132 protein-coding genes, 5 tRNA genes and 1 riboswitch (2 of these 138 cut by a window edge) are annotated in these 111,487 nt (G+C 28.4%); of the genes, 74 read left to right on the top strand and 63 right to left on the bottom strand.

The window, feature by feature from the left end:
• The 12 genes in view from rpsH to ACTTBI_RS02200 are tightly spaced (at most 55 nt apart) and all read left to right on the top strand, a layout consistent with a single transcriptional unit that may run on beyond the window.
• A protein-coding gene (gene rpsH / locus ACTTBI_RS02145; RefSeq protein WP_428080012.1) for a 30S ribosomal protein S8 crosses the window boundary here: on the top strand, positions 1 to 85 show its end. It extends 311 nt beyond the left edge of the window; 85 of the gene's 396 nt are visible here — the last part of the coding sequence; the start codon falls outside the window, past its left edge; it ends in the stop codon at positions 83 to 85.
• Positions 85 to 624: a 50S ribosomal protein L6 gene (gene rplF / locus ACTTBI_RS02150; protein ID WP_262589108.1), complete on the top strand. Its 540-nt coding sequence runs from the start codon at positions 85 to 87 to the stop codon at positions 622 to 624. The genes rpsH and rplF overlap by 1 nt, the downstream gene beginning before the upstream one ends.
• Positions 624 to 980: a 50S ribosomal protein L18 gene (gene rplR / locus ACTTBI_RS02155; protein ID WP_440652369.1), complete on the top strand. Its 357-nt coding sequence runs from the start codon at positions 624 to 626 to the stop codon at positions 978 to 980. The genes rplF and rplR overlap by 1 nt, the downstream gene beginning before the upstream one ends.
• 2 nt (positions 981 to 982) lie before the next feature.
• Positions 983 to 1,498 (top strand): 30S ribosomal protein S5, encoded by a 516-nt coding sequence (rpsE, locus tag ACTTBI_RS02160; protein WP_262589110.1) that lies wholly within the window; start codon positions 983 to 985, stop codon positions 1,496 to 1,498.
• Entirely contained in the window at positions 1,498 to 1,950 is a 453-nt protein-coding gene (gene rplO, locus ACTTBI_RS02165; RefSeq protein ID WP_075506792.1) for a 50S ribosomal protein L15, read from the top strand. The genes rpsE and rplO overlap by 1 nt, the downstream gene beginning before the upstream one ends.
• Before the next feature lie 9 nt (positions 1,951 to 1,959).
• Positions 1,960 to 3,240, top strand: coding sequence for a preprotein translocase subunit SecY (gene secY / locus ACTTBI_RS02170; RefSeq protein WP_075506791.1), 1,281 nt, complete (start codon positions 1,960 to 1,962; stop codon positions 3,238 to 3,240).
• Positions 3,241 to 3,804, top strand: a complete 564-nt coding sequence (locus ACTTBI_RS02175; protein WP_262589112.1) for an adenylate kinase — start codon at positions 3,241 to 3,243, stop codon at positions 3,802 to 3,804.
• A 55-nt stretch (positions 3,805 to 3,859) separates the two neighbouring features.
• Positions 3,860 to 4,243: a 30S ribosomal protein S13 gene (gene rpsM / locus ACTTBI_RS02180; RefSeq protein WP_075506789.1), complete on the top strand. Its 384-nt coding sequence runs from the start codon at positions 3,860 to 3,862 to the stop codon at positions 4,241 to 4,243.
• A 2-nt stretch (positions 4,244 to 4,245) separates the two neighbouring features.
• Positions 4,246 to 4,695, top strand: coding sequence for a 30S ribosomal protein S11 (rpsK, locus tag ACTTBI_RS02185; protein ID WP_075506788.1), 450 nt, complete (start codon positions 4,246 to 4,248; stop codon positions 4,693 to 4,695).
• A complete protein-coding gene (locus ACTTBI_RS02190; protein ID WP_075506787.1) occupies positions 4,695 to 5,723 on the top strand; it encodes a DNA-directed RNA polymerase subunit alpha in 1,029 nt (342 codons plus the stop codon). Before rpsK ends, ACTTBI_RS02190 begins: the two co-directional genes overlap by 1 nt.
• Positions 5,723 to 6,166 (top strand): 50S ribosomal protein L17, encoded by a 444-nt coding sequence (rplQ, locus tag ACTTBI_RS02195; protein ID WP_262589113.1) that lies wholly within the window; start codon positions 5,723 to 5,725, stop codon positions 6,164 to 6,166. Before ACTTBI_RS02190 ends, rplQ begins: the two co-directional genes overlap by 1 nt.
• 10 nt (positions 6,167 to 6,176) lie before the next feature.
• A complete protein-coding gene (locus ACTTBI_RS02200) occupies positions 6,177 to 7,094 on the top strand; it encodes an RluA family pseudouridine synthase (RefSeq protein WP_440652370.1) in 918 nt (305 codons plus the stop codon).
• Here the strand turns inward: ACTTBI_RS02200 and lipB are convergent.
• Positions 7,072 to 7,695: a lipoyl(octanoyl) transferase LipB gene (gene lipB, locus ACTTBI_RS02205; RefSeq protein ID WP_440652371.1), complete on the bottom strand. Its 624-nt coding sequence runs from the start codon at positions 7,693 to 7,695 to the stop codon at positions 7,072 to 7,074. The genes ACTTBI_RS02200 and lipB overlap by 23 nt on opposite strands.
• Positions 7,696 to 7,756: 61 nt before the next feature.
• Here lipB and mgtE point away from each other — a divergent pair, with 61 nt between their 5' ends.
• Positions 7,757 to 9,130 (top strand): magnesium transporter, encoded by a 1,374-nt coding sequence (gene mgtE / locus ACTTBI_RS02210; RefSeq protein WP_440633440.1) that lies wholly within the window; start codon positions 7,757 to 7,759, stop codon positions 9,128 to 9,130.
• Here mgtE and ACTTBI_RS02215 read toward each other — a convergent pair.
• Positions 9,127 to 9,972 (bottom strand): pantoate--beta-alanine ligase, encoded by an 846-nt coding sequence (locus tag ACTTBI_RS02215; protein WP_440652372.1) that lies wholly within the window; start codon positions 9,970 to 9,972, stop codon positions 9,127 to 9,129. The two genes, mgtE and ACTTBI_RS02215, sit on opposite strands and share 4 nt — an antisense overlap.
• A gap of 4 nt (positions 9,973 to 9,976) precedes the next feature.
• Here ACTTBI_RS02215 and ACTTBI_RS02220 point away from each other — a divergent pair, with 4 nt between their 5' ends.
• A complete protein-coding gene (locus tag ACTTBI_RS02220) occupies positions 9,977 to 10,792 on the top strand; it encodes a sugar phosphate nucleotidyltransferase (RefSeq protein ID WP_440652373.1) in 816 nt (271 codons plus the stop codon).
• Positions 10,789 to 12,087: a UDP-glucose dehydrogenase family protein gene (locus ACTTBI_RS02225; protein WP_440652374.1), complete on the top strand. Its 1,299-nt coding sequence runs from the start codon at positions 10,789 to 10,791 to the stop codon at positions 12,085 to 12,087. The genes ACTTBI_RS02220 and ACTTBI_RS02225 overlap by 4 nt, the downstream gene beginning before the upstream one ends.
• A 1-nt stretch (position 12,088) precedes the next feature.
• Here the strand turns inward: ACTTBI_RS02225 and ACTTBI_RS02230 are convergent, their stop codons facing one another.
• The 7 genes from ACTTBI_RS02230 to ruvX are packed head-to-tail and all read right to left on the bottom strand — an operon-like array spanning position 12,089 to position 18,764.
• Entirely contained in the window at positions 12,089 to 12,550 is a 462-nt protein-coding gene (locus ACTTBI_RS02230) for a RidA family protein (RefSeq protein WP_440652375.1), read from the bottom strand.
• Positions 12,547 to 12,840, bottom strand: coding sequence for a hypothetical protein (locus ACTTBI_RS02235; RefSeq protein ID WP_440652376.1), 294 nt, complete (start codon positions 12,838 to 12,840; stop codon positions 12,547 to 12,549). The genes ACTTBI_RS02230 and ACTTBI_RS02235 overlap by 4 nt, the downstream gene beginning before the upstream one ends.
• Entirely contained in the window at positions 12,837 to 15,422 is a 2,586-nt protein-coding gene (topA, locus tag ACTTBI_RS02240; RefSeq protein ID WP_440652377.1) for a type I DNA topoisomerase, read from the bottom strand. Before topA ends, ACTTBI_RS02235 begins: the two co-directional genes overlap by 4 nt.
• A gap of 37 nt (positions 15,423 to 15,459) precedes the next feature.
• On the bottom strand, positions 15,460 to 16,038 hold the full coding sequence (gene plsY, locus ACTTBI_RS02245; RefSeq protein WP_440652378.1) for a glycerol-3-phosphate 1-O-acyltransferase PlsY: 579 nt from the start codon (positions 16,036 to 16,038) through the stop codon (positions 15,460 to 15,462).
• A 2-nt stretch (positions 16,039 to 16,040) separates the two neighbouring features.
• Positions 16,041 to 17,327 carry a dihydroorotase gene (gene pyrC / locus ACTTBI_RS02250; protein ID WP_440652379.1) on the bottom strand — a complete coding sequence of 429 codons (1,287 nt, stop codon included), beginning with the start codon at positions 17,325 to 17,327 and terminating at the stop codon, positions 16,041 to 16,043.
• Positions 17,328 to 18,266: an aspartate carbamoyltransferase catalytic subunit gene (locus ACTTBI_RS02255; RefSeq protein ID WP_440652380.1), complete on the bottom strand. Its 939-nt coding sequence runs from the start codon at positions 18,264 to 18,266 to the stop codon at positions 17,328 to 17,330.
• 42 nt (positions 18,267 to 18,308) lie between these two features.
• A complete protein-coding gene (gene ruvX / locus ACTTBI_RS02260) occupies positions 18,309 to 18,764 on the bottom strand; it encodes a Holliday junction resolvase RuvX (RefSeq protein ID WP_440652381.1) in 456 nt (151 codons plus the stop codon).
• Positions 18,765 to 18,814: 50 nt separating this feature from the next.
• Here ruvX and gatC point away from each other — a divergent pair, with 50 nt between their 5' ends.
• Genes gatC through ACTTBI_RS02295 form a run of 7 tightly spaced genes read left to right on the top strand, consistent with a single transcriptional unit; the run spans position 18,815 to position 25,464 of the window.
• Positions 18,815 to 19,102 carry an Asp-tRNA(Asn)/Glu-tRNA(Gln) amidotransferase subunit GatC gene (gatC, locus tag ACTTBI_RS02265; RefSeq protein ID WP_440652382.1) on the top strand — a complete coding sequence of 96 codons (288 nt, stop codon included), beginning with the start codon at positions 18,815 to 18,817 and terminating at the stop codon, positions 19,100 to 19,102.
• A complete protein-coding gene (gatA, locus tag ACTTBI_RS02270) occupies positions 19,102 to 20,559 on the top strand; it encodes an Asp-tRNA(Asn)/Glu-tRNA(Gln) amidotransferase subunit GatA (protein ID WP_440652383.1) in 1,458 nt (485 codons plus the stop codon). The genes gatC and gatA overlap by 1 nt, the downstream gene beginning before the upstream one ends.
• Positions 20,556 to 22,019: an Asp-tRNA(Asn)/Glu-tRNA(Gln) amidotransferase subunit GatB gene (gatB, locus tag ACTTBI_RS02275; protein WP_440652384.1), complete on the top strand. Its 1,464-nt coding sequence runs from the start codon at positions 20,556 to 20,558 to the stop codon at positions 22,017 to 22,019. The genes gatA and gatB overlap by 4 nt, the downstream gene beginning before the upstream one ends.
• Positions 22,020 to 22,023: 4 nt before the next feature.
• A complete protein-coding gene (locus tag ACTTBI_RS02280) occupies positions 22,024 to 22,674 on the top strand; it encodes an O-methyltransferase (RefSeq protein ID WP_440652385.1) in 651 nt (216 codons plus the stop codon).
• Positions 22,674 to 23,579, top strand: coding sequence for an oxygen-dependent tRNA uridine(34) hydroxylase TrhO (trhO, locus tag ACTTBI_RS02285; RefSeq protein ID WP_440652386.1), 906 nt, complete (start codon positions 22,674 to 22,676; stop codon positions 23,577 to 23,579). The genes ACTTBI_RS02280 and trhO overlap by 1 nt, the downstream gene beginning before the upstream one ends.
• A gap of 20 nt (positions 23,580 to 23,599) precedes the next feature.
• A complete protein-coding gene (locus ACTTBI_RS02290; protein ID WP_440652387.1) occupies positions 23,600 to 24,937 on the top strand; it encodes an MATE family efflux transporter in 1,338 nt (445 codons plus the stop codon).
• Complete coding sequence (locus ACTTBI_RS02295; RefSeq protein WP_440652388.1) at positions 24,937 to 25,464, top strand: thermonuclease family protein; 528 nt, start codon at positions 24,937 to 24,939, stop codon at positions 25,462 to 25,464. The genes ACTTBI_RS02290 and ACTTBI_RS02295 overlap by 1 nt, the downstream gene beginning before the upstream one ends.
• A gap of 3 nt (positions 25,465 to 25,467) precedes the next feature.
• On the opposite strand, the gene ACTTBI_RS02300 is transcribed toward ACTTBI_RS02295, so the two are convergent.
• Genes ACTTBI_RS02300 through ACTTBI_RS02315 form a run of 4 tightly spaced genes read right to left on the bottom strand, consistent with a single transcriptional unit; the run spans position 25,468 to position 30,563 of the window.
• Positions 25,468 to 26,031, bottom strand: coding sequence for a sarcosine oxidase subunit gamma (locus ACTTBI_RS02300; RefSeq protein WP_440652389.1), 564 nt, complete (start codon positions 26,029 to 26,031; stop codon positions 25,468 to 25,470).
• A complete protein-coding gene (locus tag ACTTBI_RS02305; protein WP_440652390.1) occupies positions 26,024 to 29,029 on the bottom strand; it encodes a sarcosine oxidase subunit alpha family protein in 3,006 nt (1,001 codons plus the stop codon). The genes ACTTBI_RS02300 and ACTTBI_RS02305 overlap by 8 nt, the downstream gene beginning before the upstream one ends.
• A gap of 5 nt (positions 29,030 to 29,034) precedes the next feature.
• Entirely contained in the window at positions 29,035 to 29,310 is a 276-nt protein-coding gene (locus ACTTBI_RS02310) for a sarcosine oxidase subunit delta (protein ID WP_075506763.1), read from the bottom strand.
• A complete protein-coding gene (locus tag ACTTBI_RS02315; protein WP_440652391.1) occupies positions 29,310 to 30,563 on the bottom strand; it encodes a sarcosine oxidase subunit beta family protein in 1,254 nt (417 codons plus the stop codon). Before ACTTBI_RS02315 ends, ACTTBI_RS02310 begins: the two co-directional genes overlap by 1 nt.
• Positions 30,564 to 30,630: 67 nt before the next feature.
• Between ACTTBI_RS02315 and ACTTBI_RS02320 the strand changes: the two genes are divergently transcribed.
• Positions 30,631 to 30,722 (top strand) — tRNA-Ser (locus tag ACTTBI_RS02320).
• Here the strand turns inward: ACTTBI_RS02320 and ACTTBI_RS02325 are convergent.
• Complete coding sequence (locus ACTTBI_RS02325; protein WP_440652392.1) at positions 30,723 to 32,909, bottom strand: lytic transglycosylase domain-containing protein; 2,187 nt, start codon at positions 32,907 to 32,909, stop codon at positions 30,723 to 30,725.
• A 43-nt stretch (positions 32,910 to 32,952) separates the two neighbouring features.
• On the opposite strand from ACTTBI_RS02325, the gene dapA reads away from it, so the two are divergent.
• The 10 genes from dapA to recO are packed head-to-tail and all read left to right on the top strand — an operon-like array spanning position 32,953 to position 40,275.
• Positions 32,953 to 33,828 (top strand): 4-hydroxy-tetrahydrodipicolinate synthase, encoded by an 876-nt coding sequence (gene dapA / locus ACTTBI_RS02330; protein WP_440652393.1) that lies wholly within the window; start codon positions 32,953 to 32,955, stop codon positions 33,826 to 33,828.
• Positions 33,828 to 34,298: an SsrA-binding protein SmpB gene (gene smpB, locus ACTTBI_RS02335; RefSeq protein ID WP_075506759.1), complete on the top strand. Its 471-nt coding sequence runs from the start codon at positions 33,828 to 33,830 to the stop codon at positions 34,296 to 34,298. Before dapA ends, smpB begins: the two co-directional genes overlap by 1 nt.
• Positions 34,264 to 34,782 (top strand): 2-amino-4-hydroxy-6-hydroxymethyldihydropteridine diphosphokinase, encoded by a 519-nt coding sequence (folK, locus tag ACTTBI_RS02340; protein ID WP_440652394.1) that lies wholly within the window; start codon positions 34,264 to 34,266, stop codon positions 34,780 to 34,782. Before smpB ends, folK begins: the two co-directional genes overlap by 35 nt.
• Before the next feature lie 20 nt (positions 34,783 to 34,802).
• Positions 34,803 to 36,548 carry a RelA/SpoT family protein gene (locus tag ACTTBI_RS02345; protein ID WP_440652395.1) on the top strand — a complete coding sequence of 582 codons (1,746 nt, stop codon included), beginning with the start codon at positions 34,803 to 34,805 and terminating at the stop codon, positions 36,546 to 36,548.
• A complete protein-coding gene (pyrE, locus tag ACTTBI_RS02350) occupies positions 36,505 to 37,092 on the top strand; it encodes an orotate phosphoribosyltransferase (protein ID WP_440652396.1) in 588 nt (195 codons plus the stop codon). Before ACTTBI_RS02345 ends, pyrE begins: the two co-directional genes overlap by 44 nt.
• The gene (locus ACTTBI_RS02355; RefSeq protein WP_440652397.1) at positions 37,089 to 37,808 is read left to right on the top strand and encodes a pyridoxine 5'-phosphate synthase; all 720 of its coding nucleotides are present in this window, start codon (positions 37,089 to 37,091) and stop codon (positions 37,806 to 37,808) included. The genes pyrE and ACTTBI_RS02355 overlap by 4 nt, the downstream gene beginning before the upstream one ends.
• A complete protein-coding gene (gene acpS / locus ACTTBI_RS02360) occupies positions 37,808 to 38,191 on the top strand; it encodes a holo-ACP synthase (RefSeq protein WP_440652398.1) in 384 nt (127 codons plus the stop codon). The genes ACTTBI_RS02355 and acpS overlap by 1 nt, the downstream gene beginning before the upstream one ends.
• A complete protein-coding gene (lepB, locus tag ACTTBI_RS02365; RefSeq protein WP_440652399.1) occupies positions 38,191 to 38,928 on the top strand; it encodes a signal peptidase I in 738 nt (245 codons plus the stop codon). Before acpS ends, lepB begins: the two co-directional genes overlap by 1 nt.
• Positions 38,928 to 39,593 (top strand): ribonuclease III, encoded by a 666-nt coding sequence (gene rnc / locus ACTTBI_RS02370; RefSeq protein WP_440652400.1) that lies wholly within the window; start codon positions 38,928 to 38,930, stop codon positions 39,591 to 39,593. The genes lepB and rnc overlap by 1 nt, the downstream gene beginning before the upstream one ends.
• A gap of 1 nt (position 39,594) precedes the next feature.
• Positions 39,595 to 40,275 (top strand): DNA repair protein RecO, encoded by a 681-nt coding sequence (gene recO, locus ACTTBI_RS02375; protein ID WP_440652401.1) that lies wholly within the window; start codon positions 39,595 to 39,597, stop codon positions 40,273 to 40,275.
• Here the strand turns inward: recO and hemB are convergent, their stop codons facing one another.
• Positions 40,276 to 41,265 carry a porphobilinogen synthase gene (gene hemB / locus ACTTBI_RS02380; protein ID WP_440652402.1) on the bottom strand — a complete coding sequence of 330 codons (990 nt, stop codon included), beginning with the start codon at positions 41,263 to 41,265 and terminating at the stop codon, positions 40,276 to 40,278.
• Between the two features lie 73 nt (positions 41,266 to 41,338).
• On the opposite strand from hemB, the gene ACTTBI_RS02385 reads away from it, so the two are divergent.
• The 11 genes from ACTTBI_RS02385 (at position 41,339) to ACTTBI_RS02435 (ending at position 50,867) form a co-directional block, all read left to right on the top strand.
• Positions 41,339 to 41,977 (top strand): aspartyl/asparaginyl beta-hydroxylase domain-containing protein, encoded by a 639-nt coding sequence (locus ACTTBI_RS02385; RefSeq protein WP_440652403.1) that lies wholly within the window; start codon positions 41,339 to 41,341, stop codon positions 41,975 to 41,977.
• A gap of 1 nt (position 41,978) precedes the next feature.
• Entirely contained in the window at positions 41,979 to 42,404 is a 426-nt protein-coding gene (gene rpiB / locus ACTTBI_RS02390; RefSeq protein WP_440652404.1) for a ribose 5-phosphate isomerase B, read from the top strand.
• A gap of 6 nt (positions 42,405 to 42,410) precedes the next feature.
• Positions 42,411 to 43,718: a serine hydroxymethyltransferase gene (glyA, locus tag ACTTBI_RS02395; RefSeq protein ID WP_440652405.1), complete on the top strand. Its 1,308-nt coding sequence runs from the start codon at positions 42,411 to 42,413 to the stop codon at positions 43,716 to 43,718.
• Between the two features lie 3 nt (positions 43,719 to 43,721).
• Complete coding sequence (gene nrdR / locus ACTTBI_RS02400; RefSeq protein ID WP_075506746.1) at positions 43,722 to 44,180, top strand: transcriptional regulator NrdR; 459 nt, start codon at positions 43,722 to 43,724, stop codon at positions 44,178 to 44,180.
• Entirely contained in the window at positions 44,161 to 45,273 is a 1,113-nt protein-coding gene (gene ribD / locus ACTTBI_RS02405; RefSeq protein ID WP_440652406.1) for a bifunctional diaminohydroxyphosphoribosylaminopyrimidine deaminase/5-amino-6-(5-phosphoribosylamino)uracil reductase RibD, read from the top strand. The genes nrdR and ribD overlap by 20 nt, the downstream gene beginning before the upstream one ends.
• On the top strand, positions 45,266 to 45,859 hold the full coding sequence (locus ACTTBI_RS02410) for a riboflavin synthase (protein WP_440652407.1): 594 nt from the start codon (positions 45,266 to 45,268) through the stop codon (positions 45,857 to 45,859). The genes ribD and ACTTBI_RS02410 overlap by 8 nt, the downstream gene beginning before the upstream one ends.
• Positions 45,846 to 46,946: a 3,4-dihydroxy-2-butanone-4-phosphate synthase gene (ribB, locus tag ACTTBI_RS02415; RefSeq protein ID WP_262589161.1), complete on the top strand. Its 1,101-nt coding sequence runs from the start codon at positions 45,846 to 45,848 to the stop codon at positions 46,944 to 46,946. Before ACTTBI_RS02410 ends, ribB begins: the two co-directional genes overlap by 14 nt.
• The gene (gene ribH, locus ACTTBI_RS02420; protein WP_440652408.1) at positions 46,946 to 47,335 is read left to right on the top strand and encodes a 6,7-dimethyl-8-ribityllumazine synthase; all 390 of its coding nucleotides are present in this window, start codon (positions 46,946 to 46,948) and stop codon (positions 47,333 to 47,335) included. Before ribB ends, ribH begins: the two co-directional genes overlap by 1 nt.
• Positions 47,332 to 47,733, top strand: a complete 402-nt coding sequence (locus tag ACTTBI_RS02425) for a transcription antitermination factor NusB (protein ID WP_262589163.1) — start codon at positions 47,332 to 47,334, stop codon at positions 47,731 to 47,733. Before ribH ends, ACTTBI_RS02425 begins: the two co-directional genes overlap by 4 nt.
• The gene (gene thiL / locus ACTTBI_RS02430) at positions 47,726 to 48,685 is read left to right on the top strand and encodes a thiamine-phosphate kinase (protein ID WP_440652409.1); all 960 of its coding nucleotides are present in this window, start codon (positions 47,726 to 47,728) and stop codon (positions 48,683 to 48,685) included. The genes ACTTBI_RS02425 and thiL overlap by 8 nt, the downstream gene beginning before the upstream one ends.
• 76 nt (positions 48,686 to 48,761) lie before the next feature.
• Positions 48,762 to 50,867 carry a sodium-translocating pyrophosphatase gene (locus ACTTBI_RS02435; RefSeq protein ID WP_440652410.1) on the top strand — a complete coding sequence of 702 codons (2,106 nt, stop codon included), beginning with the start codon at positions 48,762 to 48,764 and terminating at the stop codon, positions 50,865 to 50,867.
• Here ACTTBI_RS02435 and bamE read toward each other — a convergent pair.
• Positions 50,854 to 51,336 (bottom strand): outer membrane protein assembly factor BamE domain-containing protein, encoded by a 483-nt coding sequence (gene bamE / locus ACTTBI_RS02440; RefSeq protein ID WP_440652411.1) that lies wholly within the window; start codon positions 51,334 to 51,336, stop codon positions 50,854 to 50,856. The genes ACTTBI_RS02435 and bamE overlap by 14 nt on opposite strands.
• Between bamE and ACTTBI_RS02445 the strand changes: the two genes are divergently transcribed.
• From ACTTBI_RS02445 to ACTTBI_RS02470, 6 genes are read left to right on the top strand one after another with little or no spacing between them, the layout of a single operon-like run.
• The gene (locus ACTTBI_RS02445) at positions 51,335 to 51,802 is read left to right on the top strand and encodes a ubiquinol-cytochrome C chaperone family protein (RefSeq protein WP_440652412.1); all 468 of its coding nucleotides are present in this window, start codon (positions 51,335 to 51,337) and stop codon (positions 51,800 to 51,802) included. The genes bamE and ACTTBI_RS02445 overlap by 2 nt on opposite strands.
• Positions 51,803 to 51,804: 2 nt before the next feature.
• Complete coding sequence (gene rpmF, locus ACTTBI_RS02450; protein WP_023853776.1) at positions 51,805 to 51,987, top strand: 50S ribosomal protein L32; 183 nt, start codon at positions 51,805 to 51,807, stop codon at positions 51,985 to 51,987.
• A gap of 13 nt (positions 51,988 to 52,000) precedes the next feature.
• Positions 52,001 to 53,002 (top strand): phosphate acyltransferase PlsX, encoded by a 1,002-nt coding sequence (plsX, locus tag ACTTBI_RS02455; RefSeq protein ID WP_440652413.1) that lies wholly within the window; start codon positions 52,001 to 52,003, stop codon positions 53,000 to 53,002.
• Positions 53,003 to 53,302 carry an HU family DNA-binding protein gene (locus ACTTBI_RS02460; RefSeq protein ID WP_440652414.1) on the top strand — a complete coding sequence of 100 codons (300 nt, stop codon included), beginning with the start codon at positions 53,003 to 53,005 and terminating at the stop codon, positions 53,300 to 53,302.
• A complete protein-coding gene (locus tag ACTTBI_RS02465) occupies positions 53,295 to 53,657 on the top strand; it encodes a MerR family transcriptional regulator (RefSeq protein ID WP_440652415.1) in 363 nt (120 codons plus the stop codon). The genes ACTTBI_RS02460 and ACTTBI_RS02465 overlap by 8 nt, the downstream gene beginning before the upstream one ends.
• Complete coding sequence (locus tag ACTTBI_RS02470) at positions 53,658 to 53,849, top strand: 50S ribosomal protein L33 (protein ID WP_023853780.1); 192 nt, start codon at positions 53,658 to 53,660, stop codon at positions 53,847 to 53,849.
• 1 nt (position 53,850) lies between these two features.
• Here the strand turns inward: ACTTBI_RS02470 and ACTTBI_RS02475 are convergent, their stop codons facing one another.
• The gene (locus ACTTBI_RS02475; protein ID WP_075506733.1) at positions 53,851 to 54,141 is read right to left on the bottom strand and encodes a chorismate mutase; all 291 of its coding nucleotides are present in this window, start codon (positions 54,139 to 54,141) and stop codon (positions 53,851 to 53,853) included.
• A gap of 43 nt (positions 54,142 to 54,184) precedes the next feature.
• Here ACTTBI_RS02475 and ACTTBI_RS02480 point away from each other — a divergent pair, with 43 nt between their 5' ends.
• Positions 54,185 to 55,210 carry a COX15/CtaA family protein gene (locus tag ACTTBI_RS02480; RefSeq protein WP_440652416.1) on the top strand — a complete coding sequence of 342 codons (1,026 nt, stop codon included), beginning with the start codon at positions 54,185 to 54,187 and terminating at the stop codon, positions 55,208 to 55,210.
• A gap of 27 nt (positions 55,211 to 55,237) precedes the next feature.
• Here the strand turns inward: ACTTBI_RS02480 and ACTTBI_RS02485 are convergent, their stop codons facing one another.
• A complete protein-coding gene (locus ACTTBI_RS02485) occupies positions 55,238 to 56,566 on the bottom strand; it encodes an O-acetylhomoserine aminocarboxypropyltransferase/cysteine synthase family protein (protein ID WP_440649103.1) in 1,329 nt (442 codons plus the stop codon).
• A gap of 2 nt (positions 56,567 to 56,568) precedes the next feature.
• Positions 56,569 to 56,635, bottom strand: a riboswitch (SAM riboswitch).
• 142 nt (positions 56,636 to 56,777) lie between these two features.
• Between ACTTBI_RS02485 and rplM the strand changes: the two genes are divergently transcribed.
• Genes rplM through ACTTBI_RS02520 form a run of 7 tightly spaced genes read left to right on the top strand, consistent with a single transcriptional unit; the run spans position 56,778 to position 62,011 of the window.
• On the top strand, positions 56,778 to 57,236 hold the full coding sequence (gene rplM, locus ACTTBI_RS02490) for a 50S ribosomal protein L13 (protein WP_440652417.1): 459 nt from the start codon (positions 56,778 to 56,780) through the stop codon (positions 57,234 to 57,236).
• A 1-nt stretch (position 57,237) separates the two neighbouring features.
• On the top strand, positions 57,238 to 57,675 hold the full coding sequence (rpsI, locus tag ACTTBI_RS02495; protein ID WP_440614345.1) for a 30S ribosomal protein S9: 438 nt from the start codon (positions 57,238 to 57,240) through the stop codon (positions 57,673 to 57,675).
• Positions 57,676 to 57,708: 33 nt separating this feature from the next.
• Positions 57,709 to 58,731: an N-acetyl-gamma-glutamyl-phosphate reductase gene (argC, locus tag ACTTBI_RS02500; protein ID WP_440652418.1), complete on the top strand. Its 1,023-nt coding sequence runs from the start codon at positions 57,709 to 57,711 to the stop codon at positions 58,729 to 58,731.
• Positions 58,728 to 58,952, top strand: coding sequence for a hypothetical protein (locus tag ACTTBI_RS02505; RefSeq protein ID WP_440618395.1), 225 nt, complete (start codon positions 58,728 to 58,730; stop codon positions 58,950 to 58,952). The genes argC and ACTTBI_RS02505 overlap by 4 nt, the downstream gene beginning before the upstream one ends.
• Entirely contained in the window at positions 58,949 to 60,241 is a 1,293-nt protein-coding gene (locus ACTTBI_RS02510) for a homoserine dehydrogenase (protein WP_440633392.1), read from the top strand. The genes ACTTBI_RS02505 and ACTTBI_RS02510 overlap by 4 nt, the downstream gene beginning before the upstream one ends.
• Entirely contained in the window at positions 60,241 to 61,143 is a 903-nt protein-coding gene (locus tag ACTTBI_RS02515) for an AEC family transporter (protein WP_440633391.1), read from the top strand. The genes ACTTBI_RS02510 and ACTTBI_RS02515 overlap by 1 nt, the downstream gene beginning before the upstream one ends.
• 16 nt (positions 61,144 to 61,159) lie before the next feature.
• Positions 61,160 to 62,011, top strand: a complete 852-nt coding sequence (locus ACTTBI_RS02520) for a DMT family transporter (protein WP_440652419.1) — start codon at positions 61,160 to 61,162, stop codon at positions 62,009 to 62,011.
• Positions 62,012 to 62,557: 546 nt separating this feature from the next.
• On the opposite strand, the gene ACTTBI_RS02525 is transcribed toward ACTTBI_RS02520, so the two are convergent.
• The 3 genes from ACTTBI_RS02525 to ACTTBI_RS02535 are packed head-to-tail and all read right to left on the bottom strand — an operon-like array spanning position 62,558 to position 63,771.
• Complete coding sequence (locus ACTTBI_RS02525) at positions 62,558 to 62,833, bottom strand: methylated-DNA--[protein]-cysteine S-methyltransferase (RefSeq protein ID WP_440652420.1); 276 nt, start codon at positions 62,831 to 62,833, stop codon at positions 62,558 to 62,560.
• Positions 62,814 to 63,251: an N-acetyltransferase family protein gene (locus ACTTBI_RS02530; RefSeq protein WP_440652421.1), complete on the bottom strand. Its 438-nt coding sequence runs from the start codon at positions 63,249 to 63,251 to the stop codon at positions 62,814 to 62,816. The genes ACTTBI_RS02525 and ACTTBI_RS02530 overlap by 20 nt, the downstream gene beginning before the upstream one ends.
• A gap of 43 nt (positions 63,252 to 63,294) precedes the next feature.
• A complete protein-coding gene (locus ACTTBI_RS02535) occupies positions 63,295 to 63,771 on the bottom strand; it encodes a DUF2938 family protein (RefSeq protein WP_440652422.1) in 477 nt (158 codons plus the stop codon).
• Positions 63,772 to 64,083: 312 nt separating this feature from the next.
• Between ACTTBI_RS02535 and ACTTBI_RS02540 the strand changes: the two genes are divergently transcribed.
• Entirely contained in the window at positions 64,084 to 65,037 is a 954-nt protein-coding gene (locus ACTTBI_RS02540; RefSeq protein WP_440652423.1) for a site-specific integrase, read from the top strand.
• Here ACTTBI_RS02540 and ACTTBI_RS02545 read toward each other — a convergent pair.
• From ACTTBI_RS02545 to ACTTBI_RS02575, 7 genes are all read right to left on the bottom strand, one after another.
• Entirely contained in the window at positions 65,032 to 66,081 is a 1,050-nt protein-coding gene (locus tag ACTTBI_RS02545; RefSeq protein ID WP_440652424.1) for a glycosyltransferase family 4 protein, read from the bottom strand. The two genes, ACTTBI_RS02540 and ACTTBI_RS02545, sit on opposite strands and share 6 nt — an antisense overlap.
• Positions 66,053 to 66,331 (bottom strand): GIY-YIG nuclease family protein, encoded by a 279-nt coding sequence (locus ACTTBI_RS02550; protein WP_440652425.1) that lies wholly within the window; start codon positions 66,329 to 66,331, stop codon positions 66,053 to 66,055. The genes ACTTBI_RS02545 and ACTTBI_RS02550 overlap by 29 nt, the downstream gene beginning before the upstream one ends.
• A 2-nt stretch (positions 66,332 to 66,333) precedes the next feature.
• A tRNA-Glu gene (locus tag ACTTBI_RS02555) sits at positions 66,334 to 66,408 on the bottom strand.
• Between the two features lie 41 nt (positions 66,409 to 66,449).
• A complete protein-coding gene (glpX, locus tag ACTTBI_RS02560) occupies positions 66,450 to 67,397 on the bottom strand; it encodes a class II fructose-bisphosphatase (protein ID WP_440652426.1) in 948 nt (315 codons plus the stop codon).
• Positions 67,397 to 68,389 (bottom strand): putative transporter, encoded by a 993-nt coding sequence (locus ACTTBI_RS02565; protein WP_440652427.1) that lies wholly within the window; start codon positions 68,387 to 68,389, stop codon positions 67,397 to 67,399. The genes glpX and ACTTBI_RS02565 overlap by 1 nt, the downstream gene beginning before the upstream one ends.
• Positions 68,390 to 68,392: 3 nt before the next feature.
• Positions 68,393 to 68,674 (bottom strand): ETC complex I subunit, encoded by a 282-nt coding sequence (locus ACTTBI_RS02570; RefSeq protein WP_440614362.1) that lies wholly within the window; start codon positions 68,672 to 68,674, stop codon positions 68,393 to 68,395.
• 5 nt (positions 68,675 to 68,679) lie between these two features.
• A tRNA-Pro gene (locus ACTTBI_RS02575) sits at positions 68,680 to 68,756 on the bottom strand.
• 94 nt (positions 68,757 to 68,850) lie between these two features.
• Here ACTTBI_RS02575 and ACTTBI_RS02580 point away from each other — a divergent pair.
• Genes ACTTBI_RS02580 through ACTTBI_RS02590 form a run of 3 tightly spaced genes read left to right on the top strand, consistent with a single transcriptional unit; the run spans position 68,851 to position 71,051 of the window.
• Complete coding sequence (locus ACTTBI_RS02580) at positions 68,851 to 69,324, top strand: zinc-ribbon domain-containing protein (RefSeq protein WP_440652428.1); 474 nt, start codon at positions 68,851 to 68,853, stop codon at positions 69,322 to 69,324.
• A gap of 6 nt (positions 69,325 to 69,330) precedes the next feature.
• Positions 69,331 to 70,512 carry a Na+/H+ antiporter NhaA gene (nhaA, locus tag ACTTBI_RS02585; RefSeq protein ID WP_440652429.1) on the top strand — a complete coding sequence of 394 codons (1,182 nt, stop codon included), beginning with the start codon at positions 69,331 to 69,333 and terminating at the stop codon, positions 70,510 to 70,512.
• Positions 70,509 to 71,051: a glutathione peroxidase gene (locus tag ACTTBI_RS02590; protein ID WP_440614365.1), complete on the top strand. Its 543-nt coding sequence runs from the start codon at positions 70,509 to 70,511 to the stop codon at positions 71,049 to 71,051. Before nhaA ends, ACTTBI_RS02590 begins: the two co-directional genes overlap by 4 nt.
• Here ACTTBI_RS02590 and ACTTBI_RS02595 read toward each other — a convergent pair.
• From ACTTBI_RS02595 to rarD, 9 genes are read right to left on the bottom strand one after another with little or no spacing between them, the layout of a single operon-like run.
• Positions 71,046 to 71,816, bottom strand: coding sequence for an MBL fold metallo-hydrolase (locus tag ACTTBI_RS02595; RefSeq protein WP_440652430.1), 771 nt, complete (start codon positions 71,814 to 71,816; stop codon positions 71,046 to 71,048). The two genes, ACTTBI_RS02590 and ACTTBI_RS02595, sit on opposite strands and share 6 nt — an antisense overlap.
• A gap of 5 nt (positions 71,817 to 71,821) precedes the next feature.
• Positions 71,822 to 72,583: a TatD family hydrolase gene (locus ACTTBI_RS02600; protein ID WP_440652431.1), complete on the bottom strand. Its 762-nt coding sequence runs from the start codon at positions 72,581 to 72,583 to the stop codon at positions 71,822 to 71,824.
• Entirely contained in the window at positions 72,576 to 74,117 is a 1,542-nt protein-coding gene (gene metG, locus ACTTBI_RS02605) for a methionine--tRNA ligase (protein WP_440652432.1), read from the bottom strand. The genes ACTTBI_RS02600 and metG overlap by 8 nt, the downstream gene beginning before the upstream one ends.
• On the bottom strand, positions 74,110 to 75,039 hold the full coding sequence (locus tag ACTTBI_RS02610) for an AAA family ATPase (RefSeq protein WP_440652433.1): 930 nt from the start codon (positions 75,037 to 75,039) through the stop codon (positions 74,110 to 74,112). The genes metG and ACTTBI_RS02610 overlap by 8 nt, the downstream gene beginning before the upstream one ends.
• Positions 75,036 to 75,650 carry a dTMP kinase gene (gene tmk, locus ACTTBI_RS02615; RefSeq protein ID WP_440652434.1) on the bottom strand — a complete coding sequence of 205 codons (615 nt, stop codon included), beginning with the start codon at positions 75,648 to 75,650 and terminating at the stop codon, positions 75,036 to 75,038. The genes ACTTBI_RS02610 and tmk overlap by 4 nt, the downstream gene beginning before the upstream one ends.
• A complete protein-coding gene (locus ACTTBI_RS02620; protein ID WP_440614371.1) occupies positions 75,643 to 76,794 on the bottom strand; it encodes a D-alanyl-D-alanine carboxypeptidase family protein in 1,152 nt (383 codons plus the stop codon). Before ACTTBI_RS02620 ends, tmk begins: the two co-directional genes overlap by 8 nt.
• Entirely contained in the window at positions 76,787 to 77,626 is an 840-nt protein-coding gene (locus ACTTBI_RS02625; RefSeq protein WP_440652435.1) for an SPOR domain-containing protein, read from the bottom strand. Before ACTTBI_RS02625 ends, ACTTBI_RS02620 begins: the two co-directional genes overlap by 8 nt.
• On the bottom strand, positions 77,616 to 78,617 hold the full coding sequence (locus ACTTBI_RS02630) for a lytic murein transglycosylase (RefSeq protein ID WP_440652436.1): 1,002 nt from the start codon (positions 78,615 to 78,617) through the stop codon (positions 77,616 to 77,618). The genes ACTTBI_RS02625 and ACTTBI_RS02630 overlap by 11 nt, the downstream gene beginning before the upstream one ends.
• Complete coding sequence (gene rarD / locus ACTTBI_RS02635; protein WP_440652437.1) at positions 78,604 to 79,482, bottom strand: EamA family transporter RarD; 879 nt, start codon at positions 79,480 to 79,482, stop codon at positions 78,604 to 78,606. The genes ACTTBI_RS02630 and rarD overlap by 14 nt, the downstream gene beginning before the upstream one ends.
• An 85-nt stretch (positions 79,483 to 79,567) precedes the next feature.
• Here rarD and ACTTBI_RS02640 point away from each other — a divergent pair.
• Positions 79,568 to 79,657: transfer RNA gene (locus tag ACTTBI_RS02640), tRNA-Ser, on the top strand.
• Positions 79,658 to 79,662: 5 nt separating this feature from the next.
• Here ACTTBI_RS02640 and ACTTBI_RS02645 read toward each other — a convergent pair.
• Entirely contained in the window at positions 79,663 to 79,920 is a 258-nt protein-coding gene (locus tag ACTTBI_RS02645) for a succinate dehydrogenase assembly factor 2 (protein WP_440614375.1), read from the bottom strand.
• A gap of 23 nt (positions 79,921 to 79,943) precedes the next feature.
• On the opposite strand from ACTTBI_RS02645, the gene recG reads away from it, so the two are divergent.
• On the top strand, positions 79,944 to 81,995 hold the full coding sequence (gene recG / locus ACTTBI_RS02650) for an ATP-dependent DNA helicase RecG (RefSeq protein WP_440652438.1): 2,052 nt from the start codon (positions 79,944 to 79,946) through the stop codon (positions 81,993 to 81,995).
• On the opposite strand, the gene ACTTBI_RS02655 is transcribed toward recG, so the two are convergent.
• Positions 81,992 to 82,648, bottom strand: coding sequence for a DUF502 domain-containing protein (locus ACTTBI_RS02655; protein WP_440652439.1), 657 nt, complete (start codon positions 82,646 to 82,648; stop codon positions 81,992 to 81,994). The genes recG and ACTTBI_RS02655 overlap by 4 nt on opposite strands.
• A gap of 112 nt (positions 82,649 to 82,760) precedes the next feature.
• On the opposite strand from ACTTBI_RS02655, the gene ACTTBI_RS02660 reads away from it, so the two are divergent.
• On the top strand, positions 82,761 to 83,588 hold the full coding sequence (locus ACTTBI_RS02660) for a M48 family metallopeptidase (RefSeq protein WP_440618428.1): 828 nt from the start codon (positions 82,761 to 82,763) through the stop codon (positions 83,586 to 83,588).
• A 10-nt stretch (positions 83,589 to 83,598) separates the two neighbouring features.
• Here ACTTBI_RS02660 and ACTTBI_RS02665 read toward each other — a convergent pair.
• From ACTTBI_RS02665 to ssb, 6 genes are all read right to left on the bottom strand, one after another.
• A tRNA-Lys gene (locus ACTTBI_RS02665) sits at positions 83,599 to 83,674 on the bottom strand.
• 152 nt (positions 83,675 to 83,826) lie between these two features.
• Complete coding sequence (gene tgt, locus ACTTBI_RS02670) at positions 83,827 to 84,939, bottom strand: tRNA guanosine(34) transglycosylase Tgt (RefSeq protein WP_440652440.1); 1,113 nt, start codon at positions 84,937 to 84,939, stop codon at positions 83,827 to 83,829.
• Positions 84,940 to 84,947: 8 nt separating this feature from the next.
• The gene (locus ACTTBI_RS02675) at positions 84,948 to 85,508 is read right to left on the bottom strand and encodes a peptidylprolyl isomerase (RefSeq protein ID WP_440652441.1); all 561 of its coding nucleotides are present in this window, start codon (positions 85,506 to 85,508) and stop codon (positions 84,948 to 84,950) included.
• Positions 85,501 to 85,995, bottom strand: a complete 495-nt coding sequence (gene coaD / locus ACTTBI_RS02680; protein ID WP_440652442.1) for a pantetheine-phosphate adenylyltransferase — start codon at positions 85,993 to 85,995, stop codon at positions 85,501 to 85,503. Before coaD ends, ACTTBI_RS02675 begins: the two co-directional genes overlap by 8 nt.
• Positions 85,995 to 88,574, bottom strand: coding sequence for a DNA gyrase subunit A (gene gyrA, locus ACTTBI_RS02685; RefSeq protein ID WP_440652443.1), 2,580 nt, complete (start codon positions 88,572 to 88,574; stop codon positions 85,995 to 85,997). The genes coaD and gyrA overlap by 1 nt, the downstream gene beginning before the upstream one ends.
• Before the next feature lie 5 nt (positions 88,575 to 88,579).
• Positions 88,580 to 89,032: a single-stranded DNA-binding protein gene (gene ssb, locus ACTTBI_RS02690; protein WP_262589214.1), complete on the bottom strand. Its 453-nt coding sequence runs from the start codon at positions 89,030 to 89,032 to the stop codon at positions 88,580 to 88,582.
• Between the two features lie 89 nt (positions 89,033 to 89,121).
• Here ssb and uvrA point away from each other — a divergent pair, with 89 nt between their 5' ends.
• Together uvrA and ACTTBI_RS02700 are read left to right on the top strand one after the other, a co-directional pair.
• Positions 89,122 to 91,974, top strand: a complete 2,853-nt coding sequence (uvrA, locus tag ACTTBI_RS02695; RefSeq protein WP_262589215.1) for an excinuclease ABC subunit UvrA — start codon at positions 89,122 to 89,124, stop codon at positions 91,972 to 91,974.
• 50 nt (positions 91,975 to 92,024) lie between these two features.
• The gene (locus ACTTBI_RS02700) at positions 92,025 to 92,627 is read left to right on the top strand and encodes a urate hydroxylase PuuD (RefSeq protein ID WP_440652444.1); all 603 of its coding nucleotides are present in this window, start codon (positions 92,025 to 92,027) and stop codon (positions 92,625 to 92,627) included.
• Here the strand turns inward: ACTTBI_RS02700 and secF are convergent.
• Genes secF through ACTTBI_RS02765 form a run of 13 tightly spaced genes read right to left on the bottom strand, consistent with a single transcriptional unit; the run spans position 92,624 to position 103,416 of the window.
• Positions 92,624 to 93,520: a protein translocase subunit SecF gene (gene secF / locus ACTTBI_RS02705; RefSeq protein ID WP_440652445.1), complete on the bottom strand. Its 897-nt coding sequence runs from the start codon at positions 93,518 to 93,520 to the stop codon at positions 92,624 to 92,626. The two genes, ACTTBI_RS02700 and secF, sit on opposite strands and share 4 nt — an antisense overlap.
• Positions 93,520 to 95,073: a protein translocase subunit SecD gene (gene secD / locus ACTTBI_RS02710; RefSeq protein WP_440652446.1), complete on the bottom strand. Its 1,554-nt coding sequence runs from the start codon at positions 95,071 to 95,073 to the stop codon at positions 93,520 to 93,522. Before secD ends, secF begins: the two co-directional genes overlap by 1 nt.
• A 13-nt stretch (positions 95,074 to 95,086) precedes the next feature.
• Positions 95,087 to 95,377: a preprotein translocase subunit YajC gene (gene yajC, locus ACTTBI_RS02715; RefSeq protein WP_262589219.1), complete on the bottom strand. Its 291-nt coding sequence runs from the start codon at positions 95,375 to 95,377 to the stop codon at positions 95,087 to 95,089.
• Positions 95,378 to 95,430: 53 nt separating this feature from the next.
• A complete protein-coding gene (gene serS / locus ACTTBI_RS02720; protein WP_440652447.1) occupies positions 95,431 to 96,690 on the bottom strand; it encodes a serine--tRNA ligase in 1,260 nt (419 codons plus the stop codon).
• Positions 96,683 to 97,453, bottom strand: a complete 771-nt coding sequence (gene tatC, locus ACTTBI_RS02725) for a twin-arginine translocase subunit TatC (protein WP_262589221.1) — start codon at positions 97,451 to 97,453, stop codon at positions 96,683 to 96,685. Before tatC ends, serS begins: the two co-directional genes overlap by 8 nt.
• On the bottom strand, positions 97,446 to 97,664 hold the full coding sequence (gene tatB / locus ACTTBI_RS02730) for a Sec-independent protein translocase protein TatB (RefSeq protein WP_440652448.1): 219 nt from the start codon (positions 97,662 to 97,664) through the stop codon (positions 97,446 to 97,448). The genes tatC and tatB overlap by 8 nt, the downstream gene beginning before the upstream one ends.
• A gap of 5 nt (positions 97,665 to 97,669) precedes the next feature.
• The gene (gene tatA / locus ACTTBI_RS02735; protein WP_440652449.1) at positions 97,670 to 97,870 is read right to left on the bottom strand and encodes a twin-arginine translocase TatA/TatE family subunit; all 201 of its coding nucleotides are present in this window, start codon (positions 97,868 to 97,870) and stop codon (positions 97,670 to 97,672) included.
• Between the two features lie 47 nt (positions 97,871 to 97,917).
• Positions 97,918 to 98,619 (bottom strand): SMC-Scp complex subunit ScpB, encoded by a 702-nt coding sequence (gene scpB, locus ACTTBI_RS02740; protein ID WP_440652450.1) that lies wholly within the window; start codon positions 98,617 to 98,619, stop codon positions 97,918 to 97,920.
• Positions 98,612 to 99,355: a segregation and condensation protein A gene (locus ACTTBI_RS02745; protein WP_440652451.1), complete on the bottom strand. Its 744-nt coding sequence runs from the start codon at positions 99,353 to 99,355 to the stop codon at positions 98,612 to 98,614. The genes scpB and ACTTBI_RS02745 overlap by 8 nt, the downstream gene beginning before the upstream one ends.
• Positions 99,356 to 99,364: 9 nt before the next feature.
• A complete protein-coding gene (locus tag ACTTBI_RS02750) occupies positions 99,365 to 100,315 on the bottom strand; it encodes a glycoside hydrolase family 3 N-terminal domain-containing protein (RefSeq protein WP_440652452.1) in 951 nt (316 codons plus the stop codon).
• Positions 100,305 to 100,568: a hypothetical protein gene (locus ACTTBI_RS02755; protein ID WP_440652453.1), complete on the bottom strand. Its 264-nt coding sequence runs from the start codon at positions 100,566 to 100,568 to the stop codon at positions 100,305 to 100,307. Before ACTTBI_RS02755 ends, ACTTBI_RS02750 begins: the two co-directional genes overlap by 11 nt.
• Positions 100,568 to 102,301, bottom strand: a complete 1,734-nt coding sequence (gene argS / locus ACTTBI_RS02760) for an arginine--tRNA ligase (protein WP_440652454.1) — start codon at positions 102,299 to 102,301, stop codon at positions 100,568 to 100,570. The genes ACTTBI_RS02755 and argS overlap by 1 nt, the downstream gene beginning before the upstream one ends.
• On the bottom strand, positions 102,298 to 103,416 hold the full coding sequence (locus ACTTBI_RS02765; protein WP_440652455.1) for a deoxyguanosinetriphosphate triphosphohydrolase: 1,119 nt from the start codon (positions 103,414 to 103,416) through the stop codon (positions 102,298 to 102,300). Before ACTTBI_RS02765 ends, argS begins: the two co-directional genes overlap by 4 nt.
• Positions 103,417 to 103,466: 50 nt before the next feature.
• Between ACTTBI_RS02765 and ACTTBI_RS02770 the strand changes: the two genes are divergently transcribed.
• Positions 103,467 to 103,784 carry a HesB/IscA family protein gene (locus ACTTBI_RS02770; protein ID WP_440634131.1) on the top strand — a complete coding sequence of 106 codons (318 nt, stop codon included), beginning with the start codon at positions 103,467 to 103,469 and terminating at the stop codon, positions 103,782 to 103,784.
• The gene (gene xth, locus ACTTBI_RS02775) at positions 103,784 to 104,560 is read left to right on the top strand and encodes an exodeoxyribonuclease III (protein WP_440652456.1); all 777 of its coding nucleotides are present in this window, start codon (positions 103,784 to 103,786) and stop codon (positions 104,558 to 104,560) included. The genes ACTTBI_RS02770 and xth overlap by 1 nt, the downstream gene beginning before the upstream one ends.
• Here xth and ACTTBI_RS02780 read toward each other — a convergent pair.
• The 4 genes from ACTTBI_RS02780 to ACTTBI_RS02795 are packed head-to-tail and all read right to left on the bottom strand — an operon-like array spanning position 104,552 to position 107,524.
• On the bottom strand, positions 104,552 to 105,550 hold the full coding sequence (locus tag ACTTBI_RS02780; RefSeq protein ID WP_440652457.1) for an Ldh family oxidoreductase: 999 nt from the start codon (positions 105,548 to 105,550) through the stop codon (positions 104,552 to 104,554). The genes xth and ACTTBI_RS02780 overlap by 9 nt on opposite strands.
• A complete protein-coding gene (locus ACTTBI_RS02785; RefSeq protein WP_440652458.1) occupies positions 105,550 to 105,948 on the bottom strand; it encodes a Fur family transcriptional regulator in 399 nt (132 codons plus the stop codon). The genes ACTTBI_RS02780 and ACTTBI_RS02785 overlap by 1 nt, the downstream gene beginning before the upstream one ends.
• Positions 105,949 to 105,972: 24 nt before the next feature.
• Entirely contained in the window at positions 105,973 to 106,776 is an 804-nt protein-coding gene (locus ACTTBI_RS02790) for a metal ABC transporter permease (protein ID WP_440634127.1), read from the bottom strand.
• A 1-nt stretch (position 106,777) separates the two neighbouring features.
• A complete protein-coding gene (locus ACTTBI_RS02795) occupies positions 106,778 to 107,524 on the bottom strand; it encodes an ATP-binding cassette domain-containing protein (RefSeq protein ID WP_440652459.1) in 747 nt (248 codons plus the stop codon).
• Between the two features lie 66 nt (positions 107,525 to 107,590).
• On the opposite strand from ACTTBI_RS02795, the gene znuA reads away from it, so the two are divergent.
• The 5 genes from znuA (at position 107,591) to ACTTBI_RS02820 (ending at position 110,976) form a co-directional block, all read left to right on the top strand.
• Positions 107,591 to 108,604 (top strand): zinc ABC transporter substrate-binding protein ZnuA, encoded by a 1,014-nt coding sequence (gene znuA / locus ACTTBI_RS02800; protein WP_440652460.1) that lies wholly within the window; start codon positions 107,591 to 107,593, stop codon positions 108,602 to 108,604.
• Between the two features lie 132 nt (positions 108,605 to 108,736).
• Complete coding sequence (locus tag ACTTBI_RS02805; protein WP_440652461.1) at positions 108,737 to 109,618, top strand: phytanoyl-CoA dioxygenase family protein; 882 nt, start codon at positions 108,737 to 108,739, stop codon at positions 109,616 to 109,618.
• A gap of 56 nt (positions 109,619 to 109,674) precedes the next feature.
• Entirely contained in the window at positions 109,675 to 109,899 is a 225-nt protein-coding gene (locus ACTTBI_RS02810) for a DUF6552 family protein (RefSeq protein ID WP_440652462.1), read from the top strand.
• Positions 109,899 to 110,330 (top strand): arsenate reductase ArsC, encoded by a 432-nt coding sequence (locus tag ACTTBI_RS02815; protein ID WP_440652463.1) that lies wholly within the window; start codon positions 109,899 to 109,901, stop codon positions 110,328 to 110,330. Before ACTTBI_RS02810 ends, ACTTBI_RS02815 begins: the two co-directional genes overlap by 1 nt.
• Positions 110,320 to 110,976, top strand: a complete 657-nt coding sequence (locus ACTTBI_RS02820) for an MIP/aquaporin family protein (RefSeq protein ID WP_440652464.1) — start codon at positions 110,320 to 110,322, stop codon at positions 110,974 to 110,976. Before ACTTBI_RS02815 ends, ACTTBI_RS02820 begins: the two co-directional genes overlap by 11 nt.
• Here ACTTBI_RS02820 and phoB read toward each other — a convergent pair.
• Positions 110,965 to 111,487, bottom strand: partial view of a phosphate regulon transcriptional regulator PhoB gene (gene phoB / locus ACTTBI_RS02825; RefSeq protein ID WP_440652465.1) — the 3' portion only. The gene runs 158 nt beyond the window's last position; the window shows 523 of its 681 coding nt (coding positions 159-681); its start codon lies off the right edge, out of view; the stop codon is at positions 110,965 to 110,967. The two genes, ACTTBI_RS02820 and phoB, sit on opposite strands and share 12 nt — an antisense overlap.

Consider the following 111,487-nt stretch of genomic DNA (forward strand, 5'->3'; position numbering starts at 1 on the left):
AGTTTCTACACCAAAAGGTGTAATGACTGATATTGACGCCAGAAAACAACGTGTTGGTGGCGAAATTATTTGTAAGGTATTTTAATGTCTAAAATTGGAAAAATAAATATATCAATCCCTGAAAAAGTTAAAGTGGCTTTAGCTGGCAATATTATAAATATAGAAGGGCCATTAGGAAAGAAATCAATAAATATTGATTTGGATATGTTTAATTTGGATATTAAAGAAGGAAAAGAGATTTCAATAAAACCAAAAAAAATTGATCAAAATTCTAAACGACTTTGGGGCATGAACAGAAGTTTAATTAATAATGCCGTGATTGGCTCAAGTACTGGCTATGAAAAAGTGTTAGAGCTTGTAGGTGTTGGATATAGAGCGGCATTAAAAGGAAATCAGCTAAATTTACAATTAGGCTACAGTCATGATATTGATTTTGACATTCCAGAAGGAATTAAAATTGCTGTAGAAAAACAAACTACACTTAAGATCACTGGATCTGACAAACAATTAGTTGGTGAAGTTGCATCAAAAATTAAAACATTTAGAAAAATTGAGCCATATAAGGGTAAAGGTGTTAGAGAAAAAGGCCAATATGTTCTTAAAAAAGAAGGTAAGAAAAAATAATGAAACTAAACACTAGTATTAGAAAAAGATTTAGAGTTAGCAACAAAGTAAAAAAAGTTGCTTCAAAAGATAGATTTAGATTAAGTATTTCAAGATCTGCCAAAAATATTTCAGCTCAAATCATTGATGATACAAAAAAAGTAACTTTGTTATCAGCTTCATCCATTGAGAAAGATTTAAAATCATCTGATAAAATTAACAAAACAGAGCTTTCAAAATTAGTTGCCCAAAAACTTGCAAAAAAAGCTCAGGAAAAAAATATTACAAAAATTTATTTTGATAGAGGATCTTATAAATATCATGGTAGAATCAAAGCATTTGCAGACACGTTAAGAGAAAATGGGATGGAATTTTAATTATGGAAAATAATAAAGACAAAAAAACAGACGATATTTTAGAAAAGTTAGTTCATATTAACAGAATTACAAAAGTTGTAAAAGGTGGAAGAAGATTTGGTTTTTCAGCTCTTGTAGTGGTAGGAAATCAGGCTGGAAAAATTGGAATAGCACACGCTAAAGCAAAACAAGTTCCAGATGCAATTAAAAAAGCTAATGAAATGGCGAGAAGAAAATTAACACATATACCTTTGAGAGAAGGTAGAACAATTCATCATGATGTGAAAGCTAAAGATGGCTCTGGTAGAATAGTTTTAAGAGCAGCATCAAAAGGTACAGGTATTATTGCAGGTGGTCCAGTTAGAGCAGTATGCGAGGTATTGGGTGTAAAAGATATTGTTGCTAAATCAATGGGTACATCAAATGCACACAATGTGATTAGAGCAACTATTAAAGCTTTAATGAAACAAAATTCACCAAAACAAATTTCAGCAATAAGAAATAAGAAAATATCAGAAATTATTGAAAAAAGAGGATAATGATTACATTAAATACAAGACAGAAAATTAATAAACCTAAAATTAGAGTAGGAAGAGGTATTGGTTCTGGAAAAGGTAAGACATCGGGGAGAGGTGTTAAAGGTCAAAAATCTAGATCTGGTGTTGCAATAAAAAGTTTTGAAGGTGGTCAAATGCCTTTATACAGAAGATTACCTAAAAGAGGTTTTAATCCAATTTCAAGAGAAAACATTGCAATTTTAAACTTGGAAAAAATTCAGTCTTATATTGATAAAAAAAATATTAATCCAAATGAAGTGCTTAATTCTTCATCTCTAAAAAAATTAAAATTAATAAACAAAAACTCTACAAAATTAAAAATATTAGGTACTGGAGAGTTAAAAGATAAAATTAATATTGAGGCTGACTTGGCATCAAAATCAGCAATAGAAAAACTTGAAAAAATTGGTGGATCTATTCAATTAAAAAAATAATTTGTTTAAATGAGCGCATCATCTTCAACAAATGATCTAAGAAATAGAATAATTTTTACCATAGCAATCCTTGCGGTATATAGATTTGGTACGTTTGTTCCTTTACCAGGAATTGACCCAGAACAATTAAAAATCATGATGGACGGTAATCAAAAAGGGTTACTTGGTATGTTTAATGTTTTTGCTGGAGGAGCAGTTAGTAGAATGGCAATTTTCGCTCTTGGTATAATGCCATACATATCATCCGCTATTATAGTTCAGTTGTTAACAGGGGTTTCAGATTATTTTAAGAATTTAAAAGCACAGGGAGAAACAGGTAGAGCAAAGATTACTCAAATTACAAGATATGGAACCGTTTTACTCGCTACAGTTCAAGGTTATGGTTTATCAGTAGGTTTAGAATCTTCTGCAGATTTGGTAATTAATCCAGGAGCATTTTTTAAAATTACAACAGTTACAACTATTGTTGCTGGTACAATTTTTCTTATGTGGCTTGGTGAACAAATCACTCAAAGAGGAATTGGAAATGGAATTTCTTTAATTATTTTTGCTGGTATTGTTGCCGAAATACCTAGAGCTTTAGTTACAACTTTTGAATTAGGTAGAACAGGTGCTGTGTCAACTTTCATGATCTTAGCAATTTTTGTTCTATTAATATTAACTATTTTATTTGTTGTTTTTATGGAGAGAGCTTTAAGAAAAATTCTTATCAATTACCCTAAAAGACAAATGGGAAACAAAATGTATGGTGGAGAGTCTTCTCATTTACCACTAAAAATTAATCAAGCAGGAGTAATACCAGCAATTTTTGCCTCTGCTTTATTATTGTTACCAGTTACTTTTTCTAATTTTTCTTTTTCAAACAATGAAACTTTTTTAAACTTAAGTTCTTATTTCACTCAAGGTCAGCCTTTGTACATGTTGCTATATGCATCTGGTATAATATTTTTCACATTTTTCTATACTTCAATTACATTTAACCCAACTGAGACTGCAGAAAACTTAAGAAAATATGGTGGCTTTGTACCAGGAATTAGACCTGGTGAAAGTACAGCATTATATATTGAAAATATTTTAACTAAACTTACTACAATAGGTGCTCTATATTTGACACTTGTATGTTTAATGCCAGAATTTTTAATAGCTAATTACCCAATTCCTTTTTATTTGGGTGGTGCATCTATTCTTATTGTTGTTGTTGTAGCCATTGATACTGTAACTCAAATTCAAACAAGATTAATGAGCTCGCAATACGAACAATTAATTAAAAAAACTAAATTTGGAAAGTAAGTGAATATAGTTTTGTTTGGACCGCCTGGTGCTGGTAAAGGTACTCAAGCTAAATATTTAGTAAAGAAATTAAATTCCTTTCAAATCTCAACTGGTGAACTTTTAAGAGAAGAAATATATAAAAATTCAGACATTGGTAAGACAATAACCAATGACATGAAAAATGGTAAATTTGTAAGTGATGAAATTGTAAATAAACTTATTGAAAATTTAGTTTCTGACCCTCAAAAAAAAAATAGATTAATATTTGATGGATACCCTAGATCATTGAGCCAAGCCAAAAATTTAGATATTTTACTGGAGGCATCAAGTCAAAAGATAGATTTAATTTTGTATCTCAAAGTTGATAAAGATACAGTGGTAAAAAGACTAGAGAAAAGAAAAATTATTGAAAATAGATCAGACGATGAAACAAGTACTATTCTAAAACGTTTTGATACATACATGAACACAACAGAGCCAGTACTGAATTACTACTCAGAGAATCCTAAATTTAAGGAAATTGACGGAAGCTTAGAAATAGACGAAATAACAAGGAAAATAGACACTTTTATAAATGTTTAAGACGTTGACTTTGATTAATCTTCTTATATAAAAGGCACAATTTATCACAAAAATTATGGCTCGTATCGCAGGTATAAACATTCCACAAAATAAACTTGTCCACATTGGACTTACTTATATTTATGGAATTGGAGATAAATTCTCACAACAAATTTGTTCTTCTCTAGAAATTCCAAGAGCCAAAAGAGTGAATGAGTTAACTGATGATGAAATTTTAAAAATAAGAGAATACATTGATCAAAATTTTAAAGTCGAAGGTGATCTTAGAAGAGATTATTCTTTAAGTATTAAAAGATTAATAGATCTTGCATGTTATCGAGGAACAAGACATAGAAAAAAATTACCTGTAAGAGGTCAAAGAACAAGATGTAATGCAAGAACAAGAAAAGGGAAAGCAATCGCTATTGCAGGGAAGAAATTAACACCAACTAAAAAATAATAATGGCAAAAACAGAAAAAACTGACAATAAAGATCAGAAGGTAGAAAAATCTTCTAAAAAAAGTGCTAAGAGTTCTTATTCAAAAAAGAAAAAGATTAAAAAAAATATTTTAAATGGAATTGCTTATGTGCAATCAACATTTAATAACACAATAATTTCAATTGCTGATACAAATGGAAATGTAATATCCTGGGCATCTGCTGGACAGAAAGGATTTAAAGGATCAAGAAAATCTACACCTTATGCAGCTCAAATAGCAGCGGACTCCGCAGCATCAAAAGCATTAGAGTATGGAATGAAAACTTTATCGGTTGAGGTAAAAGGACCTGGTTCAGGAAGAGAAACAGCATTAAGAGCTTTACAAGCAAGAGGTTTTAAAATTTTGTCAATTAAAGACACAACACCGATGCCTCATAACGGAACTAGACCACCAAAAAAAAGGAGAGTTTAATGGAAGTAGAAAACGTTAATGTTAAAAATTGGAAATCTTTGATTAAACCATCTAAATTAGATGTTCAAATTAGTGATGACTTAACACATGCTAAGATTATAGCTGAGCCTTTAGAAAAAGGTTACGGATTAACTTTAGGAAACTCCTTAAGAAGAATTTTGCTTTCTTCAATCAGAGGAGCTGCAGTTACTTCGATACAAATAGATGGTGTTCTACATGAATTTACATCAATTAAAGGTGTAAGAGAAGATGTAACAGACATAGTATTAAATGTTAAATCACTAGCATTAAAATGTAATTCTGAAGGTACAAAAAAATTAGTTTTAGACGCAAAAGGTCCAGGGGAAATAAAAGCTTCTGACATTGCTCCTGTGACTGATGTAGAAATATTAAATCCTGAATTAGTAATTTGTAACTTAGATGAAAATACTACTTTTCATATGGAAATGAATGTAAACACTGGAAAAGGTTATGTTCCAGCTGAGCTAAATAAACCAGAGGAGCCACCATTAGGTTTAATTGCCATTGACTCTTTGTATAGCCCTGTAAAAAAAGTTTCTTATTCTGTTAGCACAGCAAGAGAAGGTAAAGCTCTTGATTATGATAAATTAACAATGGAAGTGGAGACTAATGGTTCAATTTCTGCAGAAGATGCTGTTGCGTATTCTGCTAGGATTTTTCAAGACCAGTTGAAAATGTTTGTTAATTTTGATGAACCAGTTGAGGCTCCAGTAAAAGAAGTTTCATCTGAACCTGAGTTTAATAAGAATTTATTAAGAAAAGTTGATGAACTAGAGCTATCTGTTAGATCAATGAATTGCTTAAAAAATGACAACATAATTTATATTGGTGATTTAGTTCAAAAATCTGAGGGTGAAATGTTAAGAACACCAAATTTTGGTAGAAAATCTTTAAATGAGATTAAAGAAGTTCTAACTGGAATGTCTCTATATTTAGGTATGGAAATACCTAACTGGCCACCAGATAATATTGCAGAAATGTCTAAAAAATTAGAGGAAGCAATTTAATGAGACACGGCTTAGCCAATAAAAAGTTAAATAGAACTTCTGAGCATAGAAAGGCCCTGTTAAAGAATATGTTAAATTCTTTAATAAAATATGAACAGATTAAAACTACATTGCCGAAAGCAAAGTTTTTAAGACCTCAAGCTGACAAAATTATTACTCTAGGTAAAAAAGATACATTGCAAACAACTAAGATGCTTGTGTCTCAATTGCAGGATATTAAATCAGCTAATAAAGTAAAAAAAACTCTTTCTAAAAGATATTCAAATAGAAAAGGTGGCTATACTAGAATTATTAAAGCGGGTTTTAGATATGGTGATAATGCTCCAATGGCAATCATAGAATTTGTAGATAGAGATGTTGAGGCCAAAAGAGTAGATAAGAAGAAAAAAGATACGTCAAAAGAAGCTCCAAAAACAGAAGAAAATAAACAAGCTACAGCTTAAATCCTAAGTCATGAACAAGTCATACATCGTTGATTCAACGTGTAATGATATGCGTATTGATAGATGGATGAGATTAAATATTGGAAAAATACCTCAAGGTTTAATTGAAAAATATCTTAGGACAGGAAAAATTAAAATTAACAAAAAAAAAGTTAAAAGTTCTCACAAAATAAAAAAAGGAGATCAAATAAATATCTTTAATATTGAATTTAAAGAAAGAGTAGAACAAAAAAAAATAAAATTTTTACCAACTAAAGAAATAATAAAATCAAACGAAGATCAAATAATTGATGATAATGATAATTTTGTTGTATTAAATAAAGCATCAGGAATATCAGTACAAGGTGGTACAAAATCTAAAAAAAACTTAGTTGATATTTTCGCAAAGAGTGAAATTTTTAAAGGAACAAAACCTTATTCTGTTCATAGATTAGACAAAGATACATCTGGTGTATTTATAATGGCGAAAAATAGAGAGAGCGCACAGTTACTAACATCATTATTTAGATTAAGAAAAGTTCACAAAACTTATCTTGCCATATGCCAAGGAGAAATAAATAAAAATACAGGTGTTTGGGATGATGACTTAATAAGATATGATGGAAATAAAAAGTTAGTTGAAAAAGCAAAAACTATATTCAAGGTAATAGATAAAAATTCTGAAGCATCTTTATTGGAGTTAAAACCAATAACTGGAAGAAAACATCAGTTACGTAAACAACTTTTTGCAATTGGAAATCCTATATTTGGCGATACCAAATATAAACTATCTAAGTCTGATAAAGGTATAAATAAAAATCTTATGCTGCACTCGTATCAAATTAAATTTAAAATTAATGATATGAAGCATACTTATTCAGCCTTATTACCAGAATATTTTAAAAAGTTGTTAAAATCAAAAAGACTTAGTTTTTCAAATTTGAAATAAAATTTTTGATAATTTCATTATTTAAGTTAGAATAATCTTGATTTGAAATTTTTTTTAAATTTGTAATACCTTTATCTGAAATTCCACAAGGTACTATTTTTTTATAATTTTCTAGGTTGTTATCAACGTTTATTGCAAATCCATGATATGCAATCCACTTACTCACTCGAATACCTATTGCAGCAATTTTTTGAATTTCATTTTTGTCCTTATACCATATTCCAATATTTTCTTTATCAGGAAAGGTTTCAATATTATATTTTTTTAAACTTTGAATAATTGTGTTTTCAATGGTTGTAATAAATTTTCTAATGTCTTTTTTTTCTCTTAGATCAATAACAAAATAACAAATTAATTGACCTGGACCATGATACGTAATTTTTCCACCTCTGTTTGTTTTTAATAGATCAATTGATTTATCAATTATTTCATTTTCTTTATACGATGTACCTGCAGTAAAAATTTCAGGATGCTCTAAAATCCAAATTAACTCTTTTTCTTTTTCTTTATTAGCTGTAATATTTTTTAATCTAGACTCTAATAGATCAATTGCCTCAAAATAATTTACCGGTTTTATTGACTTTTTGATCTCTATATTCATTTAAAATTTGTAATATTTTAATTATGTATTAATAGTGCACAACTAAATTATAGGTACATTTATGTCTTTAATTAAAAAAACTAAAGATAAAAAAGTAAATTTTGAATTCAATAAAGAATATTTGAGAGTTGTTACCTCTAAAATAGCTAACAATGATGCAAAATTTATTAATGACTCATTCAATGAAATGCACCCTGCTGATGCAGCAGACATAATTGAACACTTAAGCATTAGTGATAGAGAAAGTTTAATTAAATTAAATAATTTTAATATTGATGCAGAGGTTTTTGTAGAATTAAATGAGTCTATACAAACTGAAATAATTAAATATTTATCTTCAGACTCAATTGTAACTATTCTTACTAACCTTGAGTCAGATGATGCTATTTCGATTTTAGAAAATGTACCCGAAGAAGACAAGAACACTATATTAAGCTCATTACCACCTAAAGACAGATTTGCTCTGTTAGAAAGCTTAAGCTATCCTGAAGATACTGCTGCTAGACTTATGCAGCGTGAGTTTACAGCTATACCAAGCAACTGGTCTGTAGGTCAAACAATTGACTACCTAAGAGAAAATAAAGATCTGCCTGAGGAATTTTTGGAAATTTTTATTGTTAATGAAGAATTTAAACCTATTGGAACAGTTCCATCATCAAGAGTGCTTACTTCACCGAGAGACACAAAGATGGCAAGCATTATGTCTGAATCTCAACTATTAGTGCCTGTAGATATGGATAAAGAAGAGGTGGCTAACCTTTTTGAAAATTATAATCTTAACTCAGCAGCTGTAGTTGACAAAAATAATAAATTGGTAGGAATGATAATGAACGATGATGTTCTTACAGTTTTAAAAGAAGAGGCTGAGGAAGATGCATTAAGACTTGCTGGTGTAGGTGATGAGGAAATTACAGATGGTGTTGTTACAAAAACTAAAAGAAGATTTAATTGGCTTTTACTGAATTTATTTACCGCTTTTTTAGCTACTTGGTGTATTAGTCTGTTTGGAGCAACTATTGAGCAAATGGTTGTTCTTGCTTTCCTAATGCCAATTGTTGCTTCAATGGGCGGTAATGCAGGAATGCAAACATTAGCTGTTACAGTCAGAACAATTGCAACAAATGACTTAACCCAAAATAATTTTTCATCAAATGTTTTTAAAGAATTTTCAATTGGTATATTAAATGGAATTATATTTGCCGCTATAAGTGCTTTAATTGTTCAAATTTGGTTTCAAGATAGTATTCTTTCAATAATTATTTCAATATCAATGGTACTAACGATGATTATAGCTGGACTGTTTGGTATACTCGTTCCTTTTACATTAAAAAAAATGAATATTGATCCCGCAATTGCATCTAGTGTTTTTGTTACGACCATTACTGATGTAATAGGTTTTGTGTCATTTTTAGGTGTTGGGGCTTACTTTCTTTAAAAGTTATCAATTAATCTTATGTTATCAATATAGTAAGCAACAAATAAACGTGAGCCTTTAACAGTATTAGATATTTTAAGATTTTTAATTGATCTTAATTCCAAGTATTCAATTTTAATTTTTAAAAACTTCTCAAAATATTTCATTTGAATTTTTAAATTTTGTTTTATTTTTTTTCTATTTGCTATATTTCTTTTAAATTTAATTAAATTTTTGCTCAAAAAACTTGCTTTTTTAATTCCATATAAGTCTAAATGATTATTTCTTGAAGACAAAGCTATTTTACTTTTATTTCTGATTGTTTTGCATGGAATAATAGAGGCTTTACATTTATTTTTTAGATAATTTTTTATTAAGAAATATTGTTGATAATCTTTTTTGCCCATAAATATTTTTTTCGGATTTACTAGATTGGTTAATCTTCCCATTACATCTAGAACTCCTTCAAAATGCCCTTTTCTATATTTAGCACATAAAATTTTGTCTTTATTTGCGATTTTTATGTTTGATTTTTTATTATTATTATAAATGTCTTTAAATTTTGGGATGTATAAGAAATCTACTTTTTTAGTTTTTTTTAAAATTTTAATATCCTTTTTAATATTGGTGGGATAGTTCTTAAAATCTTTTTTATTGTTAAATTGTTTGGGGTTAACGAAAATACTTACTATTGTCTTTTTGCAAGTTCTGTTTGATCTTTCTATAAGTGATATATGACCCTCATGTATACTCCCCATTGTGGGAACAAACCCAACATCATTAAATGGCCTTAAAGCTTTATATAATGAATTATTATTTAATATAATTTTCATTTGTATTAGAAATTTAGATAAGTAAAACATTTATATGATTAAACAAGCAATTATTCCTCTAGCAGGTCAAGGAACTAGACTATTGCCTTTAACAAGTGTTTTTGCAAAAGAACTACTCCCAATAAATGGTAAGCCAGGAATTGAATATATTTTAGATGAGTGTATTGAGGCTGGAATTAAAGAAGTTGTTTTCATCATATCAAATAAAAAAAAAATGATTAAAAATTATTTTTATAGTGATTCTTTTTATACAAAAATTATTAGAAAGAAAAAAGATCCCCGAATAATTGCTGAATATAAAAAAATATTAAAATATAAAAAATTAATAAAATTTGTATATCAAAATATACCCAAAGGGACAGGCGATGCTGTTTTTAAAACAAAAAAATATATAAAAGATAAATATTTTTTAATGTTATTACCTGATGATTTAATAATAAAAAAAAACTGCTCCAAAGACATGATTAAAGTACATCATAAACATAAATCTTCTGTAATGGCCAGTATGAAAGTTAATTCCAAAACAGTTTCAAGATGGGGCATCTATAGTTTAAACAAAAAAATATCAAAAAATGATTATTACATTGATGGAGTGGTTGAAAAACCTTCAATTAAAAATGCTCCCTCCAATAAAGCAGTAATTGGACGATATATTCTTCCTAAAACAATATTTAATAAACTATCCAAGCAAAAACCTGGTAATGGTGGTGAAATACACATAACAGATGCTATTCAGACTTTAATTAAAGAAGGTGAAAAATTTATTGCACATAATTTTTCAGGTAAATATTTAGATTGTGGTACAATGCAAGGATTTATTAATTCAAACAAAGAAATAGGAAAAATATGAAACTTTGCATGATAGGCACAGGTTATGTTGGTTTGGTTAGTGGTGTCTGTTTTTCTGATGTTGGTAATATTGTTTACTGTGTAGATAAAGATAAAAAAAAAATAGAAGAATTGAATAAAGGCAATGTTCCTATTTATGAGCCTGGTTTAGAAGAAATATTAAAAAAAAATTATAAACAAAATCGTTTGAAATTTACTACAGATTTAAAAAAAGCAGTTTCAAGTTCAGATATAATTTTTATATGTGTTGGAACTCCAACTAAAAAAAATAGCAATTCAGCTGATTTAAAATATGTTTTTAGTGTTGCAAAAGAATTAAAAAAGATAATTAAAAGTTACAAAATAATAATAACTAAATCTACAGTCCCAGTAACTACTGGTGATAAAATTGAAAATATTTTAAAAAATTTAAAAAAAAGAAAATTAGTCGATATCGTTTCTAATCCTGAGTTTTTAAGAGAAGGTGAGGCCATAAGAGATTTTGTCTATCCAGATAGAGTAGTTATTGGAACTGATAGTAAAAAAGCCAACAAGATTTTAAAGTCACTTTACATGCCCATAATAAAGAAAAATAGTAGATATTTTAATACCTCTAGAAGAGGTGCTGAGTTAATAAAATATGCTTCAAATGCTTTTTTAGCTACAAAAATTTCATTTATTAATGAGATTGCAAATCTTTGTGAAAAAGCGGGTATAGATGTAAAAGATATTTCATTTGGTATGGGATCTGATGAGCGTATTGGTGATAGATTTTTGAGAGCAGGACCAGCCTATGGAGGATCATGCTTTCCAAAAGATACCAGAGCTTTAATTGATACAGGTAAAAAATTTAATACAGATTTGTCTATCGTTAAAACTGTAGTTTCATCGAATGATAAACGTAGATTTTTATCAATAAAAAGAGTTGAGAAAATTTTAAATAGTAAACTTTTAAATAAAACAATTACATTTCTTGGAGTAACATTTAAACCAAATACAGATGATATGAGAGAAGCCTCTAGCATACCTATGATTAAGTATTTTAGTAAAAAAAGTTGCAAAATTAGATACTTTGATCCGACTGGTGAGAAGGAGGAATTTAAAAATTTAAAAAATGTTAATCATTTTAATAATATAAAAACTGCATGCTTGAATAGTGATTTAATAATTTTACATACTGAATGGAATGATTTTAAATTATTAAACTTTAAAAAATTAGTAAAAAAGAGAAATTTTAAAATTTATGACATGAGAAACATGTATTCTCCTTCAAAAATGAAAAAATTAAATATCAATTATTTTGGTATTGGAAGATAGTCTAGTTTAGCTCAAAAATAGCATCAACTTCTACGGATACTCCTAGTGGTAAACTATTGGTACTTACTGCAGCTCGTGTATGCATGCCAGCATCACCAAATATTGATGAAATTAAATCTGAAGCTCCATTAATTACTTTTGGCTGTTCAGTAAAGTCATTTGTTGAATTAACAAATCCTGTTAATTTGATACATGATTTTATTTTAGACAAATCTCCAGCACAAGCAGCTTTTGCTTGAGCAACTAAACTTAATCCACATCTTTTTGCAGCTTCATAACCTTGTTCTGTACTTAAATCTTTCCCAACTTTTCCCTTAATTAATTCTCCATTTTCATTAATCGAAATTTGACCAGAAATAAAAAGTAAATTTCCTGTTTTTTTTGTTGCCACATAAGATCCAACAGGAGCCTTCGCCTCTGGAAGTTCTATTTTTAATTCTTCTATTTTTTTATCAAAATTCATTTACTATCCTTTTTTTTAATCTTATTTTTAACTTTATCTCCAATTTCTACAAGATTTTCTTTTAGTTCTTTGGCTTTTTTAGATGTTCCTTCTTTTAGTTTTTGAGTTTTTTTCGATGTCCCATCCTTTAATTCTTTAGCTTTTTTTGAACTCACTTCTTTTAATTTTTTTGCATTACATTCGACGTACTCTTTCGATAATTTTTTAAATTCATTACATTTATTTTCCTCTGCAAATGAAAAGGTACTTTTGAAAAAAAAAACAATGAAAAATATAAATAATTTTTTCATTTTTTCTTTTTATTTTTGCCTTTTTTATTTTTGTCGTATTCTCTTCTTTTTTCAATTAAGATTAAAGCTTCATCCATTGTAAGCTCTGTTGGATCTTTTTCTTCAGGAATTGTTGCGTTTAAAGATTTATATTTAATATAAGGACCATATTGTCCCTTCATAACTCTAACTGGTTTTTTGTCTTCCGGATGTTCTCCTAAATCCTTAATAATTGAAGAAGACATTCTTCCTGGTTTTGCTTCAGCAATAAGAGTAATTGCTCGATTTAATCCTATAGAGAAAATTTCATCAATATTCTCTATTCTAGCAGATTTATTTTCACACTTAAGATAAGGACCAAATCTTCCAGTATTTAAAATTATTTCTTTTTGATTATCAGGATTAACACCAATTGATTTTGGTAGAGAACATAAAAACTGAGCTTTTTCTAAGTCTATACTTTCTAACTCTAAACCTTTTGGTATAGAAACATTTTTAATTAATTCATTAACATCTGGTTTAGATTTTTTGGTTTTTTTCTTTTTTTTAGTTTTTGTCTCTACTAATTCCTCTTTCTTAAGTTTTTCATATTGCAGATAGGGGCCAAATCTTCCATTTTTCAGATATATATCATTACCATTTTCATGTTTTCCTAGAAATTTAGGTTCTGCTAACTGTGATTGAGCTGCTGCCTTTGCTTTAGACAAGGGTCTAGTGAATTTACACTCTGGATAATTTGAACATCCAATAAAAGCTCCACCTCTAAAACTATTTTTAAGACTTAGTGAACCCGTATCACACAGCTGGCACTTTCGAAAAATATTTCCATCTTTATCAGTATCAAAAATTAAAGCACCAAGGCTTTCATTTAAAAGATCTAACACTTCTCTAGTTCTTTTCTCCTTAACTTCAGAAACATTATTATTAAAATCTTTCCAAAACATCTCTAAAACTTTTATCCAGCTTTCTTTACCAGATGTAATATCGTCTAATTGATTTTCCAAACCTGCAGTAAAGTTATAATCAACATATTTAGAAAACAATTTTTCTAAAAATGCAGAGATAAGTTTGCCACGATCTGTGGGGAAAAACCTTTTATTTACTATTTCTGCATAACCTCGATTAGCTATTGTGGAAATTATACTTGCGTAAGTAGAAGGTCTACCAATTCCCAATTCTTCTAATTTTTTGACTAAACTTGCCTCAGAATATCTTGGAGGTGGTTGTGTAAAATGTTGTTCATCTATTAATGCTTCAATATTAATTGGTCCTTTAGACATTTCTGGTAAAATTTCTTCATCATCATCTTTGCTTGTATTTGAGTAAACTTTTAAAAAACCATCAAATTTTAATACAGAGCCACTTGCTTTACATATTGTCTGATTATCCTCTGACTCTATTGTTATGGTATTTCTGTCAAATTGGGCAACTTCCATTTGTGAGGATAAAGCTCTGGACCAAATTAAATTGTATAGTTTTTGTTGATCACTACTTAAATATTTTTTTAGAGTGTCGGGTGCTCTATTTATATCTGTCGGTCTAATAGCCTCATGAGCTTCTTGTGCATTTTTAGCTTTTTTACCAGAATAATTATTTGCGGAAGCAGGCAAATATTCATTACCATACTCATTTTTAATAAAATTTCTAAAATCATTTACTGCATCAGCTGATAAATTAGTTCCATCTGTTCTCATATAAGTAATCAATCCCACAGTATCCCCATCAATCTCAACACCTTGATATAGTTTTTGTGCAATTTGCATTGTTCTTGAAGCTCCAAAACCCAATCTACTAGATGCTACTTGTTGTAATGTCGAAGTTGTAAATGGACCTGAGGGGTTTCTTCTTATAACTTTTGATGAAATATCTGTTATTTGAAATTTTTTCTCTTTTATTTCTTTGATTGCTTTTTCAATGCTATTCTTGTCTCTAAAAGTAAATTTTTCTATTTTTTTACCATTTAATTGAGAGATGCTTGCAGTAATAGTGTTTTTATTATCATCTCCAAATTTAAGGGTAAGTGTCCAAAATTCCTCTGGATTAAATAATTCTATTTCATGTTCTCTTTCAGTAATCAATTTTAAAGCTACAGACTGAACTCTTCCAGCTGATTTTGATCCAGGTAGTTTAGTCCAAAGTATTGGAGAGATATTAAAACCAACCAAGTAATCAAGAGCTCTTCTTGCCATATAAGCATCAACCAACAAAGGTTCGATTTGTCGTGGATTTTCAATACCATGAATTACTGCTTTTTTGGTTATCTCATTAAAAACAACTCTTTCAATTTCTTTATCTTTTAAAAGTTTTTTTTCATCCAGATATTCTTTAACATGCCATGCTATAGCTTCACCTTCACGGTCAGGGTCAGTGGCAAGTATTATTTTAGAGGATTCTTTTGCAACATCAGTTATTTCTTTTAAATATTTTTTTGAAAAACTATCAACTTCCCATTCCATTTTAAAATCGTGATCAGGATCAACAGATCCATTTTTTGATGGTAAATCTCTTATATGTCCATAACTTGCTAAAACAGTATAATCATCTCCAAGATATTTGTTTATAGTTTTAGCTTTTGCAGGACTTTCAACTATGACTAGATTCATAATTTAACAAACTACTTAAAAGTGTTTGATAGTCAAATTAATAAATTTTAGTCTTGTTTTCTTCTTTATTTATCAGTCGTTTAATATTTTCTCTATGAGTATAAAATATTAAAATAAACATTATTCCAAAAAATAATTCATTTTCTGTTGATTCAAACAGAAATAAATAAACAGGAACTGAAAAAGATCCAATTAATGATGCTAATGATGAAAATTTAGAAATAAAAAAAGTTACAAGCCAACAAATACCAAAAACTATTCCAAACATTATATTCATACTGCATAATATACCTACATAAGTTGCTACTCCCTTACCACCTTTAAACTTTAACCAAACTGGAAAAACATGACCCAGAAAAGCACATAAAGCTGATACATAAATCAGATCAGGAAAATTTACCTTTATATATAAAACTGGAATAACTGCTTTAATTATATCAAGTATTAAAGTTGAATAACCAATAAATTTATTTCCTGTTCTTAGAGCATTTGTTGCACCAATGTTACCTGATCCAATATCTCGGATATCTTTTTTTAAAAAAATTTTAGTTAATATTAACCCAAAAGGGATAGAACCCATTAGGTATGAGATAATACCTATTGTTAATAATTCCATTTTTATATCTTAAATAATTCTTTACCTTTTACAAATGTATTGGTTACTTTTCCTTGAAGTTTTTTGTCTTCAATAGACGTATTTTTGGATTTAGAAATTAAATTTTCTTTTTTTACAATCCAAGGTTTATTTATATCAACAATACAAAAGTCAGCATCATTACCAATTGAAAGATTTCCTTTATTGATATTTAAAATTTTAGCTGGATTAGATGTTAGTGCTTGGATTATTGTTTCAAGTTTTACAGATCCATTATGAAATAGTTCCAAACTTAAAGACAATAAAGTTTCAATACCAGACGCACCTGTTGCTGCTTGCGAAAATGTCAATCTTTTTGATTCTTCATCTTCAGGTTTATGATCTGAAACAATGACATCAATTGTTTTATCTTTTAATCCTTGCACTAAAGCCAATCTATCTTCTTCTTTTCTCAATGGCGGAGATAATTTTAAAAATGTTTTAAAATCTCCAATATCATTTTCATTTAAGGAAAGGTTATTTATTGAAACTCCACAAGAAAATTTAATATCATTTTTTCTTTTTTTAATGATTTCTACTGATTTGCATGATGATAGTTGAGATATGTGATATCGACACTTTGCTTTTTCTAACAATGTTAAATCTCGTTCAATAATTATTCTCTCAGCCACATCTGGTATACTTGATAACCCAAGTTTTGTAGCGATTATACCTGAATTTATCATACCGTTTTTTGCCAACTCATAATCCTCAGCATGTTGCATTATTAGACATCCTAAATCCTTCGCTGAATTCATTATTCTTGACATTAATCTAGTATTTTGAATTGTCTTTACACCATCTGTAAAAGCTATAATGCCTTTACTAGCTAACAATCCAAATTCCGTCATATTTGTTCCCTCTACATTTTGCGTAAGAGATGCGCATGGAAATATATTAATCTTAGATTTATCTCGTCCTCTTCGTTTTAAAAAATCTACTATTGAAACATTATCAATTACAGGATCTGTATTAGGCATTGTTACCACAGATGTTACTCCTCCAGATAGAGCTGCATTACTTAAAGTTCTAAAATTTTCTTTATACTCATACCCAGGTTCTCCAACAAAAACTCTCATATCGACTAAACCAGGGAATATATATTTTCCTTTTAAATCAATTGGTTTTTCTCTGGACGGTAAATTATTTGTATTTACTTTTTTCCCTATTGCTTCAATTTTACCTTCTTCTCCAACAATAAGTCCTCCATTTTCATTAATTGAATTTTGAGGATCAATTATATTTGCGTTAATAAAGTATTGTTTTTTCATTTATTCACAAAATATTTTTAAACAGGCCATCCTTACAGCAACTCCAAGTTCAACTTGCTCTTTGATTACACTTTTATTTATATCGTCTGCCAATCTAGTATCTATTTCGATACCTCTATTCATTGGGCCAGGATGCATTATTAGTGCATCAGGTTTAGCATGATCTAATTTATCAGGTGTTAAACCGTAATATTCATAATACTCTCTATTTGATGACAAATAAGAACTTGTCATTCTCTCATTTTGCAATCTTAGCATCATTACAATGTCACAATCTTTCAATCCTTTTTTCATATCGGTAAAAGTATTAACACCAAACTTTTCAATTTCTTTTGGCATCAAATTTGTTGGGGCAACAATATTTACTTCAGCACCAAGCATTGTTAGTAAATAAATATTTGATCTTGCGACTCTGGAATGAAGAATATCTCCACATATAGCAATTTTTAATCCTTCAATTTTTTTCTTTCTATTTCTTATTGTTAAAGCATCCAGTAATGCTTGAGTAGGGTGCTCACGTCTGCCATCCCCTGCATTTAATACTACACAATTTACTTTCTGAGATAATAAATTACATGCTCCAGAATCTTGATGTCTTATTACAATAATGTCAGGATGCATCGCATTTAGAGTCATTGCTGTATCAATTAAAGTTTCACCTTTTTTAATTGCTGAATTATTCATATTCATTGACATGACATCAGCACCAAGTCTTTTTCCAGCTAACTCAAATGAACTTTGTGTTCTTGTTGATGGTTCAAAAAATAGATTAATTTGAGTTTTGCCTCTAAGAACATCAATTTTCTTGTTCTTACTCTGATTTAATTTAATGAAAGTTTCAGATTCATCTAAAATGTAGTTAATATCACTAACTGATAGATCTTGGATACCTAACAAATGTTTTTGAGAAATTTTAATAGCTTTGGTGTTTTTTGCCATTAAAATTAACTCTATAACTATAAAGCCAATGAATGGCAAGGATTAATTATTTAGATAATCTATGGCTCCCTGCAGAATAAAAGCTGCCGCGTTCTGATCTATATTCTTTTCTCTCTTAGATACATTTACATCTAATTGGCTTGATAAATTAAAAGCCCCAACAGTTGATAGTCTTTCATCCCAAAGACATACATCAACATCTATCTCTTTATCTATATTTTTAGACACATCATTGACTGACTGTGCTGAAGAGCCAGAAGATCCATCCATATTTAAAGGATAACCAATGATAATTGCCTTGACATCATTCTCTTGAATAATGTTTTTTAGCTCCATAATTAATTCATTATTTTTTGATTTATGTATAGTTTTATAAGGGGTAGCAATTAATTGCTTTTCGTCACAAATTGATACACCAATTCTTTTTGAGCCTAGATCTAAACCTATCAAACGACATTTTTCTGACTGTTTTTTTTTAAATTCTTCTATTGTGATCATGTTGTATATTTTAAACTATAGTGATAGTTTGCGTCATATTTAAATATCATATGAGCATCGATCTTAAAACCATAAAGCATATATCTAAATTATCAAGAATTTCAGTAGATGAGAAAAAAGCTGAAAAACTTGCTATTGATTTGAATTCAATTTTTGATTTCATTGAAAAACTCAATGAACTTAAAACTGAAAATGTTGAACCACTTACATCAGTGGCTGAAACGACTTTAAAATTAAGACCTGATGAAGTTAAAAGTAAAAATTTAAGGGAACAAATAATAAAAAATTCTCCAAAAGATAATGATGATTATTTTGTTGTACCAAAAGTTATAGAATAATGTCTGATATAACCAAACAAACACTTTCTGAATTAGTTAATAATATTAGAGAAAAAAAACTCTCTTCTTCAGAAGTTACTAGTGCTTTTGTTGATAGATCAGAAAAATCAAAAGAATTAAACACTTATATTACTGAAGATTTTAGTAATGCTTTAGACAAAGCTAAAAAATTTGATGACAAACCAAATTTGGATTTAAAATTACCAGGAATACCAATGGCTGTAAAAGATTTATTTTGTACAGCTAATGTAAGAACAACAGCTGGTAGCAAAATATTAAACAATTTTGTACCCACTTATGAGTCTACTGTTACTCAGAATATCTGGAATGAGGGAGCAATTCTTATTGGTAAATTAAATTGTGATGAATTTGCAATGGGATCATCAAATGAAACAAGTTTTTTTGGCAATGTTCAAAATCCGATTGATAAAAATTTAGTTCCAGGTGGTTCATCTGGTGGTTCATCTTCTGCTGTAGCAGCACAATTAACTCCAATTACAATTGGAACTGATACAGGTGGATCTATTAGACAACCGGCGTCATTTACAGGTACAGTGGGTTTAAAACCAACTTATGGTAGTTGTTCAAGATACGGAATAGTTGCTTTTGCATCTTCTCTTGATCAAGCTGGTCCAATGGCTCAAAATGTTCAAGATTGTGCTTTGTTGCAAGAGGTAATTAGCTCATACGATCAAAAAGACTCAACTTCTATTGATTTTAAAAGAAACCAGTACAGCAAAGAATTAACAAAAGACATTAAAGGAAAAAAAATAGGTATACCAAAAGAATATAGAATTGATGGAATGCCAAAAGAAATTGATGATCTTTGGCAGAAAGGTATTGAGTATGCTAAAGATTGTGGTGCGGAAATAATTGATATTTCTCTTCCACACACAAATTATGCTTTACCAACTTACTATATAGTGGCACCAGCTGAAGCATCTTCTAATCTTGCAAGATATGATGGTGTCAAATATGGCTTTAGAGCTGATGGAGAAAACCTTATTGATATGTATGAAAAAACTAGATCAGAGGGATTTGGAGCCGAAGTTCAAAGAAGAATAATGATAGGCACATATGTTTTATCTTCAGGTTATTACGATGCATATTATTTGAAAGCTCAAAAAGTTAGAAAACTAATTAAAAATGATTTTGATGAAGCGTACAAAAAAGTAGATGCAATAATAACTCCATCAACGCCAAGTTCTGCTTTTAAAATTGGTGAAAAAACAAATGACCCAGTTTCAATGTACTTAAACGATATTTTTACTGTTCCTGTAAATTTAGCAGGTTTACCAGGAATTTCTATTCCAGCTGGTCATGACAGCAAAGGCTACCCTTTAGGTTTACAAATTATTGGAAAAGCATTTGATGAACAAAATATCTTAAACATTGCTTATGCAATGGAAGAAAAAATTAATTATAAAAATAAAATTACTGATTGGTGGATTAAGTGAGTAAAGAAAAGTCAGAATATTTAATTAATAGAAATGACAATCAATACGAAGTTGTCATTGGTTTAGAGGTTCATGCTCAAGTACTTTCCCAATCAAAGTTATTTTCTACGTCAGCTACTAAATTTGGCGCTGAACCAAACACTCAGGTAAGTTTAGTAGACGCTGCTTTTCCTGGAATGCTTCCAGTGATTAATGAATTTTGTGTTAAGCAAGCAATTAAAACTGGAATAGGATTAAAAGCTAAAATTAACAAAAGATCAGTATTCGATAGAAAAAATTATTTTTATGCTGATTTACCACAAGGATACCAAATCTCTCAATTTAAGGACCCAATAGTTGGTGAAGGTAAAGTTATTTTAGATATGCCAGATGGTCAAAAAGAGGTTGGTATTGAAAGATTACACTTAGAACAAGATGCGGGTAAAAGTATCCATGATTTAGATCCAAAAAACACCTTTGTTGATTTAAATAGGTCAGGAGTAGCTTTAATGGAAATTGTCAGCAAGCCTGATTTAAGATCGCCAGATGAAGTTAATGCATATATCAAGAAATTAAGATCAATTATGCGTTATTTAGGAACTTGTGATGGTAATATGCAGGAAGGATCTTTGAGAGCAGATGTTAATGTTTCTGTAAGAAAAAAAGGAACAAAAGATTTTGGTACTAGATGTGAAATTAAAAACGTTAATTCTATTAAATTCATGCAAATGGCTATTGAATATGAAGCAAATAGACAAGTTGATTTAATTGAAGATGGACAATCTGTTGATCAAGAAACAAGACTTTTTGATACTAAAAAAAATGAAACAAGATCCATGAGATCAAAAGAGGATGCTCATGATTATAGATATTTTCCAGACCCTGATTTATTACCATTAGAAGTTTCTGATGAATTCATAAATCATTTGCAATCAGAAATTCCAGAGTTACCTGATGAAAAGAAAAAGAGATTTATAGATCAATTTAAATTAACTCCATATGAAGCAAATATCATGGTTTCAGATATAGAAACCTCAAATTATTTTGAAGATGTTGTTAAAAAATCTGACGTTAAATTAGCAACAAACTGGATCATAGGTGAATTATTTGCTGCACTTAATGAAAAAAATTTAGAAATAACCGACAGTCCAATTAGTGCCGGTAATTTATCAAAATTAATTAATTTAATTAAGGATGGGACAATTTCTGGAAAAATTGCAAAAACTGTTTTTGAACAAATGATGGAAGGGGACAAGGATCCTAAAAAAATTGTTGAAGAAAAAGGTTTAAAACAAGAAAGCGATCCAAAAGCTTTAGAGGCTTTAATTGATAAAGTTATTGATAGTAATAGAGATAAAGCTACTGAATATAAATCTGGTAAAGTTAAATTATTTGGCTTCTTTGTTGGACAAGTAATGAAAGTTTCAGGTGGAAAAGCTAACCCTCAACTAGTAAATGAGATTTTAAAGAAAAAACTTTAGGTTCATGGGCTCAGACCTAAAAATTAGCAACAAAATTCAAGAGTACATTTTAAATAATGGACTAGATCTTCATCCAGTTCAAAAAGAGATTATTTCTTATAATGAGTCTCTGGGAGATATTAAAAGGATGCAAATATCTATCTCACAATCTCAATTTTTACACATAATAGTAAAAACATCTAATGTTAAAAAAATACTAGAGATCGGAACTTTTACTGGCTTAAGTGCTTTGTCAATGTCTCTTGCTTTACCAGAAGATGGTAGAATTATTGCTTTGGACAAAAATCAAGAAACTAACAAAATTGCAATAAAATTTTTTGAAAAAGCAAAACAAGGTCATAAAATTCAAACAATAATTAAACCTGCTTTAGAAAGTTTGAGCGAAATAAAAGAAAATGATTTTGATTTAATTTTTATTGATGCTGATAAGAAAAATTATAAAGAATATTATGAAAAATCTTTAATTTTATTAAAGAAAAATGGCTTAATAATAATTGATAATGTTCTATGGTATGGACAAGTTGTCGATGAAAATAGTGATGATAAAATCACTTTAACAATCAAAGATTTTAATAATCATGTTTCTAAAGATAAAAGAGTTGAAAAAATTATAGTTCCATTAGGTGATGGTATGACAGTTTGTAGAAAATTATAATGTTTGATGTTTTTGGATTTTATAAGTTTATTAAAATTTCTTATTTAAAGAAAAATAAAAAAATACTTCAAAATCAATTATTAAATAAAAACATACGTGGAACAATTATCATTTCCAACGAAGGTTTAAATGGAACAATTTCTGGAAAAAATAAAGATATTAAACTGATCAAGGATTGTTTACACAAATTATTTAAATTTGAAAAATTTGATAGTATTAATAATTCAAAAAGCACTTTTCAGCCGTTTCATAAACCAAAAGTAAAAATTAAAGGAGAAGTGGTTCCAATGAATTTAAGTTTAAAAAAGAGAATTAAAAAAAAAGATAGTCATGTTAACCCTCAAAAATGGAACTCATTAATTAAAGATAAAAAAACAGTTTTAATTGATGCGAGAAAACCTTTTGAATATAAAGTTGGAACTTTTAAAGGTTCAATTAATCCAGATGTAGATAATTTTCGAGATTTTCCAAAATATCTTAAAAAATTAAAAAAAAATCAACCTATTGCTATGTTTTGTACTGGAGGTATTAGGTGCGAAAAAGCGTCAGTCTTTTTGGAAAATAAAGGCTACAATAATGTCTACCAATTAAAGGGTGGTATTTTAAACTATTTAAAAAAAACAGACCCAAAAAAAAGTTTATGGAAAGGTGAGTGCTTCGTCTTTGACAATAGAATTAGTTTAAAGCATGGTTTGAAAATAGGTTCTTACTCAATGTGTAGTGGTTGTAGAAAACCTATTTCCTTAAAAGATAAAAAATCTAAAAAATATGAAGAAGGGGTTTCTTGTCCAAATTGTCACGATAATTTAACAAATGATCAAAAATCGAGATTTAGAATGAGACAAAAACAAATTAACCTTGCCAAAAAAACTGGAAAAAGTCATATCTTTCAAAAAGAATATTAAAATATTTTTAGTTTAAAGAAATGAATTTATTAAAAGATGACGTCTCTCAACTTATAAAAAAACTTGCAATACCAGCAAGTGTTGGGACATTATTTCAAACATTATACACTTTAGTTGATACTTTTTATGCTGGGAAAATTTCACCTGAAGCTTTATCTGCATTAAGTAAATCCTTTCCAATCTACTTTCTAATTATTGCCACGTCTATTGGTGTCACTGTTGCTGGGACTTCATTAATTGGAAGTAGTATTGGGGAAAAAAACGAAAAAAATGTATTAGGTTATTTTACAAATATCATTCTTTATTCAGTAATAATTTCAATAATTGTGTCAATAATTGGTTTTAGTTTCTCTGAAAAATTATTTTTAACTATGAATTCATCAAGAGAGGTAATTACTCTTGGACTTGAGTATACTAATGTAATATTTTATGGAACTATTCTCTTTATTCTAGTTGTTGCTTTAAACTCATTTCTTCATGCTGAGGGAGATACAGTCACATATAGAAATGCTCTTATATTATCCTTTTTTTTAAACATTTTATTAAATCCAATATTTATATTTGGATTTTTATTTATCCCAGCTTTTGGTGTTGCGGGTATAGGTTATGCAACTTTGATTGCCCAATTTCTTTCTCTAATAATCGTTTTAATTAAATTGTTAAAAAATAAACGTATTAAAGAGATAACTTTTCAAAATTTTAAGATCAAATTCTTCTACATTAAAAACATTTTCTTCCAATCAATTCCAATTACAATAGCTATTCTTGGTTACTCAATTGCTGCAACAATTGTATTTACTTATGTTGCATTTACAGGAGAATATGCTGTAGCAGGTTATGGAGCAGCAACAAGGATAGAACAGGTTGTCTTGTTGCCTGTATTGGGGATCAATACAGCAATAATATCAATTATTGCACAGAATATAGGTGCGAAATATTATGATAGAGTAAAGCAATCTTATTTTACATCAGTAAAATACGGCTTGATTATAATGTTAGCGTCTGGAGTATTGGTGTTTGTAACTGCAGATTTAATGCCAAAATTTTTCTCATCTAACACGGAAGTTATTGAATATGGTTCAATGTATTTAAAAATTTCTGCATTTATCTTACCAGCATACCCAATTTTTTTTCTATCAAATGGTTTTTTTATGGCTTTAAAAAAATCTGAGAAAGCAATGATTAACAATATATTAAGGAATGTTTTGGTTCCATTTTTATCTTATTATATAGCACGTTCTATTGATGCTGATTTTAAAACTTTCTTTTATATCTGGGCAATATTGCAATGGTTAATATCAATCTTACTATTCTTTTATGTTAAATATTATATTAACAATAAATTAACTACTGGTTAATGTTTTATACAAAAAAGAAATTGATAATTTTGATAATTATTTCATCTATATTTTTTATACTTACATATAACGATGTAAGATCTGAAAATATAAATAAAATATCAGGTTTTGCTAAAGTTGTTGATGGAGATACGATTAAGATCAATTCAAAAAAAATTAGATTATACGGTATTGATGCACCTGAAAAAAAACAAAAATGTAAAAAAACTTATTTAACAATATCTTTTATGTCTTTTACTAAAGATTATATGTGTGGAGAAGTATCTACTCAAAAGTTAATTAAAAAGATTAATAAACAAAAATTAAATTGTAATATTTTGGATGTTGATAGGTATAAAAGGTTAGTAGGCGAGTGTTTTAAAAGAAATATAAATTTAAATTCTTGGATGGTTTCAAATGGTTATGCAGTAGCATATAGAAAGTATTCTAAAAAATATATTTCTGATGAGATTAATGCCAAAAATAATAAATTAGGGATTTGGCAAGGTAAATTTGAAATGCCGTGGGATTATAGGCGTAAAGATTAATTTTTATAATCTTGAAGAGCTATCTTCCATCCATTCCCAAAGATGTTTAGCAAATGATCTTCTAACAAATAAATTAACGATATTTTTGTCTTTATTGTGAATAATGACGTCTATATGATTTAGCAAAGTTTGAGTTGTTGACCCTTTTTTTTCACGAAATAAATTAAAATTAAAAGGACATCCTGAAGAAAAAAGTTCATATATTTTATCACCTTTTATTTCTAATTGAACAAATTGGTCAGTTACATCGGTGACTGCTCCTAATGATGTTTTTGAAATATTGTTAAATAATATATCATTTAATTCGTATGTATTGGTTTCTTTGCTAGTAGTCTCATTTGATACAATCATCCATTCATCTGGACTTAACCATATCGCAGTAAGTTTATCACTAGATGAAGATGTATTTGCTTCTGTTGGCAAAATCATATTTAAACTTTTTCCTACATTTGTAAAAAATTCTCTTGTTTTGCCTCTTAAATTTAATTTCATTATTGGTGCAATTTCTTTTACGGAAACACCGTTGTTATTAATTTCACTATTTGTTTCTTGATTATAACTAAGCATTTAATCTTTCATTAGTTTGATCAAAAAATACTGGATTTGAAACAGTTACATTAATTGTTTTATCTTCCATAGGAATAAATAGTTTTTTACCCATCATATCTTTGCCACCTCTGACAACGGCTAGGGCTATAGACTTATTTAAATTTGGACTAAAGTAACTTGATGTAACATGACCAAGCATTTCAACAGGATTTTTATTTAGTTCAGAAACAATTTGTGCTCCTTCCTCTAGTACAACTTTAGAGTCATCTGTTAATAATCCCACCAATTGTTTTCTGTCTTCCCTCATAGTATCTGATCTGTAAAGAGATCTTTTACCAATAAAATCATATTTCTTTTTACTAACAATCCAATCCATCTGTAAATCTATTGGCGTCATTGTTCCATCTGTATCTTGGCCAACAATAATAAAACCTTTTTCAGCTCTCAGTAAGTGCATCGTTTCTGTACCATAAGGAGTAATATTAAATTCTTTACCAGCCTCTATACATTTCTCCCACAGATCTTTTCCATAACTTGCTTGCACGTTAATTTCAAAACTTTGCTCACCTGTGAAACTTATTCTCATAATTCTGCAAACAATACTTCCAATTTTTGCTTCTTTAAAAGACATGTGTGGAAAATTTTCATCAGACAAATCTAAATCAGGAATAATTTTTTTAAGAATTTTTTTACTATTAGGGCCACACAAACTCACAGTAGCAAATTGATCTGTAACTGAAGTTAAATACACATCTAATTCTGGCCATTCAGTTTGAAGATAATCCTCTAATTTTCCAAGAACGTTTGCTGCACCACCAGTTGTTGTTGTCATTAGATAGTGATTTTCATCTAATCGTGTCGTAACACCATCGTCATATACCATACCATCTTCATTTAACATTAAACCATATCTACATTTGCCAATACCAAGTTTTGACCATGCGTTTGTATAAGCTCTATTTAAAAACTCTGAGGCATCACTTCCTTGTATATCAATCTTACCAAGTGTGGACGCATCCAATATTCCTGAACTTTCTCTTGCAGCTTTGCTTTCTCTTTGAACTGCTTGGTGCATAGTTTCACCATTGATAGGGTAGTACCAAGCTCTTTTCCATTGACCAACATTTTCAAATTCTGCTTTTTGTTCAACATGCCAATCATTCATAGGCGTTCTTCTAAAAATATCAAAAAACTTACCAACATTACGTCCTACAATTGTTCCAAATGTTAAAGGAGTGTATGGAGGTCTAAAAGTAGTCGTTCCAAGTTCTCCCATCTTAACACCTGCTGTATCTGCTATTATTCCCAAAGCGTGCATATTTCCTAATTTTCCTTGATCAGTTCCCATCCCAGTTGTTGTATATCTTTTGACATGTTCAATAGATCTGAAACCCTCTCTTAGAGCTAATTTTATATCCTTTGCAGTTGCATCATTTTGATAATCAACAAAAGGCCTAGTTTTGCCTAAAGCTTTATCAGACGGTAATAACCATATGTTTCTTTTTGAAATCTCTTGGTCATTATTAACAGTAATATTTTCGAAATCTGTTTTATTTATATCTAAAAAATCTTTTAGTTTTTCATTTAAGCTTTTAAGTATTTCATCAAGCTTAAAATCACCGCAGCAAGATCCAACACTTATTTGATCTGAATTATTTTTATTTGGAATAAATATTTTTTTGTCCTCATCAAAAGCAAGTTTGCTACCTGACTGAGTATATAGATGAACAGCTGGAGTCCATCCACCAGCAACCCCTAAACAATCGCATGAAATAGAAATTTTATTTCCAGTTACTGAAGTTCCATCATTTGATAGTTTCATTATTGAGACATTGTTTAATCTTTTATAACCAGAGGTATCAACAACTGTATGTTCCCAGTATATTTTTATACCTGCATGAATAACTCTTTTTTCTAAATTTGTTTCGGATTGCTTTCTAATATCAACTATTGCTTCAACTTTGATACCTTTATCGTTTAATGAAAGTGCACTTTCATATGCACTGTCATTATTTGTAAAAAATACAATCTTACTACCACAGGCTACACCATAAAAATCACTATATTTTTTAATTGCAGAAGAAAGCATTATTCCAGGTCTATCATTATTATTAAATACCATCGGTCTTTCCAAAGCACCTGTTGCCAAAATTACCTTCTTTGCTCTTATTTTAAGTAACCTTTGTCTAATTTTATTTGTCTTATCTTTTTTTTCTAAATGATCTGTTAAGTTCTCTCTTGCAAGCAAATAATTATATTGATGGTAGGCAGCAACACTTGTTCTAGTTTTTATCTCTAAATTTTTAATATTTTTAAGTTCTTCAATTTCTTTTTTTAACCATTCAGATGAAATTTTATTATCAATTTTATTACTTTCATTGTTTTCATAAATAGTTGATCCTCCTAATTCATTTTTTTCATCTAAAAGTAAAGTTTTGTAATTATTCTTCGCAGCATTTTTAGCTGCTAGAATTCCAGATATACCTGCGCCAACTACAAGAACATCACAATGAATATTTCTGTGATCGTAAATGTCAGGATCTTTTAACGTTGGTGATTTTCCTAATCCTGCCGAGTGTCTTATAAAGTATTCATATTTTTCCCAGAAGCTTGCAGGCCACATAAATGTTTTGTAATAAAATCCTGCTGGAAGTAGGGGTGATAAAAAATTATTTATTCCACCAATATCAAAGTTTACACTTGGCCAGCAATTTTGACTTGATGCCTCCATTCCTTCATATATTTCAACTTCAGTTGCCCTAACATTTGGTTCAGTTCTATTAGTATTTGGATTAATTTGAACAATTGCATTGGGCTCCTCAGAACCTGAAGTCATTATACCTCTTGGTCTATGGTATTTAAAACTTCTACCTACTAAATGAACATTATTTGCCAATAAAGCAGAAGCAAGTGTGTCTCCTTTAAATCCATAATAAGTCGTACCATTAAATTTAAACGAAACTCTTGTTGTTTCATCAATATATTGACTAGATTTAACTCTTAAATTTACTGACATTTGTTTTATATTGAAGGGGGTTTTTCTCCCATTTTATAGATTGCTTTAATCTCATCATTCGAAGTGTCTCTAATCATATTAAACCATTTACGACAACCATGAGCATGGTTCCATCTTTCATATTGAACACCTTTAATATTTTTTCTCATAAATAAATATTCTGCCCATTCATCATCGCTAAGTTCTGTTGGTTGTTTTGGTCTTTCAATATGAGCTTCACCACCAGCTTTAAATTCTTGCTGATCTCTCTCACCACAATATGGACAATTAATAACAAACATTAGTGAGCAACTGCTGCAGCGCCATGTTCATCAACAAGGTCTCCACTTACAAATCTATTTAAATTAAATGCTGCGTTGAGTTTGTGTGGCTCATCATTAGCAATTGTGTGTGCAAACAAATCTCCTGATCCAGGTGTAGCTTTAAAACCCCCTGTACCCCAACCACAATTAAAATAAAGTCCCTTGATGGAAGTTTTACTTAATATTGGACTTGCATCAGGACATATATCAACAATTCCTCCCCATTGTCTTAACATTCTCATACGACTAAAAATTGGATACAATTCTAAAATAGCATTTAGAGTACCTTCAACTATTTGATGACTTCCTTTCTGAGTGTATGAAACATAGTCATCTGTTCCAGCGCCAATAACTAATTCACCCTTATCAGATTGACTTACATAAGCGTGTACAGCGTTTGACATAACAACTGTATCAATAATTGGTTTCACCGGTTCTGATACTAGTGCTTGAAGAGGTTTGCTTTCTAGAGGAAGTTTTATTCCAGCCATATTAGCAATCACACTTGAATGTCCAGCTGCCACAACTCCAATTTTTTTTGTTTTAATAAATCCTTTTGTTGTTTCTAGACCTTCAACACTATCACCATTTCTTTTTATACCTTTTACTTCACAATTTTGAATTATATCAACGCCCATTTCATCAGCACCTCTAGCATAACCCCAGGCAACTGCATCATGTCTTGCAGTACCAGCTCTTCTTTGTAATGTACCACCAAGTACAGGATATCTTATATCTTGAGATGTATTTATAATTGGACAAAACTTTTTAACTTCTTCTGTACTCAAATAAACGGCATCAATGCCATTTAGTCTATTTGCGTGTGTTCTTCTTTTTAAATCTCTTACATCTTGCAAATTATGAGCAAGATTCATTACACCTCTTTGACTAAACATTACATTGTAGTTTAACTCTTGAGATAATCCTTCCCAAATTTTTAACGCGTGATCATAAAGTCCAGCACTGGCGTCCCATAAATAATTAGATCTAATAATTGTAGTGTTACGACCAGTGTTTCCTCCACCAATCCATCCTTTTTCAACAACGGCAATATTTTTCATATTGTGTTTTTTTGCTAAATAGTATGCTGTTGCTAGGCCGTGACCACCTCCACCAACTATAACAGCATCATACTCTTTTTTTGGAGCAGGGTCTTTCCATGCTCTTTGCCAATTCTCATGATATGAAAGAGCGTTTTTGATTAATGAAAATACTGAGTATTTATTTCCCATAATAATTGAATAATTACTTTATAAATATTGAATTTTCAATAAAATCACTTATTACACAATGTCATACGGAGAGATGGGTGAGAGGCTGAAACCAGTCGTTTGCTAAATGACCGTGCGAGGAAACTTGTACCGAGGGTTCGAATCCCTCTCTCTCCGCCACTAATATAAAGGCTGGTCTTTAAAAAAATCTTTCATTACTATTGGATTTTGTTCCAGCACATATCTGTACACATTGTAATTTTCCAATACACGTTGAACATAATTTCTAGTCTCTCTAAATTTAATCAGCTCAACCCAATCAACATAATTTATTTGTTTTTTTTGTGGATCCTTATTTAATTTTTTCCAATATTTAACTCTATTTGGGCCAGCATTGTACGCAGCTATTGCAAATGGATATGCTCCATCATATTGCTGAATTAAACCAGCAATATAATGAGACCCTAAATTTATATTGTACTCTGGATCGGTTGTTAATCGAGATTTTGCATAAGGAAGCTTTGCTTGTTTAGCAACTAATTTTGCTGTGTAAGGCATTAATTGCATTAAACCTTTTGCACCCGCATGACTATTTGCTTTTAAATCAAATTCACTTTCTTGTCTTATAATTGATAAAATCAATGCACTTTCAGGAATCTTTCTTCCATTAATGTATTTAGGTGTGCTTATTAATGGATAATTATATTTGTTATGAAATCTTTTTTGATAAGAGGCAATTTTTGATACTTGTATTGCAAAATCATATCTACTGATACTTGTAGCAAGTTCAGCAGCTAAAAGTTCACTGCCTTCAGAAACGTTATCATTAGCAAGATGTCTTAAGATGAATTTTGTATACTTGTCTTTATCTAACTCATGTAAAAGATGTGTAATTTTTACTAATTCTTTATTAAAAAAAGCTTTTCTATATTCATCTTCAACCAACATTGTTTTATCAAGTTCAAATTTTCCATTAGGATTAATTTTTAAAAACGCTAGTTGTCCATAATATGTAGTTAAATATTTTGTAGCCTCTTTATACCATTTTTCCGATTGATTCTTATCGTTTAGTTTTTCATATGATCTACCTAACCAATATGCGCCCCTAGAAACACTTATTGGATAATTAACATTATCAAAAAAGTTTTTAAAATGATCTTTAGCAAGAAGTGGATCATTTAAAAAACTTAGTGCTATCCAACCACTCATCCATTCTGCCTCTGCAAATTCAGACCCTTCAGACATTCCGTGATTGCTACTAATTTTATAAGCTAGTTCATATTGTTTTTTATAAATTAACTTTCGAGAAATAATTTCTCTTTCTTTCCACCATTTGTCAGGTCTAACCAAATAATCTTTATCATTTCTTATCTTGAGCAAAATTTCAGTAGAAGACTCCAATCTTCCTTTTTTTCTTCTCCACTTCAAACGATCATAGTTTAATCCAGCATCATTTTTAAATTTATTTGGTACATTTTTGATTGCTTGATCTACTCCGTATCCCTTGGTCATCAAAATATGTCTTGCAGTATAGAGCAATTCATAGTCTTTAGGTAAATATCTGATTAATCTTTTTAAATCCCAATGATCACTATTCCATGCTAGATGATCAGCTCTTTTAATATAGTCATTTGCATCAAGATATTTTTTGTATTTTTTTCTGAAAAATCTTAACTCACTTTTTGATAAATCTGCGGAAATCCATCCATTTTTAATCAGAGCAATACCTTTTGCTTTATCTCCTGACAAAATATGACTTTCACCTAAAATCATTTTGCCATATCCACTTAAAGGTTCATTTTTTGAAAACCAATTGATTATTTTTCTTGGAGAAACTTTTTCCGTCGAAAGTTTATGCTCAGCCAAATATTTCAGTCTATCTATTCTTGGATAATCTGAATTTTCCTCGATAAAGACTTGGTAATCAAAAAATGACTCTTGATTACCTGTTGTTAATAAATGTCGCCACTTTATAAAATTATATATAGATCTATCTTTAGCTTTTTTTGAGATTTTAATTGCAGATTTCCACTGGCTCTTTTGCATTTCCCCAATAGCTTTTTTTGCAATGCCAAAATCTTTTTTATTATAAAATTTAGAAATTTTTACTGTTCCTGAATTGATTAACCCGCTTATAACTGGCTTTTTTTTAGGTAAAAGAAAACTAAGTTTAGTTTCTTTTTTAGTTACCTTTTTCTCAACTTTAACTTTTGACGGTTTTTTTAGAGGTTTAATTGTATTTAATATTATTTTTTTGTTTAATTCTTCAGAGGATAGCGATGGTTTTTTTAAAGGTACAATCTGTGCCCAACTGAAATTAAAGCTAATCAAGGAAGTTATTATTAAAAATAATAATTTTTTAATCATAATCTTTTGGTATATGAATCTTTAAACTATGTTATAAGTATTTATGTTCAAAGGATCAAATGTTGCTTTAATTACGCCGTTTAAAAACAATCTCTTAGATGAGGAGGCATATATTAAATTAATACATTTTCATATTGAAAATGGAACTAGTGGGCTTGTACCTGCTGGCACAACAGGAGAATCTCCAACTTTAAGTCATGATGAACATCAAAAAGTAATTGATCTCTGCATAAAAGAAAGTAATGGAAAAATTCCAGTTATAGCTGGAACAGGTTCAAATTCTACTGAGGAAGCTATTTCTTTAACTTCACACGCTGAAAAGGCAGGTGCAAATGGTGCTCTAATCGTAACACCTTATTATAATAAACCTACCCAAGAAGGTTTGTACCAGCATTATAAAGCTATAAATGACAATTGCGGGATACCAATAATAATTTACAATATACCAGGTAGATCAGTTATTGATATGAATGTTTATACAATGGCAAGACTGTTCGAGTTAAAAAATATAGTTGGTGTAAAAGATGCTACTGGAGATTTGGATAGGGTTGATCAACAGTTATCAAAAATGGGTAAAGAATTTGTTCAATTGACTGGTAATGATGACAATGCGCTAGAATTTAATAAAAGAGGTGGAGTAGGCGCAATAAGTGTAACAGCAAACATAGCACCAAAACTTTGTTCAGATTTTCAAAAATTTTCTAAATCTGAAAATGATATTGGTGAAGCTGAAAAATTAGATAAAATTTTACAGCCAATTCATTATTCAATGTTTGTTGAAAGTAATCCTAGTCCAGTAAAATATGCTGCTAAATTATTAAATCTATGCGAAGATGATGTTAGATTACCTCTGGTAAAAGTTACTGAACAAACTAAGGAAATTGTTAAAAAGTCTCTTCAGTCAGCAAAATTGATTTAATGAACAAAAAAACCAATTCTGGTTTAAAAATAATTTGTTTAAATAGGAAAGCTAGTTTTAATTATTTTTTTGAGGATATTTTAGAAGCAGGAATTGTTCTTAAAGGTTCTGAAATTAAATCAGTAAGAGATGGAAAAGTTAATATAGCAGACTCTTATGCAGTTGAAAAAAATGGCGAAATAATTTTAATTAATTCTCACATTTCACCTTACAAACAAGCAAGTTATTCCAATCATAATCCAACCGATGAAAGAAAGTTGCTGCTAAACAAAAGAGAAATAAACAAATTAATTGGAAAAATGCAAAGAGATGGATTTACTATTGTTCCAACAAAAATGTATTTTAAAAAAGGAAAGGCCAAAATTGAATTAGCAGTTGCTAAAGGAAAGAAGCAATACGATAAAAGAGCAACAAAAAAGAGCAGAGACTGGAACCGTGAAAAGGCAAGATATATCAGAAAATCAAGCTAAAATTGTTTACTTAGGTATTGGCTCTAATTTGGGTGATAGAAAAAAAAATATAGAAATTGCAAAATCTCATTTAAGCGAAAATAATTTGGATTTTTTATCTATCTCAAGTTTTTATGAAACACCTTCTTGGCCGGACCCCAAAAAACCTAAATTTTTTAATGTAGTTATCAAGGCAAAGTTTTGTTTTGATCCAGAAAGTCTCCTTAAAATATGTAAGAAAATTGAAATTTTATTAGGAAGAAAAAAAGGTAAAAAAAATGATCCACGTATTTGTGATATTGACATTATTGATTTTAATAAAAAGGTTTTAAAAGTAAAAAACAAATTAACTTTGCCTCATAAACTTATGCATAAAAGAAATTTTGTACTCATCCCTTTTTTTGAAATTCAAAAAGAATGGCATCATCCAATTATTAAAAAAGATATTAAAAGCTTGATTTCTTCACTCTCTGAAGCAGACATTAGGTCTATTAAACAAATTTAAATTAATGTTATAATAGGGTTATGCTAAATTCTAATGAACTAATTAATAAAGTTAAAAATTATAATAAATTTTTAAATCCTGAAAAATTAGATAAAGCTTATAATTTTGCTGTAAAGGCCCATAAGAGTCAAAAGAGAGCTTCCGGTGATCCTTACTCTGTACATCCAATTGAAGTTGCAAATATTTTAACAGAGTTAAAATTAGACAGTGCTACAATTGCCACTGGGTTATTGCATGACACTATTGAAGATACCTTTGCAACTTATGAAACAATAAAAGCTGAATTTGGTGATGAGGTTGCTGACTTAGTAGATGGTGTCACTAAAATATCTGTTTTTGAAAATACAGCTGGATCAAATTCTAAAGTAGAAAATTTTAGAAAATTAATTTTAGCAACATCAAAAGATATTAGAGTTTTGTTAGTAAAAATTGCAGACAGATTGCACAACATGAGAACGATTAAAGCAATTACTAAAGCAGAAAAAAGACAAAGGATTGCTCAAGAAACAATGGAAATTTATGCTCCATTGGCAGACAGAATGGGTATGCACAGAATACGTGATGAGCTTGAAGATTTATCGTTTGAAATTTTAAATTACGATGCAAGAAAATTAATAAAAAAAAGACTTGATGAAATAAAATTAGATAGAAAAGATATTTTTGAAGAACAATCATATGAACTCAGTGAAATATTGAATGATCACGAAATTAATGCTGAAATTTATGGAAGAGAAAAAACTCCATTTTCAATATGGAGAAAAGTTCAAAAAAAAAGAGTTTCATTAGAGCAGATAACAGACATCATTGGCTTTAGAATTATATTAGATACTATTGATGACTGTTATAAAACTCTTGGTATATTTCATAAGAAATGGAACTGTATTCCTGGTAAATTTAAAGATTACATCTCTTCGCCTAAAATAAATGGATATAAGTCAATTCATACTTCAGTTATTGGTTCAAATAAAAAGCCTATAGAGATTCAAATTAGAACAAAAAAAATGCATGACTTTGCACAAAGAGGTGTTGCATCGCATTGGCAATATAAATCCTCTGAAAAATTTAATTCATTAAGTTGGAAAGAGTATGATTGGTTAAAAGATTTGGTGGAGATTATTGAAAAAAATGAAAATCCTGAGGACTCGTATGAGTATACAAAGCTTCAAATGTTTCAGGAAAATGTCTTTTGCTTCACACCAAAAGGATCTGTAATTAAATTACCAAAAGATGCAACAGCAATTGATTTTGCTTATGCTGTTCACACTAAAATCGGTAATTCCGCAATTGGTTGTGAAGTAAATGGAAATAACTGTGAATTACAAACAATATTAAGAAATGGTGATAGGGTTAACATTTTAACATCTAAAAATAGTTCACCATCTCTGCATTGGATACCTACCACCAAAACAGGTAAAGCAAGAGCTGCTATTAGAAGATATTGGCATGACAAAGGTGAACAAAAAGAGGAAAAAACAAAAAAATATAACACTACACTTTGGATTTCATTACCTGATAAACCTGGTCAACTTGGTGATATCAGTTCTTTAATTGGAAGTCATAAACTTAACATTTCTAATTTAGAGATGGCGGGTAAAAATCCAAATTATATTAATTTTAAATTTAGATTAATAATCAGAAATCTTAAGAATTTTACAAATTTTATTGCAGAGCTAAAGCAAAAAGGTATAAAATTTAAGATAATTAGACACGAAGAAAAAAGAAATGCTTTCACTCAAAAAATCCTTAAATATTTTAAAAAAGACTGATGCGTTATTAGAAGGACATTTTGTTTTATCCTCAGGACTACACTCTCCAAAGTATATTCAATGTGCTAAACTTTTAAGCTTTCCTAATTTAGCTGACAAAATTTGTAAATCATTAGCAAATAAAATTAAAAAAAATTTTAAAAAAATAGATTTAATACTTGCTCCTGCAATGGGCGGTGTGATCATAGGTTATGAAATTGGTAAAATTTTAAAAAAAGAAACAATTTTTTGCGAAAGAGTGAATGGAAAATTTACTCTCAGAAGAGGTTTTAGTATAAAAAAGGAAGCAAGAGTTTTAATTATAGAAGATGTGATTACGACTGGTAAATCTAGTTTGGAATGCGTAAAACTTATAAAAAAATCAAATGCAAGACTTGTTGGATTTGCTTCTATAATTGACAGATCAACAAAAAAATCTCTGAAAATAAAAAATAAAATTGTTTCTCATTTAAAAATAGATGTTCCTAGCTATAACCTAAAAAATATACCTAAATCTCTAAAATCAATTCCCATTACCACCCCAGGAAGTAGATTTATTAAGTGAAAAGGCTAGGCGTAAATATAGATCATATTGCAACACTGCGTAATGCACGTGGTGAAAAACATCCCAATCCAGTTTTTGCAGCAAAAGAAGCTATAAAGTTGGGTGCAGATTCAGTAACTATTCATTTGAGAGAAGATAGAAGGCACATAAATGATTTAGATACTAAAGAGATTTGTTCTTTGAATAAAGTGTTAGTGAATCTTGAAGTCTCAATGAATAGTGAAATAATTAAAAAAGCTTTAAGATATAAACCAAATTACATTTGTATTGTTCCAGAAAATAGAAAAGAAATAACTACAGAAGGTGGTTTAAATCTAAAAGATAATTATAAAAAATTAAAAGAAATAATTTTTAAATTTAAAAAGTCAAATATTAGAACTAGTTTATTTATCAACCCCAATTTAAATGATATTAAACTTTCAAAAAAATTAAATGTGGATTGTGTTGAAATTCACACTGGAAAACTAGCTAATTATGTTAAGTCACATAAAAGTTTTTCAAGCGAATTAAATAGAATTAAAAAATGCTCAAAACTTGCATCTAAACTAGATATAGAAGTACATGCGGGTCATGGTTTAGATTATAAAACGACTAAAATTTTAACAAAAATTAGAGAAATTGAGGAATTCAACATAGGTCATTTTATTATTGGAGAGTCGATATTTTATGGTCTACCCAAAGTAATTAAAGATTTTAAAAAAATTATTAGAAATTAATGAAAATTTTAGGTATTGGAGTTGATATAATTGAAAATAAAAGAATTAAAGAAGCTATAAAAAGTAAATCTTTTATTAACAGAGTTTATAGTGTGAGAGAACAAAGACAATCATACTTAATAAAGAATAAAGTGGCTTTTTTTTCAAAAAGATTTGCAGCAAAAGAAGCATTTTCAAAAGCTTTGGGTACTGGATTTAGAATGAAATTGAACTTTAAGGATATAGAAGTAGTTAACGATAAAATGGGCAAACCAAATTATGTTACAAACAAAAAAATCACCAAAATGATCCAAAATAAATTTAAAATTAAAAAATATAATTGTTTTCTATCCATTTCTGATGAAAAAAAATACTCAACAGCATTTGTTATCATTCAATCATAATGAAACTAGATAAAAACTTTTTTTCAGAAAATATAAAAACCTTATTTTATGCTTTGATAATCGCAGTAATAATTAGATCATTTTTAGTGCAACCCTTTTATATACCTTCTTCCTCGATGGAACCCACATTACTTGTTGGTGACAGATTATTTGTTACTAAATATTCATATGGATATAGCAAACATTCTTTCCCTTTTAGTCCGCCGATACTTAGTAAAAGAATAATGTTTAAAAGTCCTGAAAGAGGGGATGTAATTGTATTTAAAACACCGGCTGACAATAGAACAGATTATATAAAACGTTTAATTGGGCTACCAGGAGATAAAATTCAGTTTATTGATGCCAATTTATATCTAAATAGTAGCGAAATACTTAAATCTAAAATCCCAATTAAAACAAAAATTTATTGTGGAGATACCACAATAGATGTCTTAAAGTTTGAGGAAAAATTACCTAATGGTAAAAAATTTCATACAGTTTATTTAAAAAATTATACCTATCAAAATTCAGATGTTTTTACAGTTCCAGATGATCATTATTTCTTTTTAGGTGATAATAGAGATTGCTCTAAAGATAGCAGATTTCTTTCAAGCGTTGGTTATGTTCATAAAGATAACTTAGTTGGTAAGGCTCAATTTATTTTTTTTTCATCTGATAAAAAAATAGGAAGTTTTATTGAATTTTGGAAATGGCATAAATCTATAAGATTTAAAAGAACCTTTAATATTATTAATTAATGAAAATAAAATATCAAGAACTTGAAAAAAAAATAAATATAGTTTTTAAAAACAAAAATTTATTAGACCAATCTCTTACTCATAAAAGTTTTAATTCCTCTAAAAATAATGAGAAAATTGAATTTTTAGGTGATCGTGTACTAGGTCTCGTCATGGCTAAAAAATTATTAGAAATTTATCCTAATGAAAAAGAAGGAATACTTGATAAAAAATTTGCTTCACTTGTTAATAAAAAATCTTGTCTTGAAATTGCAAAATCAATTAATTTAGAAAAATATATAAAAACTTTTAATCCAAGAAATAAAAAAATAAAAATTGAAGATAAAATTATTGCAGATAGTTGTGAAGCTTTAATAGGAGCAATTTATCTAGATAAAGGTTTCAATATTGTTGAAAAATTTATTTTAAATCAGTGGGAAGCAAAAATTAGCGATAGCGTTGTCACAGAAATTGATGCCAAAACCAAGTTACAAGAACAAACATTAAAAAAATTTAAAAGTCTTCCTAAATATAAATTAATCTCAAATACAGGACCAAGACACAAACCAGTATTTAAAGTAGGAGTAAAATTACCTAATACAAAATACTTTATTGGCATTGGCAATTCCAAAAAAAATGCTGAGCAAAGTGCTGCTACAGAGTGTTTAAATAGTTTCAATAAATAATATGAATTGGTCTGATGAAGGTTTTTTGATTAGTAAAAATAGATACAATGAAAACTCCTTGATTGTAGAAATTTTCACCAAAGAGAAAGGTAAAGTATCAGGCATCATATTTGGCGGAACATCAAAAAAAATTAAAAATTATCTGCAAATTGGAAATAAGTTGCATGTTAATTATAATTCAAAAAATGAAAATAGGATTGGTTATTTTAAAGTTGAAATTTTAAATGCTTACAGCCCTCTGTTTTTTGATCATAGGCAAAAATTATCATGCTTAACTTCTGCAATGAATTTGATTAAAATTTTAACAGCAGATGCACAATCAAATGAAAAAGTTTTTTTCATAATTCAGAATTTCTTTTTAATTTTACAAGATAAAAATTGGCTAAAAAAATATATATTTTGGGAATTAGAATTACTCAAAATATTAGGTTATGATTTAGAATTAGAAAACTTAGTAGAGAAAGATACTGAAAATAACGAAACTGTTTACTATGTTTCATCATCAAATGAAAAAAAATATGTTCCAAACTTTCTTATTGAAAAAGATAAAGACGTTGAGGATATTAAAATTTTACTAAAAGGTTTAAAGTTAGTTAATGATTATTTAGATAAATCAATTTTAAAACCAAACAATATTAATTTTCCTAATAATAGATTGTTATTTCTAAATACTTTAAGGTGATTACTTTATTATTTTGTCAATTCGATCAGCGTAATAACTCACAATCGCATTTGCACCTGCTCTTTTGAAAGCCACTAAACTTTCATACACTGCATCTTTATTTACAAGTTTTTTATTTATAGCGTTTTCTATCAGACTGTACTCACCAGATACTTGATACGCAAAAACTGGGATTTTGAATTTTTCTTTAATTGATTTAATTATATCCAAATATGGCATTCCTGGTTTAACCATAACCATATCAGCTCCTTCTTTTATATCTAAAGCAACTTCTCTTAATGCTTCATCAGAATTTCTAAAATCCATTTGATATGTTTTTTTATCTCCTTTTAATGAACTTTTTGATCCCACAGCATCTCTAAAGGGACCATAAAAGCTGGATGCATATTTTGCTGCATAAGATAAAATCTGAACGTCTTGGAAATTGTTTTGATCGATTGCTTTTCTAATTTTACCAATCCTCCCATCCATCATATCTGATGGAGCTAAAACATCACAACCCATTTCAGCTTGAAGTAAAGATTGGTTTATTAAAACTTGGATTGTTTCATCATTTAAAATTTTATCAGATTTGATTAATCCGTCATGTCCATGAGAGGTATAAGGATCCAATGCAACATCACACATAATTCCAATTTGATTTTTGTATTTTTTTTTAATCATTCTTGATGCTCTACAAACAAGATTATTTTCGTTGAGTGCTTCTGATCCTAGTTCATTTTTTAATGATTTTTTTGTATTTGGGAAAAGAGCAACCATTGGAATTCCTTTGCTTATCGCTTTGTCAATAATTTGACTGATTCTATCCACTGAATACCTGTAGACGCCAGGCATCGATTTTATATGTTGTTTTTTATTTACTCCATCAATAAGAAAAATTGGAAGAATAAAATCATTAGGACTTAGGGTATTTTCCTGCACTAGTTTTCTAGTCCAAGAAGATTTTCTGTTTCTTCTTAATCTTAGGCTTGGATATTTTCCCACAATCATGTTTAAATTTACTTTATTAATGCGACAAATGTATTATACAAATAACTCTTAAATTAAGTACAAAACCATTTTAATGAGCATTGATATCACAAAAGTTGTAAACCTAAACCTAAAAAAAGAAGAAAGAATTTTAGATTTTAGTGATTTTCAAAAACAAAACTTGAAATTTGATATAAATAAACTTCAAGAGGCCTATAACCAAATTATTAAGACAAAAAAATTTGAAGATGCTGGGATAACACATTTCGGAGCAATTTCATTAACTCAAATTCCTGGTGATCCTGACTCAATCAAAGGCAATAGAGCTAGAGGTGTTTACTGGACTAAACCTGATAAAACTGGAAAAGAAGTTTCTAGAGATGTTGAAATTGATGAAGCAGCTTATTCTGAATTTATAAAAGATTATGAGAATACTTATTTTAAAGAAGTTTATGATGTTTTATCAAGCAAATATAAGTTGGGTAGAGTAAGAATTTTACTAAAAGAACCAAGATCAACTTTAAGTTGGCACAGAGATCCAGAACCAAGATTGCACATTCCAATAGTAACTAATCCTGGATGCTTAATGGTTATAGATAATGTTGCAAAACATATGCCTGCAGATGGTTCTGTGTGGGTGACTAATAACACAAAATATCATAATGCATTTAATGGTGGTGAAGAGAATAGAGTCCACCTTGTGGCTTGTGTGTTAGATTATAAATTCAATTAATTTGAAAAAAATATTTATTTCTTCAGATCATGCTGGTTTCAAACTTAAAGAAGCAATTAAAATTCATTTAGAAAAGAAAAAAATTAATTTCCAAGATTTTGGTCCTTCAAATGAGAATAGCGTTGATTACCCAGATTACGCACATAAAGTTGCAAGAAAAGTAAATTCATCTAAAAAAAATATTGGTATTTTGGTATGTGGATCAGGAACTGGAATGAATATTGCGGCAAATAAACATAAAAATGTTAGAGCCGCTCAATGCTTTAATGAAAAATCGACTAAATTATCTAGATTGCATAATGATGCAAATATCATTACATTAGGTTCTAGATTACTAACTAAAAAAAATGCATTAAAATTTATTAGCATTTTTTTAAATACAAAGTTCGAAGGTGGGAGACACTTAAAAAGAGTAAAAAAAATATAGTTAATTATGTCTAGTGAAAAAAGTTATTTAAACGATAGTTACAAGAGTTTCTTTGAAGATGGTTTATCAAGCAAGGACCCTGAATTATATAAAGCTATAAAAGACGAACTCTTAAGACAACAACAACATATAGAATTAATTGCATCAGAAAATATAGTTTCACAAGCAGTTCTTGAAGCTCAAGGATCAGTTTTAACTAATAAGTATGCCGAAGGATATCCTGGAAAAAGATACTATAATGGTTGTGAACATGTAGATGTTGCAGAAAGTCTTGCAATTGAGAGATTAAAAAAATTATTTAATTGTAAATATGCAAATGCACAACCTCACTCTGGAGCCCAAGCAAATGGAGCTGTATTTTTAGCTTTATTGAATCCTGGAGATACATTTATGGGAATGAGTTTAAATTCAGGTGGACACATAACACACGGATTAAAAATATCTATGTCAGGTAAATGGTTTAACGCTATAGGTTATGACGTTGATAAAGAGTCTGAGCTTATTGATTATGATAATGTTGAAAGATTTGCATTAGAACACAAGCCTAAATTAATAATAGCAGGCGGCAGTGCTTATTCTCGAGTAATAGATTTTAAAAGATTTAGAGAAATAGCTGACAAAGTTGGAGCCTATTTAATGGTTGATATGGCACATTTCTCAGGACTTGTGGCTGGTAAAGGTTATCCAAATCCATGTGATTATGCTCATGTTGTAACCTCAACTACACATAAAGTTTTTAGAAGTGCAAGAGGTGGAATAATATTATCTAATGACGAGGAGCTTGGTAAAAAGTTTAACACAGCTGTCTTCCCTGGTTATCAAGGTGGACCTTTGATGCATATTATTGCTGCTAAAGCTGCTGGTTTTCTAGAAGCTCTTCAACCAGAATTTCAAGATTATATAAAATCCGTTTTAGCTAATGCAAAAATCTTAGCTGAAACTTTAAAAAACAATGGATTTAAAATTTATTCAGATGGAACTGATACTCATTTAATGCTTGTTGACTTAAGACCTTTTAATGTTAAAGGAAATCTTGCAGCGGAAAGTCTATCAAGAGCTAACATAACATGTAATAAAAATGGAATACCTTTTGATACAGAGAAGCCAATGGTAACATCGGGAATTAGACTGGGCACTCAAGCGGCTACTACACGTGGGTTTGGATTAAATGAATTTAAAACTGTGGGTGAATTGATAACAAAAACTATTAAAGGTTTATCTGAAAATCCTGATGATAATAGTAAAATTGAAAACGAAGTAAGAAACGAAGTTATTAATCTAACCTCATCATTCCCAATATATAAAAATTTATAAATAATGATTTGTCCTTGTGAAAAAAAAGGTGATACATCAGTTGTAGACTCTAGACCAACTGAAGATGGAACCGCAATCAGAAGGAGACGATTATGTATATGCGGTGAAAGATTTACTACCTTTGAAAGAATTCAATTTAGAGAATTAATGGTAGTTAAAAAAAATGGAAGAAAATCTTCTTTTGACAGAGATAAATTATCTAAATCAATCTATATAGCATTAAAAAAGAGACCAATTGATACTGAAACTGCAGAAAAATTTATAAGTAAAATCTCAAGATCATTAGAAGAACTTGGACAAACAGAAATATCAACAAGTACAATTGGAACAATGGTTATGGAAGGATTAAAAGAGCTTGATCCTGTAGCGTACGTGCGTTTTGCTTCCGTTTATAGAAATTTTAGAGAAGAAAAAGACTTTGTGCAATTCGTGGACAGATTAGATGTCTACAAAAAAAGATAATTTTAACAGTAAAGATAAACAATTCATGCAAATTGCCCTTAATTTGGCAATTGCCCGCGAAGGTTTAACCGGTACTAATCCATCTGTTGGATGTGTAATTGTTAAAAATAATAAAATTATTTCTATAGGACAGACTTCATATGATGGAAGACCTCACGCTGAACGTAATGCAATTAAAGACTCTATTGAAAATGTTGCTGGCTCAAAGATGTATGTAACATTAGAGCCATGTTGTCATAAAGGAAAAACACCACCTTGTACTAATTTAATTATTAAATCAAAAATATCAGAAGTTATTTATTCAATTTCTGATATTGATGAACGTGTTAGTGGCAAATCTTTTAAAGTATTAAAATCAAGTAAAATAAAAGTTAGAAAAAATCTTTTAAAAAATGAAATCAGTCGGTTTTACTATCCTTATTTTTTTAACAGAAAACATAAAATACCTTTTGTTATAGGTAAAATTGCAGTTTCAAAGAACAATTTAATTTATAGTAAAGAAAAGCAAAAAATTACTAATATTTATTCTGATAAATTTTCACATTTTTTAAGATACAAAAATGATACGATATTAATTTCATACAAAACCTTAAATAAGGATAATCCAAAACTTAATTGTAGACTTAAAAACAAAAATAATTTTTCACCTATAAGAGTTATTTTAGACAGTAATCTAAATTCTAATCCAAAATCTTACTTAATAAAATCTGCAACTGAAATAAAAACAATTATTTTTTATAATAAAGCAACGAAATCAAAAATCTCATTATTTAAATCTAAAAAAGTCTTATTAATTAAATCCAAAATTAATAAAAATAAAGAATTCAAATTAAAAGAAATATTAAAAAAACTTTATTCTTTAGGAAGTAGAAATTTATTGGTTGAAGGTGGAGATAAACTTACAAAATCATTCATAAATGATAAAATTTTTAATAAATTTTATTTGTTTAAAAGTTCAAATAATTTACCTAAAAATACAGAATTTGTTGAATTTAACAGTTTTAATACTTTAAAATCAAAATACAGATATAAGTCAAAACTAAATCTTAATTTAAAAAAAGATAAAATAGATTTATATAAAAATTATGTTTAACGGAATTATATATAACCAAGGTATTGTCAAAAGAATTGCCAAAAGACCAAAAGGTATCAATATATTTGTTAAAAGTAGCTTAAAGGTTTCATCAAAAGATATAGGATTGTCAGTTTCATGTGATGGAGTGTGTCTCACACTAATTTCGTATAAATCAAAAATAATGGAGTTTTATTTGTCTAATGAAACTTTAATTAGATCCAAATTTAAATTTCTCAAAATAAATGATGTTTTGAACTTAGAGTTACCTTTGAAATATGGAACTAAAATTTCTGGCCATATTTGTCAGGGTCATGTTGATACGGTTGGAATAGTTAATAGTATTAATAAAATAGATAAATCTTATCTTTTTGATTTTGAGATACCAAAAAAGGAGAGAAAACATTTAATAGAGAAGGCGTCTATATGTGTAAATGGTATCTCTCTTACAATTTCAAAAATTACAAAAAAAGGTTTCCAAATTTGGATTATTCCACATACGTATAAAGAGACTAACTTATCTACTTTAAAAAAATCTAGTTTAGTAAATATTGAGATTGATATCTTGTCTAAATATGTAAGAAATTATTTTAATGACAAAAAATAATTTTGCATCAATAGAAACTATTATCAGTATTGCTAGAAAAGGTGGAATGTTCATTTTAGTTGATGATGAAAAAAGAGAAAATGAAGGCGATTTAGTAATATCCACATCAGATACTAATTCAAAAAATATAAATTTTATGGCCAAGTATGGCAGAGGTTTAATTTGTTTAGCTCTAGATAGTGTTCAGGCTAAAAAATTAAACCTTTCATTAATGTCACCAATTAATCAATCAAGAAATAAAACTGCATTTACTATTTCTATCGAAGCTAAAAAGGGAATTACAACTGGAATTTCAGCGAAGGATAGAGCCAAAACAATTAAAGTTGCTTCAAAGAAAAATGCTAACAAAAATGAAATTGTATCTCCAGGTCATGTTTTTCCAATAATAGCAAAAGATGGAGGTGTACTTGTTAGAGCTGGGCATACAGAAGCTTCAGTTGATATCTCAAAATTAGCAAAAAAAAATAATTCAGCTGTTATTTGTGAAATTATGAACGAAGATGGAACAATGGCCAAAGGTAACGATTTATTTAATTTTGCAAATAAGCACAAACTTAAAATAGGTAAGATTGAAGATTTGATTGCTTATAGACTTAAAAAAGAAAAATTAATTAAATTAAAAAAACAAAGCTCAATAATTGTAAAAGATCAAAAGTATAATATTCGAATTTATGAAAATTTAATTGATGGTGCAGAACATTTTGCTCTAATTAAAGGAAAAATAAAAAAGGGTATTACCCCAAGGGTAAGAGTGATCTCTTCAAATGTAGTTCAAAATTATTTAATTAATCAACAATTACCAAACTCATTTAACAAAACTTTGAATTATTTTAAAAAATATAACAATTGTGTATTAATCTTTATTAAAGACTCTAATTTAAAATCTGTAACACAAACTCTAAAAGATTATAAAAATAAAGATTTTTATAAAAAGGGTAATGATAAATTAATAAGAAATTACGGAATTGGAGCTCAAATTATAAAAGATTTGAAAATTAAAAATATGATATTAATCACAAAATCCCCAAAAAAAGTTATTGGTTTAGATGGTTATGGTATAAAAATTACTAAACAAGAATTGATATAATGAAGAAAAAAATTTTAATTGTTATAGCTGATTATTACAAAGATATTGCAGATGGACTACTTAAAAGTGCCTTAAAATTAATCTCAAAAAAAAATAATATAAAAGTTATTAATGTTCCAGGAGCTTTTGAAATCCCAGTAACTATTTCAAAAAACATAAATAAGCATGATGCCTTTTTAGCTTTAGGCTGTGTTATTAAGGGTCAAACTCCTCACTTTGATTTTATTTCTCAAGTGGCAACTAATGGTATTATGGAATTATCAATTTCAAGTAAAAAACCAATTGGGAATGGAATAATTACTTGTTTGAATATGTCTCAAGCTAAAGCGAGAAAGAAAAAAGGTGCAGAAGCAGCTGAAGCAGTAATTTCTGTTCTATCTCAAAAATGAGAACACATTTTAATCCAAAAAATAATCCTAGGGTTATAATAATTCAAAAACTCTATGGTAAATTTTATAACGAAGATGATGAATTACAGTTTCCAAAACACAGATTTAAAAAATTTATTAAAGATATTGTACTAGGAACTATCGAAAGAAATGATCTAATTATAGATGAATTAAAAAATAAATTAGGTGATGAATTTGTCTTTGAAAATTTAGATAAGGTTTTTCAAACTATTTTAAAAGCTGCTACATACGAATTAATGTACAAACCTAATTTATCCTTAAACATTATTATTAAAGAGTATTTAAATTCATCAAATTATTTCTTAGAAAATTCACAAACTAAGTACCTAAATGCTTTGCTTGATAATGTTGGAAAAAAATTAAGAACAAATGCATGAATTTGAATTAATAAATAATTATTTTTCTAATATTTCTAAAAAAAATAAAGCTGCTTTAAGTTTAAATGATGATGTTTTTTTTGATAAAAAAAAAGGATTAGTTATTTCAGTAGACACATACAACATAGGTACACATTTTATAGATTTTAAAAGACCAGATTTAGTTATTAAAAAAATTTTAAGATCTTCAATTTCTGATTTGATTTGTAAAGGAGTTAAGCCAAAATATTATTTTATTGCTGGATCAGGGAACAAAAAAAACTTTACAAAAAACAATCTTAAAAAAATATCCAATTCTTTAAGGGAAGAGCAGAAAAAATATGATTTATTATTAGGAGGAGGGGATACAACTTTTTCTAATAAACTTAGCTTTACAATAACCTCAGTTGGTTACTCAAAAAAAATAATCTATAGAAATCAATCTAATGTAAATAATGATATATATGTTACAGGAAATTTAGGTGATAGTTTTATCGGACTGCAGATTTTAAAAAATAAAATTAAGTTGAATAAATCTAAAACTAAGTATTTTATCGATAAATATTATATGCCCGATATCCAAAATAAGTTTTCTAAAAATTTACTTTCTCTAGCAACTAGTTCTATGGATATATCTGATGGTTTAATCGCAGACTTGAATAAATTAATAAACAAGCAAAATGTTTCTTATAAAATTTATGAAAAATTTATTCCTGTATCAAGAAATCTTAACAACCTAATTAAAAGCAAGAATTTAAAAAAAATTGATCTAGTTTCTAATGGAGATGATTATCAAATTTTGTTTACTGCTAGACCAAACAATGCCAGAATCATAAATAAATTAAGTAAATCTCTTGGTGTGAAAATTTCTAAAATAGGAACTATTTTATCTGGTAAAAATAAGTCTTTAATTTTAGATCAAAAAGACAGAGAAATCGCCAATATTACAGGTGGTTATATCCACCAATTTTGAAGTTAATTATTGTCTTTTTTGACTTTTTTTGTATTGTCCGGGCTTAAAAAATTAACAACCAACAACTAAGGGTTATATGAGCGCAACTGTCGAAACTATTTTATTATACACAATCGGAGCTGGTTTTTTATCTATCGTTTATGGATTTTTAACTGGAAAAAACATTTTAAATTCAAGTGCAGGAAATGCAAAAATGCAAGATATTGCTTCAGCTATTCAAATCGGAGCAAAAGCTTATCTAGCAAGACAATACAAAACAATTGCAATTGTTGGTGCAGCTGTTCTTGTAATTGTTAGTATTGCGTTTAGTCCATTAGTCGGTCTTGGTTATTTAATAGGTGCAGCATTATCTGGTATTGCAGGATATGTTGGTATGTTAGTTTCTGTAGAAGCTAATGTTAGAACTGCTGAAGCTTCAAGAAAAGGTCTAGCTCAAGGTCTATCAGTTGCTTTTAAATCTGGTGCTGTAACTGGTATGTTGGTTGCTGGTTTAGCATTGTTGGCTATAGCAGTTTATTATTTTTTATTACTTAAATATGAAGTTGATGAGAGAGAGATTGTAAATGCTCTAGTTGCTTTAGGTTTTGGTGCTTCTTTAATTTCAATTTTTGCAAGATTAGGTGGAGGTATTTTCACTAAAGGTGCAGATGTAGGTGCCGATCTAGTTGGTAAAGTTGAAGCCGGTATTCCTGAAGATGATCCTAGAAATCCAGCTGTAATTGCGGATAACGTTGGAGATAATGTTGGTGACTGTGCAGGTATGGCAGCTGATTTATTTGAAACATATGCGGTTACTATTGTTGCTACCATGGTTTTATCATCAATTTTCTTTGTAGGTGATCTCAATATGATGATTTATCCTCTTACGATTGGTGCTGCCTGTTTATTAACATCTATTATAGGTACATTCTTTGTTAAACTTGGAAAAGACAACAATGTGATGAACGCATTGTATAAAGGATTTATTGTATCTGCTGTTGCATCATTGGCTATTCTTTGGCCTGTAACAGATCACGTTATTGGTTTTACAAATGAATACACTGTTAATGGAAATACGTTTAATGGAATGGATTTATATTATTGTGGAGTAATTGGTTTAGTTATTACTGGTTTACTAATCTGGATTACAGAATATTACACTGGAACAAATTATAGACCTGTTAAGTCTGTTGCTTTATCATCAACAACTGGTCATGGAACTAATGTTATTCAAGGTTTGGCTGTTTCAATGGAAGCAACAGCTATACCTGCATTAATCATTGTTGCTGGTATCTTAATTACAAATTCTATTGCTGGCCTATTTGGTATTGCAATTGCTGTTACAACAATGCTTGCATTAGCTGGAATGGTTGTTGCTTTAGATGCTTATGGCCCAGTAACTGACAATGCTGGAGGAATAGCTGAAATGTCTAACTTGGATAAAAAAGTTAGAAAAACTACTGATGCTCTAGATGCTGTTGGTAATACTACTAAAGCTGTTACGAAAGGATATGCCATTGGTTCTGCTGGTTTAGGAGCGCTAGTTTTATTTGCAGCTTACACTGAAGATATTAAACATTTTTCTAAAGAAGCAGGATCAGCTCTTGAAGGAATAGTTGTAACTTTTGATTTATCAAATCCCTATGTTGTCGTTGGTCTATTAATTGGTGGAATGTTACCATACTTATTTGGTTCTATGGGTATGCAAGCTGTTGGAAGAGCAGGTGGTGCTGTTGTAGTTGAAGTGAGAAGACAGTTTAAAAAATTTCCAGGCATAATGAAAAGAAAGCAAAAGCCTGATTATGCAAAATTAGTTGATTTACTAACTGTTGCAGCAATTAAGGAAATGATAATCCCATCATTATTACCTGTATTATCACCCGTAGTTTTATATTTTGTAATATTTTCAATAGGTGGTCAGGTAGCTGCTTTAGCTGCAGTGGGCGCTATGCTTTTAGGAGTTATAATCACTGGACTATTTGTGGCTGTCTCTATGACTGCCGGAGGTGGTGCATGGGATAATGCTAAAAAATATATTGAAGATGGAAATCATGGTGGAAAAGGATCAGAGGCTCATAAAGCTGCTGTAACCGGAGATACTGTTGGAGATCCTTATAAAGATACGGCAGGTCCTGCTGTTAATCCAATGATTAAGATTACAAATATTGTAGCTTTATTACTATTAGCAGTTATCGCTGGCTAATTTCTTTACGTTTTTTGGCCCTCGTTCCAAGAGGGTCATTAAGCTTTTGTCTCATACTAGACATAAAATCATATAAAAACGAATTTTTCCTAAAGTCCGATTCTGTTGTTGTTTTTGCTGCAATAATTTTCTTCATATCATCTTTGTTATAAAAATTTTTTTTCTTAAGTAATCCATATTTATCAATTTCTAATACCAAAATATCATTTTTGTATATTTTCATTTTTCCTAAATTTGAAAATTTAGATTGAGTTTGTTTCCTTTCAATATAGATCCAAACATCATTATCGAACTTACTTGTAGTTGAAGGAAAACCAAGTTTTTTGATTATATCGTTTTTATTTGTTTTGTTTTCTATAATATCCAACTGTTTTTTTTCTAAAAAATGCACTCCATGATGATCAATAACTGGTTTAAAAGTGCAATTTGAAAGTATTAAAAATAAAAAAAATATATATAATTTATTCATGACAAAAGAATATATCCATATTTATAACATTTTAATTAATTTCACTAGAAATAAAGATTTATATAAAAACTTAAATAGGGAAGATAGTTTTTCAGATAGATTAACTTTATTTTTACTCCATTTTTCATTTTTTTTAAAAAATTATCAAAGTGAGGAAAATAAAAAAATACTACAAGAAATTTACGATTTTAACTTTAGGCAATTAGAATTGAGTATTAGAGAGATTGGATATGGAGACCAATCTATAAATAAAAAAATGAAAGATTATATTAATTTGTTTCATTCTATGGTTTCTGAGATTCATTTTTGGGAAAATTTATCGAAATCAGATAAAATTGAAAAATTATCAATATTTTTAGAGGATTTTAATAATATTGCTGATTTACTTAAATATTTTGAGCAATTTAACTTAAATTTATCAAAAAAAACTTTGAATTCTTATTTAAAAAGTGTAAGTAACCCATAATTATGGCTGTACCAAAACGAAAACAAACCCCTTCCAGAACTGGAATGAGAAGAGCACAAACAATGAAATTTTCAACTAAAAATATAGTTGAGGATAAAAAATCAGGTGAATACAGACTTTCTCATCATCTAGATTTAAAAACTGGTATGTATAAGGGTAGACAAGTTTTAGACCCAAAAGAATAGTATAATTATCTTAATGTCCGAAAAAATTAAAATTGCAGTTGATGCAATGGGAGGTGACGGTTCACCAAAAAAAGTTATTGATGGTATTATTTATAACCATCAATCAAATAAAAACATTTTTTACAAAATATTTGGAGATAAAAATAAAGTTTCTCCATTAATTGAAAATAAAATTAATAAAGAGTTCTATGAGATTTTTCATACAGAGAATTCAATTAAAAGTACAGACAGTCCTTTAGAAGGTGCAAAAAGAGGAAAAGACACAAGTATGTGGCTTGCTATTAAGAGTGTTAAAGAAAAGCAGGCTGATATAGTTATATCTGCAGGTAATACTGGTGCTCTATTAGTTGTGTCAAAATTAAATCTTAAAATGATCGAAAATATAGACAAACCAGCTTTGTCCGCGCTTTGGCCAAATAAAAAAGGTATGAGTGTTGTATTAGATCTTGGAGCTAATATTGAATGTAGTTCAAAAAATTTAAGTGATTTTTCTTCAATGGGAGCTGCTCTTTATAATTCATTATACCCAGATGAAATAGCCAACGTAGCTTTATTGAATATTGGTTCTGAAGAATTAAAGGGTAATGAAGTAATAAAAGAAACATATCAAATTCTTAATGACAAAAAATCTGAAAATTTTAATTTTTCCGGATATATCGAGGGTAACCACATAATGGATGGTGAAGTTGATGTAATTGTATCTGATGGATTCACTGGAAATGTTGCATTAAAAACAGCTGAAGGGACAGCAAATTTTATTACAAGCGAATTAAAAAAAGCAATGACAGGAAATTGGATAGGAAAACTATCTTCTCTTCTAAACATTTCAAATTTAAAAAAATTTAAAAAAAGATTAGATCCAAGACTGTACAATGGCGCAATTTTTATAGGCTTAGATTCCCCAGTAGTAAAAAGTCATGGTGGTACTGATAACGTTGGCTTTGCTAACTCATTAGATGTTTGTCATAGAATTGTTAAAGGTAATTTGATAGAAAAGATTAAACAGAATCTTTAAATGAGAATAAATTTAACTAAAAAAGATTTAGTTAATTTAGTTTATATGCAACTAGGTTTTTCTAAACAGATTTCAGAAAACTTAATTGATGATTTTTTGTCTACAATTGTTTCTAATATTAAATCTGAGAAGAAACTTAAATTATCAAAATTTGGAACTTTTTCCATAAGACAAAAAAAAAGTAGAATTGGTAGAAACCCAAAAACTAAGGAAACTAAAGTAATATCTAGTAGAGATGTTGTTTTATTTAAACCTTCAAAAGAATTTAAAGAGTTTATAAATCTTAAAAATTATGGATAAAGCTGATCAAGCTTATAAAACTATTGGTGAGGTTGCTAAAATTTTAGACTTAAAAGTCAATAAGAAAGGTGTTTTGCCTACTCATATAATAAGATTTTGGGAAACACAGTTTAAACAAATCAAGCCAAAAATTCTTAATTCCAATCGAAGATATTATGATGAAAAAAATATAGATCTTCTTAAGAAGATTAAATATTTGCTAAAAGATCAAGGAATGACAATTAATGGAGTCAAGAAGATCCTGGATAATGAAGATACTTTAAAGCTTGACGAAATGGCAGATAAATCTATAAAAGCTGAAAAATTAAAAAATAAGTTAACTAAAATATCAAATATTTTAAAAACACTAAAATAAATGGCAAAAAAAACACACGTAAAAGTTAGAATGGTCCCAGAAGCTAAACCTGATAGTCCTTACTTTTATTATGTAAAAAAACCAGCAGGTGGCGAGAAAGCAAAAGTAAAATTATCTGCAAAAAAATATAATCCAGACACAAGAAAACACGAAATGTTTGTGGAGAAAAAGCTTCCACCTCATAGTAAGTAAATTATTTTTTTTTAAAATTTCTTCTTTCGTAATCAATATAAGACCAAATCATATTTTTCCAAATACGATTAGTTATTTTTGGATCAATGCCTTGTTTTAAAGATTTTGCTTTAATTTTTTTTAATATAAAATTAATTCTTTTCTTATCTACGATTTCTTTTTTAAATTCTTTTAGTTTTAAAACTTCCTCAACTAGTTTTGTTCTATATTTTATAAGTGATAATAGTTTATTATCTAGCTTATCAAGCTTAACTCTTATTAAATCTAGTTTTTTTTTATTATTTGGCGACATTTAATTTATTGGAATACTTAATAATTATTATATTTATCTGAGCATGTACAGTGAGAATAATCATTTAAATAATCAACTTAAATTGTGGATGCTATCATTATTAATTTTAGTTTCTTTAATAATATTGGTTGGAGGTTTAACAAGACTAACGGACTCCGGTCTATCAATTACTACTTGGGAATTATTTGTTGGTTTTTTTCCACCTTTTACAAATGAAAAATGGTTAGAATATTTTAGTTTATATAAAACAATTCCTGAATACAGCCAACAAAACTTCAATATGACTCTTGATGAATTTAAAGTAATATTTTGGTGGGAGTGGGGACACAGGCAGTTAGGGAGAATAATTGGTTTAACCGTATTACTCCCAATGGTTTATTTTACAGTAAAACATGGAGTTTGGATTATAAAAAAATATGGACTTATTTTTTTACTGGTTTGTTTTCAAGGATTTTTAGGTTGGTACATGGTATCAAGTGGATTAGTTGAAAGAATTGATGTTAGCCATTATAGACTAGCAACACATTTAGTTACAGCTTTTATAATTTTATCAATTGTATATTGGCAATTTTTAAAGTTATCATCCTCTTCAAATCAAACAATTTCAATTAATCTTTTTATAGCAAAAATTTTTTTAGTTTTATTATTTTTCCAACTAATTATAGGTGCTTTTGTATCTGGTATGGATGCTGGTAAAATCTATAACACCTGGCCATTGATGGGAGTTAATTATTTTCCTGATGATAGTAGTTTTAAAGAGTTTTTGAATTTGAAAGTTTTTGATAATCCTTCTATTGTTCAATTTATACATAGAAATTTAGCATACTTAATTATAGTCATTTATGCCTTAATCCTCTTTAAGGTAATTAACACTGGAAACAAAAAATTATACAAACCTATCACTGTAATTGGTTTGACTTTGGCATTTCAAATTTTTCTTGGTGTGATAACTATTTTATCTGGAGTAAAAATGTTATTTGCATCTTTACACCAGATAAATTCTATTTTGATAATACTTTCAACTTTGTATTTTTTATTTATTTCAAAATACAAAAGACAGATTAATTAATTTCTATTTGTAGACATATAAATAAAATTAACTAACTGCTTTTAAATTACCTTTTGATGATTTGTCTAAAGCTTGATCTAAATCATCGATGATATCATCTATATGTTCCAAACCAATACAAAGTCTAACATATCCAGGGGTTACACCTGAAGCAGCTAATTCATCCTCATTTAATTGACTGTGAGTAGTTGTTGCTGGGTGTATTGCTAAACTTCTAGCGTCACCTATATTTGCAACGTGGTAAAACATTTTTAAAGCCTCAATGAATTTTTTACCAGCTTCGATACCACCAGCTAATTCAATACCAACTAAAGCACCATTACCATTTTTAAGATATTTTTTTGCTCGACTTGATATCTCTTCATTATGTTCAGTGGAATAAATTACTCTCTCAACAGCTTTATGATTTTTTAAGTACTCAACCACTTTTGCAGCATTATCACAGTGTTGTTTCATTCTTAAAGCAACTGTTTCAAGTCCTTGTATAACACCAAATGCATTATCGGGAGAAAGAGCTGATCCTAAATCTCTTAATAGGGTTACTCTTGCTCTAACTGCAAAAGCAACATTTGCACCTGTTAATTCGGGCACAGCTTTACCCCAAACAACTCCTCCATAACTTGCATCAGGTTCATTAAATAGTGGCTGTCTTTTTGGATCTGCTGTCCAATCAAAATTTCCACCATCTACTAGTGCACCCCCAACTACTGTTCCATGACCTGCTATATATTTTGTTAAAGAATAAACAACCACAGCAGCACCATGTTCAATTGGTTTACAAATTACAGGGGCAGCAGTGTTATCTAAGATTAATGGAATGTTATATTTTCTACCAATATCTGAAACTTCTTTAATTGGAAAAACTCTTAAATATGGATTTGGTAATGTTTCTCCATAAAAAGCTCTAGTTTTATCATCTATTGCTTTTTCAAAGTTTTTTGGATCTGAAGGATCTGCATATCTTACTTCTATACCAAGCTTACTTAAAGTATGCGTAAATAAAGAAACTGTTCCACCATAAAGATCTGTTGAACTAACAATATTATCTCCAGCTTGAGCAACGTTTAATATTGCAAAAGTAGAAGCGGTTTGCCCAGATGCTACAGTTAAACTTGCAAGACCACCTTCAAGCGCAGCGATTCTCTTTTCCAACACATCGTTAGTTGGATTCATTATTCGTGTATAGATGTTTCCAAACTCTTTTAACGCAAATAAATTAGCTGCATGTTCAGTGTTATTAAATTGATACGAGGTTGTTCTATAAATTGGAACTGCTACTGAATTTGTAGCCGGATCACTTCTGTAGTCTCCACCATGTATCGCAATAGTTTCTGGATTATTTCTTTTTGTACTCATTTTTACTCCTTTTTTAGTGCTTTTGCTTTATGCAAGGCGCACAATACAGTTCAAATGCCTACCGATTTAAAATTTTATGAAAATTCCATTTTAGCAGTTTTATGCCCGCAATAGGATCAAATCGGCAAGTGATAAATAGCATATTAGTTATGTTTTACAAGCTAAATATAAAATTGACTTTGAATAATTTAATAGTATTAATCCACGCACAATGACAAAATTTACAAAAAAAGATCAAGTCACATCATATTGGTACGAGATTGACGCAAAAAATGCAGTTGTTGGAAGATTAGCGACTGTTGTATCTAATATTATTAGAGGCAAAAATAAGACTACTTATACACCTCACATGGATGATGGAGATTTTGTTGTAGTAAAAAATATCGAACAAGCAAAATTTACTGGTAAGAAGTTTCAAAACAAAAAGTATTATAGACACACAGGACATCCAGGTGGAATTAAAGTTACCACACCAGAAAAACTTCATGAAAAAAAACCTGGAGAAACTTTGAAATTAGCAGTTAAAAGAATGTTGCCTGGTGGTGTTTTGGGTAGAAAACAACTAACAAAATTAAAAATTTATTCTGGAAGTGAGCATCCTCATGCTGCACAAAACCCAAAAGTTATAGAATTAGATAAACTAAACAATAAAAACATTGCAAGAAATTAATATGGAAAACGTACAATCAAACACAAAAACTCCTAAGTTAAAATTAGATTTTAAAGATAGTAAGTACGCGACAGGTAGAAGAAAAACTTCAATAGCAAAAGTTTGGTTAAAAAAAGGTTCTGGTAAAATTTATGTTAATGGCAAATTATATAATGAATATTTTGCTGATGAAATTCACAAAATGCAAATTACAAGACCTTTTGAAATTATAAATCAAGCTACAGATTATGATGTTAGATGTAGTGTAAAAGGTGGCGGACCTACAGGTCAAGCTGGAGCAATGGTTCATGGTATTTCTAAAGCTTTGGTTCTCTTTGATGAAAATTTAAAAACAACATTGAAAACTGAAAAGCTTACAACCAGAGATTCTAGAGCTGTTGAGAGAAAAAAACCTGGTAGAAGAAAAGCTAGAAGAAGCTTCCAGTTTTCTAAAAGATAATTTTTTTTACAATTTAAACTGCTATAATAAAAAATGCCTAAGCTTAATGCATTAGTTGCCGGATCTACAGGATATATTGGTGTTCAATTAATCAAGTTATTAATTAACCACAAATATATTAATATTAAATATCTATGTGGAAATTCGTCTGTTGGAAAAAATATTTCTTATTATGACAAATCTCTATCAAAAAAAAAATTACCTAAAATTGTAAAATTTAATCCTAAATTATTAAATGGTATTGATGTTGTCTTTACAGCTCTACCAAATGGTGAGGCTCAAGATATAGCAAAAAAACTTAATGATAATATTACTCTAATTGATTTAGCGGCAGATTTTAGATTAAAAAAAGCTAATGATTATTTAAAATGGTATAAACAAAAACATCGAGCTCCAAAACTACAGAAGAAAAGCATTTATTGTTTACCAGAAATAAATCGTGATGAATTAAAAAATCACAATATTATTTCATGTCCAGGATGTTATCCAACATCAATATTATTACCTCTTGTTCCGCTAATTAAAAAAAAATTAGTTAAATTAGACAATATAATTATTGATTCAAAATCTGGATATTCTGGTGCCGGTAGAGGAGTTCATAAAAAATATAAAGACAAGAATTTATACGAATCTTTAAGTGCTTATGGTGTCGGTTTTCATAGACACAATTCTGAAATTCATCAATTTTTAAGTAAATTTACAAATAAAAATTTTCAATTTAGTTTTACTCCACATTTATCTCCAATGTTTAGAGGCATATTAAGTACAATTTATTTAGATTTAGAAAAAAATGTTAATCAATCAAAAATCATCAAAACACTTGAGATGTCTTATAAGGGAGAAAATTTTGTTAAAATATTAGATTCTGATAAACTTTTGAGTACAAATGATGTTATCAATACAAACAATTGCTTTATCACAGTGTGTAAATCAAAATATAAAAACAAAATAATCATTATTTCTGCAATAGATAATTTAATCAAAGGTGGAGCAGGTCAGGCTGTTCAAAATTTAAATAATAAATTTAATTTTCCTGAAAGAACTGCTTTAAAATGAAATATTTGTTAATTATTTTTCTAATTTTTTTATGTAATTGCTCTTTAAATAAAGATTCTCAGTATTGGACAGAACATCCTGCTGAAAATAAAAAAAATCAAAAAAAAATAACTGAAATACTTAAAAAGTCAGACGATATAACAAAAATGACATTAGAAGAATATGAGATTTATATAGATGACTATACTAAAAAAAGTAAATATCCAGATATAAGCAAATGAATAATATAGTGAATGTTGCAATTGTTGGACTTGGTCAAGTTGGTAATTATTTATTTAATGAACTAATTGTTAAAAAAAAAGATATTGAACTTAAAACAGGAAAAAGAGTTCATGTAGTAGCTATTTCTGCAAAAAATATAAATAAAAAAAGAAAATATAAAATTAATAGAAAAATTTTTTACAAAAACCCATTTGAAATTTTTAAAAAAGAAAAAGTTGATATATTATTTGAAGTAATTGGACAATCAGATGGGGTTTCTAAAAAATTAGTTGAAACTGCGTTAAAGAATAAAATCCATGTAATAACTCCAAATAAAGCTTTAATTTCAAAACATGGAAATAATTTAGCAAAACTAGCTGAAAAAAATAATGTCAATTTAGAATTCGAAGCATCTGTTGCTGGCGGGATACCGATATTGAGATCTATTAAAGAGGGATTAGCTACAAATAAATTATCTAAAGTTTATGGAATTTTAAACGGTACTTCAAATTATATATTGTCAGAGATGGAAAATTCTGAGCAAAATTTTGCTGATGTTTTGAAAAAAGCTCAAATGCTTGGATATGCCGAACCAGGAAATCCAAAATTAGATTTAAATGGTTTTGATGCATTTGCAAAAGTGAGAATTTTATCCGCTTTGGCTTTTAATAGTAAAATATCAAATAAAAAATGTTTAATGGAAGGAATAGAAAAGATTGATTTAAAAGATATTAAAATTGCAAATCAATTAGATTTAAGAATTAAACTACTGGGTATCTCTGAACTTAAAAATAATCAACTTTTTGAAACTGTTCATCCATGTCTTGTAAGTAAAAAATCATATATTGGTAATGTAAATGGAGTAATGAATGCTGTAATCCTTAATGGCAAACCAGTAGGAGAAAGTGTATTACAAGGGGAGGGTGCTGGACCAGGTCCCACTTCATCATCTTTATTATCTGACTTATTATCTATTTTAAGAGGAAACATTAAAAAGCCATTTGGTGTAAGTGTAAATAAGCTTAAAACTTTAAAGACTTACAACGTAAATAATTATGTTAATTCTTTATATTTAAGATTTGAAGTTAAAGATAAACCAGGCGTTTTATCTCAAATAACCAATCGTTTAGCTAAATATAAAATTTCTGTCAAAAGATTAATCCAAACCCCAGATAAAAAAAATAATAAAGCTACCATCGTAATAGTTACTCATAAAACCACAGAATTAAATTGTAATAGCTGTTTATCTATATTTAAAAAAAATAAGAATATCTTAAAATCACCTACGTTAATTAGATTGCTTGATTAATGGAAATATATTTCAAACTTATTGAAGTATTATTTCCTGTTTTTTTTGTTGTTGGGATTGGGTATTACCTTGGTAAGAAAAAACCAGATTTTGATAATTCCTTTATAACTACTTTTGCCTCAAATGTTGGTACACCTGCAATGGTTATATATTCTATTACTTCTACAGGTATAACATTTGAACAATATACCAGTTATTTTATTTATTATTTAATTGCTATTGCTGGTTTTGGTTTAACAGGCATAATTATTTTATATCTATTAAAAACTAAAGATATCATTAGAGAAATCCCAGTATTTCTTCTTCCTAATAATGGAAATATGGGTATTCCTATTTGTCTTTTTGCTTATGGTTCACAAGGTTTAGGAATAGCTGCATCAATATCTTCTCTTATAATTTTACTTCACTTTACATTAGGAGTGTTTCTAGCCGACAGAAAATTTGACTTTAATATTTTAATTAAAAATCCACCTTTTTACGCAATTATATTTTCAGTTACTTTTATTTATTTTGACTTGGAGATGCCCAAGGCAATTATTAATTTAACTGAATTGTTAACATATACAGCAATTGTTTTAATATTAATGTCGTTAGGAATTGCATTAACAAAATTAAAAATTTTTTCTTTCACTAATTCAATAATTGCCTCTATTGGAAGAGTAATCATTGGACCCGTGATTGGTTTTTTAATTATAATTTTTTTCGATCTTTCTGGATTTGGTGCAGGTGTAATTTTAATTCAATCTGCTATGCCAAGTGCTATTTTAAATTATTTAATTGGATCAATGTACTCACCAAAAGAAATAGTAGATAACATCGCTAGCACTATTGTTGTTTCTACATTAATGTCATTTATTACAGTTCCAATAGTTGTATTCTTTGCTTTAAAATACTTCTATTAAGATATATCTTTTAGTTGTGAAGGCTATAATTTTAAATGCATCTGCTTGGATGATTGTCCCTGTTATGGATGCGTTTGCTAAATATTTAAGCTCATCAATGGATGTTTTACAAATAACATGGGCTAGATATTTTTTTACCGTTGTTTTTACTCTGTCTTTAATGCTTATATTTTATAGACAGTCATTAGTTTGGACTAAAAAACCGGCTCTTCAACTAATAAGAGGTTTGATATTTGTTTTTTCTACGTATTTATTCTTTTATGCGATTTCTGAAATTTCACTCCCTAAAGCTTTAACTTTAGCATTTGTAGCACCAATTTGTGTCACAGCTTTATCTCCATTTTTTTTAAATGAGAAAGTAGGGGTGAAAAGATGGACTGCTGTATCGTTAGGGTTTGTTGGTACTTTGATTGTTATTAGACCTGGATTTATTGAACTTAATCTAGCCACTTTAGCTGCTTTAGGTAATGGAATTTGTTATGGATTTTACCTTATTATAACAAGAAAACTTAGCACTTCAGATAACCCTCTTTTAACGCTTTTGCTTTCAGGTTTAATAGGAACGATCATTATTAGCTTATTTATGCCTTCTGTATGGGTAAATCCTACTACAAATCAGTGGATTTTAATGGCTTTAATCGGCCTTATAGCTTCTGTAGCTCATCTTTTCATAATTTTATCACTCAAATATGCAGATGCCTCAAAATTAGCTCCTTTAGGCTATACAGAAATCATAACAAACATATTAATTAGCTATTATTTCTTTCATGAATTACCTGATAATTGGACTTACTTAGGTCTTTTTATAATTGTCTTAAGTGGTCTCTATATAACAAGAAGAGAGTACATTTTAAAAAGAAGCAATTAATAGTATTTTTTTGTATACTAATTATTAATGTTTTACATTAATATATTTAAATAAATTATTGTAATTATTGAATAAATTATTTATATATAAATATAATTAAAACGCATTATTACTTGGTGAAGTAGAGTAATATCTTGGTTTTTTAATTATAATTATTAATATAAACAGCTTTTGTGGAACACATTGATATTTAAAAAACACTAAATTTAGTTAATAGTTTTTAAAAAATAATATAAATTGCTAGAAGTGTTTAAATTCAACAGTTTTTTACTAATAAAATTCTAAAATATATTTTTTCATCAAAAAATTCTAGGGTAGTTGGCTTAAAAAACTTGTAAAATGCAGCGAATTTGTGACATCGAAAAAGGGTTGATATGATTGAAAAATAGAGCAATGCAGTTATAGAATATGCTCTTTAATCGCCCATAGAGGGTATTTATTTAGTTATATTTAGATATATAGTACAACTGAAGGGTGAATAGCACTATTTACATGATTATTCAAGAAAATCGTCTAAAAGTCTTTATTTTCAACACTTTTTTAACCTTAAATGTCAACTTTTTCAGATCTAAGTAAACGCAGTTTAGTCTTAATTCCACCTTTTCCTGAGTATCCTCCGAGCGACCCATCAGTCCTAATTACCCTATGACAAGGTATTTTTGGAGGATATGGGTTTTTCCCAACCGCATTTGCTACTGCTCTATGAGCTTTTGGCTTTCCAATAGCTTTTGCCACCTGTAGGTAAGTTCTAACTTCTCCTTTGGGTATTTTTTTTAAGTAATTCCAAACTTTTATTTGAAATTTAGTCCCTTTTAATTTCATATAATTCAAATCCTGTATTTTTAGCAATCTTATCATATAATTTTTTTGCTGTCTCATTGGAAGAGTGGGTTATCCAACGTATTCCTTCCCAATTATTTTCTTTAGATAAAGATTCTAGGTATTTTATAAGTTTTTGAGCTATTTTTTGTCCTCTAAAATTTTCATCTACAAATAAATCATCTAAAAAACAAATATATTTACCTTTAATTGGTCTTGGCATTGTTCTGTAGTGAGCTATTCCAACGATTTTATCGTCTAATTCGTAACATATTCCATTAACAACATGATTTTCATCGTGTATCCAACTCCATAAAGTATCTAAAACCTCTTGTTTCATAGGAACTTTATAAAATCTAGCATACCCACAATATAATTTTATCCAATTTTCCTTATCTTTTCTTTTAATTTTTCTTATCATTTACATTAATAGTATTAAATAAAATATTGTAATTATTAATTTATTAAATTGTAAACCATCTAAAACCTTCATACATAGCTACCCCATATAATGAATGCCTAATAAGAAAAATAATAGAAGTTTCAATTGTTTTATCAGTATTTCTTGCAAAAATTCCTTGCCCTGTGAAAGGTAAAAATACCAAAAGTGGAGCTAAAGTTGTTATTGCTCCAAAAATAAGCCCTGAAAAATAAGACATTTTAATTCCACCATAAATAAAGATAATATAATAAATAACTGCCCAAGATATTGATATAAAGTAATGAAAAACCCATCCAAGTAATACTTCATATTTAAATTCAGGTTTATCAATAATTGTTGGGTTAAAAAAAGTACCATTTTTTATCATATAATAGGTCCATCTACCTACAATGCCCCAAGAGGGTTCTGGAATACCTATTTTTTTTAATAAATAACCCAAAATATCTAAAATGATGCAAGAAAATATGCCTGCGATTAAAATGCTTAGAATATCAATCAATATGAACTCAATAAAAATTTAAAATAACAAAGCAAACTATAAAGAAAACAGCTAAAATAGACAAATAGATCGTTTCTAGAGTTTTTCCAGTTTTTTTATATTGAATAAAGCTTAATATTACGAAACCAATTGAAGTTATTAAAAAATATATTGGTTTAATTACACCATTTATGCCCATTTTTTAATCTTATTTCATCCATGTTTTTTCTCAATATTACTAATTGTCATCATAAATGATTAATTATTTTATTTGACATTAGAATACTTCTAATATATTACTAATGATAATTAATTGTTATCAATAGTAATAATATGAATGAGTTAACTACAGATCTAAAAATTCTTCATGAAGCTACTTTAGGAAATTTAAAAAATTCTAAAGCAAATAATACTTTAAGAGCTTATAAATCTGATTTTAAAGACTTTGTAATCTTTTGTTCTAGTCATGGATTAAGTTCTTTACCAACTGAGCCTAAAATAGTAGCTCTATATTTAACTCATCTTTCTAAATACTCAAAATTTAGCACTTTAAGAAGACGTTTAGTATCAATTAGCATGGTTCATAAACTAAAAGGGCATTATTTAGACACAAAACATCCAATAATTGTAGAAAATTTGATGGGTATTAGAAGGGTCAAGGGTAGTATTCAAAAAGGTAAAAAACCTATATTAATCAATCATTTAAAATCAATAATTAATTCAATAAATGAGCAAAAAAAAAACAATGTTAAAAAGCTAAGGGATAAAGCAATAATTCTAATTGGTTTTGGGGGCGGGTTTAGAAGGAACGAGTTAATATCTATCGATTATGAGGATTTAGAATTTGTTCCTGAGGGACTTAAAATAATTGTAAGAAAATCAAAAACTGATCAATTTGGTGAGGGGATGATTAAAGGACTACCCTACTTTAATGATAAAAATTATTGTCCTGTAATTAATCTAAAAAAATGGTTAGAAATTTCTAACATTAAATCCGGTCCTATTTTTAGAAGATTATCTAAAGGTTCAAATATAACTCAAAAAAGGTTAACAGATCAATCTGTAGTTTTATTAATCAAAGAATATTTACTTTTAGCTGGAATAGAAAATAAAAATTTTGCAGGTCACAGCTTAAGATCAGGTTTTGCTACTACTGCAGCCGATGCAGGAGCAGATGAGAGAAGCATTATGGCCATGACTGGACATAAAACAACTCAAATGGTTAGAAGGTATATTAGAGAGGCAAATTTATTTAAAAATAATGCTTTAAATAAAATAAAATTATAACAATTTAGATAGTAATTCTTTCCTATAATTATCAATTTTTTTAGTGGTATATGTATTTGTTAAAAAAAAATGATTATATATTTTTTTTTGTAATGATTTTTTATAATTAGGATTTTTAATTAGTTTTTTAATCGCTATTTCAAGATTTTTAACATTTAAATTTTTAATTTTTATAGCTTTAGGAGATGCCTCCGGTAAACCACCTCGATGAGAAATTAAAACAGCACAACCAGCACTAGAAGCTTCAAGGGCAACTCTTCCAAAAGGTTCTTCCCATCTTGAGCAAGTAATAGCAATATCTGATTTTTCAAACCATTTAGAGACAACATTGTGTTTTTGAAAACTTAACAATTTCAGTCTTTCATGGTTAAAGATATATTTTTCTCTTGGTTCATCTCCAATAACAACACCAATCCATTCAGTATATTTGTTTAAAATTCTAATTATAGCTTTACCAAAAATATCATAACCTTTTGATTTATTTAATCTTCCAACAAAAAGAATTATTTTTTTTTTATTTTTAAAATTAATTTTTTTTTTTAGTGTGGATGGATTAATCACCTCAAGTTTTTTTCTGTAATACTTTTTATCTAAACCAGATTTAAATTTATTTAATGTCCACTTACTATTAAAAATAATTTTTTTTGTTTTTTTTAAAATTTCAATTCTCTCATTAACTGATTTAGAAGATTTCATCTCAAGGGGATTGTTGTGAAAATATAAAACTAAATTTTTATTAATTTTGTATAATAATTTTATATATGCAGGTCTATTATGTATTTCTATAAATGTAGATTTTTTATTTTTTTCATTTTCTAAAAATTTGTTAATATAAATCTTTGAACTGCTTCTAAAAAAAAATTTAGTAAAATTTATATTCTTATAGTTAGACAACAACTTTTTCTTTAAATTTGTATGCCCATATACAGTAATATATTTTCTATATTTGCTTATTTTTATAGTATCTTTTAAAAATATAGATACAGCACCAGCATAATCTGGTGAAAAATTTTCTTTATACGGAAGAAGTACTGAAATTTTCATTTAAAAAAAGAGATTTAATTTTATTTCTTAGAGCAATGTTTTTTTTTAGTTTATATTCTTCTTTCATAGCTTTTGATTTTGAATAATAAATTTTACTATACGCCAATTTCCAAAATCTACCTCGTGTAAATTTTGCTCCTTTAGATGAATTATGTTTTTTTAACCTTTTTTCTAAATCGTTAGTATAACCTACGTAACTTATAAGATTTTGTTTATTTTTCGATACAATCAAATAAACAGTAAATTTCATTATGGCGGTCCCTAGGGGAATCGAACCCCTCTTTCGAGGATGAAAACCACGTGTCCTAACCGATAGACGAAGGGACCAATTTGCTGCTTTTTATTGTAAAATAGATAATTAATCAAGCTTATCGTATTAATTTTTGATTTAATTTTACTACCTTTTTAAGGTTTGAGTGCTTATGTGTCACTAAGGTTTCTGAAATAAATTTATCTTCTTCAATTTTTATTCCTGAAACTAGATCACCTGAAGTAATTCCTGTTGCACAAAATATGGAGTCACCTTTGATAATTTCATTCAAATCATATTTTTTTACAAGATTAACAATTCCCATTTCTTTTGCTCTTTGTTTGTCTTTATCTGTTTCAAATAAAAACCTACCTTGAAAACCACAATTAAAAGCATCTAATGCTGCAGCAGCCAAGACTCCCTCAGGACCCCCTCCTGTACCTAAAAAAATATCTACAGAGTATTTTTCATCAGTTACTAATAGCGCTCCAGAAACATCCCCATCAGATATAAATTTAATTTTGACTTTTAAATCTCTTAATTCTGCAATAATTTTGTTATGCCTAGGTCTTTCCAAAATACATGCAGTTAAATTCTCTGGTTTTTTGTTTAAGTATTCGCTTAAATTAAAAATATTTTTTTTGACTGAATAATCTAAATCAACAACGTTTCTCTCCCTTACTTTAGTTGAGATTTTTTCCATGTAAGTTTCAGGTGCCTTAAATAGATTGTTTTTTTCTGCAATTGCAATTACTGATAAGGCTCCAGGAAGATTGTTAGCTGCAAAATTAGTTCCTTCCAATGGATCTACAGCTATATCAAGCTCAGGACCATTTTTAGTTCCAATTTTTTCTCCAATGTACAACATAGGTGCATCATCTAACTCACCCTCGCCTATTACTATTTCAGCTTTTATATCCATTTTATTTAGCTCTGTTCTCATAGAGTCTACGGCTGCTTTATCAGCTGCTATTTTATCTTTTTTGCCAACGAAATATGAAGAAGCTATTGCTGCCTTTGAGGTAACGTTAACAAATTGATCAATAAATTTTTTATCAATGGCCATTAAGCTTTTTTATCAATTAACTCTTCTTGTATAATTTTGGACTCAAATTCTCTCAAACGTTTATACACACTTGCTAGTTCAATTATAGTTGGCCAAGCTTTTAATATATATTGCATAGAACCTTCAACTCTACCAAAGGCTCTAATTATCTGTTGCATTACACCAAGTGTAACAGATCCAGCTACGATCGCTGGTGCTAAAAAAACATATGCAGACAACACATTTGCCTGTAAGTATGCAATTCTACCAATGTTAAAATATAAGTATCTAATATAGCTTAAGAAGTGAATATTTCTTACAGCATCAAATAATTCTTCAATAGTTTTTGGACGAATGGTTCCATCATCCTCTGCTATTACAAGTATTTTTCTATAAGCTGCCTCTTTTTTTTGGAGATCATATTCAACACCTACTAACCTTAAAATCAACCCAAGCAAAATTAAAAATATCGTTCCACCTACTGACCAAATTAAAGCACCAACTATTAATCCATAATCCCAGTCACCAAAGAAAAAAATTGGAATTCCAACACTTAACCCAAATAAAATTGGCATAAATTCAATTAATATCATTAGAGCTTCAATTAGACTTGTACCAAGAGATTCCATTATTCTTGAAAACTTAATTGTATCTTCCTGAACCCTTTGTGCTGCTCCCTCTATTTTTCGAGCTTTATCATATACGCTATGATACCATTCAACCATAGCAGTCCTCCATCTGAACAAATAGTGTGATGTAAAAAAACTAACTACGACTGCTACACCTACGTACATAGCAGCAAGAGTTATGAAAGATAATAAGCTTGCCCAATACTCTTCTATAGTAATAGAATTTGGTGCGCCTAAGGCTTTTTGAATCATGTCGTAGAATTGACCAAACCATTCATTAATTTTTACATCAATTTTTACCTGTATCCAAAGTGATGATAAAATTATTGCTGAACCAATCCATGACCACAACAACCAATGCTTTTGAGTGAAAAATCTAAACATTTTTTATTTTAAAAAATTGTCAGCATAAGATTTTTTTACTGTTTTTCTTTTTCTAGGTTCAATTAGTTCAAATTCTATTTTCTTTTTTTTTGCATAATTGATTGCTAGTTCTTTTGATGAAAATTCTAATTTTAATTCCGAATAAGTATCAGATGAGCTTTCCCAACCCATTAAAGGATTCTTTGTTGGATCTTTAGTTTTAAATTCTAATATCCACTTGTCATTTTTAGCTAAACCTGATTGCATTGGGTTTTTGTTTGGGATGTAAATAATTGCTTTTTTCATATAGATGGTCGGAGTGGCAGGATTCGAACCTGCGACCCTCTGGTCCCAAACCAGATGCGCTACCAGGCTGCGCTACACTCCGATCGAAGTACTAATACAGTAGTTATTGATAATTTCAATGTATAAAGAAGCCTAAATTAAAAGAATTTTGGGTAAAATCTGTTATATAACAAGACATGGTTATTACTTGTCCATGCGAAAAGAAACAATTCAAAATTGATAGTTCGTTAATTCCTAATGAAGGACGTGAGTTACAATGTGGATCATGTGAAAGAATTTGGTTTTATCAACCACAAAAAGAAAGTGAAGCTCCATTAACATTAAATAATAATTTTTCTACAAATAAAACAGAACAAAATAACGATATAAAAGAAAAAAATTTAGAAATTAGCAAAACATTGCAACAAGAAAAAATAATTGAAGCTGAAATAGAAAAAGAAAACTTAAAAACAGTTGAAAAGTCAGAAGGTAAGAAATCTAAATTATTTTCTTATTTGATAGTTTTTATTATATCTTTTATTGCTTTAATAATCTTGGTTGATACACTCAAAACACCACTAATTAATGTATTTCCTGGACTAGAAATAATATTATTTAACCTTTTTGAAACATTGCAAGATATAAAACTATTTATTATAGACCTAATTTAAAATTTTATGATTAATTATATATCTAAACCTTTTAGATGGTTTTTTAAATTAGAAGCTGCAAGTGGATTAGTTCTTTTGTTTGCTGCAATAATTGCATTATTTATTAGTAACTCAGGATTAGCGGATTTATATTTTGCTACTCTAAACAAATACTTATTTATAGGTATTAATAATTTTGGTTTAAAATTATCAGTAATACATTGGATAAATGATGCCTTGATGGCAATATTTTTTTTCTTTGTCACCTTAGAAATAAAAAGAGAATTTCTACAAGGTGAACTTTCAAATATTAAACAGGCTTTACTGCCAATCATAGCTGCTGTAGGAGGAATGTTAGTTCCTGCATTATTTTACGTTTTTATTAATTTGGGCGATAGCGAAACGTTAAATGGATGGGCAATTCCATCAGCAACAGATATAGCTTTTTCTTTAGGAGTTTTATCATTGCTTGGAAAAAGAGTTCCTTTATCACTAAAAGTGTTTTTAACAGCTCTAGCTATAATTGATGATTTAGGAGCGATAGTAATTATTGCGCTTTTCTACTCTGGAGATTTGAGCATTAAATATCTAACTTTGATGCTTTTAGCTTTCATCATTTTATTATTAATAAATAAATTTAATATTAAAAAATTCTTACCTTATTTAGCAGTAGGACTTTTCCTTTGGGATTTTACACACAATTCAGGCATCCACGCTACAATTGCTGGCGTTTTATTGGCTATGACTATCCCTCATAGAAAAAAAGACAAAGATTTTTCTTTATTAATAAAAATAGAACATTCAATAAGTCCATATGTTGCTTTTGGAATAATGCCTTTATTTGCGTTTGCAAATGCAGGCGTTTCTCTTGAAGGCTTATCTTTCGCTTCATTGTTAGATAAAGTTCCATTAGGTATTGTACTTGGCCTATTCTTGGGAAAACAACTTGGTGTATTTATATTCTCTTATATATCAATAAAATTAAAAGTAGCCCAAATGCCAAACGATACAAGTTGGTACAATTTTTATGGAGTTGGAGTTCTTACTGGTATTGGTTTCACAATGAGTTTGTTTGTAGGAAATTTAGCTTTCGTTGAAAATATGCAATATATGGATGGTGTAAAAATCGGTGTTTTGACTGGTTCTTTACTATCTACTTTATTTGGTTATTTTTTAATATTACTTACTCCAAATAAACCTAAGAAATGAAAAAAGTAGTATTTCTATTTTCTATATTTATGATTTTTTTTAAAACCTCAGCAACAGCAAACTATGAAAAAAAGTTTTATGATTTTACAATTGAAAGCATAACCGGTGAAACAATAAATTTAAATGATTACAAAGATAAAGTTATTCTAGTAGTTAATACAGCTAGTTTTTGTGGTTTCACCAAACAATATGACGAATTGCAGGAATTATGGGATTTATATAAAGACAAAGGATTAGTTGTTCTTGGTGTCCCTTCAAACTCTTTTAATCAAGAAAAAAAAAATAATGCAGATGTAAAAGAATTCTGTGAAGTAAATTTCAATATCAATTTTCCACTAACAACAATCACAGAAGTTAAAGGAGAAAATGCTCATGAACTTTTCAAATGGGCAAAAGATAATCATGGTAAATCTGCTGTTCCAAAATGGAATTTTCATAAAATTTTAATTAACAAAGAAGGAAAAGTTGAAGATACATTTGCATCTTTTACTAAACCAATGTCAAAAAAGTTAATTAAATCAATTGAAAATATTTTATAATTCTAAAGTTAAACCATCATGAGCAGGTATAACATTTTTAGGTAATAACTTTTTAAGTACTTTATAATCTAAAACTGGTGATAAATTTGTAAGAATAGCTTTTTTGGGATTGAACATTTTGATTATATTAAGTGAACTTTCCAAGTTGAAATGTGATGGGTGAAAATTGTACCATAAACAATCAATTATTAAATATTTCAAGTTTTTAAAATATTTGAAATCTTTTTTAAAAATTTTACTTACATCACTGATATAAGCTAATTTTTTATCAATAATAAAACAATTTGAATCAACCTTACCATGCTCAACCGTAATAGATTGAATATTAATTTTTTTATTCTTATTTCTTGTATAAATATTTTTTGGCAATTTATTTAAATTTAATGTTGCTGGATATTCTTTTGAGTAACTTTTGAAAATGTATGAAAATGAATTTTTAAGATATTTTGAAGTATCACTATCCGCATAAACATCAATTTGTTTTCTGCTATTTATATAAAAAGATCTTAAATCATTAATTCCATGAGTTTGATCTCCATGCATATGAGAAAAAAGAACTTTATTTATTTTTTTAATTTTATGTCTTAAAAGTTGTTCTCTTAAATCTGGTGAAGTATCTATTAGTATATTTTCATTAGTAGTTTTCAATAAAGCTGAGCATCTTGTTCTGTAATTTTTTTTATTATTTGGTTCACAATTTCCAAAAAAACCATCTGGTCTTGGTACACCCATTGAACTACCACAGCCTAAAATAATAAATTTCATATTTGTTAATTAAAAAAAAGTTTATTAAAATTATTTGTAGTAATCTCTATCAGTTCTTTTTTTGAAATATTCTTTATTTCAGCTAATTTTTCAGCTGTAAAATTGATAAATGATGGTTCATTTTTTTTTCCTCTATTTGGCACTGGCGCCAAAAAGGGACTATCGGTTTCAATTAAAATATTTTCATTTGGGATTGATTTAAATGTCTCTTGTAAATCAACTGAATTTTTAAAAGTAATTATTCCACTAGCAGAAAAGTAAGAATTTAAAGATAATAATTTTTCTGAAAATTCTTTTGAACCAGTAAAACAATGCATTAAAATTTTAATATTCTCATCTTTATATTGATTTAGAATTTCAAATGTTTCGTCTTCAGCATTTCTTGAATGAACAATTAGAGGAACATTGGTCTTTATTGAAGCTTCTATATGTTCTTTAAAACTGGCAATTTGTTTATCTTTTTCACTATTATTATAATAAAAATCTAATCCAGTTTCACCAATACCTATAATTTTTTTGTTATTTTTTAAGTTATCAATAATTTCATTGGCAGTAATTATGTTTGTAGAACTTTCATGTGGATGAATTCCAATTGTACCATAAATCATCTCATCTCTATTAACTAGTTCCTTAACTCTAGAGAAACTTTCATGAGACGTTGATATTGTTAATAGTTTTTCAACACCCACATCTTTTGACCTTTGTAAAACATTTGTTAAATCACTCAACAAAGGTTCGTGATCTAAGTGACAATGGGAATCAATCATTATTTTTTTCTATTTTTTTAAATAATATATCAATTTTATTAATATTATTTCCTTTAGTTAAATACTCATTATCTGTAAGGGAATTTAATTTTATTTGATCTTCATTAATATTAAAAATTTTTAGTGCTTTTAAAGAAGACTCTGGAATAATTGGATATAATAAGAAACTTATTTTTCGAACAATTTCTAATGTAGTATAGACAATTGTGTTTAATCTGATTTGGTCATCTTTTTTTTTCCACGGTTCTTGATCATTAAAATATTTATTTGCCTCAAATAGTGAATTAACAATGTAGTCTATATAAAAGTTAATATTTTGATGATCAATTTTAGATCTAATATTATCTAAATTTTTTTTATACTTGTCTAAAATTAACAAATCTTCATCTAGAAATTTAATTTCAGAAGGAATTTTTCCATCACAATTTTTGATCGCAAAAGCGGTAACTCTTTGACATAAATTACCATAGTTATTTGCTAAATCACTGTTTATACAATCTTCCAATCTTTCTTGAGAAATATTACCATCATTGCCAAAAGAAACTTCTTTGATTAGATAATATCTTAATGGATCTAACCCATACTCATCAATTATTTCTAATGGATCCAAAATATTCCCTTTAGATTTGGACATTTTTTCCTCCCCGGATAAAATCCAACCATGACCATAAACTCTTTTTGGTACTTCAATCTTGGCAGCTAATAAAAAAGCTGGCCAATAAACAGCATGAAATCTAAGTATATCTTTGCCAATTAAATGCATTGATGCAGGCCAAAATTTTTTGAATAATTCATCATCTTTATTTGGGTAATTTAGTGCGCTTAAATAATTTGTAAGTGCATCTAGCCAAACGTAAATTACATGATTTTTATTACTTGGAACTGGTATACCCCATGAAAAACTTTTCCTACTAACTGATAGATCTTTTAGACCACTTTTTACAAAACTAATAACTTCATTTCGTCGAGACTCTGGATAAATAAAATCAGGATTATCTTCATAATATTTTAAAAGAGGTTTTTCCCATTTTGAGAGTCTAAAAAAATACGACTCTTCTTCAATCCATTCGACAGGTGATTTTGATGATATAGCTATTTTTTTACCATCTATTTCTTCTATCTCATCTTCGCTATAAAAAGCTTCATCTGATACTGAATACCAACCAGAATAATTTGATAGATAAATATCATCATTCTTTTCAAGTTCAGACCAAAGATATTGCACTGTTTTTTTATGCCTCTCTTCGGTTGTTCTAATAAAATCAGTGTTGCATAAATTTAGAGTATCTGAAAGATCTCGAAAAGTTTTGCTTATTTGATCACAAAATTTTTGAGGAGTCTCCCCTGCTCGTTCAGCTGATCTTTGAATTTTTAAACCATGCTCATCTGTACCGGTTAAAAAATGTACTGCATAATCATCAATGATTTTAAATCTTGCAAAAAAATCAGCAGCTATACTTGAGTAGGCGTGACCCATATGAGGTTTAGCTGATGGATAGTAAATAGGTGTTGTAATATAAAAATTTTTATCCATTTAAAACTTTATCTTCAAATTCCATAAATAATGTCTCTTCGTCTAAATTATAAATTTTAGTATCATTAATTTTTTTTAAAAAGTAATGATAATGGTGAAATAATTTAATATTTTTCGTAGATATATTGTTTCTAAAATAAACTTCAATAAAAGAATAGATTAATTGAATAATTGGTTTGTTTTTTTTGTAAGTCTTACTTGATATTAAACTTTGCAAAAAAGTGTCTAAATTATAATCCTTGAGATTTAAATCAAAGTTTTCTGTAAGATTTAATAATTCATATAATTTACCTGGTGTTGTAAAGTAATTTACTAAATCTTGATTTATAAAATTATAAACATCATCGTTTATTAATTTATTAACAATTTCAATAGATTGAGCATTCGTTAGAAAAATTTTGAAATTTAAACATCTAGATTTAAGAGTTGGTAAAACTCTTTTATTATTATTAATTAAGATAAAATTAATATTTTCGTTAGGTTCTTCCAAGACTTTTAGTAATGCATTAATAGAATTTAAATTTAATAATTCTATATTATCTAATAAAACAAATCTTTTTTTATTATTAAATGAAGATTTATTTAGATTAACAATTAATTCTCTTATTTGATTTATATCAATGTTTTTTTTATCTTCAGCTACGTCTATAAGATTAAAATTTGGATTAGATTTATTTTGTATAAGTTTGAATGATTTATTTTCTAAATTAATTTTATTATTTTCAACATCATAAGAATGTTCTTCATTTTCTGATAATACAAAGTTTATTAGATGATAACCTAATGTTGCTTTACCAATACCTTTTTCACCAGATAAAAGTATTTTATTTGGTAATTTGTTATTTAAATATAATTTAGATAAATAGTTGAAAATCTCTTGATGTTCGTACAAATTCTGTTGTGTAGATGAATTTAGATTCATTTAATTAACTTTTTAACTTGATTGATAATTAATTTTTCATTTTTCTTAATATCTAAATTTGAATCAATTATCTTATATTTTTTCTTATTTAGTTTTGATAACTTAAGAAATCCATTTTGAACTTTGTTATAGAAACTGCTATTAAATTGATCATATCTATTCAAAGATTTTCTCATTTTCAATCTTAAGAAAAGATTTTTTTTATTTACAACATTAAGAAATGTAAAATTAACCTTAATATTTTTTAATAAATATTTATTAATTATGTTTATAATTTTAATATCAACACCCATGCCATAATGCTGATAAGCAATTGTAGAGTCTATAAATCTATCAATTAAAATAACTCTTTTTTTATAATATTTTTTAATAAGATTAATATTTTCACTTCTGGCAGCTAGATATAAAAGCAAATCAGTTTTTACATTAAAATTGGAATTCTTATTTAAAATTAATTTTCTAATTTTTTCAGAATTTAAACTCCCTCCAGGTTCTCTAATTCTTAAATATTTAACTTTATTTTTGTCGAAATATCTTGAAACAATTTTAATATGATGACTTTTGCCACTGCCTTCTATACCTTCAAAAACAATTATTGGCTTCTTAGACATCGCCCCAAATTAAGTAGTTTAATGATTTAAGCAATCTAGAAAAGAAATTTACTTTTTTAATTTCTTTTAAAGCAAGCAAATCATACTCACCTACTAATTCTTGGTCATAAACTACTTTTAATGTTGCAACTTTTTGATCTTTGTTTATTGGTGCTTCTACAGGACCATCATAATTAACAGAAACCTTTAATAATTTTTTTTTGGCCTTTTTAATAGTTTTGTAAATATCTTCATTTGTATAAACATCAACTGTATCTTCTTTTCCCAACCATACGTCAATTTTTTGAAAAGGTTTATTAGCTTCAGTAATTTTAACTAAATCAAAATTTGTAAGTCCATAAGTTAACATTTTAGTACTTTCTTTTGATCTGGCGTTTTTTGAATTAAAACCACTGCCAACAGCAATTAATCTTCTTCCATTTCTCTCTATAGACGAAGCTAATGAATATTTTTCTACAGCTAAATAACCAGTTTTGATACCATCTGCTCCAAGATTTTTATATAGCAAAGGATTTCTATTACCTTGTGTTATTGGATCTCCTCCTGTTCTATCCCAAGTAAATTCTTTTTCAGCAAACATTTTATAAAATTCTGGATGTTCTTTAATTAAGTATCTAGACATGATCATTATGTCTCTAACTGTTGAATTATTATCAGGGTGATTAATTCCTGATGAATTAGAAAAGTTTGTATTGTCCATTCCTAACTCTTTAGCTTTTGCTGTCATTAAGATTGCAAACTCTTCTTCAGTACCCGCTATACCTTCTGCTAATGCAATACAAGCATCATTACCGGATGCTATGATTATACCTTTTAGTAAATTTTCGACAGAAACCTCATCACCTACCATAATAAACATTGAGGAATAACCTGATGTAGATAATCGCCAAGCTTTTTCTGAAATGATAAATTTTTCATCCATACTTAAATCTCCTGACTTAATTAAGTCAAAGGCAATGATTGAGGTCATGATTTTCGTCATGGATGCAGGATAAATTGATAAGTCCGCCTCTTTTTCAAAAAGAATTTCACCAGAATGATAATCTTGAATTATTGCAGTTTTTGCTTTCACATCAAAATTAGCAAATGATTTAGATGCAAATAAAATGAATATTAAAATAATTAAATTTAATTTTTTAAACATCTTTAATAATTTTTAGGTTTTCAAAATTTAGTTTTTCTATTTCGTCAAATGACTCTTGAATTTTTTTTATATCATTAAATGGACCTAATAATACCCTATATTTTGTTTGAGATAATTTTTTTATAACAGGATTTGTTATCTTTGTTTCATCCTTAATTCTTTGGATCATATTTTCAGCTGAATCTTTATAATAAAAATCTGCAATTTTAATTGAATATAGAAAATTACTTTGAGAAGTCTTAGGCAATTCCTTTTTCTCTACAGTTCCTAAATTATCTATGGTTATTCCATCCACAGGAGCCTTTTGAGCTACTTTTTTTTCTTCATCAAACGTTTTAGCTTTTTTTGCTACAAAAGTTGATTCATTAGAAATTAGAGATAATTCAACATAGGGTTCATTTTCATCAAGCAATAATTCATCAACAATTCTTTTGGTGATTACTGAATTATAAAAATTTGAAAAAATTGCTTTATTAGATATCACTTGCGCAATAACAGTTTTTGTATTTTCAGGGTTAGTAATTTTCACAAAAGAATTTTTTCTAATTTTGGTATGAAAAATAAACAAAGCTCTGTTATCGAGTTTTTTTGAAATACTTTTTTTATTAAAAAGATTTTCGTCGTAAATTAATGCAAAGCCTTGGTTGGTATACTCTCTATCAAAAATATATTTAGAACTATCTTCTTCATCTTCATCTGAAGATTTTAAAGTTGTTTCTGCTGTAGATGTATCTGGTTCTGTCTTAATAGTTTTTTTTTGAGTTGTTTCTAATTGTTTGCATCCAATAAAAATAATAAACAACAATAATTGCAATATTATTTTAAAGTTCATCTTTGAATTTATCCTTCAATGTGCAGACGGCTAAAGCAAATCTTAAAGATCTATTCCATTGTAAAATTATTTCATAATTATTAAATACCACATAAGCTGGATTTAATGTTTCCGCATCAGGAATTATATCTTTATCTGGTGTTATTATTGCAACTTCTAATTCATCATAATTATTTGAAATAATTGAATTGTTCTGAATGTATTGTCTAAAAAACTTTAATTGTTTCTTATCATGTAATTTTTTTGCAGAAATATTTAAATATTTTTTTGGAATATCATTGTTTAAATCAATTCTATAAAAACATGGTTCATTAGATTTCCAACCTATTTTCTTTAAATAATTACTCGCTGAAGCATACGCATCAGGGTTACTTTTTAAATTTATTGAACCATTGCCATCATAATCTGTTGCATAATTTTTCATAGTAGAAGGCATAAATTGGAAGTAACCAAAAGCACCAGCCCAAGATCCATATAATGTTTTATAATCAATTTGATTTTTCTCAATTAAATTTAAAAGTATTAAAAGTTCTTTGGTAAAAAATTCTGATCTTCTTTTGTCAAAACTTAATGTAGCTAGTGAAGAAAGAATGTCCATTTTACCAACATAAGTTCCAAAATTTGTTTCTATACCCATTAATGATAAGAGAAGTTCTTTTTCTATGTTAAATTCATTTTCAACAGAGGTAATTAAATTTAAATTATCTATATAAAGTTTTTTTCCTTTTTTTAGTTTTTGGTCAGAGGTTCTTTTTGATATGTAAGTTTTTGTATCTTCATAAAATTCTGGTTGATATCTATCATATTTAATTACATCGGGTAAAAACTTAGTATTAGACATAACTAGATCAAATGTTGCTACAGAAATATTATTTTCTAGAGCAATTTTTTTGAAATTATTTTTCCATTTTTCGAATTCTATATTGATATCTGCTAAAGTGTTTGAATGAAAATAAAGAGATAAAATAAGTATAAGTTTAATTAGTTTCATATAAATCTCTCAAATATATTATTACAGCAATCCAGATTAAAATGAAACTTACTAGTTTATTAAATGAGAAAACTTCATCGTAATAAAAAAAACCTAGTAAAAATTGAAGAGTTGGTGTGATATAGAAAATCATCCCAGTCGGACCTAATCCACATAATTCAACTCCTCTTACATATAAAAATAAAGGTATTACCGTCATTGGACCTGCCAACAATATTATTAACATCATTGGAGGGTTGGATAACGAGAAATCATTGTAACCATTAACTGCAATTAGATAGAATGCGCCAATTGCAATTGGCAATATAAATAAACTTTCTATTAAAAGTCCAATATCAGTATCAACATTAACCTTTTTTCTTACTAAATTATAAAAGCCCCAACTTAGTGCTACAAGTATACCGACCCAGGGAAGCGATTTTAAACTTACAAAAATTAAATATAAAATTGATAAAATAACTAAAGTAATTGAAAAGATTCTTTTATTATTTAATTTTTCCTTAAAAAAAATATAACCAAGAAGAACACTTAATATTGGCATTATAAAATAACCAAAACTCGCATCTATTATTCTGTTGGTAGCGATTGCGTAAATCCATACACCCCAATTCATAAAAATCAAAAAACCTGAAATAAAAAGGTAAATTAAATTTTGTTTACTTTTAATTATCTTAAAAAAAATATCCCACTTTGAAAAAAAGAAAGTTGTTAATATTAAAGTCAAAGTAGTCCATAAACATCTGTGGACTACTAGCTCAATATAGCCAATAAAAGTAATATATTTAAAATATAAAACCCCAAAAAAACCCCACCAAAAAGATCCAAATCCAGCAAGTAAAAGGCCTTTATTAAATTCTTTGTTCATGTAGCTTTGATATTAGTCGTTAATGAGTTTTTTTCGACTATTTTATGGTTGAATTAAATAATTATAATTATAAAACCTTGCTCACGGAGAGATGGCTGAGTGGTTGAAAGCACCGGTCTTGAAAACCGGCAAAGGGGCAACTCTTTCCTGGGTTCGAATCCCAGTCTCTCCGCCATCAACTTAATATTTAAAATTTTTAAACAATAAGCTTATATTGTTTTTTTCTATTTCGAATTCAGTATCAAAACCATTATAGAAATTATACAAATTTGTGTCATCAATATTAAGAAATTTATCTAGATCAATTAAATCCTCTTTTTGCAAATCATTGATGTATTTTTTTACAAATTTACCTAAGAGCTTATCCATCTCCTTGGTACCTCGATAATTGGAACGATAAATAATTTTTTTTTTTAATTCATCTATATTGAGGCTCATTATTAGAATATAATTAATTTATCATGGATAATAAAACTAATTTTGAATATTTATTATCTGATCTAACAGCTTTAAATGGCGTAGGTGTAAAAACAACAAATTTACTTAAGAAAAAGAATATAAATAATATTTTTGATTTACTTTGGAAACTTCCAAAGGCTTATACAGATAGAAGTTTGTCAACAAAAGTAAAAGATTTAAAAATTGGTGAAAATCAAACTGTTACTGTTGTAGCAAATAAATATTTGTTTCCAAGAATTAGAAAATTACCAAATAGAGTTAGGTGTTCAGACGAAACAGGTGAGCTAGATTGTGTTTTTTTTAATAGTTATGAGGGATATATTAAAAAAATATTACCTTTAGGAAAAGAAATAACTGTAAGTGGGAAAATTGGCTACTTTAAAAATAAATATCAAATAACCAATCCTAAATATGTATCTGAAGACTCAAGTTTAATTAAACAAGTTCATAATAAATATTCATTAACTGAGGGAATATCTGAAAAAATTTATAATAAAATCATAAAACAAATAATAGATAAATTACCGAACCTAAAAGAATGGCACTCAAGTAAAATTTTAAATAAATTCAATAATATCAATTGGAATGATGCTATTAGAGAATTACACAAGCATGAAAATATAGGAAAATACAAAGATCATTTTTATCAAAGACTTGCATATGATGAAATATTTGCAACATTTTTAGTTAATTCAGAAATAAGAAAAAAAATTAAGAAAGTTAAGAAAAAAAATAAAATTATTAATTTAAATAAACAAAAACAACTTATTAATAAATTAGATTTTGCATTAACTGATGATCAAATTAAATCAATTAATGAAATTAATGAGGATTTATCATCCTCAACTAAAATGTTTAGATTATTACAAGGAGATGTTGGAAGTGGAAAAACAATTGTTTCATTATTAGCTGCATTCAATACTATCAATTCTGGTTTTCAAGTAGCTGTTATGGCCCCTACTGAAATATTAGCAAGACAACATTATAATTTAGCAAAAAAAATTTTTCCATCAAACATATCAACAGAGTTAATTTCTGGTAAGTCTAGCTACAAAGAAAAAAAATTAATCCTCAATGAACTAATAAATAATAAGATTAATATAATTTTTGGTACTCATGCTATTTTTCAAAAAACAGTTAGATTTAAAAAATTAGGATTAATTATTATTGATGAACAACATAAGTTTGGTGTTAATCAAAGAAAAAGATTATCTGACAAAGGTGGGAATGATTGTGATGTATTATTGATGACTGCCACACCTATTCCACGAACTTTAACAATGACAATTTATGGTGATATGGATTTATCAATTATTAGAGAAAAACCTAAAAACCGTAAAATGATAAAAACTTACAGTAAATTAGAAAGTAAAATTGATGATGTAATTAAATTTATAAAAAAAGAAATTAATTCAGGAAATCAAATATTTTGGGTCTGTCCATTAATTGAGGAGTCTAAAAAATTAGATCATACTTCTGCAATTCAAAAATTTGAATATTTAAAAAAATTATTCCCTAAACAAGTCTCTATTCTTCATGGAAAAACAGATATAAATGAAAAAGATGAAATTTTAAAAAGATTTTTAAATAAAGAATTTAAAATATTAGTATCTACGACCATTATAGAGGTTGGAATAGATTTTCCAAATGCAAATGTAATTGTAATTGAAAATGCAAATAAGTTTGGCCTATCTCAGCTCCACCAATTAAGAGGTAGGGTTGGTCGTGGAGAGAAAGAAGCAACGTGTATTTTGATGTTTAAGTCAAATTTGAGTGAAAATGCTAAAAAAAGAATAAATATATTAAAAGAAACTAATGACGGATTTGTTATTTCTGAGGAAGATATGAAGATAAGGGGTTTCGGTGATATTCTGGGTTTTAAACAAAGTGGTGTTAAAAATTTCAAATTAGCAGACCCAATTCAAAATAGTGACTTATTTGAATTAGCTGAAAAAGAAATAAAAAGAATTGAACTTGAAAATGAAAATTTAAGTAAGTTCAAACCTTTAATTAAATTGTACGATAGAGCAGATATAATTAACGATATAGCTTAATTTTTTTCAGCTGTTGTTGTTCCGGCCGACACAATAAATTTAGAAGCTTCTTCAAAAGTCATGTTTAAAAATATAACGTCATCTTTTGGGAACATTAGCAAAAAACCACTTGTTGGATTTGGAGTTGTTGGAACAAATACGTTTATTAATTTTTGATTTGTTTTTTCAGCAATTTCTCCAGAATTTTCTTTAGTTGCAAAACCTACAGCCCAAACACCTTTTCTTGGATATTCAACAAGAACAACACTCTTACTTTTACTGCCACTTTCTTTAAAAGATTGTGACATTTGTTTAATTGCAGACCAAAAAGTTCCTAGTAGTGGTATTTTTTTGAATAAACTGTCTATTAACTGAAGAAATTTTTTTCCTAAATAAGATAAAGATATGAAACCAATGATTGTTATGAAAATAATTGAAATAATTATCTCTAGGCCAGGTATATTAAATGGCAAATAATAATTTGGATTTATTTGAGACGGTAAAATTTTTGAAGACGTATTTATTAAAAATTTACTTAAATAAATAGTTAGTCCTATTGGTATTAAAACGACAACACCTGTAAAAAAATAATTCCTAATTTTTAAAGATAAAATATAAAACCATAGACCTATAATTTCTCTTTTTTTTATAGGTTTCTTTTTGGTTTCTTTCATTTATTAACTATAACTAGAATATGTAACAAAAATTATTGCAATGATAAATAATACAACTAAAATTTTATTATTAAGATTCATAATGATAAATTATTACCAATTTTAGAATGAAATGAATAGAAGAAAATTTTTAACATATGTTGGATGTGGTTGTGGAAGCTTACTTCTACCTTCGTGCACAAGTGCTCCAATTACTGACAGAAAACAATTAAAATTAATACCTGAAGCTAAATTAAATGCTCAAGCTGCTCAAATTTATGAGAAAGTTAAAGAAAAAGAGAAAATGAGTGATGACACAAAAACTTTAAATGAAATAAAAGAAATTGGAAAAAAAATGGAAGATTCAATTAGTGAATATTTCTATAGATCTAATTTAAATGATCCAACTGCTAACTTTGATTGGGAATATATATTAATTGATAATAAAAAAGTTAGAAATGCTTGGTGTATGCCTGGAGGGAAAATTGCAGTTTATACAGGTATACTTGATGTAACAAAAAATACTAATGGTCTGGCTGCAGTAATGGGACATGAAGTTGCTCATGCTGTTGCCAAACATTCTGTTGAAAGAGCAAGTAGAGGAGTTTTACTTAACACAGGTACCAGAATTATTGATATTGCAAGTGGAGGTATATTATCAGATATCAACAGAACAACTGGAATGGATACAGTTGGCCTACTATCTCAAATTGGATTAATGAATCCATTTAACAGAAAACAAGAAAGCGAAGCTGATTATCTTGGTATGATTTTTTCATCTTTATCAGGATATGATATTAGAGAGACAGTTAAAATTTGGGAAAGAATGAAAGAATTTAATAAAGGAAAAGAACCTCCACAATTTATGAGTACTCACCCTTCATCTGACACTAGAATTAAACAGTTAAATGATTGGATGAATGAGGTAATTCTTGATTATCCACCAATTGAAATAAGTTAAATTCAAAAAGTGGTGAGCCGTGATGGACTCGAACCATCGACCCATTCCTTAAAAGGGAATTGCTCTACCAACTGAGCTAACGGCCCACAAAGATTCATTTTTATGAAAATGAATATGGTTTGTATACAGATAAATTTTAATATTTCAATTCGTTCAATGTAAATTTTACAAAAAGAATTCGTTATAAATGAGGGGTTTTCATTACAAAGTTGTACACATAATAGCACAGTTAATAAAACTACAACTTATCAATGTATTTATCGTGAAATTCATCGAAGGTATTACTCATAATATTTTTTCTGATTTCAGACATTAATTCTTGATAAAAATTTATATTATGAAGTGTTAATAACATTGATGCTAATATTTCATTGGTATTAAACAAATGATTTAAATAGTTTTTTGAATATTTATTTAAATTTAAATTTTCACAATTAGGATCTAACGGCGTGTTGTCATTTTGATATTTGTTATTTTTAATATTTACCCTTCCATTCCAAGTAAAAGCAAGACCTGTTCTACCTGATCTAGTTGGAAGAACGCAATCAAACATATCTATACCTCTTTTTACAGCTCCTAAAATATCTGATGGTGTACCAACACCCATTAAATAATGAGGTTTTTCATCTGGTAAATGTTCCTTAATACCATCAAGAGTGGTAAACATTTCATCTTGAGTTTCACCTACAGCTAATCCTCCAACTGCATAGCCATCAAATCCAATCTTTATAAGTCCTTCAAGGGATTTTAATCTTAAATCTTTAAATAATCCTCCTTGAATAATTCCAAATAAAGCTTTGTGAGGATTGTTTCCAAATGCCTTTTTAGATCTTTCAGCCCAATACAAAGATAGATCCATAGATTTTTTTATTAAATTATAATCTTTAGTTTTTTTTGGACACTCATCCATTATCATTACAATATCTGAGTTTAAACCCAATTGAATCCTAATACTTTCTTCAGGACTTAAATAAAATTTTTTTCCATCGACGTGTGAATTAAATATGGCCCCTTTTTCGCGATCTATTTTATTTAACTTTGATAGAGACATTACTTGAAAACCACCTGAGTCTGTAAGTATTGGCAAATCACAATTCATGAACTCATGTAAACCACCTGCTGACTCAACTCTTTCTACTCCAGGACGGATCATTAAATGATATGTGTTAGATAGTATTATTTCTGATCCAGTTTTCTTTATATCATCGATTGTACAAGCTTTAACTGTTGCTTGTGTACCAACAGGCATAAATGCTGGTGTATTAACCTCACCTCTATGAGTTTCTATAACACCACGTCTAGCAAATTTGTCTTTGTTTAAAACTTTAAAGGCAAAATTTTTTAATGCCATTTAATATTTTACAAAGATTTAAAGCTTATAATTTTATCAGGAGCTGTTACAGCGCCATTATTATTTTGGTCACCTCTTTTAATTTTATCTACAAACTCCATTCCTTCAACAACTTTACCAAAAACAGTATACTGTCTGTCTAAAAAAGGAGCTGGTTGAAAGCAAATAAAAAACTGGCTATTTGCGCTATTTGGATCTTGAGCTCTAGCCATAGATAATGTGCCTCTGTCATGAGGTAAACTATTAAACTCTTGCTCTAAATCAGGCATATCTGATCCACCCATACCTGCTCTTCTTAAGTCAAATTCTTTAGACTCTGAATTTCCAAATTTAACATCACCTGTTTGAGCCATGAAACCATCTATCACTCTATGAAATACAACGTTGTCATATTTTCCACTGTTAGCTAATTCTTTAATTCTTTTGACATGGTTTGGTGCCACGTCCTCAAATAATTCAATTTTTACATCACCATCTTTAAGTTTTAAAATCATTATATTCTCCTCAGCTATTAATTGATTTGCACTAATAAAAAATAAAATAAATATGTACAATAAAATTCTATTCATATTTTTCTTTTAAAGATTTTATTGTGCTTTTGGTAGTAAATTTTTGAATATTTCCATTCAATTTTACAATTTCTTTAACAAATCTAGAAGATATAATTTGATTTTCTACATCTGACATTAAAAAAATTGTTTCAATATTTTGGTTAAGCTTTCTATTCATTCCTGCAAGTTGAAATTCATATTCAAAATCAGATACGGCTCTTAAGCCACGCAATATGATATTTGATTTATATTTTTTGCACAAATCTGTAGTTAGTGAACCAAAGGAAACAACGATAATTTTTTTTTTATTTAATTTTAAATCCTTGAATAAAGCTTTATTTACAATTTCTATTCTTTCTTCAGAAGAGAATAAATAATTTTTATTACTTACATCCGAAACACCAACTACTATTTTATCAAAAAGCTTTAGTGCTTTTTTAATAACATCTATATGACCAAAAGTGATTGGATCAAAAGTTCCTGGATAAATAGCAATTTTACTCATTAAATTAAATTATCATCAATCTTAATTGCAGAAACAACTTTTTCATCACCAGATAATTTTATTATTCTTACACCTTGGGTATTTCTACTAGCAGTTCTTATTTCTTTAACCGCCACTCTAATAACTCTTCCTTTATTTGTAGATATTAGAATTTCATCACCTTCAAATACAGGAAAAGATGATGTTATATTTCCATTTCTTGGTGAATTTATAATTCCAATAATGCCCTTTCCTCCTCTATTAGTAACTCTGTAGTCAATATGAGAAGTCTTTTTACCATAACCGTTTTCACTAATTGCTAAAACAAATTTTTCTTTTGCTTTTAATTCTGATTTTTCATCTTTTGATTTTTTTCCATTTTTACTCAATTTATCATTATAAATTACTGATAATGAAACAATTTGATCTCCAGAAGCAAGTTCAATACCTTTTATTCCTTTAGAAGACCTTCCCTTAAATACTCTTAATTTTCTAGCTTCAAAACGGATACATTTTCCAAATTTAGTACTTAGAATTATGTCTTGATCATCTTTACAAATTTTAACTCCAACAATTTTATCATTGTTGTCAAGTTTCATTGCAATTTTTCCTGAAGCATTAATGGATGAAAAATCCTCTAAACTATTCTTTCTAACTTTACCTTGTGATGTTGCAAAAATAATTTGATAATTTTTTGAGTCTGTATCTTCATCAGGCATTGGCATAATTGAACTAATGGATTGATGACTCTTTAGCGGAAGAATATTAAATAAGGATTTACCTTTTGAAGCCGATGATCCCTCAGGTATTTTCCAAGCTTTAATTTTATAAACAAGCCCCTCTGTTGAAAAAAATAAAACTGATGTATGTGTATTTACCGAAAGAGTTTGTATTACAGAGTCTTGATCTCTGGTAGTAATTCCAGATTTACCTTTTCCACCCCTTTTTTGTTGCTTCACATTATTTAATGATCCTCTTTTAATATACCCTTGTAAAGTTACTGTAATAATTACAGATTGTTTTTGGATTGTTTCTTCGATGTCGTAATTTAATACCGCATCAATAATTTTAGTTCTTCTAGGAAAAGCAAATTTTTCTTTAATATTTTTTAATTCTTCGCTTATTACTCTCAAAAGCTCTTTTTTAGAGGATATAATTTTTTTATATTTTGCAATTAATTCAGCTAATTTTTTAATCTCAACTTCAATTTCGTTTATACCAATAGCTGTTAACTTCTGTAATCTTAATTCTAAGATAGCTAAAACTTGTGGTTCAGATAAAGAATAAATATTTTTACCTTTTTTTCCCTCTACTAAAGAAATTAGCTTTTGTGATTTGTTTATTTTCCATTTAGTTTTAAGAATAGCATTTTTTGCATCCTCAGGTGTTTTGGAAGATCTAATGATTTTTATAATTTTATCTAAGTTTTCTACTGCAACAGATAGACCAATTAAGATATGAGCTCTTTCCTCTGCTTTTTGAAGATCAAATTTTGTTTTTTTGATTACTACATCTTCTCTAAAAGATAAAAAATTAGAAAGAAATTCTTTTAATGTGCATGTTTTTGGTTTCCCTTCTACTATTGCTAAAGTGTTAAAACCAAAAGAGCTCTCTATTTGAGTATTTTTGTAAAGTTGTCTTTTAATTGTTTCTGGCTCAACACCGTTTCTTAAATCAATAGCAACTCTTATACCTTCTCTGTTAGACTCATCTCTTATGTCTTTAATACCTTCAATTTTCTTTTCTCTAACTAATTGTGCAATTCTTTCATTTAGTACAGCTTTATTTACTTGGTATGGAATTGAAGTGATTACTAATCTATCTCTACCATTCTTTAAGCTTTCAACTGATACTTCACCTCTAATTTTAAATGAGCCTCTACCATTGTTGTAACCTTGTTTAATTATATCTTTACCGATTATTACACCTCCAGTAGGAAAATCTGGTCCTGGAATATGTTTCATTAGCTCTTTTATTTTAATATCTTTATTGTCTATTAAAGCTAATGTGCCATCAATTATCTCACCTAGATTATGAGGAGGAATACTAGTTGCCATTCCAACAGCTATACCTCCAGCCCCATTAACTAACAAATTTGGAAATTGCGCCGGTAATACGCTAGGTTCTTTCTCAGTTTCATCATAATTACTTTTAAAACTAATCGTATTTTTTTCGATATCATCAATCAAATATTGTGAAACTTTTGATAATCTTGTTTCGGTATACCTCATAGCAGCAGCTGGATCACCATCTATGGATCCAAAATTACCTTGTCCTTGAACTAAAGGTAAGCTCATTGAAAAATCTTGCACCATCCTAACTAAAGCATCATATACTGATTGATCACCATGAGGATGATATTTACCAATTACATCCCCGACTATTCTTGCTGATTTTCTGAATTGTTTAGACCAATCATAACCACCTTTGTACATTGCATAAAGAATTCTTCTATGAACTGGTTTTAATCCATCTCTTACATCAGGTAATGCACGACTTACAATAACACTCATAGCATAAGACAAATAAGACGAGCTCATCTCGTCATGCATAGAGATTAGATTAATATTCTTATCTTTTGGTTCTTCAGTTTTTTGCATAGAAATTAAAATGGTATTTCGTCATCCATATCGTTTGACACTTGAGAAGAATCCTCAATATTGTTTTGTTGAGTTGTGTCATTCTGAATTCCACCACCTGTATTTCCTCCACCTAACATTGTAAGTGAAGAATTGTAACCTTGTATAACAATTTCTGTTGAATACTTATCCTGGCCAGATTGTTCATCTTTCCATTTACGTGTTGTCAGTTGTCCCTCTACATAAACTTGTGCGCCTTTTTTTAAATATTGTTGAACAACATTTACCAATCCTTCATTGAATACAACTATACGGTGCCATTCAGTTTTTTCTTTTCTTTCACCAGTATTTTTATCTTTCCATGTTTGACTGGTTGCAAGACTTAGTCTAGCTACACTCTTTCCGTTTACCATTTGTTTAATTTCAGGGTCTGCGCCCAAACGACCAATTAATAATACTTTATTTAAACTTCCAGCCATAATATTTTAATATTTGTTAAATTAATTAATAAGATTTATATCACAATTCTTCTGAATATTAATTTTATTGACTCAAAGCAACTAAAAATATGATGAAAAAGATAGTTATTAAGGGCGCTAAAGAACACAATTTGAAGAATGTGACTGTAGAAATTCCAAAAGATAAATTTGTAGTGATAACAGGTTTGTCTGGGTCAGGAAAATCTTCATTAGCTTTTGATACCATCTATGCAGAAGGTCAAAGAAGATATGTCGAGAGCTTATCTGCTTATGCTCGTCAATTTTTAGATAAAATGAAAAAGCCTAATGTTGATTTAATTGAAGGCTTAAGTCCAGCCATAGCAATCGAACAAAAAAACACTTCAAAAAATCCCAGATCAACTGTTGCAACTGTTACAGAAATTTATGATTATATGAGGGTACTTTATGCAAGAGCAGGCATACCCTATTCTCCTTTTACAGGTAAGCCAATAACCTCTCAAACAATTACTCAAATTGTTGATTTAATTAAAAAATTACCAAAAAAATCTACAATTTATATTTATGCTCCAGTAGTTAGGGGTCGTAAGGGTGAATATAAAAAAGATATTTTAAGCTATAAGAGACGTGGATTTAGAAAAATAAAAATTGATAATGTATTATACGATATAGAAAAATCTCCTAACTTAGATAAAAAATTAAAACACGATATTTCAATTCTAGTTGATAGAATTGTACTTAATTCAAAACTTGGAAACAGATTAGCTGAAAGCGTAGAAACAGCTGTAAATTTAGCTAATGGATTAGTTTTTGTTGAATACGAAGATGAAACTCTTCCTCAAAAATTTAGAAAAATTGAAAAATTAATTTACTCCACAAAGTTTGCTTGTCCAGAAAGTGGTTTTACTATCGAAGAAATAGAACCAAGATTGTTTTCATTTAATAGTCCCTATGGTGCTTGTGAAGAATGTGAAGGTATAGGAATGAAATTAAATGTAGACCCAAATTTAGTAGTTCCAGATGATCGTAAAAGTTTAGCGGATGGAGCAATTGAACCATGGGCTAAATCGACAACTTTATATTATGCGCAAACTTTGGCTTCTCTTGCAAAACATTATGAATTTTCTCTTGATGAAAAATGGAAAAAGCTTCCAAAAAAAATAAAAGATATAATTTTATATGGTTCAGATGAGGACGAAATTAAATTTAATTATGATGATGGATATGAAAAATATTCATATAAAAAAACCTTTGAAGGAGTGATTAATAATCTTGAAAGACGTTTCTTGGAATCTGATAGTGAGTGGAAAAGAGAAGCAATAGCCGAATATCAATCTGATACCGCATGTGAAGCTTGTAATGGTGATAGACTTAAAGAAGAAGCATTATGTGTTAAGATTAATGATTTAAATATTAGTGAGGTTACTAAAAAATCAATTCATGATGCCGCTGAATGGTTTAAAAGCTTAGAAAATAATTTAGATAAAAGGCAATTTAAAATTGCAGAACATGTCCTAAAAGAAATAAATGAAAGATTAAATTTCTTACTTAATGTTGGTTTAGATTACTTAACACTTTCAAGAGAGTCTGGAACTTTATCAGGAGGAGAAGCTCAAAGAATTAGATTAGCATCACAAATTGGATCTGGTTTAACAGGAGTATTATATGTTTTAGATGAACCATCAATTGGTTTGCATCAAAAAGATAATGTTAAATTAATAAATGCATTAAAAAGACTAAGAGATCTTGGGAATACAGTAATTGTTGTTGAACATGATACTGAAACTATGGAAAACGCAGATCATATTATTGATCTTGGACCTGAAGCAGGTACGAATGGTGGTCAAATTACAGCTCAAGGAACTTATGAAGAACTTAAAAAAGATAAGAAGAGTATAACGGGACAGTATCTTGCAAATAAACAAAAGATTGAAATTCCTAAAACTAGACGATTAGCCAAAAATGGAAGATTTGTAGAAATAAATGGTGCTAGTGGGAATAATTTAAATAATGTTAATCTTAAAATTCCTACAGGCACATTCACTTGTGTAACAGGTGTTTCAGGTAGTGGTAAATCTACATTAGTATTACAAACATTATTTCATGCATTAAACTTAACACTTAATAATAAAGCTAGAAAAACTCCAAAAGCATTTAAAGGTTATAAGGGTGTCGAATTAATTGATAAGATTATTGATATAGATCAATCCCCTATTGGTAGAACTCCAAGATCTAACCCAGCTACATATACTGGAGCTTTTGGTCCTATAAGAGATTGGTTTACTAGTTTACCCGAGTCTAAAACTAGAGGTTATAAACCAGGAAGATTCTCATTTAATGTTAAAGGCGGTAGATGTGAAGCCTGTGAAGGTGATGGAGTTATTACTTATGAAATGCACTTTTTGCCAGATGTTTATATTCAGTGTGATGAGTGTAAAGGAACGAGATACAACAGAGAAACTTTAGAGATTAAGTTTAAAGGAAAAAGTATAGCCGATGTTTTAGATATGTCTGTTGATGAAGGTTGTGAATATTTTGAAAACATTTCAAATATTAAATCTAAATTATTAACCCTAAAAAAAGTTGGACTTGGTTACATTAAAATTGGACAACAAGCCACTACACTATCAGGTGGTGAAGCACAAAGGATTAAACTAGCTAAAGAATTATCAAAAAGATCTACTGGTAGAACCATGTACATATTAGACGAACCAACAACTGGACTACATCAGCACGATATTAAAAAATTACTAGAGATTCTTCACACCTTCGTGAAATTAGGAAACACCGTAGTTGTAATAGAGCATAACTTAGATGTTATAAAAACAGCTGATCATATAGTTGATATGGGTCCTGAGGGCGGTGTTAAAGGTGGAAAAATTGTTGCAGAAGGTAAACCCGAAGAAGTTTGCAAAGTAAAAGAAAGCTACACAGGTCAGTTTTTAAAACCACTTTTGTACTAAATATAAAAACTTATAAAAAATCTAAATTTAGTGTATATTGATTAAGAATCATGAGTAGTTTATTATCTTCACTATCTAAAACAATTCATGCATCGCTTGCGTTGGCAATCATATTGTTTTTAGGTCTCTCCTATTTAAATGATGGTATTGCATTCGATACTCTTTTCTGGAGCTGGTTATTTAGATACATTCATGTTGTTGTTGCAATAATGTGGATAGGATTATTGTGGTATTTTAATTTTGTTCAAATTCCAAATATGGGAAAAATACCTGATGAACAAAAACCTGCTATTGGAAAAGTAATTGCTCCTGCTGCATTATTTTATTTTAGATGGGCAGCTGCGTTTACTGTTCTTTCAGGATTAATTCTAGCTTTGTTAAATGGATATTTACATGATGCTATGACTTTAAGCATTGGATCGGGTGTTCCAAAACATACTGCAATAGGAATTGGTATGTGGTTGGGAATTGTTATGGCATTCAATGTTTGGTTTGTGATTTGGCCAAACCAAAAAAGAGCTTTAGGAATAGTTGAAGCTGATCCAGAAACAAAAGCTAAGTCAGCTAAAACTGCAATGTTGTTTTCAAGAACAAATACACTTTTATCTCTACCAATGTTACTTTCAATGGTAGCTGCTCAAAACTTATATTAAACTGTTTTATTATCGTCTTCTCTTAAGACTGTTTTTTGTGAAACTCTTAATCTAACTAAAACTGTATTAGCTATATAAATCGAAGAATAGGTTCCAAACACAACACCAAGAATCATTGCTAAAGAAAAACCTTTTAAAATTTCACCACCAAAAAAGAATATTGCTAATAAAGCTAACAATGTTGTAGCTGAGGTTATTATTGTTCTAGATAAAGTCTCATTAATTGAAATGTTTGTTAATTCAAAAATTTTAATGTCTGAATATTTTCTCAAATTTTCTCTAACACGATCAAAAATTACAACAGTGTCATTCATAGAATAACCAACAATAGTTAGAACAGCTGCAATGATTGATAAATTAATCTCAAGACTAAATAATGAAAAAATTCCCAATGTTACTATTACATCATGAAATAGAGCCAAAATAGCACCCAAACTAAATTGCCACTCGAAACGTATCCAAATATAAATAAGCATTACAGCTAGAGATAAAGAAATTGCAATCACGCCAGCTTTAAGCAATTCAGCGCTTACTTTAGGACCTACGTTTTCAACTCTTCTAAAGTCATAGTTATTTCCAAAAGAACTATCTAAATCCTTTTTAATTTCTTCAATAATATTTTTTTTATTATCTTTATTTTCAAATTTAATTAGAAAATCAGTATCATTTCCAAATTTTTTAACAGAAACATCTCCTAAATCCATTTGATTAAATTTATCTCTCAACGAACTTACGCTAATTTTGCTATCTGATGACCTTAGTTCAATCAATGTTCCACCTTTAAAGTCAATACCGTAATTTAAACCTTTAAAAATTAGTAATAAAAGTGATGCTGTAACTAAAAGTATAGATAGTATGTTAAAGTGATTATAGTATTTATTAAAGGCTATCATTAGATTAGCTTTTCCTTATTTTTATTTCTTGTCACATAAAGACTAGTGAACAATCTTGCTATAAAATAAACTGAAAATAAAGTTGTAAATATTCCTACACCTAGAGTAACAGCAAATCCTTTTACTGGACCAGACCCCATAAAAAATAAAATTATAGCTGCTAATAAAGTGGTAATATTTGCATCAATAATTGCCGTTCTTGATTTTGTGTAACCCCCATCAAAAGCTAAAATATTATTACTTTCATCTTTAAGTTCTTCTTTAATTCTCTCAAAGATTAAAACATTTGCATCAACTGCCATTCCAACAGTTAAAATTATACCAGCTATACCAGGAAGAGTTAGTGTTGCTTCAAATAAAGTTAAAATACCAAGTAATAAAAATAAATTTATTATTAATGTTACGTTAGTGATTAATCCAAACACTTTGTATTTCACAAACATAAAAATAATAACTAATAAAAAACCTATGGCTAAAGCGATCATTCCTGCATTAATTGAATCTTGTCCTAGATCAGGGCCTACAGTTCTTTCCTCTATAATCTCTAAAGGAGCTGGTAAAGCTCCAGATCTTAATAATAAAGCTAAATCTGTAGCACTTTGGAAAGTAAATCCCCCACTGATCTGTCCGGATCCACTTGCTATTGTATCTCTAATAACAGGTGCACTAATTATTTTTCCATCTAAAACAATGGCCAATTGTTTTCCAATACCAGTAGATGTTGCTTTACCAAATCTTTTGGCACCTACTCTATCTAATGTAAATGACACAATAGTTTGATTGTTTTGAGTGTCCATTTTTGGTTGTGCATCTAATAGATTTTCACCACTGATGATTATTCTTTTGCTTACTGTTGCTTCTTCTAAGCCATCTTCAAATTTTAACTTCTCAACACCAAATCTGTCACTTTCATCATTGGTTACAAATCTAAATGTAAGATTTGCTGTTTTTCCTAATAGTGATTTAATTCTTTGAGGATCATCTAACCCAGGAAGTTCAACAAGGATTCTATCATTACCTCTTTTTAAAATATTTGGTTCATTAGTACCGACTTCATCTACCCTTCTTCTTACAATTTCTATAGCTTGATCTTGCGATGAAGTTTTAAGATTGATTATACCTTGTCTTGAAAAACTTACTTTTAAATTGATACCATTATCTTCGATATCAAGTTGGTGTGATTTAAATCTTGGGTAATAAGGATTTAGATCACTATTTTCATCTTGAAACACATCTAGTACTGCTTGTTTGTCTAAATCAGCAACATTGAAAAAAATATTTTGATTATCAATTTTAATATTATTAACTTTGATGTTTTTCTCTTTGAAATAATTTCTAATAGTAGTTGTTAAATTTTGTAATTTTTGTTCAATTACAGGCTCATTATCAATTTCAAGTAAAAGATAAGAACCACCTTGTAAATCTAGACCAAGATTTATTTTCTTATTAAAAAAACTATCATCAAACTTAAATAAATTTGATGACGCAATTAAAATAAATAATAAAGAAAATAAAGTTACAAATAAGATTCTTAGTTTAGAAAAATAAAGCACTTATCTTAATTGATTATTTTTTAACTTCTGGAGTATTGTTTAAGAGACTTTGAATACCTGTAGCTTTAACAATTTCTACTTTAACATTTTCAGCTATTTCAACTTCTACTTTGTCGTTATCAATTAATCTTTCTACTCTTCCTGTTATACCACCTGAAGTGACTACTTTATCACCTCTCTTTAAACCTTCGACCATTGCTTTATGCTCTTTAACTTTTTTTTGCTGTGGTCTGATTAAGAAAAAATAAAAAATAACAAAAATTAAAATTAGAGGTATAAATTGACCTATTCCTGAACCTTCCATAAATCTCCTTTAAATTATGGCATTCTTATACCATCTAACTAATTAAAACAACTTTAATTGTTGGAAATCAATTCCATATTGTTCATATAAGGTCTTAGAACTTTAGGAATTATAATAGAACCATCTTTTTGCTGATAGTTTTCCATAATTGCAATCAGAGTTCTTCCAACAGCTAAACCACTTCCATTCAATGTACCCACAAAAACATTTTCCTTATTATTGTTTTTATATCTTGCCTTCATACGCTGTGCTTGAAACGTTGAACAAGATGAACATGATGATATTTCTCTATATTTATTTTCTGATGGCAACCATACCTCAATATCATAGGTCTTCTCTGCGCTAAAACCCATATCACCTGAACATAAAATTACTTTTCGATAAGGTAACTCTAATTTATCTAGTATGTCAGTAGCACAATTTGTCATTCTCTCTAATTCTTCTAAACATTTTTCATTCTCAACAATGCTTACCATTTCAACTTTGTAAAATTGATGTTGCCTAATCATACCCCTTGTATCCTTTCCATAACTTCCAGCTTCTTTTCTAAAACAAGGTGTTGAAGCAACAAATCTCATTGGTAAATTATTAAGATCAATCATTTTATCTTTAACAATATTGGTTAAAATTACCTCTGCTGTTGGTATTAAAAATTTTCTATCTGAACCTTCGTCAAATTTAATTTCAAACTGATCATTTTCAAATTTTGGCAACTGTCCAGTGCCGTACATAGTGCTTTCTGATGCCATTAATGGTGGCGATATCTCCTGATAACCATTTTGATGAATATGTGTATCAAGCATAAAATTTGATATTGCCCTTTCTAAAAGAGCCAATTTATCTTTAACAAATACAAATCTTGAACCAGTAGTTTTTGTAGCTAAATCAAAATCAAGCATATTTAGTTTTTCACCCAATTCATAATGTGTTCTAGGTTTAAATTCTAAATTAGGTATCTCTCCTGATTTAAATATTTCTTTGTTATCATTTTCATCTTTACCATTTGGAACATCTTCATGCGGTATATTAGGTATGCTAGACAATATACTATCTAAATCAAACTTAATTTGTTTTTGATCTTCTACAATTTTGTCGAGTTCCCTGCTAATTTCTTTAGATTTCTTAAACAAGCTCTCATCTTTTGATTTAGAAATATCTTTTTTTTCTTTTTCTAAACTTTCTTTTTTTTGAATTAAATTTCTATTTTGTTCATCCAATTTTTGTATTTTTTCAAAATCTACTTCTAAGTTTCTTTTTTCAAGAGATTTTTGGAATTTAGAAAAATCTTTTCGTATTTCTTTAATGTTATGCATCTTCTTTTTGTAAATTTTTATTTTCTATAAATTTTACTGAAAATATTGATAATTCATACAGAATTAATAAAGGTATTGCTAAACCTATTTGAGTTATTGGATCTGGTGGTGTTAACAATGCAGCTGCTGCAAATATAATAACAACTACATATTTTCTCCTCTCTTTTAAAAATTGACTATCAACTATTCCAATTCTTGCTAATAAACTTAAAACAACTGGTAGCTGAAAACTGATACCAAAAGCAAAAATTAATTTCATAACTAGTGATAAATATTCATTAACTTTAGCCTCTAATTGGATTGGTAAATTTGTAGAAAGACCTGTGCTTTCAAATGAAAGAAAAAATTTAATCGCAAGTGGCATTATCAAATAATAAACCAGCATACCTCCTAAAAAAAATAATATTGGTGTTAATATAAGGTAAGGCAGAATTGCTACCTTTTCATGTTTGTACAAACCAGGTGCAATAAATTTCCAAATTTGCATCAAGATAAAAGGACAAGTTACAAAAAAAGCTGTGAAGAATGATACTTTAAGGTATGTTAAAAAGGTCTCTTGTAAAGCTGTAAATATCAATCTTCTATCAGAGCCATCTTCTTTTACAGCTCTTGCAAATGGATCAACAAGGAAACCATAGATATGTTCTGCAAATAAGTAACAAATCACAAAAAAGATAAATAAAAAGATAAAGCTATTTATCAATCTTTTTCTTAATTCTGTAAGGTGACTTACAAATCCACCTTCCTGATCTTCATTACTCATCTTTTTTAATTTCTTTTTTTATTTCGTTATCAATTTTTTCTTCATTTATCTCTAGATTTGAAACTTCATTTTGAATATTGTTAACGTATCTTTTTGCGGATCCGATCCACGAGCCTGCTTTTTTTAACATTACTGGAAAATCCTTTGGACCAAGAACTATTATAGCAATAGCAACAACAATTAAAATTTCAAACCAACCGATAGTAGGCATTTAAATTAATTTTTGTTATCCGAGTCTTTGTTATCGTCAGATATATTTTTTGGCTCTGTATCGTCAGTTACGTCTGACGCCATTCCTTTTTTGAAACTTTTAATACCTTTAGCTACATCACCCATTAAGCCTGAAATTTTTCCTCTTCCAAACAATAAAACAACCAATATAACTACAATAGCTATTTGCCAAATTCCTATACTCATAAAAAACTTATAACCTTTTTAAGGTTATTTTGAAAGTTACTTTTTTACTATTCTTTCTCTTCAGGATCTAGAGTGCTATTAAGCATTTCATCTATATTAGAATAAATATCTTCTTTTTTCTCTTCTTGCTTTTCTTTGTAAAATTTTCCAGTTCCAAAAATAGCATTATCAACACTTGAACTATCAATTAAACCAGCAGCACCCAATTCATCAATTGTTGGAAGATCAGATAATTTTTGTATGTTAAAATGACTTAAAAAATCATCAGTAGTTATGTATTGAATTGGTCTACCGGGGACATCTTTTCGACCTCCTGGTTTTACCCAATTTAATTCCATTAATATCTCTAAAGTATTAGTACCAAAGGCAACTCCCCTTATTTCCTCTATCTCAGCTCTCGTAACTGGTTGATGATAAACAATTATAGCTAATGTTTCTACTGCAGCTCTAGATAGTTTCTTTTCAACAGTTTTTTCTTGGGACATTAAACTTGATAAATTTGGTGATGTTCTAAAAGACCACTTATCTTTTATACAAATTAAATTAATTCCCCTATTTGAATATTCTTGTTTTAATTTTTCCAAAGACTCTGGAACATTACCTTTTTTAGAAACTTTACTTTCTATTGTATCTACATCTAAAGGCTCAGCTGCAGCAAAAATAATTGCTTCTATTTCTTTATCTAAATCAGATAATTTTAATGGGAATTTTAAAACATTATCTTTTGAAGCTTTTGCTTTTTTAATCATTTATTTCCTTTATATATATTTCATCAAACAATTTATCTTGTTTAATTGATAAATTTCCTTCTTTAACTAATTCTAATGATCCAGCAAAAATTCCAGCCTTACCGGTTTTCTTGTATTTTGAACCACTTTTAAAATTACTTGGAATTAATTCATCAAGTTTTTTCCATTCAAATAGTTTGCCAAAAAATTCTCTAATTGTTTTAATCCCATCTTCTGTTGTGAACACAGGAAGTTTTGGAATATTCATTTTTTGAAAATCTTTAGTCATTATTATTGTTGAGTAAGCTTTCATGAGCTCAAATAAACTTAAGTTATATTCTGTGCTATAAATTGATCTAATATTTCCTTTCATACCTCTTGTTCTTATTTCTCTACCTAGTCTTTTTCTCTTAAGCATTTGTTCGGATAATAATCTAATTAATTCTAATTTTTTTAACTGTAATTTTAACTTTTCTGCAACTTCTTGAACTTTAAATTCCTCTTCAGGAGTACCAGGTAAAAGTAATTTTGATTTTAAATAGGCTAACCATGTAGCCATTAAAAGATATTCAGAAGCAATTTCTAAATTTAAATTTTTTTCATTGGTAATATACTCATGAAATTGATCTGCTAACTTAGTTATAGATATTTCTTCTAGATCAACTTTTTGAGCTTTTGCTAAATCTAAAAGTACATCTAATGGTCCATTATAATTATTTATATCAACATTAAATAATTCAGAATCAGTGACAGACATGAAAAGATATTAGCTTAAAATTTTATAAAATTGAGATGTTTTTTTAACAATAAAACTATTCACTTGAGGTGAATTTTCTGCAACTATCTTCATTTCTTTCATATTTCCATTGCAATGAAGTGCTATATTACAACCTGCACTGAATAAATTAATAGTATTAAGTTTTAAATCATCACTTAAACTCTTCATTGATAAGTCATCTGAAATTAAAATATTCTCAAATCCTATATTTTTTCTAATAATATTAATTATTTTTTTAGAGTGAGTGGCGGTGTTATTTTTATCAATTTTTGAATAAACAACATGACCTGTCATTGCAAATAAACATTTCTTCTTTTTGAATGTCCAAAAATCGTTTTTGAGAAGATATCCATATGTTTTATTAATAATCGGTGTTGAATAATGACTGTCGACTTTTGCTAAACCATGACCAGGTATATGCTTCATTACAGTTCCTATTGAGTTATTTTGAAATAATTCAATACAAATATCACCTAATTTAGAGACAATTTTTTTATTTTTTGAATAAGAACGATCCCCAATTACCTTGCTTGCGCCATTAACTCTAACGTCTAAAACTGGAACAGTATTGATATTCACACCAATTAAATTCAGTAAATAAGAAGTTTTATCTACAAATAACTTATAAACGATTTCAAATTTTTTTTTATCTTTATTAAACAAATCTCCAAAATATTCAGATGTCATATTATCAAAGGAAATTAAATTTCTTAATCTGTTTACTCTTCCTCCTTCCTGATCAATCATAATTGGATATTTCTTATCCTCAAAAATTTTTCTAATGCTAGAGGTTAATTTTTTAACTTGATCAAAAGATTTAATATTTCTAGTAAATAGGATAATTCCCCAGGGTTTATATTTTTTTAGAAATAAAATTTCATTTTTAGATAATTTTGTAGATTTTAAACCAACTATAAAAGATTTTCTTTTACTTATCATTGTCTAATAATTTCCAAAAATTAAATTTTTTCTTTTTCTTTCTGTTTGTTTGCTTAACATACTCAATTACATTTTGAGTATCATTCTCTAAAACTGGTAAATTTTTTGAGTATAATTTTATTTTCTCATCAATATTTTGATGAGATCTATATGATTTTTTTTTGTGTTCATCAGAAAAATAATATTTGCCTGTAAAAAAAATAAATAAAAGTATTACTAAAACAAATATTAAGTACTTTATTTCTTTAAGCATTACATTTGATTGGGTGTATCAACACCAACAATATCCATACCTGTTTTAATAACATTAGAAATAGCTTTCAAAAATATCAATTTATCTGGTGAGACTGTTTTTTGTTCATTAATGAACCTTTTTTCTGGAAATTGTTTTCCTAAATTCCAATACGCGTGAAATTCCGAAGCAAGATCGTATAAGTAAACAGGTATTCTATGTGGTTCTAATTTTGTACTTGCAGAATCTATACATTTTGGCCACTCAGATAATTTTTTTAAAATTTTAATTTCATCATTAGAATATTCAAAATTGAAATCATTTAATTCAATTTTTGAATTTAAGTCTTTATCTATATGTCTAAATACAGATGAAATTCTAGCATAACAATATTGAACATAATATAGTGGATTGTCTTTAGATTTTTCCTTGACTGCATCGAAATCAAAATCTAATTCAACATCACTACTTCTGTTAAGCATAATAAATCTTGTTGCATCTCTTCCAACTTCTTCAATTAAATCATCAACCGTAATATAATCCCCTTTTCTTTTTGACATTTTGAAAGGCTTGTTATCTTTAATTAACTTTACCAACTGACTAATTTTACAAATTAATGTATCTTTTTTTCCTGACAGTGCTTCAACTGAGGAGGTAATCCGTTTTATATAACCTGAATGATCTGCTCCAAGAATATTGATTAAGTAATCAAAATTTCGATCAATTTTATTTTTATGATAAGCAACGTCACTTGCAAAATAAGTCCATGTGCCATCAGATTTTTGAAGTGCACGATCTTTATCGTCACCAAATTCTGTTGATTTAAATAATAATTGCTTCCTTTCAACCCAATCTTTGTTATCTTCACCGGCGGGGGCTTTGATTTTTCCTTTATAAATAAAGTTATTTTTTTCTAAAAAATTTATTACACTTTCAACTTCATTGTTTGATACGATATTTTTTTCACTAACAAAATTATCATGTTTAATACCCAAGCTTTTAAGATTGTTTTTGATAAGCAGAAGTGCCTGCTCTATTGATAAGACTGTTAATTTATCTCTAATTTCATCAAAATTATCAAATTTAAGATCTGAATTATTTGAAATTATATTTTTTGCAAAATCAATTAGATAATCCCCAGGATACAAATCAGGATTATCTTCAGGAAATGTTTCTTTAAAATGAACTTCTCTAATTCTAAAATATACTGATTTAGTAAAATTTATAATTTGGTTACCATAATCATTCACATAATATTCTTTTGTAACTTTGTGTTTATTAAAAATTAAAACATTAGAGATAACATCACCTAGAATAGCACCTCTACAATGTCCTACATGCAAAGGACCTGTCGGGTTTGCTGAAACAAACTCTACTAAATAATTATTTTTTTTCTCTTTCTCATTAATTCCAAAACTATCTGCATTTTCTGTGATATTTTTAATAAAATTTGACCAAAAAGATGGTTTAAATTTAATATTAATAAATCCTGGTTTAGCTACAGATATTGTTTCAATTTCGCTGTCATTATTTTTAATTTCAGGAGCAAGTTTTTCTGCAAGCTGTAATGGTGAGGTTTTATTGATTTTTGATAAAACCATTGAAACATTTGTTGAAATATCACAATCAAATTTTGGTGGAGGTATTTCTGCATTAATACCATTAAAACTCTCTGGAATTTCTAGCTGATTATTTTTATTCAAATCAACAATAACTGATTTAATTTTGTCTAAATATAATTCAAAAATATTCATTTATTATCGTTATAAAGGTTAATAGCATATCTATCAGTCATACCAGATATAAAATCTGAAATAGCTCTATATTTGTCTTTAGTCAATTGATCTTTGGACAAAAATTTTCTTGGATTTGATTTAATTATTTTAAATAATTTCTTAATTATTAATTTACCTTTATGATTTTTTTTCAATACTGATTTATTGTCATACATTTTGTATCTTAAGAAAGATTTAATTTCTTTTTCTGCATTCTTAATTTGGTTAGAAAAGCAAACAATTAACTCATTAGATTTAGCTACATCTCTTGAGGATTTTATCTTAAGCTTTTGAATATTTTTCTGAGTATTGCTCAATAAATCTCTAACCATGAGGTCAATTGAGTCTCTTATAATTTGATAAATTGCAATTTTATAATTTTTATTAGTAATTTTATTTTTATATTTTTTATGAATATTTTTAAAAAAATCTATTTCAACCAATTCCTCCATTTTAAAAAGGTTGGCTTTTATTCCGTCTTGAATATCGTGATTGTTATATGCGATATCATCTGAAATTGCTGAAATTTGAGCTTCAAGAGAAGGAAATGAATTATATTTAATTTTACCTTTAAAAGCTTTTAACCCTATTAACTTATTAACTAAACCAATATCCTGAACAGGTCCGTTATGTTTAAGAAGACCTTCTAACGTTTCTATGGTCAAGTTTAATCCCTTAAACTTAAAATACTTATTTTCTAAAAACATAACTATTCTTAAAGTTTGAAGGTTGTGATCAAAACCACCATAATTCTCCATGCATTCATGTAAGGCATCTTCTCCAGCATGACCGAACGGCGTGTGGCCTAAATCATGAGCTAAACTTAAAGTTTCGGCTAAATCCTCATTTAATTTCAAATATTTAGCTATTGATCTTGCAATCTGAGCAACTTCTATTGAGTGAGTAATCCTTGTTCTAAAATGATCTCCTTCAGTATTAACAAATACTTGGGTTTTATGTTTTAACCTTCTAAATGATGCGCTATGAATAATACGATCTCTATCTCTTTGAAAAGGAGATCGATATTTTGAGTTTGCTTCCTTAATTAGTCTGCCTTTACTTTTGTATACCCCTAACAAAGCGTCTTTTTTCATCCTTTAATTAAAATAATTAAGTATTATATTAGTAATATCAGTGTTGAGACATGATTAAAGAAATTAAATTTACAGATAATGCGTTAAAACAAATAGAAAGTTTGTTGGCAAAAAAAGACAAAGGTTCATTTTTTAGAATCGCTATTAAGGGTGGTGGTTGTTCAGGATTTCAATACGAATTCACTTTTGATAAATCAAAACAAGATGACGATTTAAATTTTCAAAATATTTTAATTGATAAAACTTCTGCAGATTTACTTAAAGGCTCTGAAGTTGATTATGTTTCTGAATTAATAGGTGAACAATTTAAAATATCTAATCCGCAAACAAAATCCTCTTGTGGTTGTGGTGTTTCTTTCTCACTTTAATGCTGATTTCTTCTTGGAATGTAAATTCTGTAAGAGCAAGAATTGAAAATATCAAAAGCTATTTATTAAAATATAAACCAGATATTTTAATGATGCAGGAAATCAAAACCGAGGATATCAATTTTCCTTATGATGACTTTTCTTCAATGGATTATGAAAGCCACGTATTTGGTCAAAAAAGTTATAATGGTGTAGCAATTATTTCTAAAAATAAATTAAAAAATATTAAAACTGATTTAATTAAAGATAAATTAAAACAATCAAGAATAATTTCTGCTGAATTTGAATATAAGAAAAAAACTATTCAATTAATTAATATATACACTCCAAATGGAAATCCTGTTGATACTGAAAAATATGACTATAAAAAAAATTGGCTTGATCAATTAATCAAACAACTAAAAACTTTATCTAGAAAAAATCCAAATTTAATTTTAGCTGGTGATTTTAATATAATTCCATCAGCAGAAGATGTTTATAATGTAAAAAGTTTTGAGGATGATGCTTTATACAGGTTGGAAATCAGAAAAAAATTTAGAGAGATGATAAATCTAGGTTTTAACGATGTTTATAGATATTTTAATGAAGAAAAAGAAGGATATACGTTTTGGGATTACATGAGAGGTGCCTGGCAAAAAAATAATGGCATGAGAATTGATCATTTTTTAGTTTCAAATTCATTGATTGATCAAATTAAGGATATAAACATCAACAAAGATCCTCGTGGGAGAGAAAAACCTTCTGACCACACTCCTATTGAAATTACTTTAGCTTAAAGATTTAATTTTATTAACTAACTCTTCATTTATATTTCTTGGACCAGTGTCCAATCTATTTTTATGACGTCTTTCACCAGGTAATCTTACTTCACCCATTGATTTCATCTTCTTAAAAAATTCTTCTGCCTGTTTCTGCCAATCAGTTCCTGAAGTTTTATCTGGATTTATTGCTAATATAAATTCACCACCGCTTGGAGGTCCACCATCGTTATTATCTTTAGCAGCTGTTTCATAACTAAAATTATCACCAACTAAAGCGCCCGCTAATAATTCAACCATCATTGCAATTGCAGAACCTTTGTAACCACCAAAAGGTAATAATACTCCACCATCAGCAATTTCACCCGGATCAGTTGTTTCTTTTCCATCTTTAGTCAAGCCAGTTCCAAGTGGAACTTTGTGCCCTTCTCTTTTAGCAACCTGAACTTCACCCATTGCCATCGATGCAGTTGCCATATCATAAACAACTGGAGTTTTTCCAGGTCTTGGCCAAGCGAATGAAATTGGGTTCGTTCCAAATAATGGTTTTATTGCTCCTGCAGGTGCAACAGCAGGCTTGTAAGACGTACATGCAAAAGCAACCAAACCATCTTCAGCTAACTTTTCTGTTTCAGGCCACATAGCAGCCATATGATGTGAATTGTTTATTGCTAATACCGCAACACCATTTTCTTTTGCAGCTTTAGCTAATTCTGGCAATCCTTTATTTAATACAACAGGCGCTAAACAACAATTTCCTTCAACTTTAATTACTGATGGAGATATTTTTTTAACCTCAGGTTTACCTTTTCCATTAATTTTTCCGCTTTTAAGACCAGTAACGTATGCTGGCAATCTAAATAAACCATGAGATACTGAGCCATCTCTTTCTGCATTTCTTATTAAATCTGATAAAATTGATGCTGTTTCATCATCGCATCCATTAGCCAAAAGAGTTTTTTTGGCAAGTTCAAATATTTCATCTAAGGTTAAAGATACTGTGCTCATTACTTCGATTTACACTTTTTACATAAACCAAAAAATTCTAAGTTATATTTGTTATATCTCATTCCTGAGTCATCCTCAAAATTTGATAAATATTTTGAAAGTTTTGAATTATTTATCTCTGAAACTTTTTCACAGCTTTCACAAATAGAAAAAGCTGTTGCTTTAGAAATTTGGCAACTAGAATTTTGACATGCAATAAAAGCATTTCTGCTTTCGATCTTATGGATTTTTCCAATTTCAACTAATTTATCTAAAGCTCTATAAACTTGTAATGGTGCTTTAATCCCTTTTTTTTGAACATTAAAAAGAATTGAATAAGCCTTCATAGGTTCAGCAGATTTATCAATGAGATCAAAAATTATTTTTTGGTTTTTAGAAAGATTGTGTTCTTTTTGCATCTATAAATTCTTATCAATTAGTCATTAGTTTTTCAATTGAATGGATTGCTTTATTTTAAACAAAGATAAAATGAATAAAAACAATGAAGCAGCAATAATTGAGGGGCCTGAAGCTGTGTTAAACTCAAGTGAAGAAAACAATCCTAGTATTACAGATAATAAACCACCTATAATTGAGAAAAATATCATTTTCTGAGGGCTGTCTGAGATATTTCTAGCCATAGCAGCTGGAATGATTAGCATTCCAGTTATTAACAACAATCCTACCATTTTTATTGAAATTGCGATGATTGCTGCCATTAAAATTGTGAATACAGCTTTGGCTCGCTCTGGATTTAACCCTTCTGCCTCAGCTAATTCATAATTAACAGTCGATGCAAATAAAGGTTTCCATATCAATTTTAAAATCAGCAATATGATAGCACCACCTATCCAAATTATTAGTATGTCATTTGTAGTTACAGCTAATATGTCACCAAACAACAGACCCATTATATCAAATCTAATGAATGTTAAAAATCCTATCACAACCAAGCCTACTGCTAGAGAAGAATGTGCTAACAAACCTAGCAAAGCATCACCAGGTAGATTAGTTTTTTTTTGAAGTTGAATAAGAATTAAAGCAACTACAGATGAAATTACAAAAACAGATAAGGCTATATTTAACTCTAAAGAATAGGCCATAGTCACTCCTAATAAAGCTGAGTGAGAGAGTGTATCACCAAAATAAGATAATCTTCTCCAAATTACAAAACAACCTAAGGGGCCAGTAACTAAAGCCACACCTATTCCAGCAACTAAAGCTCTAATAAAAAAATCGTCAAACATATTAATTTTTCTTTATTTGTCCTTCCTCTGAATGAACATGGTCATGTTTATGTTCATATACAGAAAGAATTTGAGATGCTTTTTCACCAAATAAAGTTTTATATTCGTTGTTTTTTGCTACATCCATTGGTGTACCAGAGCAACAAACGTGGCCGTTTAAACAAACAACATGATCAGTAGCTGTCATTACAGTATGTAAATCATGTGAAATTAATAAAATTCCACAATTAAGAGTGTCTGAAATTTTTTTAATCAATTCATAAAGAGCAATTTCACCTGTGTAATCTACACCTTGAACAGGTTCATCAAGAACTAATAATTCTGGTTTTTTTGAAATAGCCCTTGCTATCAAAACTCTTTGAAACTCACCCCCAGATAAATTTCCTAAATTTTTATTTTTTAAGTGAACGACACCAGTTAAATTTAAAGCTTCATCTATCGCTTCCTCATCAATATTTTCTGTTAACAGCATAAAATCATAAACACGAAGAGGTAATGTCCAATCTATAGATATTTTTTGAGGAACATATCCAATCTTGTTAGTATATTTCTCAACATTCCCTTCTATATTTTTATAAATTCCTAAAGCAATTTTTGCAGTTGTGCTTTTTCCTGACCCGTTAGGACCAATTAAAGTTACAATTTTTCCTTTTTCAACTTTTAACGAAACGCCTTCTACCAACCACTTCTCATTTTGACGAAAGCCTACATTGTTAAGTTGAACTAAAGTTTTATTATCAGAGCTCATTTAATCCTTGACTTGTAAATGTTATATTATTACATAATGTTATAATATAACAATAAATAATTACTTATGATAAATCTTAAAAAAATACCAATAATCTTTTCATTAATATCCTTTTTAACTATATTTTCATCAGCAAATGCTGAAATTAAGGTAGTTGCTTCTATTAAACCAATACATTCATTAGCAAGTTATTTAATGGATGGTGTGGGCAAACCAGATCTAATAGTGGATGGTTATGCCTCCCCTCATGGATTTGCAATGAAGCCTTCTCATGCAAAAATGCTTCAAAATGCTGATCTTGTGTTTTGGATAGGAGAAGATTTAGAAAATTTTTTAGAAAAACCGTTGAGTTCTATTGCAAAAAAAGCTGAAAAAATTGAACTAATTGAAATCAAAGGAATACAAGTATTAAAATTTAGAGAGAGAAATATTTTTGACGAACATGATCATGATCATGGGCATGACGATCATAATAAAAAAGAAGATGATCATGATGATCACGGGCACGACGATCATAGTAAAAAAGAAGATGATCATGACGACCATGGACATAATGATCATGAAGGACATGCACATGGTGAATTTGATCCACACATTTGGTTGGACCCAATTAACGCAAAAGCTATGTTAAATGAAATGGCAGAACATTTAATTGAAAATGATCAAAAAAATGAAGCTAACTATAAAAGTAATTTAGCTAAAGCTTTACAAGAAATCGATAAACTTACAATTGACGTAATGACAGACTTAAGTAACAGTGTTTCTTCAATTGTATTTCATGATGCTTATCAATATTTTGAGGAAAGATTTAACGTTAAAGTATTAGGTGCATTTACTGTTAATACAGATGTAATGCCTGGAGCAGAACAATTAGCTGAAATTAGAGAAATTATCGAGCATGATAAAGTAGCTTGTGTGTTCTCAGAACCTCAGTTTAATCCTGATATTATCAATGCTGTTGCAAAAGATATGAAGATTAAAACTGGTGTTTTAGATCCTCTTGGTGCAACATTAGATCTAGGTAAAGATCTATATTTCAATTTAATAAGAAATATGTCTGCATCTTTCAAAGGTTGTTAATTAAAAATTAGGTTTAATCCGGGAATTTTATTAAATTCTCGGATTAACATATAATATTCACTGATATTTTTATAACACAATAAGCATTGTAATTTTTTCTAAGAAGATTTATTTTCTTCATAACTCAATTTTATGAATGATTTAAATTTATTTAAAAAAAATGGCTATCTTGTTAAAGAAAATTTAATTTCTCAAACAAAGATAAACAAAATAAATAAAATTGTTAATGAAGTAATTTCAAAAGAGAAAAAGAAAAAAAATGGCAATGGTGCAAATGGAACTCAATCCTATAATAATTACCATTTTGTTTACAATTCAGACTCTTCAAAAAATAAAGAAATATTGAGACTAAATAACCCTCAGAACAGGCATAAAATCTTCTATGAATTATCTAGAGATAAAAAGATTATATCCATAGCTAAGAAATTGTTAGGTGGAACAGTTAGATTTCATCTTGGTAAATTAAATTTTAAGCTTCCAAATAAGAAAAAAGGAAGTGAAATTGGATGGCACCAAGATTGGGCTTTTTACCCTCATACTAACGATGATTTAATCACAGTTGGTATATATTTAGATGATTGCTATGAAAAAAATGGGCCTCTTAAAATAATAAAAAATTCACACAAAAAGAAATTATACAGCCATCACAGCAAAGAAAATTATTTTGTTGGAAAAATAGATACTAAAAAAAATAAAATAGGAACTAAAGATAGTGTTTCTATAACTGGAACCGCTGGAACAGTTGTTTTTTTTCATTGTAGATTAGTCCATGGGTCTGGACACAACCTTATGAATAGCTCAAGGCCCTTAATTTTATTTGGTTATAGAGCATGTGATGCTTGGCCATTAATCAATGATGGAAACCCTCATCCTGAAGTTAATTTAGAAAATTATGACAAAAATATTATTGTAGGAAATAAATCAATAAAACCAAGATTGACTAAAGTTCCAACCATAATCCCACTCCCTAAGAAGAAACATTATGTTTCTATTTACGAACTTCAAAAAAATTAAATTACATTAAAGTTCTTTGTAATAAATTTTTAACATAACATTCATATAAATTTTGAATGTTATTTATAAAAAAATATCTTAAATGGATCAGCACATTTTTGGTGTTAACTGGTATTTTGCTTACAAATCTTAATATTTATCCACTTAATATATATTTTCATGGACTGGGTGTTGTTGGATGGACAATTTCAGGTTTCTTGTTAAAGGATAAGACTATTTTAACTAATTTTGGATTACAAATTCCACTATTTGTAATCGGTATTTACAAAATTATTTTTTAATGAAAAATGTTTTATTTGTATGCACTGGTAATTCTGCAAGAAGTATTATAGCTGAAAGCATTATAAATAATGAATACTCAGATAAATTTAAAGCTTTTAGCGCTGGAAGTAATCCATCTGGAAAAATCAATGAAGATGTTAAAAGTTTTTTAGAGAAAAACAAAAATTATAATTTAAGCAACTATAGTTCTAAAAACTTTGAAGAATTTATAAATAATGAAATAAAAATGGATCATGTATTTACCGTATGCAATAACGCAAATAATGAGGTGTGCCCTATATGGCCTCAAAAGGAACAAATAATACATTGGGATATTGAAGATCCTGTATCCAAACTTCAAAGTGCAAATAATGAAGAAAAGCAAATAATCATTAGAAAAACATTCAATATTATAAGTAGTAAAATTAAAGATTGGGTAAATGAAAAATAAAAGTAGATATTTTCTTTCAGAATTTATTGGAAGTTGCTTTCTAGTAATGATCATAGTTGGATCAGGCTTAATGGCTGAAAATCTGACCAACGATATAGCTTTAATGCTAATTGCCAATACTATAGCAACAGGCGCTGGTTTATTTGTGTTAATTACAGTATTTGCTGATGTATCCGGTGCTCATTTTAATCCATTTGTTAGTATTGCAATGACAATTACAGGAAAATTAAAAAAAAGATTACTTCCCTTTTATATTTCTGCTCAAATCCTAGGGTGTTTGTTGGGTGTTGCCTTAGCTAACTTCTTTTTTGAACATCAAATATTTGAGCTATCAACAAAATCAAGAGATGGCATTTATATATTTGTATCAGAAATAGTAGCTACATTAGGTCTTATAATGATAATTTTTGGTTCAATGAAATCAGGTAAAATTACTGTAGCTGCTTCTGTTGGTTTATATATTACAGCTGGTTACTGGTTTACTTCATCAACATCCTTTGCAAATCCTGCAGTTGCTATAGCTAGAACTTTTACAGAGTCTTTTACTGGTATAAATTATTTGAATACACCGTTTTATATATTGGCTGAATTAATTGGAATGATAATAGCTGTTTATCTAGTAAAAAAAGTTTTTTTAAATAAGTGAATAACCAGAAGATCTTACAGTTCTAATTAATTCCTTTTTATTTTTTAAATTTACAGATTGTCTTAATCTTCTGATATGGACATCAATAGTTCTGCTTTCAACATTAACATTATTTGGCCAAACATTTTCTAAAATTTGATCTCTTGAATAAACTCTCTTAGGATTAGTTAAAAAAAATTCCAACAATCTAAATTCTGTTGGTCCAAGCTTAATTTCTTGTTTATCTCTAAATACTCTTTTTTCAATTCTATCTAAGCTTAGGTCTTCATACTCTAAACTGTCAGATACTATATTTGGATTAGATCTTCTTAAGACAGCTTTAATTCTTGCCATCAATTCATTAAAGCTAAACGGTTTAGTTAAATAGTCATCTACACCACTATCTAAACCTTTTATTTTATCTTCCTCTTCCCCTTTAGCGGTTAGCATAATCACAGGTAAACTTTTAAAACTATTGTCTTTTCTTATACTTTTACAAATTTCTATCCCTGAAAGATCAGGTAACATCCAA

The organism is Candidatus Pelagibacter sp. HIMB1542 (assembly GCF_052047835.1).
Taxonomy (GTDB): Bacteria; Pseudomonadota; Alphaproteobacteria; order Pelagibacterales; family Pelagibacteraceae; genus Pelagibacter.

What these genes read in the sequence shown, in the direction of transcription:
- rplF (WP_262589108.1), top strand. Translation starts at nt 85, where the DNA reads ATGTCTAAAATTGGAAAAATAAATATATCAATCCCTGAAAAAGTTAAA.
- rplR (WP_440652369.1), top strand. Translation starts at nt 624, where the DNA reads ATGAAACTAAACACTAGTATTAGAAAAAGATTTAGAGTTAGCAACAAA.
- rpsE (WP_262589110.1), top strand. Translation starts at nt 983, where the DNA reads ATGGAAAATAATAAAGACAAAAAAACAGACGATATTTTAGAAAAGTTA.
- rplO (WP_075506792.1), top strand. Translation starts at nt 1,498, where the DNA reads ATGATTACATTAAATACAAGACAGAAAATTAATAAACCTAAAATTAGA.
- secY (WP_075506791.1), top strand. Translation starts at nt 1,960, where the DNA reads ATGAGCGCATCATCTTCAACAAATGATCTAAGAAATAGAATAATTTTT.
- rpsM (WP_075506789.1), top strand. Translation starts at nt 3,860, where the DNA reads ATGGCTCGTATCGCAGGTATAAACATTCCACAAAATAAACTTGTCCAC.
- rpsK (WP_075506788.1), top strand. Translation starts at nt 4,246, where the DNA reads ATGGCAAAAACAGAAAAAACTGACAATAAAGATCAGAAGGTAGAAAAA.
- ACTTBI_RS02190 (WP_075506787.1), top strand. Translation starts at nt 4,695, where the DNA reads ATGGAAGTAGAAAACGTTAATGTTAAAAATTGGAAATCTTTGATTAAA.
- rplQ (WP_262589113.1), top strand. Translation starts at nt 5,723, where the DNA reads ATGAGACACGGCTTAGCCAATAAAAAGTTAAATAGAACTTCTGAGCAT.
- ACTTBI_RS02200 (WP_440652370.1), top strand. Translation starts at nt 6,177, where the DNA reads ATGAACAAGTCATACATCGTTGATTCAACGTGTAATGATATGCGTATT.
- lipB (WP_440652371.1), bottom strand. Translation starts at nt 7,695, where the DNA reads ATGAATATAGAGATCAAAAAGTCAATAAAACCGGTAAATTATTTTGAG.
- mgtE (WP_440633440.1), top strand. Translation starts at nt 7,757, where the DNA reads ATGTCTTTAATTAAAAAAACTAAAGATAAAAAAGTAAATTTTGAATTC.
- ACTTBI_RS02215 (WP_440652372.1), bottom strand. Translation starts at nt 9,972, where the DNA reads ATGTTTTACTTATCTAAATTTCTAATACAAATGAAAATTATATTAAAT.
- ACTTBI_RS02220 (WP_440652373.1), top strand. Translation starts at nt 9,977, where the DNA reads ATGATTAAACAAGCAATTATTCCTCTAGCAGGTCAAGGAACTAGACTA.
- ACTTBI_RS02225 (WP_440652374.1), top strand. Translation starts at nt 10,789, where the DNA reads ATGAAACTTTGCATGATAGGCACAGGTTATGTTGGTTTGGTTAGTGGT.
- ACTTBI_RS02230 (WP_440652375.1), bottom strand. Translation starts at nt 12,550, where the DNA reads ATGAATTTTGATAAAAAAATAGAAGAATTAAAAATAGAACTTCCAGAG.
- ACTTBI_RS02235 (WP_440652376.1), bottom strand. Translation starts at nt 12,840, where the DNA reads ATGAAAAAATTATTTATATTTTTCATTGTTTTTTTTTTCAAAAGTACC.
- topA (WP_440652377.1), bottom strand. Translation starts at nt 15,422, where the DNA reads ATGAATCTAGTCATAGTTGAAAGTCCTGCAAAAGCTAAAACTATAAAC.
- plsY (WP_440652378.1), bottom strand. Translation starts at nt 16,038, where the DNA reads ATGGAATTATTAACAATAGGTATTATCTCATACCTAATGGGTTCTATC.
- pyrC (WP_440652379.1), bottom strand. Translation starts at nt 17,327, where the DNA reads ATGAAAAAACAATACTTTATTAACGCAAATATAATTGATCCTCAAAAT.
- ACTTBI_RS02255 (WP_440652380.1), bottom strand. Translation starts at nt 18,266, where the DNA reads ATGGCAAAAAACACCAAAGCTATTAAAATTTCTCAAAAACATTTGTTA.
- ruvX (WP_440652381.1), bottom strand. Translation starts at nt 18,764, where the DNA reads ATGATCACAATAGAAGAATTTAAAAAAAAACAGTCAGAAAAATGTCGT.
- gatC (WP_440652382.1), top strand. Translation starts at nt 18,815, where the DNA reads ATGAGCATCGATCTTAAAACCATAAAGCATATATCTAAATTATCAAGA.
- gatA (WP_440652383.1), top strand. Translation starts at nt 19,102, where the DNA reads ATGTCTGATATAACCAAACAAACACTTTCTGAATTAGTTAATAATATT.
- ACTTBI_RS02280 (WP_440652385.1), top strand. Translation starts at nt 22,024, where the DNA reads ATGGGCTCAGACCTAAAAATTAGCAACAAAATTCAAGAGTACATTTTA.
- trhO (WP_440652386.1), top strand. Translation starts at nt 22,674, where the DNA reads ATGTTTGATGTTTTTGGATTTTATAAGTTTATTAAAATTTCTTATTTA.
- ACTTBI_RS02290 (WP_440652387.1), top strand. Translation starts at nt 23,600, where the DNA reads ATGAATTTATTAAAAGATGACGTCTCTCAACTTATAAAAAAACTTGCA.
- ACTTBI_RS02295 (WP_440652388.1), top strand. Translation starts at nt 24,937, where the DNA reads ATGTTTTATACAAAAAAGAAATTGATAATTTTGATAATTATTTCATCT.
- ACTTBI_RS02300 (WP_440652389.1), bottom strand. Translation starts at nt 26,031, where the DNA reads ATGCTTAGTTATAATCAAGAAACAAATAGTGAAATTAATAACAACGGT.
- ACTTBI_RS02305 (WP_440652390.1), bottom strand. Translation starts at nt 29,029, where the DNA reads ATGTCAGTAAATTTAAGAGTTAAATCTAGTCAATATATTGATGAAACA.
- ACTTBI_RS02310 (WP_075506763.1), bottom strand. Translation starts at nt 29,310, where the DNA reads ATGTTTGTTATTAATTGTCCATATTGTGGTGAGAGAGATCAGCAAGAA.
- ACTTBI_RS02315 (WP_440652391.1), bottom strand. Translation starts at nt 30,563, where the DNA reads ATGGGAAATAAATACTCAGTATTTTCATTAATCAAAAACGCTCTTTCA.
- ACTTBI_RS02325 (WP_440652392.1), bottom strand. Translation starts at nt 32,909, where the DNA reads ATGATTAAAAAATTATTATTTTTAATAATAACTTCCTTGATTAGCTTT.
- dapA (WP_440652393.1), top strand. Translation starts at nt 32,953, where the DNA reads ATGTTCAAAGGATCAAATGTTGCTTTAATTACGCCGTTTAAAAACAAT.
- smpB (WP_075506759.1), top strand. Translation starts at nt 33,828, where the DNA reads ATGAACAAAAAAACCAATTCTGGTTTAAAAATAATTTGTTTAAATAGG.
- ACTTBI_RS02345 (WP_440652395.1), top strand. Translation starts at nt 34,803, where the DNA reads ATGCTAAATTCTAATGAACTAATTAATAAAGTTAAAAATTATAATAAA.
- pyrE (WP_440652396.1), top strand. Translation starts at nt 36,505, where the DNA reads ATGCTTTCACTCAAAAAATCCTTAAATATTTTAAAAAAGACTGATGCG.
- acpS (WP_440652398.1), top strand. Translation starts at nt 37,808, where the DNA reads ATGAAAATTTTAGGTATTGGAGTTGATATAATTGAAAATAAAAGAATT.
- lepB (WP_440652399.1), top strand. Translation starts at nt 38,191, where the DNA reads ATGAAACTAGATAAAAACTTTTTTTCAGAAAATATAAAAACCTTATTT.
- rnc (WP_440652400.1), top strand. Translation starts at nt 38,928, where the DNA reads ATGAAAATAAAATATCAAGAACTTGAAAAAAAAATAAATATAGTTTTT.
- recO (WP_440652401.1), top strand. Translation starts at nt 39,595, where the DNA reads ATGAATTGGTCTGATGAAGGTTTTTTGATTAGTAAAAATAGATACAAT.
- hemB (WP_440652402.1), bottom strand. Translation starts at nt 41,265, where the DNA reads ATGATTGTGGGAAAATATCCAAGCCTAAGATTAAGAAGAAACAGAAAA.
- ACTTBI_RS02385 (WP_440652403.1), top strand. Translation starts at nt 41,339, where the DNA reads ATGAGCATTGATATCACAAAAGTTGTAAACCTAAACCTAAAAAAAGAA.
- glyA (WP_440652405.1), top strand. Translation starts at nt 42,411, where the DNA reads ATGTCTAGTGAAAAAAGTTATTTAAACGATAGTTACAAGAGTTTCTTT.
- nrdR (WP_075506746.1), top strand. Translation starts at nt 43,722, where the DNA reads ATGATTTGTCCTTGTGAAAAAAAAGGTGATACATCAGTTGTAGACTCT.
- ribD (WP_440652406.1), top strand. Translation starts at nt 44,161, where the DNA reads ATGTCTACAAAAAAAGATAATTTTAACAGTAAAGATAAACAATTCATG.
- ACTTBI_RS02410 (WP_440652407.1), top strand. Translation starts at nt 45,266, where the DNA reads ATGTTTAACGGAATTATATATAACCAAGGTATTGTCAAAAGAATTGCC.
- ribB (WP_262589161.1), top strand. Translation starts at nt 45,846, where the DNA reads ATGACAAAAAATAATTTTGCATCAATAGAAACTATTATCAGTATTGCT.
- ribH (WP_440652408.1), top strand. Translation starts at nt 46,946, where the DNA reads ATGAAGAAAAAAATTTTAATTGTTATAGCTGATTATTACAAAGATATT.
- ACTTBI_RS02425 (WP_262589163.1), top strand. Translation starts at nt 47,332, where the DNA reads ATGAGAACACATTTTAATCCAAAAAATAATCCTAGGGTTATAATAATT.
- thiL (WP_440652409.1), top strand. Translation starts at nt 47,726, where the DNA reads ATGCATGAATTTGAATTAATAAATAATTATTTTTCTAATATTTCTAAA.
- ACTTBI_RS02435 (WP_440652410.1), top strand. Translation starts at nt 48,762, where the DNA reads ATGAGCGCAACTGTCGAAACTATTTTATTATACACAATCGGAGCTGGT.
- ACTTBI_RS02445 (WP_440652412.1), top strand. Translation starts at nt 51,335, where the DNA reads ATGACAAAAGAATATATCCATATTTATAACATTTTAATTAATTTCACT.
- bamE (WP_440652411.1), bottom strand. Translation starts at nt 51,336, where the DNA reads ATGAATAAATTATATATATTTTTTTTATTTTTAATACTTTCAAATTGC.
- rpmF (WP_023853776.1), top strand. Translation starts at nt 51,805, where the DNA reads ATGGCTGTACCAAAACGAAAACAAACCCCTTCCAGAACTGGAATGAGA.
- plsX (WP_440652413.1), top strand. Translation starts at nt 52,001, where the DNA reads ATGTCCGAAAAAATTAAAATTGCAGTTGATGCAATGGGAGGTGACGGT.
- ACTTBI_RS02460 (WP_440652414.1), top strand. Translation starts at nt 53,003, where the DNA reads ATGAGAATAAATTTAACTAAAAAAGATTTAGTTAATTTAGTTTATATG.
- ACTTBI_RS02465 (WP_440652415.1), top strand. Translation starts at nt 53,295, where the DNA reads ATGGATAAAGCTGATCAAGCTTATAAAACTATTGGTGAGGTTGCTAAA.
- ACTTBI_RS02470 (WP_023853780.1), top strand. Translation starts at nt 53,658, where the DNA reads ATGGCAAAAAAAACACACGTAAAAGTTAGAATGGTCCCAGAAGCTAAA.
- ACTTBI_RS02475 (WP_075506733.1), bottom strand. Translation starts at nt 54,141, where the DNA reads ATGTCGCCAAATAATAAAAAAAAACTAGATTTAATAAGAGTTAAGCTT.
- ACTTBI_RS02480 (WP_440652416.1), top strand. Translation starts at nt 54,185, where the DNA reads ATGTACAGTGAGAATAATCATTTAAATAATCAACTTAAATTGTGGATG.
- ACTTBI_RS02485 (WP_440649103.1), bottom strand. Translation starts at nt 56,566, where the DNA reads ATGAGTACAAAAAGAAATAATCCAGAAACTATTGCGATACATGGTGGA.
- rplM (WP_440652417.1), top strand. Translation starts at nt 56,778, where the DNA reads ATGACAAAATTTACAAAAAAAGATCAAGTCACATCATATTGGTACGAG.
- rpsI (WP_440614345.1), top strand. Translation starts at nt 57,238, where the DNA reads ATGGAAAACGTACAATCAAACACAAAAACTCCTAAGTTAAAATTAGAT.
- argC (WP_440652418.1), top strand. Translation starts at nt 57,709, where the DNA reads ATGCCTAAGCTTAATGCATTAGTTGCCGGATCTACAGGATATATTGGT.
- ACTTBI_RS02505 (WP_440618395.1), top strand. Translation starts at nt 58,728, where the DNA reads ATGAAATATTTGTTAATTATTTTTCTAATTTTTTTATGTAATTGCTCT.
- ACTTBI_RS02510 (WP_440633392.1), top strand. Translation starts at nt 58,949, where the DNA reads ATGAATAATATAGTGAATGTTGCAATTGTTGGACTTGGTCAAGTTGGT.
- ACTTBI_RS02515 (WP_440633391.1), top strand. Translation starts at nt 60,241, where the DNA reads ATGGAAATATATTTCAAACTTATTGAAGTATTATTTCCTGTTTTTTTT.
- ACTTBI_RS02525 (WP_440652420.1), bottom strand. Translation starts at nt 62,833, where the DNA reads ATGAAATTAAAAGGGACTAAATTTCAAATAAAAGTTTGGAATTACTTA.
- ACTTBI_RS02530 (WP_440652421.1), bottom strand. Translation starts at nt 63,251, where the DNA reads ATGATAAGAAAAATTAAAAGAAAAGATAAGGAAAATTGGATAAAATTA.
- ACTTBI_RS02540 (WP_440652423.1), top strand. Translation starts at nt 64,084, where the DNA reads ATGAATGAGTTAACTACAGATCTAAAAATTCTTCATGAAGCTACTTTA.
- ACTTBI_RS02545 (WP_440652424.1), bottom strand. Translation starts at nt 66,081, where the DNA reads ATGAAAATTTCAGTACTTCTTCCGTATAAAGAAAATTTTTCACCAGAT.
- ACTTBI_RS02550 (WP_440652425.1), bottom strand. Translation starts at nt 66,331, where the DNA reads ATGAAATTTACTGTTTATTTGATTGTATCGAAAAATAAACAAAATCTT.
- glpX (WP_440652426.1), bottom strand. Translation starts at nt 67,397, where the DNA reads ATGGCCATTGATAAAAAATTTATTGATCAATTTGTTAACGTTACCTCA.
- ACTTBI_RS02565 (WP_440652427.1), bottom strand. Translation starts at nt 68,389, where the DNA reads ATGTTTAGATTTTTCACTCAAAAGCATTGGTTGTTGTGGTCATGGATT.
- ACTTBI_RS02570 (WP_440614362.1), bottom strand. Translation starts at nt 68,674, where the DNA reads ATGAAAAAAGCAATTATTTACATCCCAAACAAAAACCCAATGCAATCA.
- ACTTBI_RS02580 (WP_440652428.1), top strand. Translation starts at nt 68,851, where the DNA reads ATGGTTATTACTTGTCCATGCGAAAAGAAACAATTCAAAATTGATAGT.
- nhaA (WP_440652429.1), top strand. Translation starts at nt 69,331, where the DNA reads ATGATTAATTATATATCTAAACCTTTTAGATGGTTTTTTAAATTAGAA.
- ACTTBI_RS02590 (WP_440614365.1), top strand. Translation starts at nt 70,509, where the DNA reads ATGAAAAAAGTAGTATTTCTATTTTCTATATTTATGATTTTTTTTAAA.
- ACTTBI_RS02595 (WP_440652430.1), bottom strand. Translation starts at nt 71,816, where the DNA reads ATGAAATTTATTATTTTAGGCTGTGGTAGTTCAATGGGTGTACCAAGA.
- ACTTBI_RS02600 (WP_440652431.1), bottom strand. Translation starts at nt 72,583, where the DNA reads ATGATTGATTCCCATTGTCACTTAGATCACGAACCTTTGTTGAGTGAT.
- metG (WP_440652432.1), bottom strand. Translation starts at nt 74,117, where the DNA reads ATGGATAAAAATTTTTATATTACAACACCTATTTACTATCCATCAGCT.
- ACTTBI_RS02610 (WP_440652433.1), bottom strand. Translation starts at nt 75,039, where the DNA reads ATGAATCTAAATTCATCTACACAACAGAATTTGTACGAACATCAAGAG.
- tmk (WP_440652434.1), bottom strand. Translation starts at nt 75,650, where the DNA reads ATGTCTAAGAAGCCAATAATTGTTTTTGAAGGTATAGAAGGCAGTGGC.
- ACTTBI_RS02620 (WP_440614371.1), bottom strand. Translation starts at nt 76,794, where the DNA reads ATGTTTAAAAAATTAAATTTAATTATTTTAATATTCATTTTATTTGCA.
- ACTTBI_RS02625 (WP_440652435.1), bottom strand. Translation starts at nt 77,626, where the DNA reads ATGAACTTTAAAATAATATTGCAATTATTGTTGTTTATTATTTTTATT.
- ACTTBI_RS02630 (WP_440652436.1), bottom strand. Translation starts at nt 78,617, where the DNA reads ATGAAACTAATTAAACTTATACTTATTTTATCTCTTTATTTTCATTCA.
- rarD (WP_440652437.1), bottom strand. Translation starts at nt 79,482, where the DNA reads ATGAACAAAGAATTTAATAAAGGCCTTTTACTTGCTGGATTTGGATCT.
- ACTTBI_RS02645 (WP_440614375.1), bottom strand. Translation starts at nt 79,920, where the DNA reads ATGAGCCTCAATATAGATGAATTAAAAAAAAAAATTATTTATCGTTCC.
- recG (WP_440652438.1), top strand. Translation starts at nt 79,944, where the DNA reads ATGGATAATAAAACTAATTTTGAATATTTATTATCTGATCTAACAGCT.
- ACTTBI_RS02655 (WP_440652439.1), bottom strand. Translation starts at nt 82,648, where the DNA reads ATGAAAGAAACCAAAAAGAAACCTATAAAAAAAAGAGAAATTATAGGT.
- ACTTBI_RS02660 (WP_440618428.1), top strand. Translation starts at nt 82,761, where the DNA reads ATGAATAGAAGAAAATTTTTAACATATGTTGGATGTGGTTGTGGAAGC.
- tgt (WP_440652440.1), bottom strand. Translation starts at nt 84,939, where the DNA reads ATGGCATTAAAAAATTTTGCCTTTAAAGTTTTAAACAAAGACAAATTT.
- ACTTBI_RS02675 (WP_440652441.1), bottom strand. Translation starts at nt 85,508, where the DNA reads ATGAATAGAATTTTATTGTACATATTTATTTTATTTTTTATTAGTGCA.
- coaD (WP_440652442.1), bottom strand. Translation starts at nt 85,995, where the DNA reads ATGAGTAAAATTGCTATTTATCCAGGAACTTTTGATCCAATCACTTTT.
- gyrA (WP_440652443.1), bottom strand. Translation starts at nt 88,574, where the DNA reads ATGCAAAAAACTGAAGAACCAAAAGATAAGAATATTAATCTAATCTCT.
- ssb (WP_262589214.1), bottom strand. Translation starts at nt 89,032, where the DNA reads ATGGCTGGAAGTTTAAATAAAGTATTATTAATTGGTCGTTTGGGCGCA.
- uvrA (WP_262589215.1), top strand. Translation starts at nt 89,122, where the DNA reads ATGATGAAAAAGATAGTTATTAAGGGCGCTAAAGAACACAATTTGAAG.
- ACTTBI_RS02700 (WP_440652444.1), top strand. Translation starts at nt 92,025, where the DNA reads ATGAGTAGTTTATTATCTTCACTATCTAAAACAATTCATGCATCGCTT.
- secF (WP_440652445.1), bottom strand. Translation starts at nt 93,520, where the DNA reads ATGATAGCCTTTAATAAATACTATAATCACTTTAACATACTATCTATA.
- yajC (WP_262589219.1), bottom strand. Translation starts at nt 95,377, where the DNA reads ATGGAAGGTTCAGGAATAGGTCAATTTATACCTCTAATTTTAATTTTT.
- serS (WP_440652447.1), bottom strand. Translation starts at nt 96,690, where the DNA reads ATGCATAACATTAAAGAAATACGAAAAGATTTTTCTAAATTCCAAAAA.
- tatC (WP_262589221.1), bottom strand. Translation starts at nt 97,453, where the DNA reads ATGAGTAATGAAGATCAGGAAGGTGGATTTGTAAGTCACCTTACAGAA.
- tatB (WP_440652448.1), bottom strand. Translation starts at nt 97,664, where the DNA reads ATGCCTACTATCGGTTGGTTTGAAATTTTAATTGTTGTTGCTATTGCT.
- tatA (WP_440652449.1), bottom strand. Translation starts at nt 97,870, where the DNA reads ATGAGTATAGGAATTTGGCAAATAGCTATTGTAGTTATATTGGTTGTT.
- scpB (WP_440652450.1), bottom strand. Translation starts at nt 98,619, where the DNA reads ATGATTAAAAAAGCAAAAGCTTCAAAAGATAATGTTTTAAAATTCCCA.
- ACTTBI_RS02745 (WP_440652451.1), bottom strand. Translation starts at nt 99,355, where the DNA reads ATGTCTGTCACTGATTCTGAATTATTTAATGTTGATATAAATAATTAT.
- ACTTBI_RS02750 (WP_440652452.1), bottom strand. Translation starts at nt 100,315, where the DNA reads ATGATAAGTAAAAGAAAATCTTTTATAGTTGGTTTAAAATCTACAAAA.
- ACTTBI_RS02755 (WP_440652453.1), bottom strand. Translation starts at nt 100,568, where the DNA reads ATGCTTAAAGAAATAAAGTACTTAATATTTGTTTTAGTAATACTTTTA.
- argS (WP_440652454.1), bottom strand. Translation starts at nt 102,301, where the DNA reads ATGAATATTTTTGAATTATATTTAGACAAAATTAAATCAGTTATTGTT.
- ACTTBI_RS02765 (WP_440652455.1), bottom strand. Translation starts at nt 103,416, where the DNA reads ATGAAAAAAGACGCTTTGTTAGGGGTATACAAAAGTAAAGGCAGACTA.
- ACTTBI_RS02770 (WP_440634131.1), top strand. Translation starts at nt 103,467, where the DNA reads ATGATTAAAGAAATTAAATTTACAGATAATGCGTTAAAACAAATAGAA.
- xth (WP_440652456.1), top strand. Translation starts at nt 103,784, where the DNA reads ATGCTGATTTCTTCTTGGAATGTAAATTCTGTAAGAGCAAGAATTGAA.
- ACTTBI_RS02780 (WP_440652457.1), bottom strand. Translation starts at nt 105,550, where the DNA reads ATGAGCACAGTATCTTTAACCTTAGATGAAATATTTGAACTTGCCAAA.
- ACTTBI_RS02785 (WP_440652458.1), bottom strand. Translation starts at nt 105,948, where the DNA reads ATGCAAAAAGAACACAATCTTTCTAAAAACCAAAAAATAATTTTTGAT.
- ACTTBI_RS02790 (WP_440634127.1), bottom strand. Translation starts at nt 106,776, where the DNA reads ATGTTTGACGATTTTTTTATTAGAGCTTTAGTTGCTGGAATAGGTGTG.
- ACTTBI_RS02795 (WP_440652459.1), bottom strand. Translation starts at nt 107,524, where the DNA reads ATGAGCTCTGATAATAAAACTTTAGTTCAACTTAACAATGTAGGCTTT.
- znuA (WP_440652460.1), top strand. Translation starts at nt 107,591, where the DNA reads ATGATAAATCTTAAAAAAATACCAATAATCTTTTCATTAATATCCTTT.
- ACTTBI_RS02805 (WP_440652461.1), top strand. Translation starts at nt 108,737, where the DNA reads ATGAATGATTTAAATTTATTTAAAAAAAATGGCTATCTTGTTAAAGAA.
- ACTTBI_RS02810 (WP_440652462.1), top strand. Translation starts at nt 109,675, where the DNA reads ATGTTATTTATAAAAAAATATCTTAAATGGATCAGCACATTTTTGGTG.
- ACTTBI_RS02815 (WP_440652463.1), top strand. Translation starts at nt 109,899, where the DNA reads ATGAAAAATGTTTTATTTGTATGCACTGGTAATTCTGCAAGAAGTATT.
- ACTTBI_RS02820 (WP_440652464.1), top strand. Translation starts at nt 110,320, where the DNA reads ATGAAAAATAAAAGTAGATATTTTCTTTCAGAATTTATTGGAAGTTGC.